Origin of the sequence: Tolypothrix sp. PCC 7601, from assembly GCF_025677855.1 — a bacterium.
GTDB lineage: Bacteria > Cyanobacteriota > Cyanobacteriia > Cyanobacteriales > Nostocaceae > Aulosira > Aulosira diplosiphon.
In genome coordinates this window covers 5,709,478-5,824,820 of record NZ_CP064879.1, presented here as the reverse complement: position 1 = coordinate 5,824,820, position 115,343 = coordinate 5,709,478, and the positions used below count along the sequence as shown (strand labels likewise).

General features: G+C 41.3%; 109 protein-coding genes and 1 tRNA gene (2 of these 110 only partly in view). 53 read left to right on the top strand and 57 right to left on the bottom strand.

Annotation, left to right across the window (positions count from 1 at the left end):
• On the bottom strand, nt 1–166 hold the start of the coding sequence (locus tag HG267_RS23990) for an FAD-dependent oxidoreductase (protein WP_045868314.1). It extends 1,601 nt beyond the left edge of the window; only the first 166 of its 1,767 coding nucleotides appear in the window; its start codon is at nt 164–166; the stop codon falls past the left edge of the window.
• A gap of 110 nt (nt 167–276) precedes the next feature.
• On the opposite strand from HG267_RS23990, the gene HG267_RS23985 reads away from it, so the two are divergent.
• The 6 genes from HG267_RS23985 (at nt 277) to hetR (ending at nt 8,992) form a co-directional block, all read left to right on the top strand.
• Complete coding sequence (locus HG267_RS23985; RefSeq protein ID WP_063749809.1) at nt 277–495, top strand: excisionase family DNA-binding protein; 219 nt, start codon at nt 277–279, stop codon at nt 493–495.
• Between the two features lie 184 nt (nt 496–679).
• Nucleotides 680–1,123: a GNAT family N-acetyltransferase gene (locus tag HG267_RS23980; protein WP_045868313.1), complete on the top strand. Its 444-nt coding sequence runs from the start codon at nt 680–682 to the stop codon at nt 1,121–1,123.
• A gap of 150 nt (nt 1,124–1,273) precedes the next feature.
• Complete coding sequence (locus tag HG267_RS23975) at nt 1,274–2,320, top strand: zinc-dependent dehydrogenase (protein WP_045868312.1); 1,047 nt, start codon at nt 1,274–1,276, stop codon at nt 2,318–2,320.
• 150 nt (nt 2,321–2,470) lie between these two features.
• Nucleotides 2,471–3,802, top strand: a complete 1,332-nt coding sequence (locus HG267_RS23970) for an inorganic phosphate transporter (RefSeq protein WP_045868311.1) — start codon at nt 2,471–2,473, stop codon at nt 3,800–3,802.
• A gap of 939 nt (nt 3,803–4,741) precedes the next feature.
• The gene (locus HG267_RS23965) at nt 4,742–6,985 is read left to right on the top strand and encodes a DMT family transporter (RefSeq protein WP_045868310.1); all 2,244 of its coding nucleotides are present in this window, start codon (nt 4,742–4,744) and stop codon (nt 6,983–6,985) included.
• A 1,107-nt stretch (nt 6,986–8,092) separates the two neighbouring features.
• The gene (gene hetR / locus HG267_RS23960; protein ID WP_045868309.1) at nt 8,093–8,992 is read left to right on the top strand and encodes a heterocyst differentiation master regulator HetR; all 900 of its coding nucleotides are present in this window, start codon (nt 8,093–8,095) and stop codon (nt 8,990–8,992) included.
• Nucleotides 8,993–9,314: 322 nt separating this feature from the next.
• Here the strand turns inward: hetR and HG267_RS23955 are convergent, their stop codons facing one another.
• A complete protein-coding gene (locus HG267_RS23955; protein ID WP_045868308.1) occupies nt 9,315–9,926 on the bottom strand; it encodes a hypothetical protein in 612 nt (203 codons plus the stop codon).
• A gap of 754 nt (nt 9,927–10,680) precedes the next feature.
• Here HG267_RS23955 and rpsD point away from each other — a divergent pair.
• The gene (gene rpsD / locus HG267_RS23950) at nt 10,681–11,289 is read left to right on the top strand and encodes a 30S ribosomal protein S4 (RefSeq protein ID WP_045868307.1); all 609 of its coding nucleotides are present in this window, start codon (nt 10,681–10,683) and stop codon (nt 11,287–11,289) included.
• A gap of 113 nt (nt 11,290–11,402) precedes the next feature.
• On the opposite strand, the gene moaA is transcribed toward rpsD, so the two are convergent.
• Nucleotides 11,403–12,389, bottom strand: a complete 987-nt coding sequence (gene moaA / locus HG267_RS23945; protein WP_045868306.1) for a GTP 3',8-cyclase MoaA — start codon at nt 12,387–12,389, stop codon at nt 11,403–11,405.
• 386 nt (nt 12,390–12,775) lie between these two features.
• Between moaA and HG267_RS23940 the strand changes: the two genes are divergently transcribed.
• Nucleotides 12,776–13,561 carry an MlaE family ABC transporter permease gene (locus HG267_RS23940; protein WP_045868305.1) on the top strand — a complete coding sequence of 262 codons (786 nt, stop codon included), beginning with the start codon at nt 12,776–12,778 and terminating at the stop codon, nt 13,559–13,561.
• Nucleotides 13,562–13,722: 161 nt separating this feature from the next.
• On the opposite strand, the gene HG267_RS23935 is transcribed toward HG267_RS23940, so the two are convergent.
• The 6 genes from HG267_RS23935 to HG267_RS23910 form a co-directional block, all read right to left on the bottom strand.
• A complete protein-coding gene (locus HG267_RS23935; protein WP_045868304.1) occupies nt 13,723–15,285 on the bottom strand; it encodes a phytoene desaturase family protein in 1,563 nt (520 codons plus the stop codon).
• Between the two features lie 1,105 nt (nt 15,286–16,390).
• Nucleotides 16,391–16,603 carry an RtcB family protein gene (locus HG267_RS23930; protein ID WP_255325166.1) on the bottom strand — a complete coding sequence of 71 codons (213 nt, stop codon included), beginning with the start codon at nt 16,601–16,603 and terminating at the stop codon, nt 16,391–16,393.
• Nucleotides 16,604–16,640: 37 nt separating this feature from the next.
• The gene (locus tag HG267_RS23925) at nt 16,641–17,279 is read right to left on the bottom strand and encodes a Uma2 family endonuclease (RefSeq protein WP_045868302.1); all 639 of its coding nucleotides are present in this window, start codon (nt 17,277–17,279) and stop codon (nt 16,641–16,643) included.
• Nucleotides 17,280–17,495: 216 nt separating this feature from the next.
• Entirely contained in the window at nt 17,496–18,431 is a 936-nt protein-coding gene (locus HG267_RS23920; protein WP_045868301.1) for an alpha/beta fold hydrolase, read from the bottom strand.
• 20 nt (nt 18,432–18,451) lie between these two features.
• Nucleotides 18,452–18,958 carry a DUF4112 domain-containing protein gene (locus HG267_RS23915; protein WP_045868300.1) on the bottom strand — a complete coding sequence of 169 codons (507 nt, stop codon included), beginning with the start codon at nt 18,956–18,958 and terminating at the stop codon, nt 18,452–18,454.
• A gap of 60 nt (nt 18,959–19,018) precedes the next feature.
• Nucleotides 19,019–19,918 carry a YihY/virulence factor BrkB family protein gene (locus tag HG267_RS23910; protein WP_045868299.1) on the bottom strand — a complete coding sequence of 300 codons (900 nt, stop codon included), beginning with the start codon at nt 19,916–19,918 and terminating at the stop codon, nt 19,019–19,021.
• A 63-nt stretch (nt 19,919–19,981) separates the two neighbouring features.
• Here HG267_RS23910 and HG267_RS23905 point away from each other — a divergent pair, with 63 nt between their 5' ends.
• The 3 genes from HG267_RS23905 (at nt 19,982) to HG267_RS23895 (ending at nt 21,546) form a co-directional block, all read left to right on the top strand.
• A complete protein-coding gene (locus HG267_RS23905; protein ID WP_255325152.1) occupies nt 19,982–20,113 on the top strand; it encodes a hypothetical protein in 132 nt (43 codons plus the stop codon).
• A 64-nt stretch (nt 20,114–20,177) separates the two neighbouring features.
• Entirely contained in the window at nt 20,178–20,672 is a 495-nt protein-coding gene (locus HG267_RS23900) for a hypothetical protein (protein ID WP_045868897.1), read from the top strand.
• 319 nt (nt 20,673–20,991) lie between these two features.
• Nucleotides 20,992–21,546 (top strand): DUF2854 domain-containing protein, encoded by a 555-nt coding sequence (locus tag HG267_RS23895; RefSeq protein ID WP_096621889.1) that lies wholly within the window; start codon nt 20,992–20,994, stop codon nt 21,544–21,546.
• A 99-nt stretch (nt 21,547–21,645) separates the two neighbouring features.
• Here HG267_RS23895 and HG267_RS23890 read toward each other — a convergent pair whose 3' ends face one another.
• A complete protein-coding gene (locus HG267_RS23890; RefSeq protein WP_045868298.1) occupies nt 21,646–21,906 on the bottom strand; it encodes a chlororespiratory reduction protein 7 in 261 nt (86 codons plus the stop codon).
• An 837-nt stretch (nt 21,907–22,743) separates the two neighbouring features.
• On the opposite strand from HG267_RS23890, the gene HG267_RS23885 reads away from it, so the two are divergent.
• Entirely contained in the window at nt 22,744–23,001 is a 258-nt protein-coding gene (locus HG267_RS23885; protein ID WP_045868297.1) for a hypothetical protein, read from the top strand.
• A gap of 141 nt (nt 23,002–23,142) precedes the next feature.
• Nucleotides 23,143–24,165, top strand: a complete 1,023-nt coding sequence (locus HG267_RS23880) for a PleD family two-component system response regulator (RefSeq protein WP_045868296.1) — start codon at nt 23,143–23,145, stop codon at nt 24,163–24,165.
• 350 nt (nt 24,166–24,515) lie between these two features.
• Here HG267_RS23880 and HG267_RS23875 read toward each other — a convergent pair whose 3' ends face one another.
• Entirely contained in the window at nt 24,516–25,721 is a 1,206-nt protein-coding gene (locus HG267_RS23875) for a histidine kinase (RefSeq protein ID WP_194007797.1), read from the bottom strand.
• A gap of 128 nt (nt 25,722–25,849) precedes the next feature.
• Here HG267_RS23875 and HG267_RS23870 point away from each other — a divergent pair, with 128 nt between their 5' ends.
• From HG267_RS23870 to HG267_RS23845, 6 genes are all read left to right on the top strand, one after another.
• The gene (locus tag HG267_RS23870) at nt 25,850–27,367 is read left to right on the top strand and encodes a hypothetical protein (protein ID WP_045868294.1); all 1,518 of its coding nucleotides are present in this window, start codon (nt 25,850–25,852) and stop codon (nt 27,365–27,367) included.
• Nucleotides 27,368–27,593: 226 nt separating this feature from the next.
• Nucleotides 27,594–28,709 (top strand): glycosyltransferase, encoded by a 1,116-nt coding sequence (locus HG267_RS23865; protein ID WP_045868293.1) that lies wholly within the window; start codon nt 27,594–27,596, stop codon nt 28,707–28,709.
• Nucleotides 28,710–28,958: 249 nt separating this feature from the next.
• A complete protein-coding gene (gene hpsE / locus HG267_RS23860; RefSeq protein ID WP_045868292.1) occupies nt 28,959–29,954 on the top strand; it encodes a hormogonium polysaccharide biosynthesis glycosyltransferase HpsE in 996 nt (331 codons plus the stop codon).
• Nucleotides 29,955–30,042: 88 nt separating this feature from the next.
• A complete protein-coding gene (locus HG267_RS23855) occupies nt 30,043–30,924 on the top strand; it encodes an LPS biosynthesis glycosyltransferase (RefSeq protein WP_228045442.1) in 882 nt (293 codons plus the stop codon).
• Nucleotides 30,925–31,072: 148 nt separating this feature from the next.
• Nucleotides 31,073–32,488, top strand: coding sequence for an S-layer homology domain-containing protein (locus HG267_RS23850; protein ID WP_045868291.1), 1,416 nt, complete (start codon nt 31,073–31,075; stop codon nt 32,486–32,488).
• Between the two features lie 344 nt (nt 32,489–32,832).
• On the top strand, nt 32,833–33,975 hold the full coding sequence (locus tag HG267_RS23845; RefSeq protein ID WP_045868290.1) for a PEP-CTERM sorting domain-containing protein: 1,143 nt from the start codon (nt 32,833–32,835) through the stop codon (nt 33,973–33,975).
• On the opposite strand, the gene HG267_RS23840 is transcribed toward HG267_RS23845, so the two are convergent.
• Nucleotides 33,917–34,693, bottom strand: coding sequence for a class II aldolase/adducin family protein (locus HG267_RS23840; protein ID WP_045868289.1), 777 nt, complete (start codon nt 34,691–34,693; stop codon nt 33,917–33,919). The genes HG267_RS23845 and HG267_RS23840 overlap by 59 nt on opposite strands.
• A gap of 70 nt (nt 34,694–34,763) precedes the next feature.
• Between HG267_RS23840 and HG267_RS23835 the strand changes: the two genes are divergently transcribed.
• Together HG267_RS23835 and HG267_RS23830 are read left to right on the top strand one after the other, a co-directional pair.
• Nucleotides 34,764–35,807, top strand: coding sequence for a M42 family metallopeptidase (locus tag HG267_RS23835; protein ID WP_045868288.1), 1,044 nt, complete (start codon nt 34,764–34,766; stop codon nt 35,805–35,807).
• 389 nt (nt 35,808–36,196) lie between these two features.
• Nucleotides 36,197–36,409, top strand: coding sequence for a hypothetical protein (locus HG267_RS23830; protein WP_045868287.1), 213 nt, complete (start codon nt 36,197–36,199; stop codon nt 36,407–36,409).
• A gap of 201 nt (nt 36,410–36,610) precedes the next feature.
• Here the strand turns inward: HG267_RS23830 and HG267_RS23825 are convergent.
• Nucleotides 36,611–36,682 (bottom strand) — tRNA-Thr (locus HG267_RS23825).
• Nucleotides 36,683–36,717: 35 nt separating this feature from the next.
• On the opposite strand from HG267_RS23825, the gene HG267_RS23820 reads away from it, so the two are divergent.
• Nucleotides 36,718–36,987 (top strand): DUF3493 domain-containing protein, encoded by a 270-nt coding sequence (locus HG267_RS23820; RefSeq protein WP_045868286.1) that lies wholly within the window; start codon nt 36,718–36,720, stop codon nt 36,985–36,987.
• A 745-nt stretch (nt 36,988–37,732) separates the two neighbouring features.
• Here the strand turns inward: HG267_RS23820 and HG267_RS23815 are convergent.
• On the bottom strand, nt 37,733–39,409 hold the full coding sequence (locus tag HG267_RS23815) for a DUF1565 domain-containing protein (RefSeq protein WP_045868285.1): 1,677 nt from the start codon (nt 39,407–39,409) through the stop codon (nt 37,733–37,735).
• 297 nt (nt 39,410–39,706) lie between these two features.
• Between HG267_RS23815 and HG267_RS23810 the strand changes: the two genes are divergently transcribed.
• The gene (locus tag HG267_RS23810) at nt 39,707–40,222 is read left to right on the top strand and encodes an alpha/beta hydrolase (protein ID WP_045868895.1); all 516 of its coding nucleotides are present in this window, start codon (nt 39,707–39,709) and stop codon (nt 40,220–40,222) included.
• Here HG267_RS23810 and HG267_RS23805 read toward each other — a convergent pair.
• From HG267_RS23805 to HG267_RS23775, 7 genes are all read right to left on the bottom strand, one after another.
• A complete protein-coding gene (locus tag HG267_RS23805; RefSeq protein WP_045868284.1) occupies nt 40,219–40,416 on the bottom strand; it encodes a hypothetical protein in 198 nt (65 codons plus the stop codon). The genes HG267_RS23810 and HG267_RS23805 overlap by 4 nt on opposite strands.
• A 92-nt stretch (nt 40,417–40,508) precedes the next feature.
• Nucleotides 40,509–41,162: a low-complexity tail membrane protein gene (locus tag HG267_RS23800; RefSeq protein ID WP_045868283.1), complete on the bottom strand. Its 654-nt coding sequence runs from the start codon at nt 41,160–41,162 to the stop codon at nt 40,509–40,511.
• Nucleotides 41,163–41,276: 114 nt separating this feature from the next.
• Nucleotides 41,277–44,411 (bottom strand): translation initiation factor IF-2, encoded by a 3,135-nt coding sequence (infB, locus tag HG267_RS23795; protein WP_045868282.1) that lies wholly within the window; start codon nt 44,409–44,411, stop codon nt 41,277–41,279.
• Nucleotides 44,412–44,886: 475 nt separating this feature from the next.
• Entirely contained in the window at nt 44,887–45,162 is a 276-nt protein-coding gene (locus HG267_RS23790; RefSeq protein WP_045868281.1) for a YlxR family protein, read from the bottom strand.
• 146 nt (nt 45,163–45,308) lie between these two features.
• Nucleotides 45,309–46,619, bottom strand: a complete 1,311-nt coding sequence (gene nusA / locus HG267_RS23785) for a transcription termination factor NusA (protein ID WP_045868280.1) — start codon at nt 46,617–46,619, stop codon at nt 45,309–45,311.
• A gap of 197 nt (nt 46,620–46,816) precedes the next feature.
• Nucleotides 46,817–47,278 carry a ribosome maturation factor RimP gene (rimP, locus tag HG267_RS23780; RefSeq protein ID WP_045868894.1) on the bottom strand — a complete coding sequence of 154 codons (462 nt, stop codon included), beginning with the start codon at nt 47,276–47,278 and terminating at the stop codon, nt 46,817–46,819.
• Nucleotides 47,279–47,582: 304 nt separating this feature from the next.
• A complete protein-coding gene (locus tag HG267_RS23775; protein WP_096621895.1) occupies nt 47,583–49,034 on the bottom strand; it encodes a hypothetical protein in 1,452 nt (483 codons plus the stop codon).
• A gap of 592 nt (nt 49,035–49,626) precedes the next feature.
• Between HG267_RS23775 and HG267_RS23770 the strand changes: the two genes are divergently transcribed.
• Nucleotides 49,627–50,298, top strand: coding sequence for a peptidoglycan-binding domain-containing protein (locus HG267_RS23770; RefSeq protein WP_045868279.1), 672 nt, complete (start codon nt 49,627–49,629; stop codon nt 50,296–50,298).
• Between the two features lie 129 nt (nt 50,299–50,427).
• On the opposite strand, the gene HG267_RS23765 is transcribed toward HG267_RS23770, so the two are convergent.
• Nucleotides 50,428–51,321 (bottom strand): SDH family Clp fold serine proteinase, encoded by an 894-nt coding sequence (locus tag HG267_RS23765; protein WP_045868278.1) that lies wholly within the window; start codon nt 51,319–51,321, stop codon nt 50,428–50,430.
• A 614-nt stretch (nt 51,322–51,935) separates the two neighbouring features.
• Here HG267_RS23765 and HG267_RS23760 point away from each other — a divergent pair.
• A complete protein-coding gene (locus HG267_RS23760) occupies nt 51,936–52,418 on the top strand; it encodes a hypothetical protein (protein WP_045868277.1) in 483 nt (160 codons plus the stop codon).
• Nucleotides 52,419–53,289: 871 nt separating this feature from the next.
• Here HG267_RS23760 and HG267_RS23755 read toward each other — a convergent pair.
• The 5 genes from HG267_RS23755 to radA all read right to left on the bottom strand — a co-directional run bounded on the left by HG267_RS23755 (nt 53,290) and on the right by radA (nt 56,742).
• Entirely contained in the window at nt 53,290–53,562 is a 273-nt protein-coding gene (locus tag HG267_RS23755; RefSeq protein WP_045868276.1) for a type II toxin-antitoxin system RelE family toxin, read from the bottom strand.
• A complete protein-coding gene (locus HG267_RS23750) occupies nt 53,549–53,761 on the bottom strand; it encodes a hypothetical protein (protein WP_045868275.1) in 213 nt (70 codons plus the stop codon). The genes HG267_RS23755 and HG267_RS23750 overlap by 14 nt, the downstream gene beginning before the upstream one ends.
• 34 nt (nt 53,762–53,795) lie before the next feature.
• Entirely contained in the window at nt 53,796–54,008 is a 213-nt protein-coding gene (locus tag HG267_RS23745) for a hypothetical protein (protein ID WP_045868274.1), read from the bottom strand.
• A gap of 195 nt (nt 54,009–54,203) precedes the next feature.
• Nucleotides 54,204–54,956 (bottom strand): Uma2 family endonuclease, encoded by a 753-nt coding sequence (locus HG267_RS23740; RefSeq protein WP_081583894.1) that lies wholly within the window; start codon nt 54,954–54,956, stop codon nt 54,204–54,206.
• A gap of 211 nt (nt 54,957–55,167) precedes the next feature.
• The gene (gene radA / locus HG267_RS23735; protein WP_045868272.1) at nt 55,168–56,742 is read right to left on the bottom strand and encodes a DNA repair protein RadA; all 1,575 of its coding nucleotides are present in this window, start codon (nt 56,740–56,742) and stop codon (nt 55,168–55,170) included.
• 170 nt (nt 56,743–56,912) lie between these two features.
• Between radA and rpaB the strand changes: the two genes are divergently transcribed.
• The 5 genes from rpaB (at nt 56,913) to HG267_RS23710 (ending at nt 60,354) form a co-directional block, all read left to right on the top strand.
• A complete protein-coding gene (gene rpaB, locus HG267_RS23730) occupies nt 56,913–57,641 on the top strand; it encodes a response regulator transcription factor RpaB (protein ID WP_045868271.1) in 729 nt (242 codons plus the stop codon).
• 104 nt (nt 57,642–57,745) lie between these two features.
• On the top strand, nt 57,746–58,408 hold the full coding sequence (locus tag HG267_RS23725; RefSeq protein WP_045868270.1) for a cofactor assembly of complex C subunit B: 663 nt from the start codon (nt 57,746–57,748) through the stop codon (nt 58,406–58,408).
• Nucleotides 58,409–58,414: 6 nt separating this feature from the next.
• Nucleotides 58,415–58,933, top strand: coding sequence for a DUF456 domain-containing protein (locus tag HG267_RS23720; protein WP_045868269.1), 519 nt, complete (start codon nt 58,415–58,417; stop codon nt 58,931–58,933).
• Between the two features lie 73 nt (nt 58,934–59,006).
• Nucleotides 59,007–59,189, top strand: coding sequence for a hypothetical protein (locus HG267_RS23715; protein ID WP_155538990.1), 183 nt, complete (start codon nt 59,007–59,009; stop codon nt 59,187–59,189).
• 550 nt (nt 59,190–59,739) lie between these two features.
• Complete coding sequence (locus HG267_RS23710; protein WP_045868268.1) at nt 59,740–60,354, top strand: PEP-CTERM sorting domain-containing protein; 615 nt, start codon at nt 59,740–59,742, stop codon at nt 60,352–60,354.
• 250 nt (nt 60,355–60,604) lie between these two features.
• Here the strand turns inward: HG267_RS23710 and nblB are convergent, their stop codons facing one another.
• From nblB to HG267_RS23675, 7 genes are all read right to left on the bottom strand, one after another.
• Entirely contained in the window at nt 60,605–61,267 is a 663-nt protein-coding gene (gene nblB / locus HG267_RS23705) for a phycobilisome degradation protein NblB (RefSeq protein WP_045868267.1), read from the bottom strand.
• A gap of 129 nt (nt 61,268–61,396) precedes the next feature.
• The gene (locus tag HG267_RS23700; RefSeq protein ID WP_045868266.1) at nt 61,397–61,861 is read right to left on the bottom strand and encodes a CBS domain-containing protein; all 465 of its coding nucleotides are present in this window, start codon (nt 61,859–61,861) and stop codon (nt 61,397–61,399) included.
• A 218-nt stretch (nt 61,862–62,079) separates the two neighbouring features.
• Entirely contained in the window at nt 62,080–62,511 is a 432-nt protein-coding gene (gene mutT, locus HG267_RS23695) for an 8-oxo-dGTP diphosphatase MutT (protein WP_045868265.1), read from the bottom strand.
• A 324-nt stretch (nt 62,512–62,835) separates the two neighbouring features.
• Entirely contained in the window at nt 62,836–63,180 is a 345-nt protein-coding gene (locus HG267_RS23690; RefSeq protein ID WP_045868264.1) for a DUF760 domain-containing protein, read from the bottom strand.
• A gap of 336 nt (nt 63,181–63,516) precedes the next feature.
• Nucleotides 63,517–64,473 carry an RNA polymerase sigma factor, RpoD/SigA family gene (locus HG267_RS23685; RefSeq protein ID WP_045868892.1) on the bottom strand — a complete coding sequence of 319 codons (957 nt, stop codon included), beginning with the start codon at nt 64,471–64,473 and terminating at the stop codon, nt 63,517–63,519.
• A gap of 708 nt (nt 64,474–65,181) precedes the next feature.
• The gene (gene carB, locus HG267_RS23680; protein ID WP_045868263.1) at nt 65,182–68,442 is read right to left on the bottom strand and encodes a carbamoyl-phosphate synthase large subunit; all 3,261 of its coding nucleotides are present in this window, start codon (nt 68,440–68,442) and stop codon (nt 65,182–65,184) included.
• A 690-nt stretch (nt 68,443–69,132) separates the two neighbouring features.
• The gene (locus HG267_RS23675) at nt 69,133–69,687 is read right to left on the bottom strand and encodes a Dps family protein (protein WP_045868262.1); all 555 of its coding nucleotides are present in this window, start codon (nt 69,685–69,687) and stop codon (nt 69,133–69,135) included.
• A 516-nt stretch (nt 69,688–70,203) separates the two neighbouring features.
• Between HG267_RS23675 and HG267_RS23670 the strand changes: the two genes are divergently transcribed.
• The 6 genes from HG267_RS23670 to HG267_RS23645 all read left to right on the top strand — a co-directional run bounded on the left by HG267_RS23670 (nt 70,204) and on the right by HG267_RS23645 (nt 74,505).
• Nucleotides 70,204–70,455 (top strand): Asr1405/Asl0597 family protein, encoded by a 252-nt coding sequence (locus tag HG267_RS23670; protein WP_045868261.1) that lies wholly within the window; start codon nt 70,204–70,206, stop codon nt 70,453–70,455.
• A 48-nt stretch (nt 70,456–70,503) separates the two neighbouring features.
• Entirely contained in the window at nt 70,504–71,154 is a 651-nt protein-coding gene (locus tag HG267_RS23665; protein WP_045868260.1) for a (2Fe-2S) ferredoxin domain-containing protein, read from the top strand.
• Between the two features lie 269 nt (nt 71,155–71,423).
• Nucleotides 71,424–72,074: a pentapeptide repeat-containing protein gene (locus HG267_RS23660; RefSeq protein ID WP_045868259.1), complete on the top strand. Its 651-nt coding sequence runs from the start codon at nt 71,424–71,426 to the stop codon at nt 72,072–72,074.
• A gap of 89 nt (nt 72,075–72,163) precedes the next feature.
• Nucleotides 72,164–72,778, top strand: coding sequence for a hypothetical protein (locus HG267_RS23655; protein ID WP_045868258.1), 615 nt, complete (start codon nt 72,164–72,166; stop codon nt 72,776–72,778).
• A 151-nt stretch (nt 72,779–72,929) separates the two neighbouring features.
• Nucleotides 72,930–74,012, top strand: a complete 1,083-nt coding sequence (locus HG267_RS23650) for a hypothetical protein (protein WP_045868257.1) — start codon at nt 72,930–72,932, stop codon at nt 74,010–74,012.
• Nucleotides 74,013–74,172: 160 nt separating this feature from the next.
• Entirely contained in the window at nt 74,173–74,505 is a 333-nt protein-coding gene (locus HG267_RS23645) for a hypothetical protein (protein ID WP_155538988.1), read from the top strand.
• A 20-nt stretch (nt 74,506–74,525) separates the two neighbouring features.
• Here HG267_RS23645 and phnE read toward each other — a convergent pair whose 3' ends face one another.
• From phnE to HG267_RS23630, 3 genes are all read right to left on the bottom strand, one after another.
• Nucleotides 74,526–75,320 carry a phosphonate ABC transporter, permease protein PhnE gene (phnE, locus tag HG267_RS23640; protein WP_045868255.1) on the bottom strand — a complete coding sequence of 265 codons (795 nt, stop codon included), beginning with the start codon at nt 75,318–75,320 and terminating at the stop codon, nt 74,526–74,528.
• 3 nt (nt 75,321–75,323) lie between these two features.
• Nucleotides 75,324–76,055 carry a phosphonate ABC transporter ATP-binding protein gene (locus tag HG267_RS23635; protein ID WP_045868254.1) on the bottom strand — a complete coding sequence of 244 codons (732 nt, stop codon included), beginning with the start codon at nt 76,053–76,055 and terminating at the stop codon, nt 75,324–75,326.
• A gap of 145 nt (nt 76,056–76,200) precedes the next feature.
• Complete coding sequence (locus HG267_RS23630; protein WP_045868253.1) at nt 76,201–77,175, bottom strand: phosphate/phosphite/phosphonate ABC transporter substrate-binding protein; 975 nt, start codon at nt 77,173–77,175, stop codon at nt 76,201–76,203.
• 482 nt (nt 77,176–77,657) lie between these two features.
• Between HG267_RS23630 and HG267_RS23625 the strand changes: the two genes are divergently transcribed.
• Entirely contained in the window at nt 77,658–78,080 is a 423-nt protein-coding gene (locus tag HG267_RS23625) for a hypothetical protein (protein ID WP_045868252.1), read from the top strand.
• 19 nt (nt 78,081–78,099) lie between these two features.
• Here HG267_RS23625 and urtE read toward each other — a convergent pair whose 3' ends face one another.
• The 7 genes from urtE to HG267_RS23585 form a co-directional block, all read right to left on the bottom strand.
• Complete coding sequence (gene urtE, locus HG267_RS23620) at nt 78,100–78,798, bottom strand: urea ABC transporter ATP-binding subunit UrtE (protein ID WP_045868251.1); 699 nt, start codon at nt 78,796–78,798, stop codon at nt 78,100–78,102.
• Nucleotides 78,799–78,958: 160 nt separating this feature from the next.
• Nucleotides 78,959–79,702 (bottom strand): urea ABC transporter ATP-binding protein UrtD, encoded by a 744-nt coding sequence (urtD, locus tag HG267_RS23615; protein ID WP_045868250.1) that lies wholly within the window; start codon nt 79,700–79,702, stop codon nt 78,959–78,961.
• The gene (gene urtC, locus HG267_RS23610) at nt 79,677–80,798 is read right to left on the bottom strand and encodes an urea ABC transporter permease subunit UrtC (RefSeq protein ID WP_045868249.1); all 1,122 of its coding nucleotides are present in this window, start codon (nt 80,796–80,798) and stop codon (nt 79,677–79,679) included. Before urtC ends, urtD begins: the two co-directional genes overlap by 26 nt.
• Nucleotides 80,799–80,838: 40 nt before the next feature.
• Complete coding sequence (locus HG267_RS23605; RefSeq protein WP_045868248.1) at nt 80,839–81,999, bottom strand: ABC transporter permease subunit; 1,161 nt, start codon at nt 81,997–81,999, stop codon at nt 80,839–80,841.
• 181 nt (nt 82,000–82,180) lie between these two features.
• On the bottom strand, nt 82,181–83,497 hold the full coding sequence (gene urtA / locus HG267_RS23600; protein ID WP_045868247.1) for an urea ABC transporter substrate-binding protein: 1,317 nt from the start codon (nt 83,495–83,497) through the stop codon (nt 82,181–82,183).
• A gap of 515 nt (nt 83,498–84,012) precedes the next feature.
• Entirely contained in the window at nt 84,013–85,194 is a 1,182-nt protein-coding gene (locus HG267_RS41755; protein ID WP_045868246.1) for a Rid family detoxifying hydrolase, read from the bottom strand.
• Nucleotides 85,195–85,304: 110 nt separating this feature from the next.
• Nucleotides 85,305–85,736, bottom strand: coding sequence for an NUDIX domain-containing protein (locus tag HG267_RS23585; protein ID WP_045868245.1), 432 nt, complete (start codon nt 85,734–85,736; stop codon nt 85,305–85,307).
• A gap of 168 nt (nt 85,737–85,904) precedes the next feature.
• Between HG267_RS23585 and malQ the strand changes: the two genes are divergently transcribed.
• On the top strand, nt 85,905–87,416 hold the full coding sequence (malQ, locus tag HG267_RS23580) for a 4-alpha-glucanotransferase (protein WP_045868244.1): 1,512 nt from the start codon (nt 85,905–85,907) through the stop codon (nt 87,414–87,416).
• Between the two features lie 247 nt (nt 87,417–87,663).
• Here malQ and HG267_RS23575 read toward each other — a convergent pair whose 3' ends face one another.
• Complete coding sequence (locus tag HG267_RS23575; RefSeq protein WP_045868243.1) at nt 87,664–88,473, bottom strand: helix-turn-helix domain-containing protein; 810 nt, start codon at nt 88,471–88,473, stop codon at nt 87,664–87,666.
• Nucleotides 88,448–89,263 (bottom strand): pseudouridine synthase, encoded by an 816-nt coding sequence (locus tag HG267_RS23570; RefSeq protein WP_045868242.1) that lies wholly within the window; start codon nt 89,261–89,263, stop codon nt 88,448–88,450. The genes HG267_RS23575 and HG267_RS23570 overlap by 26 nt, the downstream gene beginning before the upstream one ends.
• Before the next feature lie 137 nt (nt 89,264–89,400).
• Between HG267_RS23570 and HG267_RS23565 the strand changes: the two genes are divergently transcribed.
• The gene (locus tag HG267_RS23565; RefSeq protein WP_045868241.1) at nt 89,401–90,114 is read left to right on the top strand and encodes a DUF2993 domain-containing protein; all 714 of its coding nucleotides are present in this window, start codon (nt 89,401–89,403) and stop codon (nt 90,112–90,114) included.
• Between the two features lie 279 nt (nt 90,115–90,393).
• Here HG267_RS23565 and HG267_RS23560 read toward each other — a convergent pair whose 3' ends face one another.
• Nucleotides 90,394–91,284, bottom strand: a complete 891-nt coding sequence (locus HG267_RS23560; RefSeq protein WP_045868240.1) for a phosphatidate cytidylyltransferase — start codon at nt 91,282–91,284, stop codon at nt 90,394–90,396.
• A gap of 176 nt (nt 91,285–91,460) precedes the next feature.
• Nucleotides 91,461–92,063 carry a precorrin-6Y C5,15-methyltransferase subunit CbiT gene (gene cbiT / locus HG267_RS23555; protein ID WP_045868239.1) on the bottom strand — a complete coding sequence of 201 codons (603 nt, stop codon included), beginning with the start codon at nt 92,061–92,063 and terminating at the stop codon, nt 91,461–91,463.
• 95 nt (nt 92,064–92,158) lie between these two features.
• Here cbiT and HG267_RS23550 point away from each other — a divergent pair, with 95 nt between their 5' ends.
• A complete protein-coding gene (locus HG267_RS23550; RefSeq protein ID WP_045868238.1) occupies nt 92,159–93,550 on the top strand; it encodes a serine/threonine protein kinase in 1,392 nt (463 codons plus the stop codon).
• A gap of 232 nt (nt 93,551–93,782) precedes the next feature.
• On the opposite strand, the gene HG267_RS23545 is transcribed toward HG267_RS23550, so the two are convergent.
• Nucleotides 93,783–94,358, bottom strand: coding sequence for a hypothetical protein (locus HG267_RS23545; RefSeq protein ID WP_045868237.1), 576 nt, complete (start codon nt 94,356–94,358; stop codon nt 93,783–93,785).
• Between the two features lie 226 nt (nt 94,359–94,584).
• Between HG267_RS23545 and tatA the strand changes: the two genes are divergently transcribed.
• Nucleotides 94,585–94,758 carry a twin-arginine translocase TatA/TatE family subunit gene (gene tatA / locus HG267_RS23540; protein WP_045868236.1) on the top strand — a complete coding sequence of 58 codons (174 nt, stop codon included), beginning with the start codon at nt 94,585–94,587 and terminating at the stop codon, nt 94,756–94,758.
• 67 nt (nt 94,759–94,825) lie between these two features.
• Here tatA and cphA read toward each other — a convergent pair whose 3' ends face one another.
• The 3 genes from cphA to HG267_RS23525 form a co-directional block, all read right to left on the bottom strand.
• Nucleotides 94,826–97,528 carry a cyanophycin synthetase gene (cphA, locus tag HG267_RS23535; RefSeq protein ID WP_071989343.1) on the bottom strand — a complete coding sequence of 901 codons (2,703 nt, stop codon included), beginning with the start codon at nt 97,526–97,528 and terminating at the stop codon, nt 94,826–94,828.
• 171 nt (nt 97,529–97,699) lie between these two features.
• Nucleotides 97,700–98,563 carry a cyanophycinase gene (locus HG267_RS23530; protein ID WP_045868234.1) on the bottom strand — a complete coding sequence of 288 codons (864 nt, stop codon included), beginning with the start codon at nt 98,561–98,563 and terminating at the stop codon, nt 97,700–97,702.
• Complete coding sequence (locus HG267_RS23525) at nt 98,563–98,763, bottom strand: hypothetical protein (protein WP_155538986.1); 201 nt, start codon at nt 98,761–98,763, stop codon at nt 98,563–98,565. Before HG267_RS23525 ends, HG267_RS23530 begins: the two co-directional genes overlap by 1 nt.
• 435 nt (nt 98,764–99,198) lie before the next feature.
• Between HG267_RS23525 and trmD the strand changes: the two genes are divergently transcribed.
• The 6 genes from trmD (at nt 99,199) to larB (ending at nt 104,610) form a co-directional block, all read left to right on the top strand.
• Nucleotides 99,199–99,993 carry a tRNA (guanosine(37)-N1)-methyltransferase TrmD gene (gene trmD / locus HG267_RS23520; protein WP_081583893.1) on the top strand — a complete coding sequence of 265 codons (795 nt, stop codon included), beginning with the start codon at nt 99,199–99,201 and terminating at the stop codon, nt 99,991–99,993.
• Between the two features lie 81 nt (nt 99,994–100,074).
• The gene (gene ispF / locus HG267_RS23515; RefSeq protein WP_045868890.1) at nt 100,075–100,560 is read left to right on the top strand and encodes a 2-C-methyl-D-erythritol 2,4-cyclodiphosphate synthase; all 486 of its coding nucleotides are present in this window, start codon (nt 100,075–100,077) and stop codon (nt 100,558–100,560) included.
• A 97-nt stretch (nt 100,561–100,657) separates the two neighbouring features.
• Entirely contained in the window at nt 100,658–101,140 is a 483-nt protein-coding gene (locus HG267_RS23510) for a type I restriction enzyme HsdR N-terminal domain-containing protein (protein ID WP_045868232.1), read from the top strand.
• A gap of 79 nt (nt 101,141–101,219) precedes the next feature.
• Nucleotides 101,220–101,846 carry a PIN domain-containing protein gene (locus HG267_RS23505; RefSeq protein ID WP_052335064.1) on the top strand — a complete coding sequence of 209 codons (627 nt, stop codon included), beginning with the start codon at nt 101,220–101,222 and terminating at the stop codon, nt 101,844–101,846.
• Between the two features lie 24 nt (nt 101,847–101,870).
• Complete coding sequence (locus HG267_RS23500; protein WP_045868888.1) at nt 101,871–103,655, top strand: ABC transporter substrate-binding protein; 1,785 nt, start codon at nt 101,871–101,873, stop codon at nt 103,653–103,655.
• Between the two features lie 175 nt (nt 103,656–103,830).
• Nucleotides 103,831–104,610, top strand: a complete 780-nt coding sequence (larB, locus tag HG267_RS23495; RefSeq protein ID WP_045868231.1) for a nickel pincer cofactor biosynthesis protein LarB — start codon at nt 103,831–103,833, stop codon at nt 104,608–104,610.
• Nucleotides 104,611–104,618: 8 nt separating this feature from the next.
• Here larB and HG267_RS23490 read toward each other — a convergent pair whose 3' ends face one another.
• Nucleotides 104,619–104,816, bottom strand: coding sequence for a hypothetical protein (locus tag HG267_RS23490; protein ID WP_155538985.1), 198 nt, complete (start codon nt 104,814–104,816; stop codon nt 104,619–104,621).
• A gap of 64 nt (nt 104,817–104,880) precedes the next feature.
• Between HG267_RS23490 and HG267_RS23485 the strand changes: the two genes are divergently transcribed.
• Both HG267_RS23485 and argH read left to right on the top strand, forming a co-directional pair.
• Nucleotides 104,881–105,084: a hypothetical protein gene (locus tag HG267_RS23485; protein ID WP_045868230.1), complete on the top strand. Its 204-nt coding sequence runs from the start codon at nt 104,881–104,883 to the stop codon at nt 105,082–105,084.
• Between the two features lie 116 nt (nt 105,085–105,200).
• Nucleotides 105,201–106,586: an argininosuccinate lyase gene (gene argH, locus HG267_RS23480; RefSeq protein ID WP_045868229.1), complete on the top strand. Its 1,386-nt coding sequence runs from the start codon at nt 105,201–105,203 to the stop codon at nt 106,584–106,586.
• 344 nt (nt 106,587–106,930) lie between these two features.
• Here argH and HG267_RS23475 read toward each other — a convergent pair whose 3' ends face one another.
• The gene (locus tag HG267_RS23475) at nt 106,931–107,095 is read right to left on the bottom strand and encodes a hypothetical protein (RefSeq protein WP_168160929.1); all 165 of its coding nucleotides are present in this window, start codon (nt 107,093–107,095) and stop codon (nt 106,931–106,933) included.
• Nucleotides 107,096–107,914: 819 nt separating this feature from the next.
• On the opposite strand from HG267_RS23475, the gene HG267_RS23470 reads away from it, so the two are divergent.
• The 3 genes from HG267_RS23470 to HG267_RS23460 all read left to right on the top strand — a co-directional run bounded on the left by HG267_RS23470 (nt 107,915) and on the right by HG267_RS23460 (nt 111,063).
• The gene (locus tag HG267_RS23470) at nt 107,915–108,409 is read left to right on the top strand and encodes an NUDIX hydrolase (RefSeq protein WP_045868228.1); all 495 of its coding nucleotides are present in this window, start codon (nt 107,915–107,917) and stop codon (nt 108,407–108,409) included.
• A gap of 223 nt (nt 108,410–108,632) precedes the next feature.
• Entirely contained in the window at nt 108,633–109,442 is an 810-nt protein-coding gene (locus tag HG267_RS23465; RefSeq protein WP_045868227.1) for an alpha/beta fold hydrolase, read from the top strand.
• 67 nt (nt 109,443–109,509) lie between these two features.
• On the top strand, nt 109,510–111,063 hold the full coding sequence (locus HG267_RS23460) for a Na+/H+ antiporter (RefSeq protein ID WP_045868226.1): 1,554 nt from the start codon (nt 109,510–109,512) through the stop codon (nt 111,061–111,063).
• 171 nt (nt 111,064–111,234) lie between these two features.
• Here HG267_RS23460 and HG267_RS23455 read toward each other — a convergent pair whose 3' ends face one another.
• The 3 genes from HG267_RS23455 to HG267_RS23445 all read right to left on the bottom strand — a co-directional run bounded on the left by HG267_RS23455 (nt 111,235) and on the right by HG267_RS23445 (nt 113,567).
• A complete protein-coding gene (locus tag HG267_RS23455) occupies nt 111,235–111,798 on the bottom strand; it encodes a DUF3124 domain-containing protein (RefSeq protein ID WP_045868225.1) in 564 nt (187 codons plus the stop codon).
• 115 nt (nt 111,799–111,913) lie between these two features.
• The gene (locus HG267_RS23450; protein ID WP_045868224.1) at nt 111,914–112,591 is read right to left on the bottom strand and encodes a potassium channel family protein; all 678 of its coding nucleotides are present in this window, start codon (nt 112,589–112,591) and stop codon (nt 111,914–111,916) included.
• A gap of 145 nt (nt 112,592–112,736) precedes the next feature.
• The gene (locus tag HG267_RS23445) at nt 112,737–113,567 is read right to left on the bottom strand and encodes a pantothenate kinase (protein WP_096622181.1); all 831 of its coding nucleotides are present in this window, start codon (nt 113,565–113,567) and stop codon (nt 112,737–112,739) included.
• A gap of 277 nt (nt 113,568–113,844) precedes the next feature.
• On the opposite strand from HG267_RS23445, the gene HG267_RS23440 reads away from it, so the two are divergent.
• Nucleotides 113,845–115,343: the 5' portion of a diflavin flavoprotein gene (locus HG267_RS23440; RefSeq protein WP_045868222.1), read on the top strand. It continues 226 nt past the right edge of the window; the window shows 1,499 of its 1,725 coding nt (coding positions 1–1,499); the start codon lies at nt 113,845–113,847; its stop codon lies off the right edge, out of view.

The window sequence follows — 115,343 nt, the reverse complement described above, 5'->3', positions numbered from 1 at the left end:
CATCAGGGACAGATACGCCAGCAGAGGTTAACATTCCCCCCAACCAAGCAAACTCACTCACCAGGATAGTTTTTGCCCCACGTCGCGCCGCCTGAATTGCTGCAGATGTACCGCCTACTCCGCCACCTACAACTAAAACATCAGCTTGATATGTCTGATTCATCATTACTTAACCGCATTCATTGTTCGAGATATTGTCTCTGAATAGGGTATATAAGGACAAGATAATCTTGTTTCGGATATTTCGTTTATGTAGTATGTAAAGTTGTGCATAAAATGGCATTATGCCAGACGGCAGCTGTAGTTCCTGAACAACGAGAACTCACAACACAACAAGCCACTAATTTTCTCAACGTATCACGCCCCTATTTAATCAAGTTGTTTGAACAAGGGAAAATTCCATATATACAAGTTGGTTTCCATCTTCGAGTAAATTTCGATGATTTAAAGAAGTATAAACAGCAGCGAGATGAAAAGCTTAGTAAATTGGTATAAAAATTTGAAACAAGAATGCGACAGATTGTAGGGGCATGGCAGTGCCATGCCCTCTAGAATATATTGATGTGTCGCCAACATTATTTGATTTGGCATTAGATGAATTAATTGCAACAAGTCAAGAGTTGGGCTTCTACAAGTATGAATATTAAAATTGTTAAAATTGAATGGATGAAGATAGCAAATGAAAGTTCTTTTAGCTAATACAGATCATCTCGAAAGCCTATCAATCTTGTTTGATCAATATCGTGTTTTTTATGGGCAGGCATCAGACATTGAAGCTGCAAAAGAATTTCTGAAAGAGCGTTTTCAGCATCATGATTCAGTAGTATTTTTAGCTCAGGTTAATGAAGAAATCATAGGTTTTACTCAACTTTATCCCAGCTTTTCTTCAGTTTCGATGAAGCGAGTTTGGATATTAAACGATTTGTATGTTAAAGAATCACATCGCCGTCAGCAAGTAGCAACATTATTGATTAATGCTGCACAAGATTATGCAAAACAGAGTGGTGCAGTTCGGATAGTTTTAGCCACTCATATTTCTAATACAACTGCCCAGAAACTCTATGAATCACAAGGATATGTCAAAGATGTAGAATTCTACCATTACGCTTTACGATTGCAGTAGTAGCATCACATCTCTAACTATGTTCCACAAGTTTTTACAACTTCGGATATTGACAGAGGTACTGTATGAAAAGCAGAAATCTCAAACCTGATAGCTTAACTTTAACCACTAAATGCTACATCTAATAACGTTGAGAGGTGAAAAACCAACGTGAAAGCACAGGTATTTAGAGGCGTAAATCAACTTTCCTACGAAGAAATCCCAGTACCGACTCTGGAACCGGATGAAGTGCTGGTTCAGGTTCGGGTGGTAGGGTTGTGTCAATCAGATATTAAAAAAATTCGTTATCCCCTGTACGAACCGCCACGGATTTTTGGACATGAGACGGCGGGAACGATCGCATCTGTAGGTTCTGAGGTTAAAGGTTGGCAAGTGGGACAAAGGGTGGCGGTAATGCACCATATTCCCTGTATGCGTTGCGCCTACTGCCTCAATGAAAATTATTCCATGTGTGATGTTTATAAAAACATCTCCACCACAGCCGGATTTAACGCCAGTGGCGGTGGTTTTGCGGAATATGTCAAAGTACCAGGACATATCGTACAAAATGGCGGCTTAATTCCCATCCCCGATGATATTAGTTTTGAAGAAGCGAGTTTTGTAGAACCGACTAACTGCTGCTTAAAAGCCGTCAAAAAAGCGCAAATTGCACCGGGACAAACTGTGTTGATTACTGGTGCGGGGCCAATTGGCTTAATGTTTGTCATGTTAGTCAAGTATTTCGGCGCGAGAGCGATCGCTACCGATTTACTACCTTCTAGAATTGAAAAAGCTTTAAATCTCGGTGCGGAAGCTGCTTTTGATGCACGCGATCCCGATTTACCAGCGAAAATCCATGCAATCACTGGTGGGATGGGTGTTGATGTCACCTTACTAGCAGTCCCCAGCGATAAAGCATTCTTTCAAGCTTTAGATTGCACTCGTAAAGGCGGCAAAATTCTCTTTTTTGCAGAATTCCCCGACGAAGTACAAATTCCCATCAACCCCAATCTGCTATATCGCCGAGAAATTGACCTAATGGGCAGTTATAGTTCATCCTATCGCCTACAAAATCTCTCAGCAGATATAGTATTTAACCGACGCATTAATGTACAAGCATTAATTAGCGATCGCTATCCCCTACAAAATTTATCAGCCGCCGTCGATCAAGCGATCGCCCCCACACCAGAAACGTACAAAATCTTAATTTATCCGTAAATCAAGGTGTCATTCGGTAATGGGTAATTGGTAATGGGTAATTGGTAATTGGCGTTTGTCATTCGTCATTTGTCATTTGCTGTTTGTTATTCCCCTTTCCCCTTTTCCCTTCACCCTTTTCCCTTTCCCCTTTTCCCCAATCCCCAAAAAATGCCCATCACCCTCGCACTCGTCGCCTTACTCGCTTTCTACGTCGCTTTTAATCTCGGCGCTAATGATGTTGCTAACGCAATGGGAACGTCTGTTGGTTCCAAAGCTGTCACCTTGAAACAGGCGTTAATTATTGCTGGGGTATTAGAGTTTGCAGGTGCGGTATTGTTTGGGCATGAGGTAACAGAAACGCTAGCAACAAAAGTTGCAAACCCCGCCTTATTTGCGGCTACACCCCAAATTTTGGTTATGGGAATGGTAACAGTTTTGCTAGCCTCTGGGGTATGGTTGCAAATTGCCACATCGCGGGGTTTACCTGTATCCTCATCTCATGCAGTAGTCGGTGCGATCGCAGGTTTTAGTTGGGTAGCTTTGGGAGTTGGTGCAATTGATTGGTCATCCATTGGCTCAATTACCGTTGGCTGGATTTTAACGCCGATAATTAGTGGTGCGATCGCGGCTTTATTCTACAGTCAAATCAAGCGCTGGATTTTAGACCAACCAAATCAACTGGTGCAGTTAAATGAGTGGCTTCCTTGGTTGAGTGCGCTACTCATAGGCACATTTGGCGTAATTGTTCTCCCATCGCTGACTCAACCTTTAAGCAATTTTTTAATTAACCAAATTGGCTTAAATCTTCCCGCTTACGATATTCCCATCTTCACTGGTGCAGTAGCCGCAGTTGGACTCACCTTCTATAGCTGGAACCAATTAGGACATAAATCCCCAGTCCCCAGTCCCCAGTCCCCAGTCCCCAATCCCCAATCCCCAATCCCTAATCCCCAATCCCCAATCCTCAATCCCCAATCCCCAATCCCCAATCCCACCGAACGCTTATTTGCTCGCTTCCAATTACTCAGCGCTTGCTTTGTCGCGTTTGCTCATGGTTCTAATGATGTGGGGAATGCGATCGCTCCTTTAGCTGCGATCGTTTATATTAATCAGACTGGCAGCGTACCGATAAATGGCATTACCACCCCCTTATGGATTTTAATCCTTGGTGGTATCGGCATTGTGGGGGGTTTAGCCATCTGGGGTAAAAAAGTCATTGCCACCATTGGCGAAAATATTATTTCTTTGCAACCCAGTAGTGGCTTTTGTGCTGAACTCGCAACCGCCACAACTATATTACTTGCCTCTCGCCTGGGGTTACCTGTATCCACCTCTCACGCTCTTGTTGGTGGTGTCGTTGGCATTGGACTAGTGCAAAATATCAAATCGATTCAATTCCAAACCCTCAAAGGTATTGCGGCTGCATGGCTGATTACAGTTCCTGCTAGTGCAATTCTCAGCGCAGCTATATTTAGTCTTGTCCGGATGATTTTTCTGTAAAAATTACCTTAGATTTTCCTACTCGGCAGTTACAGTTAAATCAGATATCTCTAATTTTTAATTTGTAAATTTTCTGCAACATTTATTTTTAGTATAATTCCCTAGTTTTAGCCTCTTTTCCTAAATTTATACCTAAATTTTTAGTCATCAGGTATGAGGTATTTAATCAAAAAACTGCACAAATTGGGATAAATATTTGTAATTTTCCTGATTGCAGGCATTCAGAAATAAATCGCCTTACAATCGATGAGATGATATCATTTAATTTTTAATAAATATAGATAAACGCTCCTGCTAGAGCATTTTGCAGAATGGTGATTAATTCACTAAAATATATTTCAGAGATCAGCAATAATTTTAATTTACGCCGACAAATAATTTAATCTCATTCAGAAATATAAACTGTCTCGTAAGTTACATTACACCATAATTTAGACATAACTCTAACAGTTTAGCTCGCCTGATACTAGCTCAGTAGTCCTTCACAATTTTTTGACAATTACTAATCGCACAAAAAGAATATGTATTGATTTGGGGTAAAAATTTTTCTCCCGAAACAATCCTGCTCAAAAGCATAGATGATTGAATTAATACTTCTGTGCGGAAGTCAACAAAAGCCTGCGTGTTGAGTCGCCTAACTGAATAGTGACTTGTGACACTGATGGTTGTGGCTCATGGGATGGCAATTTTATTTACTTCCCAATGTACAAAAACAGAGGATATTTATACCACTAATGCTGCAAGAAACACAGTTTATTCAGCTATGAGTTAAATTATTCTCTTTGCCAACTCTGTGTTCAGCATGACAAAATTACGTTGATATGCGTAAGTCCTGTTAAAATTTTTGGTTTATCTAAGAAGGTACAAAAAATTAGTATGAGTGCCAAGCAGTTATGCGGGAAGCAGCTTTATTGTCAAGGTGTTAGAGGTTAAAAGCTCATGGGGCGATTTGAGAAGCAACCAGACAGAGCCAGAGGTGATTTATCCAGAGCAGCCGAAAATGCTCTGTGGGCTGTGGTTGAAGACTTGGAAAATCTTCAACAGCACGTGCTGCGATCGTTACAGGAAGAAGTAAAGCGACTTCAGGCGGAGAAAAACCGTTTAGGAGATGACATTCAACGGCTGCAGGAAGAAAAAGAACAGTTACAACAAGTGCGCCAAATCACCGAGCAACAGGTGTTAATCCGTCAGCTAGCAGAAGCTTTGGCGAAGCATATCTCTTCTCAACTGCAATCCTCTCTGACAACTTTAGCTAACGAAGCCATAGAAAGTAATTCTTCCCAAAGAGCCGCATTAGGGGCAAGCCAGACGGATAATGGTGAAAAAGTAGAGCAAATGCTTGGCTCTTTGGATGATACTCTTACCATTACTTTTAACTCACTGCAACAAGAGTTAAAGAATTATCAAAGCAATATTTCTCAGCAGTTGTCTCGGATGCAAAATCAACAACAGCAAGGGGAATACATTATAGCGGAGTTAATTAACCGATTGCAAGGTCTGGAAAAAACCATTGCCAAAACTCCCCTCACAACAGTACAAGTATCGCCACCTACTGTTTTGCAACCTGCCCAAGAGCCAGCACCTACAGTATCATTACCCACCATCTTGCAACCGGCTGAAGAACCAGTAGCGAAAGTATCACCCCCCACAGTTTTGCAACCGGCTGAAGAACAAAAAAGTTCTGGGAATAGTTATTCACAGCCAGCAGGAATCAATAGCCAAGCTGTCGAACCACTTAATACCATCCCTGTAGAGAGTTCACAAAATCAAACTACATCACAACCAGACTTAGAGGCGCAGCAAGCAGACGCATTTTTACAAGAAAGCGAAAATGACACGGAACCAATGTCTTTTCGTTCTAGTTACTTCTTTGAAAATGAAACGACAGCAGAACCCACTGTTCCATCACCGGAAGCCACCCCTCCACCGTCAACAAATAACGCTGATGAGGAGGAAATTTCCGTTTTCTTTAATAGCTTATCGGAAAGAGAAACTCAACCAGAGGAAACATCTGCGCCATTCACCAGCAACTCAGATGAACCAATTTCTGTGCTTTCTAATAACTTATCGGAGAGCGAAAATCAGCCAGAACCTGTGGTGCGATCGCCCAAGCAGGAAATCAAACCACCATCGCTGAATTTACCTAACTCCTCTAAGCTATCAACTATCCAAATAGGTTTCTTGCTGATTGTATTGTCAGCAGTGGTGTCATCACTTTATAACGTTGCGATTAAAGTGATTTTCCAAGATGGAGCAATTTTGGGGGTAGTTGAAGTAGAGCGTTTGCTTGTGCCAACTTTAGGCAACACACTGTTAATTTTAATGTTGCGCTTGCTGGTAGTTGTACCATTAATGTTACTCTTAGCGCCGATGATGCATCCACCAGTCTGGCAAGACTTGCAAAATTTGTTTGCTTCATTCAAAGGAAACTCTAATCCTGATAATTCCAAAACCAGGAAGGTTTTGCAGTTATCAATTGCTAGCGGATGCTTTTTGTTTTTATCGCAAGTGCTGATCTATATTGCTATCGGCCAAGTTACCACAGGGATGGCGATCGCACTTTTCTTTATCTACCCACTAATTAGCAGTCTTTTGGCTTGGTTACTATTCCGCGATCGCCCTAATGTATTCCGTTATGGGGCGATGGGTGCGCTGTTCTGCGGAGAATTACTAGTGTTAGGCGGTGCTACTAGTTCAACTCTAGGTAATGTTCCCCTAGGAAGTACCACTGCAATTATGTCAGGTATAGCTTTTGCTGTTTACGTCATCCTCACAAGAATATGTGCTAATAAAGTACATCCAGTATCTTTTACCTTAATTAACTTCGCTACCATGTTGCTGTTAAGCTTCATCGGTTTAATGGTGCCATTGCCTGAAGACTTAGGTTTAGTATTGAATCCTAATAAGTTGTTAGAAATTATTTTAAGTGCATTTATTTTGGGTGTACTGACTCTCTTTGGTTATGTGGTTAATAACGTTGGTATCCGCCAACTTGGTGCCATCCGTTCTGCAATTATCGGCTCCAGTGTACCATTCCTCACTGTAATTTTTGCGGGTTTGCTTATTCAAGAAAATTTAGAAGTAGCACAAATTTTGGGAGTCCTATTAGTGACATTTGGAGCAGCAGCATTTAGTTTTGAAAAAATGCGAAATCAACCAAAGTCTTCAAATACTGTAAATTAAATGGCAACTCTAGTGCTATTTAATTTTGGCAAGCTGAATCTATACATATTCCCGACTATTATTAAAATACTTCGGGAATATAATGACATTGAGCAGTGTGACATATAGATTATTTTTAGCAAAACCAATTTTTAGGCTTTTAATCAACAATTTTTGCCATACTTTTGACTAATTGATGATTGCCATAGAGATGAAATTATGTTTTAAAACCTACTTAAGCTTACAAGCCGAATATAGTTAGCGTTGTTTTCCCTATAGATACATAGTTTTGAAAGGGTAACTTTATTTACGCCGCATTTTACTAGTCTTAATGACACAAATCTCGTGAAACCTAATTTTACTTTTTGTATAAAAAAATCAAATAATAATTTAGTGCAATCATTAAATTTCCTGACTTAATATAAGTAAAAGTAAATAAAATGCTACAATTAAGGAATAATATTTCCAAACAAATAAATAAGGAACTTAAAAATCTGCTCGAGCGAGCTTTATTTGTTATCTGCTATTCTCAGTAATTTGTCAATTACTGAAACAGCAAACGATAACAAATCTTGCATTTATGGAGTCAAAGTACTTCAATCTGCAAAACTAAGTAGCTTGATTGTTAAATTTCTTAATCAAAATTGAATCGTCAGTTGCTGATATCGATTTTTCGATGACCAACTTGTCTGTGGCTTTCCGTAGTAGCTAATTATCTTGAATTACTGGCTGACAAGTATTTTTTTGAATAACTTGATAAACATCTTTCAGTATTAAATTAATTAAAAAACTGGAGCGAAATAATATTTAGGCAAGTATAAGCGTTTTGATACAGCTTGCTGATCTTATCTTTTTTAAAAAACCAGCTTGGGAATTGCAGTATAAGAATGGAGGGCTAAAAAAATGGCAGTAATATTACGGAGATAAGTTATATAAAATACATTAACTACATTTTTCTAAAGTATGTGTCTGAAATTACACCGAATTTCATGGTTTTGACTAGCAAGAACTTCATACTTGGAGCATAATAAATAATCTGAAGTGAAAATATTGCCTTCAGTCAGGTGTATACTACTTACTTTCCTACGGCTAATAAATTTGTAAACGTGCTATTTAACTGTCTGTTATATGAGTAACGACATAGATCTGATCAAACGTCTCGGCCCCAGTGCGATGGATCAGATCATGCTTTATCTGGCTTTTAGTGCCATGCGGACTAGTGGGCACAGGCATGGGGCATTTTTAGATGCAGCTGCTACGGCAGCCAAATGTGCAATTTACATGACCTATCTAGAGCAGGGGCAAAACCTGCGGATGACTGGTCATTTACACCACTTAGAACCGAAGCGGGTCAAAATCATTGTTGAGGAAGTCAGACAAGCCCTGACTGAAGGTAAGTTGCTGAAAATGCTGGGTTCTCAAGAGCCTCGCTATTTGATTCAATTGCCTTATGTCTGGATGGAAAAATTTCCTTGGCGGCCTGGGAAATCACGTATTCCCGGCACCAGTCTGACAACCGAGGAAAAGAAACAAATCGAGCATAAATTACCGAGTAATCTGCCCGATGCTCAGTTAATTACCTCTTTTGAGTTTCTAGAGTTAATTGAATTTTTACACAAGCGATCGCAGGAGGAAATGCCTCCTGAACACCAAATGCCTTTGAGTGAAGCTTTAGCGGAGCATATCAAGCGCCGCCTGCTGTACTCTGGCACGGTGACACGCATTGATTCTCCTTGGGGAATGCCTTTCTACGCACTCACCCGTCCCTTCTATGCGCCTGCTGACGACCAAGAGCGCACCTATATCATGGTCGAAGATACCGCTCGATATTTCCGTTTAATGAAAGATTGGGCAGAAAAGCGACAAAATGCTATGCGCGCTTTGGAAGAACTGGATATTCCGCCAGAACGCCTAGAACAGGCTCTAGAAGAACTGGACGAAGTGATTCGCGCTTGGGCAGATAGGTATCACCAAGAAGGCGGCGTTCCTATGATTTTACAAATGGTGTTTGGGAAAAAAGAAGACTAATTAATTGATGTCAAGAGTTAAACTTTCCAAAACAAATTTTGAATTGGTAAGTTAATCGTCATTTAAATTGCATCATTTTCATATTGGTAAGAGCTGCAAACCCTCTCCCTTGCCCCTTGTTTCCCTGCGGAATCAATGTGCTTTCTTATATGCAACAGCTTATTGTTTGCCTCTGTGGTTAAAGAAATCGTTTCTTTCCCAAGCAGAGGCACAGAAGCATATAAAACTTATAGATGGTAAATGTAGCTATTTTCAATCGGAAATAGCTCTTTTCATGTTTTAAATTTGCCCTGATCAACCAGTTACTTGCCAACCATAATTTTTACTTATTCACTGGTTGTGCAGGAATCGGCGTAGTTTCAAACACTGGGTTAAATTGTGTGGTTGGTTGCAGTGGTGATGTCGAGGAAGGTACAAAGCTGCTGACTCTGTCGCTACCACTAATACAAGTATCTAGGGTAGGAACTAGATCTAATTTAGTTTCAGTTCGTAAGCCTACGACACACTGAGAAAAGCTCACAGGCAACAAACTGCGACCGCAATAATTTAAGATTGCGGGGTTAGCGGCTTCCTTACTAGGATAAAGGCTAATATCAACTACACAGGTAGCCAACTCTTCGGGACGGCGTGCTAACGTACAAGAATTAAGAGCATCTACAGCACTAATTTGAGTTTGTCTGCTAATTTTGACCACACAACGAGACAATTCCCGTGGACGTAATGCGCCAGCACAAGCTTGCGATGCTGAGTTGGTATTAATGTTGACGCGCAAAAGCTGACCAGCACAGGCACGGTAATCATTATTACTGTAGGTGGCGGCCGCCATAGAGGGAACCATCGTTGCCAACCATCCAGCGATCGCTAAAACTGGCCCTGTCCATCTAATTGCTTTAGTTGACAACATCCTATATTTAGAACCGCCTTTTTTGCTCATAAATTTTTACTCCTGAATATTCCGTTCACCAAACACCCAATGGCTATGCTAACTCAATAACTACGCTCAATCCTCATTAATATAGTGAATTTTACTAGCATATACGGGAGATGTAGACGCTTTGCGGCTACTCTGCGAGTTCTCCGTTGGGCGTAGCCCTGCTCGCAGAGTAGGAGAGGAGTACCCGCAGGGTGGGGGATGAGGGAGACTAGGAAAAGCAAGGGGGCAGGGGAGAAATAATTAATGACAAACACCCAATGCCCAATGCCCCATTCCCAATGCCCAATGCCCAATACCTCACCCCGCTACAAGATTTATCTCATGTTGATGTGCTACGATATTTTGATCGAAGATTAAGTAGGTAACATAAAAAGTATTTCTGTGTAGAAATGCTACGTGAATCAATCTAGCGATTGAGTCGCCTACGAAACCACAAAACAAAAAACTCATGTATTCGAGTACCTAGGGGCACTGGGGAATTGACGCTTGGGAACCAATGCCTGGGGCAAGTAGTGTGTTGCTTTGAGAAACAAAGCTCAATTAACTACCGTCGGTTTTACCGACTTAAAGCCTTGGGTGTGGAAAAGATACCTCTGTTCTAATTAGATTTATTCTACTAGAGCTAGGGTTTTCAGCGAACTAAGAATCCCCCGACTTGAGAAACAAATAAGCGATCGCTTGATTTGTTAAGTTGGGGGAATGCCACAATGGTATGTCTAGGTAAAGTTGAAACAGGAATAGATTAAGGAAACACATGTCCCGATATAGAGGGCCTCGCCTCAGAATTGTACGCCGCTTAGGCGATTTACCAGGATTAACTCGTAAAAGCGCTAGACGTGCTTATCCACCTGGTCAGCATGGTCAAAACCGCAAAAAGCGTTCTGAGTATGCTGTCCGGTTAGAAGAAAAGCAAAAACTACGCTTAAACTACGGTCTAACCGAAAAGCAACTGCTACGTTATGTCCGTAAAGCCAGACGAGTTACTGGTTCTACCGGACAAGCGCTGTTGCAACTTCTAGAAATGCGCTTGGATAATACAGTTTTCCGCTTGGGTTTAGCTCCCACTATTCCCGCAGCACGGCAACTAGTAAATCACGGCCATATCACTGTGAATGGACGTGTAGTTAATATTGCTAGCTATCAGTGCCGTCCTGGTGAAGAAATTGCTGTTCGCAACAAAGAAGCATCCCGTAAGTTGGCAGAAACCAACCTCCAATATCCTGGATTAGCTAACCTACCCAGTCACTTGGAGTTTGATAAAACCAAGCTTGTTGGTAAAGTCAACGGTGTTATTGAAAGAGAATGGGTGGCGCTGCAAGTTAACGAACTGCTGGTTGTGGAATACTACTCACGCCAAGCGTAATAGTCATTCGTCCCTTGTCCTTCTTACAAAGTTCTGAGCGGAGGTTTCCTCCGCTCAGACTTTGCGCTTTGTCCTTTGTAAATAACCAAGGACAAATGACTAAGGACAAATGACTACCCGCCAATCTGGGACATAGTACGTGAATAAATGCCTGTGGTACCAGATTCGCGCCCTTTAAAGTTGATTTCCGGCTTAATTGCTAATAAATGTCTAACTTGCTCTTGTAATTGTGCGGTACTGACACCAGATCGGAGAGCAGTTTTTAAATCTAATTGACCCGTTTCATTTAATAAACAGGGACGCAGCCAGCCATCGGCACTTAAACGCATCCGGTTACAGCGATCGCAAAAACACTCTGACATCTGACTGATGAATCCCAGTGTTCCTTTGGCTCCCGGAATTTGAAAGATATCGGCTGGCCCATTACCACAAACTTGAGAATCTGTCAATCCCCAACGGTCGCGGATTTGTTGCCGCAGTTGGGCAGAAGAAACCCATCCGCGATCGCCAAATAATTGCCAATTGCCAATCGGCATAAACTCAATAAACCGCACGTGCCAGTTGCGGTCAAGGGTGAGAGCAGCTAAATCTAGCACTTCATGGTCATTTACCCCAGGAATCACCACTACATTCAGCTTCAAGGGGTCGAAACCGACGCGATGGGCTGCTTGAATCCCCTGCCAAACTTGCTCCCAGCGTCCACGGCCGCGATTGCCAATAATTTGGTCAAAGGTGTCTGGTTCTAGAGAATCGAGGCTAATATTAATGCGCCGCAAACCCGCATCATAGAGATTTTGGGCGATGGGAGCGAGTAAGAACCCGTTGGTTGTCATCGATAAATCTTGAGTTTGGGAAAAAGATGCGATCGCCCTCACCAATTCCACCACATGGGGACGTAGCAAAGGTTCCCCACCAGTTAACCGAAAACGAGTAAAGCCTACAGGGATAAATACTTCTGCAATGAGGGTCAGCAGTTCCTCATCAGTTAAAAGTTGTTGTTTGAGAATATAGTCGATTTCTGCGCCTTCTGGCATACAGTATTGACACCGGAAATTGCAGCGATCGATTAAGCTAATCCGGAGGTAGTCTACCTGGTTCATTTTTGAGTGTTTATTTCTATTTTATTTTCCCTAAGGGGGTAGCAAACCTGATAGTAGGTTGGCGATAGGTTACGAATAACCACTTTTCATTATTTCTTTGAGTTTGAGCAAAAAGACTAAGGTGAAAAGGTTAAGGGTGCATTAAACCTTTCCCTTTTACCTAAGCGTATTGAGATGCGATCGCCTTCACCCAAAGCGCATAGGCCTAAAGATGGACACAAGCAGCTAGAATTAGATATTCTTTAAGCGTCTTTAGCAATTACTACATTGCTTTGTTATCTCATTACGTTGAATGCCTAAAATCAGATTTTTCCCTCAGTCTCTTGCATCTAGCAAGTTTTCAGTCTAGCGAATTTTCCACAATCAAGGTTGTGAGGGGATAGTAAATGGTAGTAAAAGTACAACATAGAAAAAATTTCAAACAATTTTCAATTGGGCGCTATTTTTCTGTATTTCTGCTTTTTGGGCAAGTTTTGCTACATTTGCTCCAAGGAAAGACCTATCACCGCAAAATTCTGGAACACATGGTAACTGCTGGGCCAGCTTCTCTGTGTCCGGTTCTCTTAGTAAGCGGTTTTGCAGGCATGATTTTCACCATCCAAACAGCCAGAGAATTAGTGCAGTTTGGTGCTGTGAGTGCGGTAGGAGGAGCTTTTGCACTAGCTTTTTGCAGAGAATTGGCTCCCATTTTGTCTGCTAGTATCATCGCCGGACAAGTAGGTTCAGCCTTCGCAGCAGAAATAGGTGCAATGCGAGTCACAGACCAAATTGATGCGCTGCATATGCTGAGAACCGATCCAATTGATTATCTAGTACTTCCTAGAGTCATTGCTTGCTGCTTGATGACACCATTATTAACAATTTTTGGGTTACTGACTGGCATTATCGGTGGAATTTTTGCCGCATCGCAGTTTTATCAGATTATGCCAGAGACATTTTTAGAGTCAGTCAGAAATTTTTTAACACCTTCAGATTTATGGATTGTTTTACTCAAAGGCTTTCTGTTTGGAGCTATAGTTGCTGTCAATGGTTGTAGTTGGGGTTTAACTACTAGAGGTGGAGCAAAAGAAGTCGGAGAATCAGCCACCACAGCAGTTGTGACTACTTGGGTGTCAATTTTTATGATGGATTTCTTATTGTCTGTGTTGCTATTTGAAAAGCCAACGTTTTAAATAATTCGTAATTCGTAATTCGTAATTCGTAATTTGAATGAGTTGGGGCGTAAATCCGCAACTCATTCAATACCAAAATCTCAAAATTAGGGGTTTGGTAATTGGTAATTAGGTGTTTGGTGTTTGTTATTTCCCCATCTCCCTCATCTCCCTCATCTCCCTCATCCCACAGATACCAACGGCTTCGGTGTTTCAATTCTCCCCCGCACGGATTGTCCTGTCAGCAATTCTGCTACATCCATACCGTTACCAATTACGCCAGGTACGCTGGGATAGCCTGCACTCGCACCTACTAAGAACAGATTTGGTAATTCTGTTGTATATCCCAGACGCTCTAAGCCTACTTGTTTGGGTACTAATTTCGCACCATAAATATTACCTTGGGGTTGTCCGAGATAAAATTCACTGGTGGTAGGTGTACCGTAAATTTTCATCCGCGCATATTTGTCTACATCGGGAATTAAATCGCGGACACTGGTCATTACTTGCTGATAAACTTCCCGTTTTTTCGCTTTATAGCCTTTGGGGTCGTGTTTGTGTAGGTATTCAAAAGGCTCATAAGGGCAGACTGTGGCAATTTCTAGAATATGATGACCTGGTGGCCCCATCCCTGCTTCCTGAGACTTCATTGTCGGACAAGAGAGGAAAATCCACGGATGGCTGAGGTCTCCTGCTAATTGTTGTTGATATTCTCTGTTGAGGTTGCCTGTAGGATAGTACCAGATATTCCAGTTACCAATACCGTAGCGCTCTGGCTCGAAGCTGCTATCTAAACCTAAGTAGATATTAAAAGCACTGGCTGAGTATTCGTAGCCTGTTAAGCGTTGACGTTCCTTGTGGCTCAAGGCTTCAACATCATGCATCAACTCTACTGTTAATTTCGGGTCTAGGTCGCTGATATAAGCTTGACGCGCGCTGTAGGTGATACCATCGGCAATGACGCTGTGGATGTTGTTGTGACTAACTTGGATATGTTCTACAGGCGTTGAGTATTGAATTACGCCTCCACCATCTGTAATTGCTTGGGTAATGCTATCTACAAAGTGTTTGAAGTGATGTTTTGGATAGTAGGCTCCCTCGGAATAGTCGCAAACTAAGGAAGTATGGGTAAGTAGGGCAATTTCTTTAGGTGGTAATGCATAATCACCACTTTGTCCTGCTAATACAGCTTGCAGTTTTGGCGACAAGCCAACATAGTTATACAAATCTTGTAGAGTCCAATTCCGCTTCCAAAAGAGATTCCAGTATTTTGGTAACTTCAACCAATCCAACCATTTACGGTCAAACCAACGCACTTCTTGAACTAAGCTGCGAATTTGTTGATGGATTTGTTTAATCTCATCACAGTAGCGGTTAATGGCTCGTTGTTCTTCAGGAAAGCTAGTCAGCAAGGCTTGACGCAGATTTTCCCATCCCAATGGAATCGCAAAATTCGCTTCTGGTGTAATTACTCGGTCAATACAGTTTGGATCGAGGCTGTTAAAGGGTACATCCCGTTCGATGTAGTTGAGAAATTGGTTGATAGTCTTACCTGAACCACATTGAGAAATATAATGCACATCCGCGCAAAAGCTGTATTCTCCATAATCAAAGGTGTGACAACAACCACCTGGTAAGTAATGTTTCTCCAAAACTACTACACGGTATCCTTGCTTGGTTAAACAGGCTGCTGCTGACAGTCCACCTAACCCAGCTCCTAAAATCACATAATCAAAGATTTCCATTTCTGACTCCTCTGGTAATCTTGATATTTCTTGATTTCGGCGATATGGTTTTTGATTGCCATCGAAAGATGGCAAAAATATGCAAATTCTCAGTATTTATTCACCTGGCTGTTAGATTTTTACTGCATCTGTCTTGAAGACTGGGTAAAAACTAAAATTAGTGCTGGTAAACTATTGAGCTTACAAACAAAATTTTTTTAATTGCTTCAGTTAGGGGTAAACAATTACCAACTGAGCATTCACAAATTGACGGCTTTTGATGAAATTAGCCGGATTGTATTAAACAGCAATTATTAAGCGATCGCAGCAACTATTCTGAGGGTAAATAGTCTCTTCCAAGTGAGCTAGAAGCCTAACCTGAGAAAAACACATAACTTACCCTATGCTTTGCTTGGTAAGGTTTACAAGAAAGGTAAAAACTCTTAATTCTCATAGTAGATGCTTAATGTCTTTAGCTTAACAAAAACAGTAAGATTTATTAGTTAAGCTTGAGTATTTTTCGTTTTTCTTAACAAAAGTCCGTAAACTTATCATGTAGTCACGCTTACAATCAAAGAGATAGCTAAATGCAAAGACTGCAAAAAAAGAGCATATTTCTAATAGCTGAAAATTTAAAAATTTTCCTTTCACTTATAGAAAACTGTGTTAATATAATAGTGGAATTGCAGAGAACCTCTCAAATAGGTGAATGTGGCGACACCCTGATCGCAAGTCTTTGATTAAGAGTCATGCCAACCCATAGCTTAGGAAGAAGCGACTACGGGAGGTTCAGATATAAATGCAAGACCTGTAAACACAAACTCGTTATGGAGGCAATGTTGGATCAAATTGGCTCACAGATATGAGGGGTCTGGTTGCTAATAACTAGACCCCTCTACTTATTGATGGGTATCAGCCTTGAATTACAGCGACAGGTTTGAGGCGTGCTACCTTACGAGCAATACCAGCATTGTGAACCACATTAACAACACAGCTAATACCAATTCTCCAAAATTCAGCAACAGATCCAAACTCAAAAACCCTTGCTACATATGGTTTTCTTAATTTTGAATTTTGAATTTTGCGAAAAGTTGCGTGCGGGGGTTCCCCCCGTTGAGCCAACTTTTCAAGACGAATTTTGAATTGGTATAACATCTTTGTAAGCTTGGGGTGCTTCCTCAGCTAAACCAGACATTGAACCAGCGCGAATATTGATTCCTTCTTTTTCTAGTTCTCCACGCAAGCGATCGCCTATAACTGACCGCTTTGCCTTAGCACGACTCATAACTCGTCCCGCACCGTGACAACTAGAACCAAAAGAAAGGCGATCATTTTCAATCCAAAATTTAGTAACGCACCAAAGTAATTCATTAACCCTAAGAATTATTTTTGAAATACTGTTTCAAATGACGGATAGCAGCACTGGTATTACGTTCATAAGCAATTTGAACACAATGGGTAATGGCATTTTGTAAGTCAAACTCTGGAAAATAGCGGCTGTGAGTTTGCAGTTGGTAATCAGTGCCTTGTAATTGGTAAATCAATAACTGCTGCTTTTTGAATAACCAAACTTCTGGAACTCGGTAGGGAAGATAATCTTGGATATCGGAATAACTAGTTACGTCAATTTCAATCGCCAAATCCGGTGGTGGATCTTGTCTCCAATCAATCCGCTTTTTACCTGAAACCGCTTGCCAATTATCGATGTAGAAACAATAGTCAGGTTCAATGCCACTTTCTTCAGGTAGCGTCATCGTTATAGGGGTAAATGCATCGTATTCCCGTCCATAATGATCTAAAAGTGTCTTCGCAATATCCGCCAGTAAATTGGCATCTCGTCCATGTACAGGCAAAGGCGACATCAGTAATACTTCCCCATCGCGGTATTTGATGCGAGGAATTGAAGCATCTCCCCGCTGTTCACAAAGACATTGGTAATCCTGCCAGCTAGCAGGTAAACGTACCACAGCACCAGGAGGCAATTGAATCTTTTCTGGGGAGATTAGAGCAAACATGACTTCAGCTGCTTTTGGCAGTGGTTTATTGCAATAATATCAAACACCTGTAGCGAGCTAGTAGGTGATCAAGTTTATTTTGATAAGAAGGGGTAAGGGGAAAAGGGTAAAGGTTTTAAACCCTTCCCTTTTGCCTTTTTCCCGATATACACCTGTCAATATTTGTGTGTTGACCTACTAAATGCCCAAACTACAAATCTTTTGCACTTTCAAAGTCTACAAAAAGCTTGTCTCTGCCAAAAACTCTACAATCGCTGCATTGACTTCCTTTGCAGAACCAATTGCGGCATCATGACGGCAGTTACGCAAAATTTTTAACTTCGCATTGGGGAGACATCTATACAATTTCTCTCCATGAGTTACAGGAAACCAATTATCTTGCTCACCCCATAAAACTAGAGTGGGACATTCAATATTACTTAACTTTTTTTGAATTGTACTGAGCATATTTGGTTTCTGGGTTTGCCAATGCTCAATTTCTCTCGCTGCTATTTGTAAGTCTTCTGCAACTTTTACGAGTGTCCCAGGAATTTCAATAAATGGGTAGGATATCCAATAGATATCTTCTTGGGTTAATACTGATGGATCGAATAGCACCTGTCGCCGCTCTATTGCCATAATTTCTCTAAATAGAGGTGCGAAGAAATATGCTAGACGTAAGCTGTCAATTGTTTGGATGAGTTCTAGCGGCGTTTGTGATAGTATCCACATTGCCCAATGCGGCAATTTCTCAGCAAAAATTGGCACATTGACTACTACTAACCGCCCTACTAATTCAGGATATTCTTGAGCCAGAGAAAGAGAAACTAAGGCACCTAAAGATTCTGCTACAATCACTGGCGGTTCATCACATAATTCCTGAATTATGCGCGCTAATTCTAGAACTTGATGACCGTTATCTTCTCTTCTAAATACAGGTTTTTCGGAGAAACCAAAGCCTTTGGCATCAAAACAAATTACCCGAAAATATTTCGACAAGGGGTCAATACTGTAACGCCAATTATAGCTCCAGTTGCCCATACCATGTAATAAAATGAGTGGCTTACCTGTACCTTTTTCACCATAAGCAATGTGTACAGGATAACCTTTAGTATCAGTAATAATTAAACTTTGTCGCCCTTGAGGAAAAGTAGCCTGCCACCAATCTTTCATTACTGTAATTAATACCTAAATTAGCCACCAGTGATGGCTTGCCACAGCAATCTAATTAGTATCACAGGTAAGACAACTAAGACAATGGCAATCACCAATAATCCAGCGACTAGAGCAAAGATAAATAACCTGTCGGCTTTTTGAGTTTGGCTAGAAAACTTTAAGTTATCTTCTAAAAGCTGAATATTCATACTATTCGCTTTCCAAGCAAAATCAAACAAGTCTCCCAACATGGGGAAAGAGCCTACTAAACCATCTACGATAATATTAAACACCATTCTGCCAATGGTGGCTCTAGGTACACCTAAGCGTGCAGCTTCGACAACAATGTAACAAGAAAGCATTACCCCTAAAAAATCACCGCCAACAGGTAATAATCCTAAAATTGGATCTATACCAACACCAACCTGCGTACCGGGAATAGTAATAGCATTATCTAAAATTCTACTTAGCTGACGCAGTCGCCTTACTCTAGGAGCCTTAGCATCAGGTTCAATAATCGGATAACGAGAAGGTGAATCAGGCATGAGTGCGATCGCTTGATTGAATTTGAATAGTTAAGTATTTTACTGCTGTCTATTAAATAATTAATTTTGTTTAATCAATTTTGACGATTTGCGGAACTGCATATCTTCACCAACTGTAACGTTTAATTGATCGCCTACCAGTAGCACAACCGCACTCATCCATAACCAAAGCATTAAGACAATCACAGCCCCAACAGCACCATATACTTTATTGTAGTTACCAAAATTAGCTACATAAAGTCGAAATAAAGCTGACAAAACTGCCCAAAAAACAGCTGCTAAACTAGCTCCTGGCATCATTGGCATACCTGGAGTCCAGATACTGGGGCCATAGCGATAGACAAAGCCAAAGGTAAAAGCAACAATACTTAAAGCTAAAGGCCAGCGTAAAAGTTGCCAAATATCAAATAAGAAGATTAAAGCATTATTTTCGCTGACTACCATTGCCAAGAGTAGGTCGCTGAGAAAAACTAAAAATGATGCCAATACTAAAAGCAACATAGTACCGACTGTCAACCCCAGAGAAACCAGCTTGGCTTTCCAAAAAGGACGCATTTTTTCTGGGGGAATTTGATGAATTTGATCTAAGGCTGTCATCGCCGTACTTACCGCACCTGAAGCAGTCCAAATGGCGATCGCAAAACTGATAGAGAACAAGCTACCATTTTTGGAGTGGGCGATTTCTCGAGAAGCAAAATCCCGAATCAGCACCAGTGCTTCTTCCGGTGCAATTTGACTGACTAGCGCCGCCAGTTGTTTAAAAGTATCTTGCAAAGATTCTGCAAATAAGCCAATGGCTGTAAAGAAAGCCAATATTGCTGGAAACAGCGATAACATGGCGTTGAAAGCAATTTCCGAGGACAGTCCTAAAAGTCGCCTTTCGAGCGTCCTCGCAAAAGTTTTCTTCAGGTTGCGCCAGGTAAGGTGGCGAAAGAAGCGGATAAACCGAGATTGGTACATGATTTTTGGGGATTGGGGACTAGGGACTGGGGAACTCGGGGCCCCCTCTGGGGATAAGGGGTAATGGGGACTAGGGACTGGGGACTAGGGGAAATACCAAACACCCAATTACCAATTACCAATTACCAATTACCAATTACCCATGCCCAATGCCCAATCCCCAATGCCCTATTCCTTGTTATTTTTAACTTTTGACTCTTGACTTTTACGTTTTGCTGATAACTAATAACTAATGACTATTAACCAATCAACAATCGCTATGAGTCAAGACTTAACAACGCAATGGTTGAGTGAAATCCAATCTCTCAAACAGCAAATGGCAGAACTTCAGCGCGATCGCGATGCAGCTTGGGAAAGTGCCCAAAAATGGCGTAAACTTTATAACACCGAAGCAGAACAACGTCGTACAGATACGCAGTTATCGCAACAGGCGATCGCATCTCTAAAAGCCGAACTACAAAGAGTTCAGGGTTTAGATACAGACGCACTCCCCGATGCTACTGCAGTCACAGCGATTCAACAGGAACTATCACAGATAAAATCGGTAGAAGATTTGAAAACGAAATTAGTTACAGTCATTAAAGAACGCGATCGCTTGTTGCAAGCTTTGAAAACCGAGCAAGACAACCACGCTCAAACCCGCAATAATTTAACTACCGCCTTGGGTGATGCGATCGATAGCTGGACTAGGGAACGAGTTACTGAACATGACACACAGGAAAATCTTTCTCTGGAGTCAACAGTTAACAGCTAATAAGCTAAAACACACCAAATTTACATCTTAAATTTAATCAAACTTTTGTGGGGTGGGACAGTCCGCTGTGATTGTGCGACGCACAACCCATCTCAATACTTGGCGGTGAAGGGGAAAAAGGGGAATGGGAAAAGGGCAATAAAAAACCTTTAACCTTTTCCCCAAAACCAATTTTGAGTTCAAAACGCTATCCCTTGTAGTATTGCAACCCATCCCACAAAGGCCCTACCCAGTAGCTGATGTTGACTTCATCTGAGTAGGGCACAAATAACCGATGATAATAAAATTAATGTTTTAAGAATTTATACAATCTCAGCTCATGCTACGCCAAATTTCTTTGGGAACCATCGGTTTAACTGTCGGTGCTATCCTAACCATTGTTGGTTTTGTCGCCTACGCGGCTGATAATGCCACACTCAATCTTGTGGGCTTTTTTTACGGCTTTCCCCTATTGTTAGGGGGATTAGCGCTCAAAGCCAATGAACTGAAGCCTATACCCTTTAGCGAAACTACTACACCTGAAGTTTTGGCACTGCGCGAACAACAAGCCACTGTGACTCAAAATAAAATCCGTAAAGATATCACCCGCTATTGCTATGGGCAAAACGCCCATCTTGATAGGGCACTCTCTTTCCTCGGTTTAGGTAAAACAGACGAAGACACACCAATCGTTACAGGATTAAAAGAAAAGGCAATCAATGGTGCTTACGCTTTAATTTTAGAATTTGATTCGCCACTGCTCCCAATTGATGCTTGGCAGGAAAAACAAGAAAAAATGCTCAAATATTTTGGCCCTGGTGTTGAGATTCAAATTACACAGCCAGAGGAAGATAAAATTGAATTGGCGCTGATTACTACAACTACTAATTCATAATTTCCAGACAAGCTCTACTAAATCAAAAATTTAGTGATTTTCCATCAGTGGAAGTTTACAGCTTCCACTGATTTTTATTAAAAATATTGTGGATACAACTTACTTTTCTAAGCGTACTGCATACCACTGTAAATATTTACCAGGGCCTAAATCCAATTCGCAGCTTGTATCGATTAAATACTGGGCTTGTGCCTCCACCTCATCAATCTTCTGCACATCGGGTGGTAAATCCTCAACAGAGATGTTTTGGACAACTAACTTCAACTTTTCTAATAACTCCGAGGCAGTTAAAAACTGTTCTGCTTGGTTAGTTTCTAGGACAACATAATTATCCTGTAAATACATTAATGGATCGGGCATTGAGATTACTGGTGTTTGCTGTTAAAGGTCGGTTTTTTGAAGAAATTGAATTCAGACTAATGAGGCTGTGAGCTATGTTATTTCATCTTTACTTTTATTTTAGTTGAGTAGATTAGCACCAATATTCAAAATTGCATCATATTTTCAAAATACAGCAGCTTGGAACTGTGTAAGGCACAGATAATTGTAGGGAACATGGCTGTACTCCTAGCCTTGGACTTTATGTACCTAAGATCGGCTGTATATTCCTATCTCCTGGCGACCCAACAATCTGGCGAATGTGACAAATGCTGTGGATCTGCGATCGCCTACTCTCAATCGCCTAAATATTTTGTTTGCTTTTAGATGTTTTTACGTGTTTACACTTAGATATAGCAAAATTTTGGTGAATAATATATTTTTTAAATCCACCTTTTATAGCAATATTACGATAAAAAACTATCAAGAGCTAATATTAGCCGTAAAGACTTGAAAAACAAGTATTTTCAGAATTTATCTTTATATTTTTTTGCAGCATTTTATGGGTTGCCATAAAATGCTGAGTGCTAAAAATTACTGTATAACTGAAAAAGAGGGTAGATATTAGAAGTTTTCCCGGAAATGGCAATTCGACTTCAGGTCTAGGGAAATATAAATAGTACGCCTAATGTGAATTAGAAACGCCTCTTATGCCATAAGGGTTTCAAGATTAGTCCACAATCATCGTTTTGTGGCTAACTACGAAATTATCAGGGTTTCAAGATTTAATTCTCATTAAACGTCAACAATACATTTCTGACCATGTCCTTACCTGGACAACCAGATTGCAATTGCTTTTGTGTTTTCAATAAATTGTCTATGCAACCTAGTAATCTACCATTTGCTTGGCTGAAAATCATGGAACGTTTTACGCACCAACAGCAGCATACCTTGTGCTTGCAAGTATTGGCATTTATATGGAAGCAAGTATCCTTAGCTTCTAGTAGCACAACCTTTTTTCGTACTCATTTGCCAACTCACTACTTATACCGATTCAGCGAAAATTTGCACTACTGGACATCTAGCAACCTGGTACATCAAGAAGCAGAATCTTTCCTGTTTCTCACAATCCAGTGAAAACCAGAACACTATAAACTTTTGTTTTCTCTAATCTGATGACTACCGCAAAAACTATCGCTTACAGGCGATTTAGTTCAGGGGGCAAGTCTTTTCAAGTTCGCCTTTAGCGATACTTTTATTTTCTGTGGAACGCAACTCATGTCAGGCATAAGCCCATTTCCTCTTTCTAAGCAACCGCCACTAATTTTAGTGGCTGATGATGACAAGACCATGCGAGTGCTGTTGCGTAAAGCTATGGAACAAGAAGGCTATCGAGTGGTTGAAGTCAATGATGGCCAACAGTGTCTAGATGCTTACGATACGATTAAACCAGATATAGTCTTGCTAGATGCAGTCATGCCTGTCATGGATGGCTTTACTTGTTGTAAACAATTACTCAAGATTGCTAGAAATAACTTGATGTCAGCACTAGCTAGTTTTGATACAGATTCTGCTCTCGGCAATACTGTTATCTCTAAACTATGGGAGCGAACTCCCATATTAATGATCACTTGTTTAGATGACGAAGATTCTGTCAATCGTGCTTTTGAAGCCGGAGCAATGGATTACATAACTAAACCTATCCACTGGGCAGTTTTACGCCAACGCTTGCGAAGACTATTACAACAAGCACAAGTATACAAACAGTTAGAAGCAGCAAACCAGGCTTTACAGCATATTGCCAACGTTGATGGCTTAACAGGATTGGCTAATCGTCGCCGTTTTGATGATTATCTCAATACTCAGTGGATTAATTTAGCCCAAGAGGAAGCACCTCTGTCATTAATTTTATGTGATATCGACTTTTTTAAATTTTACAATGATAAATATGGTCACCCAGCTGGAGATGTTTGTTTACAAAAAGTAGGTGCAGTTTTAAGTCATACCGCCCAAAAAAATCAGGATTTAGTAGCGCGTTATGGCGGTGAAGAATTTGCTGTAATTATGCCCCATACCCATGCTTTTGGTGCAGTTCATGTGGCTGCTGCAATGCAAGCTGGGGTGAGAAATTTGCAAATAACTCATGCAGGTTCGCAAGTTAGTCAACATGTCACATTAAGTATGGGTGTAGCAACTGTTGTTCCTACTTGGGAATCTTCACCTTCAGATTTAATTGTGACTGCTGATAAGGCACTTTACCAAGCAAAGGCAGAAGGACGAAATCGTATTATTCTCAAGTGATTAATTGATAGAGAGTCTGTCAATCCTAGGCTTTGACTCTAGGATTTTGCTTTTAAATTTTACTTTAAAAATCAAATTTTAATTATCAGTTTTAATGCTGTAAGTAAGTCAGTGGGAAAAAACAAAACTAAGTTAAGAAAGGTAAACCAAGCTATAACCCTCTTCCCTCCTGCCTTGTCATAGCGATAATTTTTAACCCTGAGCTACTTGTATCCATTAACCAATAAATATTTAAAGTTTTTACTTCATTAACTTATTGAGCAACCAAATTGAATATAGACAATCTTAAGTTTCTTCTCTCTGCTCACGCTCAAAGGTAGAAACTCAATTGCAAATTGAAATTTATATGGCTAAGAGGGATAAACTGGCAAGGTGAAGTGGAACCATGCGCCACCATTGGGGACAGAATCTACCCAAATTTGACCATAATGCGCCCGAATAATCCGTTGGCATAAGCACAAACCAATGCCATAACCCTCAGTACCTTCATCTCGCTGTAACCGGAAGTGATTTTCAAAAATGCGATCGCGGTTTTCGTAAGGAATCCCTGGGCCAGTATCACCAATACTAATCTGAACTTTTTGGGTAGTGCGGTGTAGTCCTGTAACGCTAATTTTGCCACCAGTAGGCGTATATTTAATGGCATTATCCAACAGGTTAATTAACACTTGGTGAATGCGCTCTGGATCGGCATAAACATAAGGCAAGTCTTGAGGAACATCTGTTTCTATCTGTTGGGATTTGGCAGTGTAGCGATCGCGCAATTCTTCTAATACACTGAAACAGAGTTTGCCGATTTCCATTTTTTGGGGTACTATTGGTAACTCTGTATCATTGCCCCTACCCACCTGCAAAAGATCCGTAATCATACGGTCAATTGTTTTAGTTTGAGTCCGGGCTTGCTTGAGTAAGTGCGCCGTCATTGCTGGTTTGAGGCGCTGGAATTGGCCAGTTTCGATATTGTAGTTAGATTGTAGCGTTTCTATGGCGATCGCAGCAGCAGTTAAAGGATTGCGGAGGTCATGGGCCAGCACAGAGATTACCCTATCTTTAAATTGCAACTGTTCGTGAAGTTTCTCTTGTTCCTGTTTCAAACGAAAAATTTCGTCTGACAAACGTATAAGTTCGGCAGAAACAGCCACGGAACTAATCGTAGATTTGGGTGCTACCACCCGGCTATTGTCCTCTAGACGTTCTTGTAAATCTTCCTGTAATTTTAAATAGGCATCGACAGAAGCTTGCCAACGAGGCCACCAATTTTTAAGTTGACCGATTATATTACTACCAGCAATAATTTGCCTGGGTTCCGGGTGGATTTTGACTAAGGCTGGCGTTGCCACTAATTTAAAGTGTTCCGCCAAATAAGGTTGTTGTCCAACATCAATGATTTGAAGTTCAAACTGATACCCAGCCTGTAATTCTTTTAAGTAAGCACGTATTCGCTGTACCTGTTGTCGGGACTTGGGCCGTCCATCAACAAACAGCAACAGCTGGAGTGGAGCCTCAGAATAGATCGGCTGATCTTGGGAAACTGGCATGTAATCGTGTTTCAGCACTGGTAACAACCCGGCGGCGCTTGACAGAAAGTTTAAGATGGACTGACGCTGGTCGATGGTCGTTCTTTCTTTTAAATTTAATATCTATTTTAGATTTTTCCTACACCTATCAGTCCTGCATTTTTCAGATGAGACACATCTTCTTCAGCTTTTTGCTACCTATTTCCTTGGTTTCTGTTCCTGATAACCTTTCGAGCCTTGATTATCGCTCTTTATTATCAGCTGATCAAAATTTGGCAGCAGTACCGGCCAATGAAAGCTTTTATACTACAGCCAGCCGAATGGTACAGCAACAGATTGATTTGATTGCCCGCATTGAGCAAGCTATGACTATGCCTGATGCTAATCGGATGCGATCCGTTCAAGGGCAATTAACTGTCTACACTAAGTTTGTAGACGCTTTTCTCAACCGTCAATACAAAAACCCCAAAACTTTATGTATTTCCAGAGTTGATGTTACGGAGAACTTATCTTTTTTAGCCGAGCCATTAACTGAGTCACAAATAAAAATTTACTGCTCTTTGTATGCTTCTAACCAAGAATTATTAAAACTTACCCCAGTATTAGATCGGTTACTATCCCGACGTGGGGAATTAGCCTTAGTCAGACCGCTACCTTTGGTTTCAGGAGAACGACAATCAGATTCTGTGCTGGCGATCGCGCCGATGCAGCTTCCTAATTTGGACAAGCTAGCGACACCTTTTGCCATCCAAGAACCCAATTTAGTTTCACCTCCACTACCTATTATCGGTAGAACAGCGAAAACTGCAATAGCAGACTATGTACCACTTGCACAACCTGCGATCGCACCTCCTGCTGAAGCACTGACAATTTTGGCAGATGCGAAGAAATTTTTGACCGCAGCCCAGGTGGAATTCCCCTTAAAAAATCAATTTACTAATCCTCAGGAAACCTCTGCAGTACTTGACCACTTTAGTTACGACATCGACCCCCAAGAACCTCAAATTTACGCTACCTTTTTAAAATTGCCTCGGACTGGGATTTTCCGCGTTTTACCTGATTCTGCTTACCAGCGTCCGCTTGATACTATCCAGAACCGCTTGGCACCTACTGTCAGTGAACGCTATCCTTTCCCTTTGTTGGCTGATACTCAAGGCGGATTTACTCCCAGTCTAGCACTTCAACTAGTTGGCGATCACTTTGCCTTAGGACATCAAGGTGTAGATTACAGCTTCATGGTGGATTTGGGTGATATCCCCCTGACTAAGTTAGATTCTCAGTTGCAAACTGTGGTCAAATCCACAAGAGAATTTTTCCTCAACTACCAACCGCCTAAGCAATTAGATGACTTACAAGTAGAACGGCGACGCTTCTTGACTGGTAAAGACCAGAACTGGAATTTAAATCAGGTGATTTTGGCGAGCGCTCAAGCTCAATTAAACCATACTTACTTAGTGCGATCGCTACAATTCCAGCTACCAGACATTATTTTGAACAATAGAAAACTTTCACCCCAAGAACGGCAATATTTAGGGCAAGCACCACAACTACATAGCAGTGATATACTTTTAGCCTTTCGCCCAGTTCGTCGTCGTGCTGATGGCAGTTACACTGTGCTGTGGCGAGTTTTAAATCAGTTTCACGACCCAACAATTATTGATTTACAACAATCTATGAAATATTGATTCTGGTTTTTTTCTAGAGTGGCAAAGCTAGCTAGAGCAAAAACTCAAACTTCGTAAATTTGTCATTGTTGAAAATTTTGGTTTACTTATTTACGCCTGTTTCAATCATTACAAACCTACTCTAGTTTATTTTGCCGTTCTAGTTTTTTTCTGAGTTATGTGACTTTGCTGAGATTTTAGGGAATTCTACAAAATAGAGAGCCAGAGATCCTAGTAAAGCATAACTATGTTTGATGATTATCCTCATATTGCTATATTTATTCGCTCCTTAATGGATGGTGGCGTAGAGCGAGTAATTTTGAACTTGGCACAGGGATTTGTTGAGCAGGGTTTAAGGGTAGATTTACTGCTTACCACAGAGCCAGCTGGACCATTTCGCTTACAGTTACCACATAAAGTGCGGATAGTAAATCTACAAACCCCAAAACTAGCAAGCAGTTTGCCTAAGTTAGTAGCCTATTTAAGGCAAAATCGACCATTTACTTTGCTCTGTGCTGGTCATTACTGTTGTGAAATTGCTGTAGGAGCTAAGTATCTCTCGAGAATGCCCACAAGAGTAGTGGTGTCCGAACACAGCACGCTATCTTTAGAGGTAAACAACACAGACAATTTAAAAATGCGTCTTACACCCTTAACCACAAGGCTTTTCTACCCTTGGGCAGATGGGGTTGTAACTGTTTCTCATGGGGTAGCAAAAGATCTTTGCCAAGTAGGAGGATTACATACTGAGAAGATTCATGTGATTTATAATCCAGTCGTGACTGGTGAAATGTTAGAAAAGTCTCAACAGTCGGTAGAACATCCTTGGCTAAAACCTGGAGAAATACCGCTTATTTTGGGAGTAGGGCGGTTGACACCCCAAAAGGATTTTTCCACACTTATTCATGCTTTTAACTTAGTGCAACAAGTTAGACCTGCTCGGTTAATGATTTTAGGGGGTGGTAGTGAGCGTTCTAGTCTTAACCAACTAATCAAAGAATTAGGCTTGGAAAATCACGTATCAATACTTGGCTTTCAGCAAAACCCTTATGCTTACATGGCGAAAGCATCTGTGTTCGCTTTATCTTCTGCTTGGGAAGGCTTGCCGACAGTACTCATAGAGGCGATGGCTGTAGGAACTCCAGTAGTCTCCACCGACTGCGAGAGTGGACCTGCGGAAATTTTAGCTAATGGTAAATACGGTTCTTTAGTTCCTGTAGGTAATAGTAAAGCTATGGCAGAGGCTATTTTGAATATACTATCTGGCAATTACCCCACAGTTGATCCTAACTGGATTGAACAATTCACTTTAAAAGCATCAACTTTACAGTATCTTAAGGTACTGAATTTGACTGCTAGTTAATTTCAACAAAAAAATTATGGCTCTTCCTTACCTGTTATGCCAAATTATTAATTAAATATCAAAAATTTGCTGAAAATCATAGGTCAATAACTCAAACCTTTGCTAAATAGATAAAAACATATTTAAATTAGATTAAGTAATGTATCAAAACTAAAAAATATTTAGATACAGTAGAGTTTAGCCTCTACGTATATTTTATAAAAATGCAAACTTTTCTATAATTTAGATTTCAATATTTTCTTAAAAAATATGATTGATTTTAGTGTGGCAATATGTACTTTTAATGGTGAAGAACGTCTACCTATTCTTTTAGATAAGCTAAGAGATTGTTGTGCCTATAGTATAGGAACATCGAGTAATGAAGAAAATATAACTTGGGAAATTATCATTATTGATAATAATAGTAAAGATAATACTGCTAAAGTAATTCAGGAATATCAAGAAGATTGGCCTACACCTTATCCGATTAAATACTGCTTTGAATCTAGACAAGGATTAAGCTATGCGCGAGAGCGTGCTATTCAAGAAGCCAAAGGCATATTTGTAGGTTTTCTGGATGATGATAATTTACCTACTCCGAATTGGGTTGCAGCTGCTTATAGTTTTGGTAAACATCATCCTAAAGCTGGGGCTTATGGTGGACGTATTTACGGAGACTATGAAGTAACACCACCTAATAACTTTGAGAGAATTAGCCCCTTTTTAGCCATTGGAGGAGGAAAAACAACTTTCTGTTATACTTCTTCAGAAAACATTTTTTTGTATAAAAAAATGCTTCCACCTGGAGCCGGATTAGTAATTCGTAAACAAGCATGGATTGAAAATATTCCGAAAAATCTCTTTTTTCAAGGTCGAGTTAACGGTTCGTTAGTTACTGCTGAAGATATAGAAGCATTAACTCATATTAAAAAAGCAGGGTGGGAAATTTGGCATAATGCCGAAATGGAAATTTATCACCGGATTCCTAAGCAGCGCTTAGAAAAAGAATATCTATTGAAATTAATGCGTGGTGTAGGTCTCAGCCGTCATTATACCAGGATGCTAGACTTACAAATTTGGCAACAGCCTTTTGTTTCTCTAGCTTATATGGTTAACGATATCCGCAAGATATTTCTTCATTGGTTTAAATATCGCTTAGTGCTGAAGACTGATATTATAGCTGCTTGTGAGTTGGAACTTTTAATTGGAGCTTTTCTTAGCCCCTTTTATATTTACAAAAAATATTTATTGAATTTCAATAATTAAATTTCTAGATTTATCAAATCTGGTTCATATTCATAATTTTACCAATATCAAGAAGATTAGGTAAATTGTTTTGTAATTTAATTTTAATATGCAAATTCCGCCAAAAAACGCTTCAGAAATTAAGAATGTCGCCCAGGATGGCAATGATGAAAATTCCTTGATGAAGCATATTAGTAGAGCCTTTATTATTGCCTATCAAGAATCAACTCAAGATTTAGAAGAAGTATTAACAAATCAAGGGTTGAACTGCGAAGTTATAAGACAGGAACGTAAACCCGAATATCAAAATTACTCTCGGAGTTATCTGTGTCTTTTGAACCATCGCACAGCTTGGGAAAGGGCGATGCAAGAAACTCAACCAACAATGATTATTGAGGCAGACTTTGTACCAGTAGTTAATTTTGGCAAGCTACCTTTACCTTTTAATCCTTACCAAAGTAATGTGGGGATTAGCTGGCTATATACTTGTGCACCACAGATATATTACGTCTCACCTGATGGCTATGCTGAAGGGTTTTCTACTTCAGCAGTTGCATATATTGTAAATCCTGAAAGTGCCCGCTACTTACTAGAACTGGCTGAGGAAATTCGCACCAATGTAGGAGAAACTAACTATTCGAGTTGGGACTCAACTATTGATAGTTTTCTCCGACGTAAAGGTCTGAAAAACTATATTCCTTGGCGTAACTATGGCGAACATGGAGGTTTACCAAATCTAGAGCATTACAAAAATAATCTCAGTAAAACTCATCGCGCTGATGTCCTCTACGGTAAACTTGCCTTTATGCCCTTGTATGCTGCCAAAGATAGTAAACTCAACTTGTTTAGGGTAAGATTTTGGGCAAGGCTTAAGGGTATTGCTCGTTTGGGAACTGGACGCTTTCTGCGAGTGAAAGTTCTCCAAGGTTCTAACTTTCCTTTGCGGCTACTGCGGTTTGCAATTTTGAGACAGTTAACATGGAATTTTTAACAAAACTAAGAGCGAACAAGGAAAACTCTATCTATTTTGTAGATAATCAAATCTTAAAAATCTTCTCCGTGAAATTTCATACTCAAATTTGAACTGGAGTTCACAGTCTGCGCTAGGGTAGGAATTGACACTAGATTTGTGATTTCCTGTGCTGCCCTGTAAAAGTCCGGCTATATTTCTGAGTTTGGCTGTTTTACTCACTTCGTTAACAGCCTGTGCCAACAGTCCCACTGCCAAAAACCTTGAGCAATCTTTGGCAGCTGATCCTCAGTTGCAAAATAACCCAGTTGTGTTTGGAGAAGCTAAGGATAGCCAACAGCAAGCACAACAGAACGCATCAACAGTTAAATTGCCAACTGATTTTCCCCAAGATATTCCGTTATATCCTAATGCCAAATTAGAAGCAGTTACACCACCTAGCGCTACAGAAAACAGAACATCTACTCGCTGGCTCAGTTCTGATCCGAGTAATTTTATTGCCAACTTCTACCGCGAACAACTGCAAGCGAATAATTGGCAAATTTCACAGCAACCCACAGATGATTTAGGAGGCGTTTTTGAGGCGCAACGCAGTAATTTGCAGGTGAAAGTTTCTATTCAAGCTCAATCAGTAACGAACCCTACACCAAATCAGCCGCAAACAGCCACTGAATTACTAATTGAGTATCTTCCTGCAACCACAGCCACCGCACAACCTACGCCAACTAATAATTCCAGCGAAACTACTAACGCCCAAACGCCTATTGATACTTCCCAACCTGGTAATCCAGAATTTATTGGCCCTGTACTACCTACAAACGTGGCGACACAGCCAGCAAATACATCTAATAACCAAACAGTTGCGACATTTACCGAGGAAGCTCAAGAATTTAGCGATTTGAATAAAGTACCTCAAGAACTGCGGCAACACATTCAAGATTTAGCAAAATTAGGAGTTTTATCTCCAGAATCTACAGTTAATAAGGGCAACTCCAATACTACAAGCAACCAATTTGCGCCTAGTAAAGCCATAACTCGTAGAGAATATGCTCGTTGGTTAGTGGCGGCTAATAATGCTATGTATGCTAACAATCCAGCGAAACAGGTTCGCTCAGTATCGGAAAGCGCTCAACCTGCTTTTAGTGATGTGTCTGCCAAAGACTCTGATTTTCCTGTGATTCAAGGATTAGCGGAAGCCGGATTAATTCCTAGTTCCTTATCTGGGGATACTACAGCAGTTTTATTCCGTCCTGATGCACCCCTAACAAGGGAACAGTTGCTACTGTGGAAACTACCTTTGGATACTCGCCAAGCTTTACCATCAGCGAATTTAGAGGTGGTAAGGCAAACTTGGGGTTTTCAAGATGCAGGGAAAATTGATCCGAAAGCTTTAAGAGCTGTGGTAGCTGATTACCAAAATGGCGAACAATCAAATATCCGCCGTGTATTTGGCTATACAACCCTATTCCAACCGAAAAAACCTGTGACTCGTGCAGAGGCGGCGGCGGCTTTGTGGTACTTCGGCATTCAAGGTGAAGGAATATCGGCTGTTGATGCTTTAAAGCTAAAGCGTCCCCAAACTTGATACTTGATTGCCGATTCATGTCTTACTTAAGTAGGGTAGCTCACTTTATCATCCGGATTACAAACTGTACTGATATTTGGCATGAAAATCTAAAAATTTTTTGTAAAAAAAATGTAGGTAATATATAAAAATTCAGTGAATTTAGGCACTTACAGCATTTTTAGCTTATATTCTTGGAAGCAATAAAAATTTTAGATTGTCTCATTAAAAACACGTAAATGAGTTTGAAGATTTGAAGTTAAAGCTGGATTTTGCCAGACTTCAAACCCATGCCAGTAGATCCATTGAGACACTTGGCATTTTTTAATTAAGACGTACCAAATTATAACCAGAGTTGCACGATCATGAAAAAACGCTTTGTCGCAGCAGGCTTTATTATTTTCTCTTTTATGTTGCCGTTGAGAGCAACTGCTGCACAATTTAGTGGGATTTACGTATTTGGGGACAGTCTTTCAGATTCAGGTAATGTATACAACTCTACTATAGACCCCAATACAGGAATAGGATTTCCGCCACCGCCTTATGTTGACGGAAACTTTTCCAATGGGCCGATTTGGATAGATGAGCTTGCTAAAAAGCTGCAACTAGATAGTTCTCCTACTCTTGTTACTGATGTTGCCAAAGGTGCTGCGCCGAAAAACGGCATTAACTTTGCCTTTGGTGGAGCTACTAGTATAGATAAAAACACTATTTCGCCTTTATTACCTGGCTTTCAAAAGCAGATTGCAGCATTTACAGCACCACTTTTGCAAACTAAAAATGCTGACTCAAACGCACTTTATGTATTGTGGACTGGTGCGAATGATTATTTACCTACGAATGCTGATCCCAATTATTTCAAACCTTTTACCGATCCAACAACGACAATTAATAGTTTAAAAATAGCGATCGCATCTCTAGCTGATGTTGGTGCTAAAAATATTCTGGTAGTTAACTTACCCGACTTAGGCCAGCTACCTCGCGCTCAAAATTTAGATCCGACTTTCCCTGTGGCTAATGGTACTTCCCAAGCTCTTACAGATTTGACTAAAGAGCATAACTCAGAGTTATCAGATGCGATCGCTGATTTAAACAAAGTCCTCAATCCTGATGTAAAACTCATCAGTCTGGATGCTAATTCTGTATTTACAGATATTATGAACGATACAAAAAATATGCAGGGGGTCAAATATGGTTTCAAAGAAGTGGCAAAACCTTGCCTAGTTGATCCCTCCTGTGCAGCTGACACAAGCATCCAAAATCAATATTTCTTTTGGGATGGGCTTCATCCCACAACTGCTGCTCATAAAATCTTAGGTGATTACGCCTTTCAGCAAATTGAAAAATCTATGCAGCCAGTCCCCGAACCCTCTACAGCATTGGGGACTGTGGCTATCGGTGCTTTTGGTGCAGCAGCATTACTCAAGCGCAAACGCAAACAATCACTGCTTAAGACAGCAAGTCTGGTTCCTGCTGGACAATCAATTCATACAAAGGTTGAAAGCTAAACCAGCCTAAGTCATGTCCGCCCACTTGCTGATGTGCCAAGCTAGCTGATTCTGGCCTAATTAGTTGAGGTTTACCAGCCGCCTCAGCGAGTAACTGGGCTTGACAAGAACGCTCCATTGTGATAAACCACCAAGCAGTTTCATCAACTGAGTGACCAACTGTCAATAAGCCATGATTCTTCAGAATTATGGCTTTATTGTTGCCTAAAGTTTCGGCAATTCGCTTACCTTCAGCAACTTCGAGAACTACCCCTGTATAGTCATCAAATAGACTATGGTCTTGGTAGAAAGCACAAGCATCTTGAGTTAAGGGGTCAAGCAGGCGACCAAGGCTAGACCAACTTTTACCATAAACCGAATGGGCATGAGCTGCAGCTACTACATCAGGACGGGCTGCATGGATTTGGGAATGAATTGCAAAAGCTGCACCATTGATGGGGCGATCGCCTTCGACAATTTCGCCTTTCTGGTTTACTAAAATTAGGTCGCTCACGCGCATTAAACCGAAGTGTTTTCCTAAGGGATTAACCCAGAATTGCTCGGGATTTTCTGGATCGCGGACAGTGATATGACCTGCAATACCTTCATCAAATCCAAAGCGGGCGAACAGTCGGAATGCGGCTGCTAGGCGTTGCTTGCGGTGTAGACGTTCTTCTTTCAACGAAGCAAAGGTGGGTTGCTGAAAAAAGTTTGGCTTGGCCCTGGATATTGCTTGCATTTTGACCTTTGGATATATGATTGTCCGTAAAAATCTTTATACTTAATTGTTAGCTTAAAATTTTAGCTCTATGTGGGATTACGAGCATTTATTCAAAATAATTGCAGAATTGGTGATGCATCATTCTCCCAGTGGTGTAGAGGCGGAAATTAACCAATTTTTACTGCAAGAATTTGCCAAACTGGGTGTAGAAGTATGGAGCGATCGCGCTGATAATGTCATTGCCAAAATTCCTGGTAAAAATCCTGACAGAGCAATTGCGATTACTGCTCATAAAGACGAAATTGGTGCGATTGTCAAAACTATTGGCGATCACGGACGTGTAGAAGTCCGCAAACTCGGTGGTTCTTACCCGTGGATTTACGGTGAAGGTGTTGTAGATTTATTAGGCGATGCCGAAACTATTAGCGGTATTCTCAGCTTTGGTTCTCGTCATGTTTCCCATGAATCACCCCAAAAAGTCCAGCAGGAAGATACTAGCATTAAGTGGGAAAATGCTTGGATTGAAACCAAATGTACCACTGCTGAGTTAGAAGCAGCTGGGATTCGTCCTGGTACGAGAATGGTAGTTGGTAAACATCGCAAGCATCCCATTAGATTAAAGGATCACATTGCCAGCTACACTCTAGATAACAAAGCTTCTGTGGCCATTCTGCTAGCACTAGCGCAACAACTCAAACAACCAGCAGTCGATGTTTATTTAGTCGCCTCAGCCAAAGAAGAAGTAGGTGCGATCGGGGCGCTATTTTTCACCCAAAATCAGGTATTGGATGCGTTGATTGCTTTGGAAATTTGTCCTTTATCCAGCGAATATCCGATTGAGGATGGTAAAAGCCCGGTGATTCTCTCTCAAGATGCCTATGGCATATATGATGAGGCATTGAATGGGCAACTATGCCATTGTGCCAAACAGATAGAGATTCCAGTGCAACTCACAATTCTCAGTCAGTTTGGTAGTGATGCTTCGATTGCCATGAAATTTGGCCATGTAGGGCGTGCTGCTTGCTTGGCATTTCCGACACAAAACACTCATGGCTATGAAATTGCTCATTTAGGCGCGATCGCTAACTGCATATCTTTACTGCAAAACTTTTGTGAAAATTATCCTGCTTGACTATATGGGCGTGAGTGAGTGCGATCGCATAAATTCCACCAATTATGCAATACTCCCAAAGCAACAATTTTTCCCTTTAAAGCAAATACCTGATTTTTTATGATTTTTTACCCTAGGAAGACAGGATAGTTGGACGGTATAAATTTATAGTGAGTACGTCAGTTTCCAGTAGGGTTAACGCATTTTCTTGCCAAACTTGTTTCCATTAAGGATTAGGTTTACTCAATGTCAATATTGGGTGGAATTATAATCCTGATGTATACAACCTCTAGAGTTGAGATTCGTTAGCCCTGCTGTTTTTGTTTGATTAAAATAAAATTTTTTTTTCATTACTTGGCTAGATTTTTATTGTCAATTTAATTAAAAATTAATAAATAGGATAAAACATATTGGTTAACCAAAATGATTTTCTCTATGCTCGTAGTCGCTACTATGGGCAGACTAAGCCTGAAAATGTAGCTTTTAATGCTAATTTACAAGAATTTAGCCAGCGCATTAGCTATATCTCTAATTTAGTCACAAGTGGAAAAATACCTCCCCATGAAGCTTACCAACATATCAAAGCTCTTTGGCAGGTACTAAAGCGGAGTAAAAACAATTGAAAATAGGCAAATAAATTCCACAGACAGAGAGTTTTTCTGAAGACTTATAGATGGAATTTGAGAGTTTTTGAAACATAAATTCAGATTTTGTTGATGTTTATCCTTCTATAGGGTAAACATCAAGTCTCACATAAAAATTTAAGCAAAGTTTTTACCCTAATTGGCTACAAGGTTCATTTATGTCACACTTTACTTAATGAAAGCCGATGACGGGATTTGAACCCGTGGCCTGCTGATTACGAATCAGCTGCTCTACCACTGAGCCACATCGGCGTACACAATCCAAGATTGTAGCATAATTTTGACTCATGGTAGAACCAAATCCTCAAAGTCGCCTTAGCCCTGAACAATACGCCCGTCTCAAAGCTGAAATGGCAGCGCCTTACCGAGGCTTGCGAAAATTTATCTATATCGCTTGTGGCGCTTCTGGGATGATTGGCGTTTTCGTATTTTTTTTTAGACTGCTTGCTGGGCGGGATGTGGATAGCAGTTTGCCTAGCCTATTACTGCAAGTAGGAATTGTTGCGTTAATGGTATTTCTCTGGCGTTGGGAACAGCAAAAGCAAAAACGCTCTTAAATTGATTAGATGTTCCTAAGTTTTACGACTTACGCAAAAGTCACGGAATTAAGTCATTACGAGCGTAGCGACGTAATCGCCTGAAATGATGGGATTGCTTCCCTACACTAAGTTCCGGTCGCAATGACAAATTTTACTTGCGTAAGTCCTGAATTTTTGAGATTAGCTTCAAAAAAAATCACAATTTTACTCACAGAACCTCGTCCTCAAGTAATGCTACTTCTTTATATCTCTCTATCATATTTAAGTTAATTAACGATAGTTGAATTTTTGAAATATACAGTCAGAAAAAATAAAAAAAATCTTAGGAAATCGAAAAATACAAAATTTTCTGAGAAACTAAAAATTGTTGAAACGAGGTCAGCCAATATAAAGACCTTGAATATAAATAAGCGAAGTTAAATGAGGGTCAGCTAAATTTTTAGACCCTAAATTTCAGGAAAAACACAAAATTAAAAGCGCTAAGACTGACAAATTGTTAGCTTGGCGCTTTTAATTTTACGAATTCATAATTATGAGGAAATAAGCTCGTAGTCAGGAATAATATCCTAGATTTTGAGGCAAATTTTGTGCTAACTACGAACTTATCAAAATTACATTCATGAAACAGGCTACTAGCATTTAATCACGTCAATTATGACGCTAGAATAAATTCGGAGTCATGACGAAATTTTTGTATCTTTAAGCACTCTCATCAATAACTACAAAGCTAGCAAAATTTTTGCGATCGCCCACTAACATTCATCTATGGAACCTTGACCAAATAAGAAGAGGGGATCGCTGGGGCACGTCCAGCATTAACTAGTGCTTGGTACACAAAAGCAGCAACTTCTGCCCTAGTAGCGTCACGATTAGGATTAAGTTGCTTGACTGTGGGATAGTTGATCACTATTTGCCGTGCAGTAGCAGCAGCAACTTGATTCAGCGCATAATTGGGAATCTGAGCCGCATCACTATAAAAAGTCAGGATATTTTGATTATCCGCAGTTAACCCAAGACCACTAGCTAAAGCAACTAAAGCTTGCACTCGGGGAATTTGCTGCTGTGGTTTAAATGTACCATCAGGATATCCAGAGACAAATTGGCTTTGGTAAGCAGATTGGATAGCAGCATAAGCCCAAAAATTACTTGGGACATCCTTAAAACTAATCGCTGGGCGTTTAGATGCTGGTGCCAAAGCTTTGGTGACAATAGTAGCGAATTGAGCGCGTGTTACCGGATCGTTGGGTTTAAAGGTGCCATCAGGAAAGCCAGCAATAATTTGTTGCGAGGCTAGAGCTTCTATATAGGCCTTTGCCCAGTAACCTGTTGGTACATCATTAAAGGCAGTAGCACCGCCAACGTTTGCTGCTACAAAATTTACAGAACCAAAGATGCGCTTTTGATCGATATCATTGCCAATAGCGACAATCTGATTTTTGGTGGCATTATTTACGTCATAACGGGTGTTATTGCGGATGAGATTACCACCAGGACTTTCATTTGTACCCAAGTCTGGTGCAGCATTAACAGTTGCTACAACACCATCCCGCTTATTGTTCTGAATGAAATTCTTACGTAGTATAGGTTTACCCGTTTCTGAAATAAAAAGACCGTCTTGGTTTTCGATAATTTGGTTTTCTGTAATTAAAGGTGTGGAAGTTCCACCAATTGCCAAACCAAAACCAGTATTCTGAAACAAGTTATTCCGAATTTCGCCTTGGGCAGTTTTAGCTACAGAAACCCCATTACCTGAGTTCTGCACGAAAACATTGCTTTCGATTTTGGGATTTCCTGTCCCCGTGACAAAAACTCCCTCTCTAAGACTTTCAGTAAAAGTATTATTTGTGATCAGGGGATTAGTGGATTCCACCCATACACCTGTACCCCGTTGATTGGGGTTGGTCACAGTGACACCTGCGATCGTGGTGCTATTATCGGCCAGAATTGTAATATCCTGTCTGGCAAATGTTTTACTGGTGTAGTAACCTCCACCTTTAATTAATATTCCCTGACCTTTGGTGGCTTCATCACCCCGTATAGTTACTCCTGGTTTAAGGATGAGTGGAAAAGTTTCTCCACTTTGTTGATTATAAGTACCAGGCGCTAATTGAATGACTGTCCCAGCTTGGGCTTTAGTCAGGGCAAAAGTAATAGTTTTTAAAGCAGCCGCTTGTGTTGTACCTGCAGCAGTATCTGAACCAGTTGCTGAGTTTACATAAATTACAGTTGCAGCTGCTGGAGTTTGTGCTGTCAGAGTAGGAGCAATACCAGCTTGCCGAATGGAATCAGCATTTACTACGCCAGGTAATATTGTTAAACCACTGGAAACTACTAAAACAGTACTAATTCCGGCTCTTAATGGTAGATTAGATCTGAGAAGAATGCCAAAAATAGGGCGAAAACCTTTCGCTGGAATAATGTGAAAACCCCGATATTTCATTTTTGATGTCTGTGAAGTGCTGAATGAAGTTACCTTAAACAATAAGGTGGTAGGTGACAGCTATTAAGCTGCCAAACCCATGCAAAACTATACCGGATCGTCAGCAATTGATCAGCTAAATTTCACAGATAAATTACAGAACTTATATTATTTATCACTAAAAATTTTTGTAAAGCCACTTTCGAGAACTGATATCACTCGATGGCGGGTATCAATACATATTCAGCGCCGGATGCGCCAATAGATTTTGCAGAAATATCATTTCCACCACAGCCAGCTTTTGGGAAATCAACAGACATGCGGTATCACTTTCTGAGTTTAGTGCAGATTTTGCTGTTGACAGTTGCTACTCCTGCCTGGGCAGCAGAACAAGTAGTGTTGAACTACAAAGTTTTTCGGGAATCACTTTCAGTAGAGGAAATTTCGAGATTTGCCCAAACAGGCGAACTTTCTAGTTCCCTCAACATAAATTTTGCTTTGGCGCGGCAAAACCCCAAAGCAGTACGTCAGTATTTAACGCAACCAGTGAAAGTAAACCCAGTGTTTTTAGATAGGGTTTTAAATACGCCCATTGGTAACGTGATTTTGGATCAAATTAGTCAAGTAATTCATACACCGTCCCAAAAGGCAGACAGGCAAGCTTTACGTGCTGCTTTAGTGCTTTCTGCTAGGCAAGATAGCCAGATAACGCTAATCGAAATTTTAAAAAATTATCCTACATCAGAAGTGGAAGTTGACGGGGATCGGTTGGAAACTGCCTACCGCCAACTCCGGCGCTTGCAGACGAACATAGAAAATCTGATGGGCGTTTAGTAAGCCAGTGTTTCTAAAGTTTCCCGCAAATAGCGTTGTACTTGTTGTTCCAGACGTACTCCATCTAATTGCAAATCGTGCTCTAGTTGCCAGCGTTGGAAACCAGAACTAGCGGCGATCGCGGATTTGAGGCTGTGCCAAATTTCACTATCATCAGTAAATTGGCGATCGCTAGAAGTTGGAATTTGAGCCATAGTTTCTCATTCCTCGGTTTTAACTTCAAAATGTACCGCAGGTTTCACTTTTTGCAATCCGACTTTCACAGGAGAAAATAGATGATTTTTTCCTAATCTTCATCGGTGTTTTGCTCTAGGTTCTGCTGGGTGTTTGTATTCATACCTAACACGGATTTAAATAACCGGGGCAATATTTGATTCACCCGCACCCCTACAATTGTGTAATCCTGCTGAATCTTATCTAAAGGTAATGGTTCTATGGCTGCAAATTCTGTGTCATTAGTCACCAAAATTCTGGCTACACTCACGGGAATTTGCAAAAACAGATTGCTGGCAAAAAAAGCTAAAGCAGCTAGCAGCAATCCGACGCTGCGCCATTGGGGTAGAAAACTGGCAATGTTGGCTACCAGTGGCGCAGCTTGGTACATTTGCCACAGCACCCCTACTAATAATATTGCTGCTAAAACGGACAGCACGCGATTTAAATTAGTATTAATTAAACAAAGAATTTTGCGTTGCTGCTCAGTCAGATTCTCTGGTTTGAGAGCAACGCCCAAAATCGCAAATATGTAAAATGGGCGACGAAATTGCATCCACAGTAGTGGTAATACACCAATCGCCGCCACTAAACATAGCTCCATCCAGACAGGCAAGACTGGCTCGCCTACGGATAGAAACACTAGGCACAAAAACAAAAAAATTGGCAGCGTCGCCAAACCAGCGACATGAAGCCACAAGATAGGTTCAGAGCGAAATGAGGCCATAGTTACATTTCTCGATTCTGAGTGGTAGGTGCTGAGTTGTAAGTTGCGAGTATTGAGAATGAGAACTCAAAACTCAGAGCTTTTACTTAGAACTCAGCACTAGTAGACTCAGCACTACTTTGTCATTGTCAGGGTGCGACGCTTAGTTACCATTTGATAAGCTTCGATGATGTCACCTTCAGCCCAATCGTGGAATTTATCTATGCCAATACCGCATTCATAACCGGCATTGACTTCGCGCGCATCTTCTTTCATCCGTTTTAGGGAGTCCAGAACGCCTTCGTAAATTACCTTATTGCCACGACGTACCCGCACTTTGCAGTTACGGACTAGTTTGCCAGATTGTACATAACAACCAGCAACCGCACCGCGACCAACTGGGAAGACAGCACGGACTTCGGTTTGACCCAGGGGTTCTTCCACCAATTCTGGTTCCAACAGACCTTCCAAGGCTCCTTGAATATCTTCGAGGAGTTTGTAGATGATGTTGTATTCCCGCACATCTACACCAGCTTCATCAGCAGCTTGTCTGGCTCCACTAGCGTAGGTGGTGTTGAAGCCAATAATGACGGCGTTACTAGCAGCAGCTAAGTCGATATCTGTTTCGGTGATTTCGCCAGCAGTTGCTAACAGCATCCGGATTTGAACTTCGTTTTGCGGGATTTGTCTGAGCGATCCCACAATCGCTTCCACGGAACCTTGTACGTCTGCTTTCAGGATCAAGTTGAGTTCTTTCAACTCGCCTTCTTGTGCTTGAGCTGACAGGGTTGTGAGGGTAACGCGTCCCTGTAAGAGTCGGGATTGACGTTGTTTGTCGGCGCGATCGCTGGCTAGGGCGCGTGCTTCTTTTTCGTTCTCGAAAGCCTCGAAGTCATCACCTGCGGCTGGTACATCGCTCAACCCTAAGACTTCGACAGCAAAGGAAGGGCTAGCAATGTCTACTCTTCTACCTCTGTCATCGACCATTGCCCGCACTTTACCAAATGCGGAGCCAGCGACTAACATATCGCCGACATGCAGGGTGCCATTTTGAATCAGCAAGGTAGCAACTGCGCCCTTGGCTTTATCCAAATGTGCTTCAATGACAGTTCCTTTCGCAGCTCGGTCTGGGTTAGCAGATAGTTCGGCAACTTCTGCAACTAGCAGAATCATCTCCAGAAGTGTATCGAGGTTCTCTCCCTTGATCGCACTCACGGGAACCATAATTGTTTCACCACCCCAGTCTTCTGCTGTCAGACCGTAGTTGGTAAGTTCTTGTTTTACCCGCTCTGGTTGTGCGCCTTCTTTGTCAATCTTGTTAATGGCTACAACAATGGGCACTCCCGCAGCCTGAGCGTGGCTGATGGCTTCAATGGTTTGCGGACGTACACCATCGTCAGCAGCTACTACCAAAACGGCAATATCTGTGACTCTTGCTCCTCTGGCCCGCATAGCGGTGAATGCTTCGTGACCAGGGGTATCGAGGAAGACGATTTGCTGTGGCTTACCTTCATGTTCGATATCCACATGGTATGCGCCAATATGCTGAGTGATCCCCCCAGCTTCGCCAGCGGCCACTTTGGTTTTGCGGATCGAGTCCAGCAAGGTGGTTTTCCCGTGGTCTACGTGACCCATAATGGTCACCACTGGTGGACGGCGATGGAGATTTTCCATGTCTGCCAGATCCAGCATTTCTGTGACTTTGCGGGCTTCTGCTTCTGGTTCGGCGGTTTCAACTGCTACTTCTAAATCGTTACAAATTAAGGTAATAGTTGGCACATCCAGATTTTGGGTGATGCTCACTGCCATACCTTTGAGGAACAGGATTTTCACAATCTCTGTATCCGCGATCGCTAAAGCGTCAGCCAGTTCCTGCACTGTCATTGGCCCAGTTACCACCAATTTTTCTGGACGTTCCCGCTTAGTCTCTACTTCTTGACGACGATTTTGGTCGCGATTGGTAGCAGCAGACTTTTTCCCTCTAGTGGTAGGGCTAGCAACAGCTATTGCAGGTTGTTGTGTTGGTCGCGTAGCTTTTGGTTTGGGAGGACGAGCGATGGAAAGGCTGACCTGGATTGTAGCTGGAATTTCCAGACCTTCTTCATCCAGTAAATCGTCTTCCTCAAAATCATCATCTAAAAGTGGCTTGACTCGCTTACCTTTAACACCAGCCTTGCCAGACTTTTCTTTGATTTCATCAATTATTTCTTCTTCTTGCCACTTTTTACCACCTTTGGATGGACGAGGTGGTGTGGGACGTTTCAAATCAAGGATATCAGCAGGAATCGCTTCATCCAGTGTTGTTGTTGCTGCTGCTTTCCCTGCTCCGCCTTGCATGGGTCTGGGTGGCGTAGCAATAGGCATTGCTGCTACAGATTCGCTGGGACGAACTGGTCTGCTGGGTCTTTGAGAATCGGCGAATGGTGCTCCACCAGGAGCACGATTTCCTCTTTGTTCCGGTTTAACTGGGCCGGGTGTAGCACGAGCCTGTTTTTGTGGTGTAGGCTGTGCTGTTGGATCTGTGCCTGGTTTGGCCGCCCTGGGCTTAATTTGCTCGCGTTCTTCTTCGCCGCGTTTGGGGCGTTCGCGTTTGAGAATTGGTTTGTCTGCCTGACTCAGAGGCTCGGTCTCTGGTGCTTCAGATACTGGTCTGGCTGGTGGCGCAACTAGTTGAGGTTTTTGCGGTTTCTCTGGCCTCGGTTTAGCTGAAACTGGTTTTTCTGGCTTTTCCCCAACTATTTTTTCTTTCGGTTGGGCATTAGGCGTTGTATCCGCATTTTTAACAGCTGGTTGCTGTGGGGTCTCAGATTGATTCCGGGGTACGGGTCGAGTTGGTGCCGTCGGCTGCATGGGTGAGACTGGTGTAGCGAAGGGCTTTGGAGGTGAAGGAGGATTAGCTTCAGACAAAGCAGATGGGGTATTAGTAGTAACTGATGCCTCTGGGGCGTTAGAGTTAGGATTTCTCAATATTTTGGGTTTACGAATTTCCAAAATTTGTTGTTTGTGAGGTGGTGGTGCAGGTCGATTGCGAGAGCCAGCTTGTGGCCCATTTGCTTGATGTGTGTTGAGGCCTGTGTCTTTTTTAGGCGTTCCATTCGTTGCTGCGAATTTTTCTGCAGCGGAACGGATGCGTTCTGCCTCCGAATCTGAAATTGTACTGCTATGGCTTTTGACCGCGATATTGAGCTGGTCGCATATTGCTAATAGCTCTTTGTTATCCAAATTTAATTCCTTTGATAATTCATAGATTCTAACTTTGCCGTTGTTCATCCACTCTTCCCCTTTAATTTACAGTTTTAGCGGATGGTTGCCTGGTTTGTGACATCTCCATCCTTTGACTACTGTTTTTTGGTTGCCGTTTAGATTTTGTCGGTGCCTCCAATCAGGAAAGAGAGATGTCTCGGTTCATTGCTGGCATCCCCACCAGTAATCATGATGTCTGGGCACCCATAAAAGCTTTTTAAATAAAAAATCTTTATAGGTGCTCTGGATGCCGAACTGCGCTTGAGCGCTACCAGGTTGCCATTTTGTAGTTTTTTGTTTTGCTGATTCTGAGTCTTCCACAACACAATCGAGTAAAACTTGTTGGGAGTATTACTTCGTCTCTCTTAATTGTAAAAGAGGCGTTTGTCAACTACACCCATTTACTATTTTGACACTAACCCCAGCAATCAACAGAGACTGTGTTACTAGCGCTAGTTCGGCTTCTGGCACAATTACTCTAGGGATTACCGTCACAAATTTCTTAAATTAAAATTTGATTTTGGGTATTGCTATTGGCTAGACGCTGCCACAATGTTTGATACAGTGTTTCTGGCACTGTTGCATGTAGCGATCGCCCTAGTCGATTTTTTTTCTGAGCGGCTTGCAAGCAGCTCGTCTGTGGACAGATGTAAGCAGAACGCCCCATGCCCTCATCTAATTGTACCTTTCCCGATGGAAAGACGCGGACAATCCGCCAAAACTCTTCTTTTAAGCCTACTTGGCGGCAACTCACACAACGCCGATAATTCGGTTTCATGAATTTTTTGCTACCTCACCTCAGCAGTTTGGTTGAGCATAGATGCTTTAATCTTCTATTTTTGCTTATCCTAACCCTGAAATACGAAGCAATTATTAATACATCTTATCAAAGTGTTGTTACTTAAATAACTGGATGTTAATAAACTACTCGTCATCGTTATGGTCAAAAGAGTCATCATCTAATTCTAAGTCTTCTTGATTGCTATCTTCTAGTTCTGGTAGATCGGATTCATCCTCATCTTCATATTCATATTCATCTTCTTCCTCTTGCTCTGCTTGGTATTTAGCACGAGCAGCAGCAAATTTAGCATCTTCTGCAGCTTGATCATATTTAGCTTTATCTTTAATATCAATTTTCCATCCTGTCAAACGGGCTGCTAAACGGACATTTTGTCCTTCTTTACCAATAGCCAAACTCAGCTGATCTTCCGCCACTAGCACATGAGTTTGCCGCGTTTCTGGATCCATGAGGCGGACTTCATCTACTCGTGCGGGGCTAAGAGCATTAGCAATGTATGTTGCGGGGTCTGGAGACCAGCGAATCACGTCAATTTTTTCACCACGTAATTCATTCACTACCACTTGAATCCGCGATCCCCGTGCGCCAATACAAGCGCCAACTGGGTCTACATCACGGTCGAGAGTATCTACGGCAATTTTAGTCCGGGGGCCGACATAACGAGAAGGAGGATTGGCTTCTCGTGCTACCGCGACAATTCGCACCACTTCATCTTCTATTTCTGGTACTTCATTGGCGAATAAATATACTACTAAGCCTGCATCAGCGCGAGAAACTAATAATTGCGGGCCACGTTGCTGACCTTGAGAAACCTTTTTGAGATATACCTTAAAGGTGGCATTAGCTCGATAGTTATCATTAGGTAGCTGTTCTCGTTTTGGTAATTCCGCCTCTACTTCTGGTTGACCAAAACCACTACTAACAGCCAAAATTACTGATTGTCGCTCAAACCGCAAAACTCTTGCTTGCAGCACCGTACTTTCTAAGTCTTGAAACTCTTCTTGTACCATCTGGCGCTGTTGATCCCGCAGTTTTTGAGCGAGTACTTGCTTAGTTTGCATCGCCGCCATCCTGCCAAATTCCCCTTGGTCTGGGGTAACATCAAGGACTACAGAATCTCCCAACTGAGCTTCAGGCGCTACTTGTTGTACTTCATCTAGAGAGATTTGGTGGTCAGAGTTACTAACTTCTTCGACAATTGTTTTAGTTGAAAGTACCCGGAAACCTTCTTCTTCAATATCGAGTTCTACTTCAAAATTCTCAAAATAATCTTCATCAAATTGTTTGCGCTCCAAATTTTGGGCACGACGATAGCGTTCATAACCTTTGAGCAGAGCTTCTCTAATTGCTGATTGCACAGCCAACCGAGGTAAATTACGCTCACGACTTATACTTTCAATTAAATCTTTTAATCCAGGTAAAGTAACCATTGACATAAGTAATCTCCTTTAAAAATCAAGGATGGAAAAGGCTAGGGACTAGGACTAAGGGCTAGAAATTCAGGACTAGGTAGTGAAAACAACACATTAGAGATTAAGGATTAGAGAAAAGTTTTACTCTAGTCCCTAGCCTCTAGCTCCTAGCCTCTAGCCTCTAGCCCCTAGCCTCTAGCCTCTAGCCTTTAACCTCTAGGTTATCGGCGCTCATCCAGCTGCACCTTAGTAATTAAGGCACGGGGAACTTCGACTACACGACCTTTTTGGTTTAAAAAAATCGTTTGCTCATCCCGGCGAATCAACTGACCTGTCCACTCTTGCTGTCCTTCGTAGGGTGGAGAAGTGGAAACGATGATAGGAAATCCTTTAAAAGAAATAAACTCCCTGTCTGTCACCAGTTGTCGCGATATACCGGGACTAGATATTTCCAAGACATAAGCATCTGGAATAATCTCCGCCGCATCTAAAGAAGCTTCTAAAGCTCGACTCATCCGCTCGCAATCATCTAAACCAGTATCCTGCTGAGGATTGCGAATGTCTACCCGCAACACTGGTGGACGTTGGTTAGTGTGAAAAACCACACTAACAACTTCCAATCCCAGTTCTTCTGCCACTGGTGTTGCCAAATCAATAATTTGTGGGACTAAAGGATGAGCCATGCGAAAATCCAATAAAAAAAGTGGGCATCGACCCACTTCCTGCGATAGGGATATCTTCCAAGAAGTCTTGTTACGAACCAAATATGGTTCGACCTAATCTGAGTTTAGCGCATTTCTTTTGGAGGGAGTAGGAAGAAATTATTATATGGGGATAGGGCATGGGGCATGGGTAATGGGTAATGGGTAATGGGTAATTGGCATTTATTATTTCCCCCACCCTTCGGGAAGCCGCAAAGCGTCTACATCTTCCTCATCTTCCTCATCTTCCCCAATCCCCAGTCCCCAGTCCCCAGTCCCCAATCCCTCATCTCCCTGACTTTTCCCGGGCTGTTATTGCACTACTACCTGTGATTGGTTGGAATGGTACTTGTGTGCGTAACTGCCTGGTTTGTTGGAGAATTTGGTCTATATCTTCTTGAGATAAGCGCTGAACGTAATTCAGTTTGACTTCCTCTAAAAAGTCAGATAGTAAACTCTGAATTTCGGAAAGTACTTGTTTGTTTTGGACTTCTGTACCTAGGGCTTGGCTGAAGCTTTGGACTAATTGACTGGTGAGTTTTGCCCCAACGGGATCTTCTACAGCACTCACTAATACGTTATATAGACTAGTTGTGATTTGGGTTACTAACTGCTCACTAATTTGAGTTTGGGCTTGTCCTACACCTGGAAGAGTTTGCAAGTTGCGATACAGAGGTACTTGCTGTAAGGCAGTGTTGATATTGTGACGCAAAATGGCGTTAATTTCTGGTTGAATTTTGGGCAATACTTGGTAAACAACGGTTTGTACTAATAAACCTGCGATCGCTTCTACTTCATTGACATTATTTATATCTATGTAAGGACGTAGACTCTCTTGTTGCATCAGCCAGCGAGTAAATTCCCCACGTTGAATTGATCCCTGAATTTGATTAATGACTCTCACCACCACAATTTCGGTGATTTCTTCGGCAAAATTGGCGACAATTCCTTGGTTAATTTGCCGCCATACTGGACGTAAATTTACTAACCGCGCTTGATCGAGGCGGATGACAACGGGAATAACTCGCAACCATCGCAAAAACGGCAACAGTAATAATAAATCGTACCAACGCCATAACAGAGCATCTAACCAGCTAAAACCGGGATGACTGCGTCTGATATAAAAGCTACGTACTAATAACTCCAGCGCAAATAAACCGACAAATGGTAAATCAATTAACCAAAAATTATCTAGTAATTCGCCATCTTCACCTATGCGGCGATAGTAGTTACCAGCAATTAAAGGGCGAATCTTCTGTTTAAAAAAATTAATTTCTGGGTTCCAGCCCTTTTGCGATAAATATTGCTGGCTCCAAAAAGTTCTAAAAGCTTGCTTGGCTGATTCTTGACCGACGCGATCGCGCATTCGGTTTTTGATTTTTTCTAAGGTACCACTCTTACCAACTGCGGCAAAGGGGTTGGTGTCAACTATCTCCGTGCTGAGACGGCTAATTTCTTCTAGCTTGGTTTGGACTTGAGGTGACTGTAACCCTGTCTGGCTTACCTGTTCTTCTAATGCTGTGACTGCTTGCAGGTAGCTTTTCGTTTCTCGGTGGGGTTCAATACCTTTAATTGGGTCATAAATTTGGGTAATTTGCGGTAATTTTCTGTAGTAAAAATCTCGCCAAGGTACGTAACTCAAATTAAACAAAACTAAGCATAAATTTGCTGTGGCTGTAATTGCCATAACTTTTTCAAAGTAAAGTTGTGGCTTCTGGGAAGATTTGATATTAGCCATTTTTTTAGTGTTGAATTATACAGTAATTGGCTATAAGTTTTTAAATTATAAGTAGAATGGTGCAAATCAACCGCAGTATGTAACGAAAAGTCAAGTTACCTAAAACCCTCTTCTCTTCTGCCTTCTGTCCTTATGGTGCGCCACTGGCTTTATGCTGTGGAACTCGTCTACCGCAGTGGCTCACCTGCGTCTTGTCATAACGACAATTTTTAACATAGACCTACTTGTAATTTTTGAGCTTTCCTAGATGGCAGGAGTGGTAGTTAAAAATCTTTCCTGAGAATGATGAAAATTTATCATCAAAGATTAATTAACTTAACCAATAAAAGTATTTTTAATCAAAAATAATTAATAATTAAGAAAACAGATGTTCAAGAAACTTAAAATACACCTGTTAACCTAATCAGGACTTACGCAACTGGCACAGTGATCCTCTGGGATAAGAGTCAAGAGTCAAGGGTCAAGGGTCAAAAATTTAGGTTTTTTGGACTCTTGACATTTGACCCTGGACAAACCCAAACGAAAAAAATATGACACTTGCGTAAGTCCTACTAATATATTCTGCTGATTTAAACCAAAGGAGTTTTAATTTATGTGGTGTGGCTTTGGAAAATCAAGCGTTACCATTGTTACTGCTTGCCTAGTTACAGCAAGTGTAGTGTCTGCAAGCACTTCTTTTGCTGCGCGTCAGCGTAACTATACACCGCAGCAATTTCGTGCGGTGCTTCATGGTTTAGGCTATAAAATCACCGTCAATAATGCAGCCTTAACGGATAATGAAGCAAAACAAGCAATCAGTGAATTTCAAAAGGGCTACAAATTAGGCGTAGATGGGATAGCAGGCCCAAAAACTCAAGATTGGGCTGCACAGATAATACAAATTTTGCAAGCCAATTTAAATGCAGTAGTTAAACCCAAAACCCCCCTACCCCGGGATCAATTTTATGGGCCTCAGACAGAAGCTGCTGTTAAAGAAGCTCAGAAAAAATTTCAGCTACAAGAAACGGGAATTGCTGATTTAGCCTTCCGCCAAAAGCTGAATACAGAAGCTAAAAATGCTATTGGTAAACCAACAGCAAAACCGACAGCAAAACCAACAGCATCACCTACACCTACATCTACGCCTACATCGACACCTACATCTACGCCTACATCGACACCTACATCTACACCTACATCTACGCCTACATCGACACCTACATCTACGCCTACATCGACACCTACATCTACTCCGACACCAACTTCTACAGCAACACCTCAATAGATACTCTAGGCGTTACTTGAAGTATGAAGTGTAAAGTCTGAAGTCTGAAATTAACTGGCTCATACAATTATGGGAAAGACTGAAGATAGTTGCACTGTTTGGGTGCAACCAAATAATTCACTTTATTCTTTATTTTGTCTGAGTTGGTTCTTCTAAAGGTCTGCCTTTGGGTGTCGGTAACATTGGCCGACGGTCATCGTAAGGCATGGGAATATACTGAACTGTGGGTCTACCTCCTTGTGGTTGAGGATACAGATCCATGAGTTCATAAATAGAATGGGGCAATCCAACTGTAACGGGTAGCCCCATTTCTGTTGCTTCCTCTACGGTAATAGGATAGTCGTGAGTGACACGTCCCGTTGTTAAAGCTTCAATAATTGGTTCAATATTTTCTGGGCTGACTTTTTGTTTAGGAATACTGTCTTTGAGTAAAGTCCTCACAAAGCGCTGTACCTGTTGAATGGCTTTACCTGACAAGTCTGCCATGATTAATGTTTGGTCATCAATTTCGCTGATGGGTTTATCTTTCACCACCTTCAAGATACTTGCTGCGGGGAAATTACCTAATTGGGGATCGACTGGCCCTAAGACAGCATTTGCATCCATAACAATTTCATCAGCAGCCAGCGCCAGCATTGTGCCGCCACTCATGGCATAGTGGGGTACAAACACGGTAACTTTTGACGGGTGGCGAATTAATGCTCTAGCGATTTGTTCGGTAGCTAAAACTAAACCGCCGGGAGTATGCAAGATTAAATCGATGGGAACTTCTGGGGGAGTGAGGCGAATTGCGCGCAGTATTTGTTCTGAGTCTTCAATGGTGATGTAGCGTGATAAGGGTATGCCCAGTAAGCTGATAGACTCTTGACGGTGAATTAATAAAATCACCCGGCTGTTACGTCCTTGCTCAAATTCTTGTAAAGCGCGCAAACGACGATATTCTATTTGACGCTTTTGCCAGATGGGTTGTAGGGAAGAGAGGAGCAGGAAAATCCAGAATAAATCGCCAATTCCAAATGCCATAGGATTGATTGTCCCAAAATAACGGATGTCGTCATTTATTGTGACAATTTTCAGGCGATCGCAATTCTATCTGTAGGTCTATTAGCTTACCGACAATTACAATAATTCTCCTAAATCATCAATATTCATGCCTAATTGCTGCAAACTTTCTGCTAATAGTCGCCAACAGTATCATGAATTAAGAGGCTAATAGCCCAAGTAGGGGCGGGTTAAGCGCGATAGTCGTGAGTTATGGGAGTATATCTGTAAACAAGTGGTGTCAACTTAACGTGAAATCCGCTCTTGTGCAAGGTTTCGCCCTCACCCCCAGCCCATCTCCCGCAGGGAGAAGGGAGCAAGAGATTTAGTTCCCCTTCTCCTGCGGGAGAAGGGGTTAGGGGATGAGGGCGCGAGGTATTTGTACAACGCCCGCCCTATATCGCTTTTAGCTTAAGTTGACACCACTGATCTGTAAACCCGCCCCTACTGAAGCAGACTTTTCCCAGGCTGGTGATTCTGAGATATCACTGATGTAATGGTATAAAAATTTTTGTCTTAATTAGTGATAAACAACTATATTTGCCTAAATATCTTGGGGAATACTGAAATTTAGTCCTAATCAAGGGGTATGTAAAATGGCAGACACTCAAGTCAGCGCCAAGATTTCCGCAGCAGATAGAGAAGCGGTGATGGAAGCTATTAGTACGATTCGGCAAAAGTTACCGTTTTTGATTGATTTGTCTACTGAGGAACGTAAAGCTTTACCGAAGCTGGGGGATAAGAGCCGCGCGTTTGTCAGTAAGGCGTTGGAAATAGCTGCACAAAATCCTGATTTCTTACCGCGTTCTTTTGATGTGGATGAAATGCGGCGAGATATTGAATTATTTGAATCTTTGTATCCGATTTTGCTGTCATTGACGCAATTGCAAGAACTGGTGGATGATACTTCTGTGGCTGTTGGCAGTGAAGCTTATGCGGCGGGTTTGCTAGTATATAACTATGCCAAGGCTAGTGGTAAAGGCGCTGGTTTAGATTCAATGGTTGATGATTTAGGGCGAAGATTTGCCCGGAAAGCGAAAAAAGTGCAACCGCAAATGTCGCACTCTTATGAGATATAGCATTTATCGTTATTGGTGAGGGATAAGAACCCCACCCCCAACCCCCTCCCCGCAAGCGAGGCTACGGTGTACACACAAGTGGTAGCTGTAAGGGTTTCAGGCGTTATAGACCCCTTAAATTGTCATGACGAGCGCAGCGATAGCCCAGCGAAGTAATCACATAATCCCGTGGTTTTTGCGATTGCTACCCTACGGGAAGCCACTTCGTGTCTACGTCGTTCCTCCTCGCTGCTCCCAGGCTTCGGGAGCGATCGCACAACCTAAGCCTAGATGACCAAACCAAGTGCTAGGGGGAATTTTAAGACTTGTGTGTACACCGTAGCGCAAGCGAGGAGGGGGCTATGATATAACTCATGTGGTTAGGAAAGGCTATAACTCGGCGCTTTTAGATAAAAACATCAACTTTGAGCTTCTGAACTTGGGTGTTTCAGTTTTAAATGAAAAACTCCAAGTCAGAAGCTTAAATTTTGCGGTTGTCAGTGATAATGTTTTGGTTTGAAATGAGAACGTTTTTGTTTTAAGTGAGAATGTTCTAGTTTGAAACGAGAACGTTTTGGGTTGAAGTGAGAACGTTTTCGTTTCTAGTGAAAATTTTTGTGTTTAGAACTAAACAGTTGCTCTTTAAAGAAATTATCATGACAAAACAACCATATCGGTAGGGGCACGGCACCGATATTTTATCGTTATTACCGAAAGTCTGTGGATGCCGTGCCCCTACAAGCGGGATAATTTATTTGTTGATGTTCCCTAAAGAACCATAGCTAGGGTAAGTTAAGCTAACGCCTGATATTTTTGTAGAGCAATACAGTTTATGTCAGCAATAACCCAAAGATATCAAAGCTAATTGAGCGATTATTACACAGATATTGTATCAAGGAAAAGTCCTATAAATATCTTTACGATGTGCGACTCTTTGACAAATTAAAGTTTGTGTCTCTTTGTCAATACTAATACCTATTCTGTAATCACCGACACGAATTTTATATTTATCATCGTAGCCTTTCATTTTTTGCAAATAGCCTAAATCAAAGGGGTTTTCTGATTCTAGTTCTTGAAAGACGATTGGTTCAATGCGAGCTTGCACATCTTGTGGTAAATCTGCTAATTCTTTTAAGAACTTTTTAGTATATTCAACTTTCCACATTCTTTTGCTTTAATGATTGATAATATTTCCATGCTTCATCGTTAGCGAGACGTTCATCGTCTTCTGATTCCGCCATTAGCTTGATTAAGCCGTAATTTTCTAATATTTCTTCAATTTTTTCAAAGTCAGCAATAGGAATTTGTACAGCGATAGGTTGCTGATTTTCATCCATGACGTAATTTTTAGTAATTTCTAGCATTTTTCTGATATCTGATTGTTTGCAAGTCCTAAGATTAAATCATGTCATAGATAACATCATCTTCGCTGTAGCCTTTTAGTAATTGCTCGGCTGCAAGACGATACCAAGCGGCTTCTTCTTCTGTGGATTCATTGACGAGAATAATTACTTTTACCTGCTGGTTATTTGCTAATTGTTGTAAAACAGCATTAGGTAATTTTATTTTGCCTTCATCGGTGACATTAGCAGGGAATTCGTATGCTTTCATATTGTGTTTATTGTTCGCCAGTTCTAATAATATTTTGACGCTGTTATTGTACAACTAGCTGCGATCGCCAAATTTTGATATTTCCGCTATCATCTCCAGCATTAAGCCAACGCCCATTGGGGCTAAACGCAAAAAAATTGCTAGATTTAGCAAATTATTGGCTAATCTAGCAACTATAAATTATTTACAAAAAATCTAATCTTGCGGTTCAATTCCCGCCGCCCGTAATTGTGCTGCTAATCTTTCAGCACGTTGTCTTTCTTGTTCGGCGCGTTGTCTTTCTTGTTCGGCGCGTTGTCTTTCTTTTTCAGCTAATTCTGAACCCCAAAGTAGTAAATTTCCTTGTTCATCCCACCAGCGCAACCAATTTCCGGTACGATTTTCACGAGTACCTTGCCATACAGCAAGATAAAGATTCATTTGGGCTATCCAGTAACGCTGGTTTTCGTTAGGGTTTTGGACAACGTATCTGCCAGTATTATTATCTAAACTATAAAATTCTAAATCTCCGCTATCAGGTGCAAAAATGGCGTAGTTTGGAACTTTTAAGACGCATTCGTAAAAAAACCATTTACCTGGGGGGTAGGTGGGTTTGATGGAATATTCCCCACCTTCTGTATCAGAAAGAAATTCTATGACAATTAAGGGAATTTCTCCCTGTAGCTGTGGTGTGTAACTGCGAGTTACATCTTCTCGATTAACGCTAATTTTGGGAATATACGCCCAGTCTGGGGCTTTGACGACAATTTTGCCATTTAATGTGGCGCAGATACCGTAATTTGTTGGTGTGAGGGCGTTGGGTGGAAGTTTACCAGCAAGTTCTAAACTTTGTGTTAGTGCAGCAGCTAAGGCTGGTTGGTTGATGTTGTCCACTGGATCGTCTGGGAGTTTGTAATCGTCGGGTAGTTTTTCCCAAGTGATTTGATAGTTCTGGGTGAGGGTTGTCATAGTGGGGTTTGCTTTTGGTGTGATGTCAAGGTTGGAAAGAACCTCACCCCCCTACCCCCCTCTCCGCAAGCAGAGAGGGGGGAGGAATTTTCCAAACTTTCCTATCGTCGAAGGATTGTTTGTGAGTAATTTAGCCCCTCCTCGCTTGCGGAGAGAAGTCCGAGCGGAGGCTTCCTCCGATCGGAACTTCGGGGGAGGGGTTGGGGTGGGGTTACTCTTCTTCATCGGGTTCCAAATCTTCTTCTGTGAGTTCTTGATGGGGGATAGCGGCGATAATTGCATCTATTACTTTGGAAACTGGTAAAATCTCGATATTAAGGTCAGGGAATTTTTGCCCTTTGGGGACGATCGCTCTTTTAAATCCCAACTTCGCAGCTTCTTTTAACCGCAGTTCCATCTGGGAAACCGATCGCACTTGTCCCCCTAACCCGACTTCACCAATTAAGACTGTACCTGGATCGACGATGCGATCGCGGAAACTTGCAACAATGGCGATCGCAATTCCTAAATCTACTGCTGGTTCTTCAACATTCAATCCCCCCGCCGAAGCAACATAAGAATCTAGCTTCGACATGGGAATTCCTACCCGTTTTTCTAACACCGCTAATATTTGCACTAAGCGGTTATAGTCTATCCCCGTGGCGGCGCGCCGGGGGGAGGGGTAACTAGTAGGGCTGACTAAAGCTTGCAATTCCACAACGATGGGGCGAGTTCCTTCGCAAGCCACAACGATAGCAGTACCTGGTGCTGGATCGTCACGATTACCTAAAAATAGCTCTGAGGGGTTAGGAACTTCACGCAATCCATGAGATACCATCTCAAAAATACCGATTTCGTGAGTTGCACCGAAGCGGTTTTTTACTGTTCGTAATAACCGATGGGATGCAAAGCGATCGCCTTCAAAATACAATACGGTATCTACTAAGTGTTCTAAAACTTTCGGCCCTGCGATCGCACCTTCTTTGGTCACGTGTCCCACAATTAACATTGTCACGTCTTCGTGCTTTGCCACTTTCATCAGTGCGGCTGTACATTCCCGCACCTGGGCTACGGAACCAGGTGCAGATGTCAGTGCTGGAAAGAACACTGTTTGAATACTATCAATTACTGCCACATTTGGTTTAAGAGAGTCTATTTCCCGGAGAATTTCTTCTAAATCGGTTTCTGGCAATATATATAAATCTGCGCCTATATTGTCAGGGTTTATACTGTTGCTGTCTATGGCAACAGGTATGACTTCACTTTGAGGATCTATGGGAACAGGTGTTACTGCCTCTACAACTGTATTTTCATCTCCTACTACATTCACACCTTTTGCTACACCCAAGCGTGAAGCCCTTAATTTTACCTGTTGACCTGATTCTTCACCTGTGACATAGAGAATGCGGTATCTCTGCGCTAATTGATTAGAGACTTGAAGCAGTAAAGTTGATTTACCAATTCCTGGATCACCACCAATCAACACCATCGAACCAGGAACAACACCACCGCCCAAAACCCGATCTAATTCTCCATAGCCAGATTCCCAGCGAGCAATTTGGCGATCGCTAATTTGATCGAATGTTAAGGAAGAGCGCGGTTTTGCTGGCTTATTATGAGATTTGCCATTAGTAGACGCTGATTGCCAACCACTGACTCCCCCTCGGCTGGGTATATCGACCGATGATTGGATAGAAATTTGTTCTTCTAAAGAATTGTAAGTACCACAAGCGGGACACTTACCAAACCATTGAGAAGATTCTGCACCACAATCGTTACAAATGTAAAAGGTTTTGGACTTTGCCATTCTTAAATCTTATTAAATAATCTTAATTTTTCCTTAATTCTTGGCGAAAAGAAAAGTTCAATAATAGTAGTAGTTACAGCTTTTTTTCATCTAATTCATGGAATGATATCTTAATATTATGGTATTAAAAATTAATCATGAAAAATTTTAGTTAAGGAGCGTTGAGAAACTTGGAAAGTCATAAAGAAAAAATCCTGGTGGTAGACGACGAAGCCAGCATTCGCCGGATTTTGGAAACGCGCCTTTCCATGATTGGCTACGATGTAGTGACGGCTGGTGATGGAGAAGAAGCTTTGGAAACTTTTCGCAAAGCTGACCCCGATCTAGTAGTTTTGGATGTCATGATGCCAAAACTTGATGGCTACGGTGTTTGCCAAGAACTACGTAAGGAGTCAGATGTCCCTATTATTATGCTAACAGCCTTAGGGGACGTAGCCGATCGCATCACCGGATTAGAGTTAGGCGCTGATGACTATGTAGTTAAGCCGTTTTCCCCAAAGGAACTAGAAGCCCGGATTCGCTCTGTACTCAGACGGGTAGACAAAACCAGTGCTTCGGGAATTCCTAGTTCTGGAGTCATCCACGTTGCTAATATCAAAATTGATACGAATAAGCGACAAGTTTACAAAGGTGATGAGCGCATTCGCCTAACTGGTATGGAATTTAGCTTACTAGAGTTATTGGTTAGTCGCTCCGGAGAAGCTTTTTCCCGTTCAGAAATTTTGCAAGAAGTATGGGGTTACACACCAGAACGCCATGTAGATACCCGCGTGGTGGATGTGCATATCTCCCGTTTGCGCGCCAAATTAGAAGACGATCCCAGCAACCCTGAATTGATTCTTACCGCCCGTGGCACTGGTTATTTATTCCAACGGATAATTGAACCTGGGGAGGAATAAATAGGGGAGATGAGGAAGATGAGGGGGATGAGGGAGATAAGGGAGACTTACCTATTGCCTTCTTGCCCAATGTCCCATGCCCAATGCCCCATAGCCAATAACAAATGAATAAACCCGATCCCAATCTAGTTTTACGCCGTCTACCCATAGTAGTTGGCTGTTTAGGCGCTGTACTTTTGCTAATTAACCGCTTGTTAACACCGGAACTGACAGAATCCCAAGCCCGTGGGGATGTACTGGGCGTGATTCTAAGTGCGGTGTTAATTTTAACTGGATTAATTTGGCAGCAAGTACAACCGCGATCGCCTGATACTGTACAACTGATTGGGGAGGAAGGTTTTGTGTTGGCTGCGGATTTACCAGAAGCCGTGAAAACAGAACTAGCTTGGGCATCCCATTTATTATTAACTAACACCGTCACGCGATCGCTCTTAGTTTTTTACCAAGGTAAGGTTCTGTTACGTCGCGGTATTCTCTCGCCTAAATCTGAGGTTGTACCAGGCCCAATTTTAAAAAGGGTATTAGAAACACAAAAACCAGTTTATTTAGTTGCATTAAAAGTCTATCCAGGCAAAATAGAATTTGATTATTTACCCGAAAATACTCAAGGGGTAATTTGTCAACCTATCGGTAACCAAGGTGTATTAATTTTAGGAGCAAATGCACCTCGCAGTTACACCAAACAAGATGAAAATTGGATATCTGGAATTGCTGATAAATTAGCTGTAACTCTCAGTTCCTATTTGCAAGTTGAGTCAGAAAGTTAAAACTTTATGCAAATTATCTATTGGTTACTGATTGCAGTGATGGTTGTGGGTGTTATCGGCGCTGTAGTTCCTGCCATCCCTGGAACCAGTTTAATATTAATTGCAATTATTATCTGGGGAGTTGTTAGCAGTTCCTTTGCAGCAATTAAAATACCGCTAATTGTCACAGTGATTGTATTGCTTCTGAGTATTGGCGTAGATTTTTTAGCAGGCTATATAGGCGCGAAACAAGCTGGCGCTAGTAAGTGGGGACAAATAGGCGCATTTGTGGGGTTGCTTTTGGGATTCTTCGGGTTATTACCAGCTTTACCCTTTGGCGGGCCGCTATTAGGTATTTTAATGGGGCCATTATTGGGCGCAATCATTGGTGAATACCTTTACCAGCGTCAACTAGGAGTCGCAATCAAGGCTGGTATTGGAATTGTCGTTGGTACAGTCGTGGGAAATTTACTCCAAGGAATATTAGCGATCGCTGCAGTGGTAGTTTTTATAGTGAACACTTGGCCGCAAATATATGGCAGCTAAGATTCCTGTAGATTAAGCAAATGAAAAACTCCACCCACAAGGGGATGGAGTTTTTGGGAATTGGGAATTGGGCATGGGGCATGGGAAAGAACATACCAATGCCCTATGCCCTATGCCCCAAGCGGCGGGGCAGCTATCCCTCTCCACCCACAAGGGGATGGAGTTTCCCGCCGCTTTCAATAAAACTTTAGTAGGGTGGGCATTCATTGCCCACCCTATTTTATTAGTGACAAAAACCCGGTTAATAACATTATAGATTTGAGAGAAAATCTGCTTTTTTAGCCATAACAAAGTCTTCATTTATAGTTTATAAGTTCTTTGCACTCAGCTTATCTAAAAGACAAAAAGAGTTCATCTAGAAAACACAATTTTTACTGAGTTATTGAAGTGCGTATCATCCACAGAATTTGTATAGAAATCTTTAAAAATGAAAACTAGCAGTTTGTTAAACATACTGAAGCCAAACCTTCGCTAATCCAGGAAAATTACGTAATTTTAGAGACTACCAAATGACGTATCTAGTAAATGCCACTATGGAATCAATAAAGTTTATATCAAGATAAATCGGTAGCTCTTGCGTATTAGTAAACAGCTATGTCATTCTGTAAGAGTGATAAATAAATCACTCGCTAAAAACCAACAGGGTCATTGTTCTACCTAATTCATTCAGAAAATAATTCTAATCTAGATGACAAAGATAGGATGCATTAATGCTCTTTTATTGATGGTTTATCGCATCCATAACTAGTTTTAGAATTACACCTAATTAATAAACTAATTTCTTTTTACAGGAACCTTAAATCACCATGTTTGCTATTAAATCTAAAGTCATCAACTCTGCCTTAGCTGCTACTGCTGTACTTCCTTTAGCTATTGCTGGAATAGTAACCTCTGCTAGTTCTGCTCAAGCTTATAGTGGTGGGTTTACATTTGACGGTTCTGGCACTGTAGCTGGTATTAGCAAGACTGGTATCACCTTTAATCCTAATCCTGGAACAATTGCATTAGGAATCAAAACTGGAGATTTTCTTGGAGATTCCACAGGCACTATTTACAGTTTCTTAAATACTAGTTTACCTTCTAAATTTATAGATGTTGGTGCAGCAGATGGCGTTAAACTTCTGAGTTTGACTAGTATTCTTTCCCCAACATTTACATCTGTTTTCGGAGGAACAGACGTTAGCTTTAATTTCACTGGATTGTTTGAAGATGGTAGCCAAGCAGTAGGAAATATTGATTTTACTACTTTACTGAATGCCACAACTGCACAGAATGCATACAGTACAGGTGGAACAATTAATGCAAGTTTCAAAGGTGTGACAGTAGCCTCTGTTCCTGAACCAACTACATTACTTGGCTTGGGTGCTGTAGGTGCAGTCATGGCTATGTCTCGCCGTCGCAAAGCTCAAGCTAGTTCTTGAGCATTACCCACAAAATAAAAATTAAATTGTAGACAGAAAAGGAGTATCATTATTAATAGAAATATGTAAAAATAATTTCGATTTTGGTTTTCATTAAGTGTTATAGCTTTGTGTTCGTAGTAATCACTGAAGAAGTTACTACGAATTTTTTTATGAGGCTATTAATGGCAATGTGACTACACAATAAGGGCACAAAAATTTTGTACCCTTAAAGATTGTTATTTTACCCTTCAGACAAGTTTATGTAAAATTAAACTGCCTGCAAAGATTTTTTCGCTTCATTGGCGATCGCTTCTACTTCATCATTAGCCATAGTCTCTAATACAGCTTTCGCATCTGCGCCACCCAAGTGACTCATAGCTTGCACAACTCTGTAGCGGACTTGCCAATCGGGATTTTTGGCATAAGGCGCTAAAAGTGGGACAGCATCTGTATTTCCCAATTCGCCAAAGGAACTAATCGCAGCAGTTTGAATTAACTCATTGTCAGATGTGAGCGCTTGCTGGAGCAATTCAAAGCCTCGCGGATCGCCTAACTCTCCCAAAGTAGCGATGATACTAAATTTGACTAGCCATTCAGGACTTGCATCGTAAAGCTGTTGTAAATCATCAAAAGCTGATGTGAGTTTCAGCGCACCCAAACAATCTGCGGCGGCTGCTTGCACATCCGGTTCTGGGTCTTTCAGTAGTTCGCGTAATATATTCAATGATAATTCTGCATCTTGTGTACCAAATGTATCCAGTTGACTCACTGCTGAGTAACGGACACGAGCATTGCTGTCACTAACCGCCGTTTGAATTAATTCAAAAGCGATCGCAGGTTCTAAATCGCGGATTTGATTCACACCTCGCAAGCGATCGCCCAAATTTTCGGAACCGAGCAATTGCTGCACCGACTCAGGAGTAACACTCATTATATTTATCCTAAAGTTTCAAAAAGGGTCAAACGTCGCCAAGACGCAATTAATCGCGTCTGCACTCAAAAGTCAAATGACTAATTACTTTTGACTTTTGATATTGGACTGTTGACATTTAACTATTGACTAATCTTGCTCGGCAGCCATAGCGCGGATAATATCACCACGGGTAAGGATACCAATGACTTGACCTGCGCTATCTAAAACTGGTAAACGATGCACACTGCGATCGTGCATAATTCTGGCTGCTTCTTGTAAAGCTTTATCAGGAGAAATAGTGATCGGATTCTTACTCATCACTTCCCCAACAGTTTGTCCCAGTGCTTTATGCAAGTCACGCTCATAATCGGCAGGATTTTGTAAATAGATGACACTATCGAGAAACATGATGTAAGCCGGAGGAGTCACACCTGTTTCTTGCCACATCAAATCTGTTTCTGAGATAATGCCCACCAATTTACCAACATCATCCACTACAGGTAATCCGCTGATGCGTCGTTCTGCAAGAATTTGTATGGCTTCTTTCAGTGGAGTTTCAGATCGGACAACCACCGGATCATGGCTCATCACGTCGGCAACGGTTTTAGGCATTTGTCTGCTAACACCTTTTATCAAAGTCTCTGGGTTTATTTTAAAAAATTGCGGGTCGTAACCTGATGCAGTTCATACATCGTTACTTGTAATGGGAATGGGGCATTGGGCATTGGGCATTGGACATTGGGCATTGGTAATGGATCATGGGTAATTGGTAAATTATTTCCCCCTCATCTTCCTCATCTCCCTCATCTCCCTCATCTCCCTCATCTCCCTCATCCCCAGTCCCCAGTCCCCAATCGCGCCTTCAACGCTGCGATAATTTGCACATTTGCTTTGGGAAAGGCAAACTGTTCTAAATCTGCTAAATTTACCCAACGGATTTCATCACATTCTATGGCTTGAGGTACACCTGCTAGATGGCGACATTGATGCACAGTTAGGGTAACGCGCAACTCTGTATAGGTGTGATCGATAGTAATGAGATGTTCTCCTACTGCTATTTCTATTCCCAGTTCTTCGTAAATTTCGCGTTTAATGCACTCTTCAACAGTTTCGCCAGGCTCAATTTTGCCGCCAGGAAATTCCCACAAACCACCCATTGCTCCTCCCGCACGGCGACGATCAATTAATATTTGTTCTTGGTCATTCCAAATTACAGCGACACCAATAATTTTATGGGGGAGGAGAGAAATAGTTTCACTCATGGTTGATGGGTACAGAATAAACTAGCAAAAAAAGGCAGAATTTAAAATTAATAAGCAAACATATAACTCGGCAAGCTTTTCTAAATGTTTGCCGAGTTTATATTGTATTATGCATTCACAAATTTTTAAATTTATTTGCCTCGATTTGCCTAGCTATTCTGATTGTCTAAATTTCAGATTGTATGTATGCTACCCCTAATCATAGCTATTATTTCAATCTATAGATAAGGGGTGAATTATCAGCATACTATCTAGATTTCGCAGAGTAATGTTTTTTGCTGATTTTGGCTTGTAGGAGGTCTATAGATGAACCCAACAACATTGTTATTCAATTTCGTTGTTGTTTGTTTCAGTACCTTGAAGAACCATTTCAAAATTCATTCTTTGTTCAGCATTACGCAAGAAATAACCACTAATCATTGCAGAGGCGAGAAGCCGTCCTAAACTTTCGCGGCTAGTAGTGATGCTAACGTCAAAGTGTTCCGAAGGTAGGTTACCCAAAAGACCAATAATATTGCGTTCCATTACTTGCAGAACTTCCGGAGAACTGGGTTTTGATAACTGAGAAACTGCCTCTGGACTCAAGGATTTAACATATTGCCAGAGTACATCGGTAGTTTCTGATTCACTGTCAAAAAATTCTGAAACTCGATTAGATGGGTTACTCACGTTGCATCTCCTTGATTAATACTACTAGCTACGGTTTTTATAAAGTTTAAAAATAAGTGCTTATCTCGTATTGACCTCAGCTAGTACTTTGCTGTTCCTGTCAATTAATGTAACAAGTGCAATTTGATTAGTGAGTGGGTGTAACCGTACCAAACCCGGCGTGTTTTCTCACCTCATATTGATGAGACTGCTAATACCCTAAGCCAGAGGCTTGCACTACCTTGATTTCTAATCAATTGTCTTTCGTCCTTTGTAAATAGCTCATAACAAAGCACAAAGCCTGAGCGCCTGTTTGAGGTGCTCAGAACTCTGTCAGAAAGGACAAAAGACAAATGACTAGCTGGCCAAATATTCATCCATGTTGGCTTTAGACTTACGTAGTTTAGTGAGTGCTTCCCGCTCAATTTGCCGTACTCGTTCACGACTGATGTTGAGGATTTCACCAATTCTGGCTAAAGTTAGAGCTTGACCATCCATTAAGCCAAAGCGCAGGGTGATTACTTCCTTTTGCTGGGGAGTCAGATCCCCCATCAGGCGCTCTAAATCATTAGACAATGAAGATTGCATCACAAAGTCTTCTGGAGAAGCGCCAGGATCTTCCAACATTTCTCCCAGTTCAGTGTCGTAATTATCTCCCAACCGCAAATCCAGGGATAGAGGTAGACGGGCCTTTTCCAGGTACTCTCGTACCTGTTTAGGTGTCAATTCCAATTCTTTAGCTAATTCAGATGCAGAAGGAGCGCGTCCCAGCCTTTGGGATAATTGCCTCTGTGCTTTTTTAATCTTATTCAGTTTCTCTGTAATGTGGATTGGCAACCGAATAGTACGAGCTTTTTCGGCGATCGCTCTGGTGATAGCTTGACGTATCCACCAATAGGCATAGGTAGAAAATCTATAACCTTTTGTGGGGTCAAACTTTTCTACACCCCGTTGCATCCCGATGCTGCCTTCTTGGATTAAATCTAGGAGATCGACATTGCGCTTAATATATTTTTTGGCAACAGATACAACCAATCGCAAGTTAGCTTCTACCATCTTGCGCTTGGCATATTCGCCGTCGGCGATCACTTCGTTCAACTCTGCCAATTCTAGATTTGTAGCTTTGGCCCACTCTTCTAAAGTTGGTTGACGACCTAACTGGGTGACAAGCTCATCCCTTATTTCATACAAAGCAGTTGAACGCTGCACCTGTTTGCCATAAAAAATCTCTTCCTCGTGGGTTAAGAGTGGCACACGGCCAATCTCACGCAGGTAAGTCCGCACGAGGTCCGTGGCTGTCTGAGCGGTCTTCATGGCGCTACTCATTGGTAATGTTGGATTTGACGGTATGGTCATTTAGTGATAAATGCTTTGCCAGGCTGCTAACCAGTTTGAATGGGAACCCAGACTATGGTTGGCAATTTCACTGTCCGAAAAATTCGGCTGCTCATATTAATCTATTCAGGTTCTTAACTGCTCTAGACGTTACAGTTATTTACCCAGTTTCACAAGTATCTAGAGTTAGATAAAAGGTATTGAGTAGAACATTTTTTGGTTTTTCTCATGATTAATAATTGTAACATTTATGATAAAAATCTCATACCCTTGAGTTCGGAATTTTAAAGGCTGTTCCCATAGCTCTAACGCTGTCATATAGATGAATCTCGCTTATTAGCTGACTTCATAAATGTCTCTGTAGGAAGAAATTTGTTTCTCATAATTCTTAAAATAAATCAATGATAAGTATAAATAATGTTCTATAACAATTAATTAACTTTTGCTTTTGTTGGGATTGGGGATTGGGGAACTCGGGGCCCCCTCTGGGGATAAGGGGTAATGGTGACTGGGGACTGGTGACTGGGAAAGGAGCAGGGACAGATTAGGGGTATGAGGAAGAAAAACAAATGCTGACTTCTCATTACCCATGCCCAATGCCCCATGCCCCATGCCCGTTCTTTTAACTTTTACCGCTTTCTCAGATTTGGTAAAAGTACCTTTTGCAAGAGATGATGATCAACATTCCTATTGCAGCAGGCAGTATTCTTGGATGACTTTTACGTCTAAAGTGGTAGTTTGCAGAGAATGTATGGCTGCAACAGTGGCTTTGGCTCCTGCAATGGTGGTGATGATGGGGATTTTGTAAGCCAAGGCTGTGCGGCGAATTAACCGCGCATCAGTATGGGCTTCTTCTCCCGATGGGGTGTTGATAATTAGTTGGATTTTTTGGTTTTTGATAGCATCCAGGACGTGAGGACGACCTTCATGGAGTTTCAGGACTAACTCAACAGGTAGCCCATGTTCCTGAAGAACTTTACGCGTGCCAAATGTTGCCATCACTGTAAAGCCCAAATCAATAAATTCTTTGACGACGTTTACTGCTGGAGCTTTATCGCGATCGCTCATGGATACAAATACTGTGCCCGACAATGGTAGACGCTCACCCGCAGCGATTTCAGCTTTGGCAAAGGCGCGGCCAAAATCTGTGTCAATTCCCATAACTTCACCAGTGGAGCGCATTTCAGGGCCCAAAATCGTATCAGTACCGGGGAATTTATTGAATGGCAATACTGCTTCTTTAACCGCAATATGGGAGGGGATGACTTCCTGAGTGAAGTTTAGCTCCTCTAAGGTTTTGCCTGACATGATTAAGGATGCGAGTTTTGCCAATTGCACACCGGTTGCTTTAGAAACAAAGGGCACAGTCCGAGAGGCGCGGGGGTTGGCTTCTAGAATGTAAATTTGCGGTGAATAGCTACTAGCACCCACAACAGCAAACTGAATATTCATTAGCCCAACTACCGAAAGCGCCTGTGCTAACTGCACTGTCCAGGTGCGAATTTGATTTAGCACTGCTGGCGGTAGGGAAATGGAAGGTAAAGAGCAAGCTGAATCACCAGAGTGAATCCCCGCTTGTTCGATGTGTTCCATAATACCACCAATTACCACTCGTCCCGTGTGGTCTGCGATCGCATCTACATCAACTTCGATGGCATTTTCCAAAAATTTATCAATCAAAATTGGGTGATCGGGTTCTACCTGTACCGCAAAGGTCATGTAACGTTCTAGTTCTGCATCGGAGTAGACGATTTCCATTGCCCTTCCCCCCAGCACATAGCTAGGACGTACCACCACTGGATAACCAATGCGTTTGGCGACAATCAGCGCGTCTTCGTAACTCCGAGCAATTCCATTGGGGGGTTGAGCAATATTCAACTGATTGAGGATCTTTTCAAACCGTTCCCGGTTTTCTGCCATATCGATAGAATCTGGCGATGTACCCCAAATTTTTGTAGTGAGTCCTGATTCGGGATTGCTGAGTATTTGTTGCAGAGGTACTGCTAGCTTCAATGGTGTTTGTCCACCGAATTGCACAATGATGCCTACAGGATTCTCAGCTTCAATGATATTGAGGACATCTTCTTTAGTTAATGGCTCAAAGTACAGGCGATCGCTGGTGTCATAATCTGTAGAAACTGTCTCTGGGTTAGAGTTGACCATAATTGTCTCGTAGCCTGCACCTTTCAAAGCATAGGCTGCATGACAACAGCAGTAATCAAACTCAATTCCTTGCCCAATCCGGTTGGGGCCACCACCCAAAATCATCACTTTGGGTTTGTCGGTGGGTAAAACTTCGGTTTCTTCTTCGTAGGTGGAGTAGTAGTAAGGAGTAAAGGCTTCAAACTCAGCAGCACAGGTGTCTACAGTTTTGTAAACTGGAACGACTCCTAACTGTTTGCGGTATGCGCGTACCTCATCTTCGTGAGTTTTGGTAGCAAAAGCAATTTGGCGATCGCTATATCCCTCACGCTTCACTTCATACATCTGCTCTTTTGTCAACTCTTTTAAAGGAGTGCGTTTGAGGAATTTCTCGACTTCTAACAGTTGTTGCAATTTATCGAGGAACCAAGGGTCAATACCTGTCAGTTCGTAGATTTCTTCATTAGTTAGCCCCAATTGCATTGCATGACGCACGGCGAAAATGCGCTCTGGGTTAGGTGTCCGTAACTGGGCGCGGATTTGTTCGCCGCTAGGTAATTTCTCGGCTTTGTCGCAACCCCAACCTGCACGTCCAGTTTCTAAGGAACGCAGAGCTTTTTGGAAGGATTCGTTAAATGTCCGGGCAATTGACATTGCTTCGCCCACAGATTTCATCTGGGTTGTCAACACTGGTTCTGAGCCAGGGAACTTCTCAAAGGCAAAGCGGGGAACTTTGGTGACTACATAGTCAATTGTGGGTTCAAAGGATGCGGGAGTTTTCTTAGTAATGTCGTTTTTAATTTCATCCAAGGTATAGCCAACAGCTAACTTCGCCGCCATCTTGGCGATCGGGAAACCAGTAGCTTTGGAAGCCAAGGCAGAACTACGAGACACACGGGGGTTCATTTCAATCACCACCACATCCCCACTTACCGGATTCACAGCAAATTGGATATTAGAACCGCCAGTTTCTACCCCAATTTCGCGGATGATTTTAATTGCCATATCCCGCAGCCGTTGATATTCCTTATCGGTGAGGGTTTGAGCTGGTGCAACGGTAATTGAGTCTCCGGTGTGGATACCCATCGGGTCGAGGTTTTCAATGGAGCAGATAATCACCACGTTATCTGCCAAGTCCCGCATCACTTCTAATTCGTACTCCTTCCAACCAAGTAGGGACTGATCGATGAGAATTTGTGACACAGGGCTAGCATCAATACCCACCTGTGCCATTTCCTCAAATTCTTCCTGGTTGTAAGCAATACCGCCGCCCGTACCACCCATAGTGAAAGCAGGACGAATAATTAGAGGATAAGTACCAATGCGGCGAGCGATCGCTTTTGCTTCTTCTAAAGATGAGGCGGTACCACTGGGGCAAACCTGCACCCCAATCTTATCCATTGCATCGTTGAACAGTTTTCTGTCTTCAGCTTTTTCAATAGCTGGGAGTTTCGCACCAATTAACTCAACGCCATACTCTTCTAAAACACCATTTTTCGCCAAAGCCACGGCGAGATTCAGAGCAGTTTGTCCTCCCATAGTTGGCAATAAAGCATCTGGACGTTCTTTGGCAATGACTTTTGCGACCATTTCCGGTGTCAGCGGCTCAATATAAGTACGCTCGGCTGTTTCTGGATCGGTCATGATTGTCGCTGGGTTAGAGTTCACCAACACCACTTCATAACCTTCTTCTCGCAAAGCTTTACAGGCTTGAGTGCCAGAGTAGTCGAACTCACAGGCTTGTCCAATCACAATTGGGCCAGAGCCTAACAGCAGTATCTTCCGGAGGTCTTGACGGCGGGGCATAGTCTTAAGGGATGGAGTAAGAGAATACAAATCCTGATTATTTTAAGATTCTTTCTCCCTGGTCACGCTGTTTGTTAGCAAGTTTTCTAAAGTTTGATGACAGGAGGGGATTGGGGGACTGGGGATTGGGTACTGGGTACTGGGGACTAGGGACTGGGGACTAGGGACTAGGGACTGGGGACTGGGGATTGGGTACTGGGGACTAGGGACTGGGGACTAGGGACTAGGGACTGGGGACTGGGGATTGGGTACTGGGGACTAGGGACTGGGGACTAGGGACTAGGGACTGGGGACTAGGGATTGCTCTTACTTGGTTAATCTCCGGTTTTTTGTATGTTGAAATTATTGGGAATTATCATTAGTAAATATTGCAAATAATTGGTAATATTTTTTATTAGTAGCGGTAGTTGATATGACAATAATGTTAAATTTAAAGTAATCCAGAGAATGCATCTATCTAAAGATAGATTTTATTAAATAACAGTAATTTTTAATTAGCTGATATTAGAAAAGTATTGTTAATTATCATCATAGTTTATATAGTTATTCATTGATATAACAAGATTAAAAATTGCAGAGATATAGAAATACTAATCTCTGCAATTTTTTATATTTTTTTAAGACTCACTACTGACTAATTATTATTCAGTATTAACTGACTTAAACAGACTTATCGAAATTTATCAGGTTCTAGTTCTGAGCAGGTTGAACAAAACCTAAGGTTAAGCTGTCTTTTGCTAGGAAGTGAGCCAAGTGATAAGCGCGTTCTTCAGTTTTCAAAAGAATTTTTTCGTAGAGGTAACGGGTACCACGGTCTCCCAAACTCTCTGCCTGAGCAGCTTGGCGGCGAATCAAGCCAATAATTGCTTGCTCTGCTGCTAAGTCATTTTCTACCATTTGGCGCGCAGAAAATACCCCTTCTGGCTCTTGTGTAAAACAGGTTAATTCTGCCAACTTGCTAAAGGTAGCTACTGGTACACCACCTAGTCCATCCAAGCGCTCTCCAATTTCATGGATATGTTCTTGTATTTCTTTATAACTATCATTAAAAAACTCATGTAGAGAGTAAAATTCTGCACCCTCAACCACAAAATGATGTTTTTGGTATTGCAAGGAAAGAGCTTGAAAACTTGCTAAGACAACGTTAAATCCTTCAGTAACTGGTGCAGTTACGCTGTGATCTAATAAAACTGGATTGTCATAAACATGACCAAAGTTTCTTAACACAGTAGTGGTATCAGACATTGTTCTCCTCGCTTTTAATCAGTTAAGGTTTTGAACTTCTGAAGTTTCTACATATTAACACTCTAAAAATTAAAAGCAATTCCAATTTATTTCATAGACTTTTAATTTTTTCATTACTAAAATTATGCAATTTCATTCTTATACTGAAGGGTTGCTCTGCTGAATCAGGGTCACAGAGACGCGATTAATCGCGTCTGTACAAGAGTCAAGGCTCAAAATAATTTATCCCCTCATCCCCTTTATCCCCAGTCCCTAATCCCCAGTCCCTAATCCCCAATCCCCAGTCCCCAGTCCCCATTACCCCTTATCCCCAAAGGGGGCCCCGAGTTCCCCAATCCCCAACCCCCATTAATAAAAGAACATTGCAAATATTAGAGATTTTTATCTAAAATAAATGAGAATTGTTTGCATCTAAGCTATGCTTATTTATAAAGCTGGACTCCTAGAGAAGGGAAACCTCAAGGAGCAAAACCAGCATAATTACTGCAAAATAGTTGCATTTTGAAGGTACATCTCTTGAAATCGTTTAGCTCAGAAGTAGAAACCAGACACACTTTAGAAGTGAATTGGGCGGATCGTTGGCAAGTTTATCAACGCTTACAGCAATTAGAGATTCCCTGTTGGTGTGAGTCTAACCAGCCATTGCAAGTTGAAATTACTAATCCTTTAGCAATAATTCAACTTTGGAGTGTCATGCGCCAGTTCAGTGTTTCCCGTCAAGACATAATTTCGAGTTTGGAGAAAAGCTGGCTACGTTTCAATCGTTGAAGCTATCTCGCTAACAAGGTTGTCTTATAAATAACAGGTAAAACCAACATGAGTGGATCGCACGCTACCGAAGTATCAGATTTTTGCCTTGAAGGAAGATTTCTGGAATTTGTGATTAAGGATGGCTATAAGCTCAAAGGCTTGCTCATCGGGACTGCTGAAGGTGAATCTTATGTGAAACTTGCTAAACATTTAAAATATGCTTTTGATTTGCGCTTACCGCCAGGTACTTGGCTGCAAATTGTCGGGACAAAAAAGCATGAAGTAAAAAGCGGCAAAATCACGTTGAAAGCTGAACGTGTCATGGCAGCAATCCCCGAAGTCTCCCGAATTCATGACATTACGACATTAACAGCAGCGCCATCTATTAATAAAACTAAAGAGAAATCTCCGAAAAGCACTATTTTGGTTTGTCAAAAATCTGATTGCATGAAACGCGGTGGTAAAGGACTTTGCCAAGCGTTGGAAGCAGCATTAAGCGATCGCGGTTTGGAAGACCAAGTTACGATTAAAGGTACTGGCTGTATGAAAAACTGCAAAGGTGGGCCTAACTTAGTAATGCCAGATAAAACTCGTTACAGTCGCATTCAAGCCGCACAAGTTCCTGCACTCATGGATAAGCATTTTGCCAAAAATAGCGAAAACCAGCAGCCAGAGCCTCAAAAAGAAATAGTGATATCTGTTGTCAGCAATAGTTAGTTAAATAGTGATAATTTCATGTGAAAATATAATTAAGAAATTTTTCGTGTTCCCTTTTCTTGATCGACTGTGAAGTTTTGCAATATTTTTGCAAAATCAGTGTCACATAAATCAGATGTTACAGCCTATGTAGTAAGTACTTTAGTGCATTGGGTGGCAGTTAAGTGACAATTACGTAGTTTGTGAGTTTTCTTGGTAAAGTTTTAAATGACAATAATCACTAATGCACACAGTTAATTCATGATGTGCATTTTTTAGTTGCAAATTCAATGCCAAGCTTTAACCGAGATGCGCCTCAATACCCTCTCAGACAAGAATGGATGAATAAGCGTTCTTGTATTGTAGTTTGTCTATGCTATCTAGCTGGAATAATAACTCTGCCAATCATCTTATTTTTATTTTGGAATCGGCCTGAAGCTCAAAAGCAACGTTTTTTGCAAAGAGAAACTAATCAATGTCAGCGATGTGACCTATCGAACAAAGACCTATCATTGAAACAGTTCAACAATGCAGATTTCTCTCAGGCAAATCTCCAAAACACAATTTTAGGAGCCACTAAACTCCGGAACGCTAATTTTTCTCATGCTAATCTTCAACAAGCTGTGCTACGGCAAGCCAATCTAGAAAATACTATTTTTGATGGTGCAAATTTGTCTCAAGCTGATTTTCACTGTGGTGCTGGCACTTGTACATATCTGGATGGTACAAGTTTTAGAAATGCGAATTTAACTGGTGCTAATTTTAGTTATGTTGGACGGACTCCAGTCGGTGATTTAGGATTGCCAAATGTTGATTTTACAGGATCTGACTTAAGTGAAGCTAACTTTGAGGGTGCTAACTTGAAAGGGTCTGTGATGGATCAAGCCAAGCTCTGTAATACAAAAATGCCTGATGGAAAAATCTCTAAACGAAATTGTTAACCTAGCCGTCATCAAATACATACACTAGGACTCATAAAAAACTAGCTGTTCTGCTTTGTGCTCCCGTTTTTAATCTGGTAGTTGCCATAATGACAGTTCCCGATCAAATACTGAAACAACTCGTAGATATAATTCATCATCCCCCTAGTATGTACGAACAACCCCCCTACAACCTAGATTGGGATACAAAAGACGCATATTTTGATAGAGTTATCACAGATTTTCAGGGAGCAGAAACCTTTGATTTGTTCCCCGATCACGCTCCTGGTAGCTGGTTGATCGAATATCCTTTTGGTGAAGGTTTCACTTCATTCTTTCACCTATTTATTTATCTTAAAGAAGGTGGATCACAACTGACAATTACAGATGAAAATAGAGTAGAGCAAATCATACACGGAATTGTCTTGGAAATTAACCGCGATGCACCGATCGCAGTTTATAGTGCAGGATACTCAAGGCAGGTGTATAAAAATGGTGTTTTTGTGACTGGCACAGTTGGCTTCGTAGATTTCGACTGGATGATGCTGGATCAACTACCTGCTGGTGAGTGGCAGGCTCAACTAGCGGAGGCAACAGATATTTTAGCCCAGCATGGAATATTTGTATTGAAGCGCAGTCATTTTGAGCGAGCATTGTTACTAAACCCAGTTCCTGAAGTTACGCCAGCAGAGTTGTTTGTTCTATGGTTCTATAAAGAACTTTGAACAGGAATAGGGAAAACTCAGCCTTCTTGATGTTTTTTTAGTAGCCTGCAATCTTCGTATTACAAAAAATTACATTTCTACAGGAATTTTGTTTGTACCATCTGTATTTCTAATATGTAGAACTAAATTCGGTGTTTAATCACCATTATTTATGCGTTTTTATGCTAAACGTCGCATTCAGATGGCTGTTCTTGTAGCAGCTTTTATTTTCTTCTTCATCAGTTGTGAACAAAAGCCAGATTCTCAACCTGTTACCGTAGAACCTCCACCAGCGATCGCCTCTATATCTTCTCACTTAACCCAAGTCACTAATCTCTCTCACAAAACCATTGTTCCGCCTTGTGTGATTTGGAAACAATTCCAGCAAGCGGTGACAGAGAAACGCATCTCTTTTACCTACCCACTTCCAGAATTGCCGAATGGTTATCGACAGGGCTGTTTACTAGCGGATCAGGGTATTGATACTTTGATACTTTATGTTTTCAAAGATGGGTGGGATATTCAAAAGTTGCAAATTAATCCCAAATTTTACCAGCAGCTATCAAGCAAGCATCAGATTTATCAGTTACTACCACCTCTGAAAGCTTTTAAGAGAATACCTCCTAGCCGCTACTTAAGAGCAGATTATCTGATGATGGGGTTCGATGAGCCGAAAAAACCTAATAATTTTAATCTTAACAAGCCTTCAAATTGGAGTGACTGGCAGCATCCTTATCTACCCAATCCCTATTCTGGCAAGGTTTATTACCGCAATATCTTTGTGGATAAATTAGAACGCCAGGACGGAGAAATCATGGCAAATTTGCTAGAATCCACAAGCGATCGCTGGCCCAAAAATGTCCCCACAAATTATAGTTCACCCCCACTAACGGCAGCATCTAGTTGTCAGATCAAAGAATGGACGCGTTCCGAGTATGAAGTGAATTTTACTCTGGTAGTGACTAATCATAGCGATCGCCCACAAAAGGCAATTGTCGCTGAACTAGAAATTCTGGATAAGGAGGGCAATGCGGCTCGTGATTACAATCCCTATCGACGATTTCAAGGATTGTATTACTCATTAGGTACACCACTATTAGTTGGGGAAACCAGATATATTGAGGATCTGCGAAAGTATGTCTCTACCTACTGGGACAAAATGACTCTGAAGCGTTGTCAATGGCTGAATGGATATCATGACTACTTGGAAATATACCCAGAAATGCGCTATGCACCTCCTGCTGGGCCTCCTTAAAGTTCTTGTTTGAAAACTTAGTCAGGTTTTGTAGAAGTGCGTAACTTTTTGAAACCCAAAGGAAAGCGGAGGTGAGAGTAAAGTCACGAAGAGTATTTTTCCAGCTAATTCACTACGAATTAATGAAATGCTGTAATTAATTAGTTATATGAAAAATTGTTTGAAGTTTTCAATTATCCCTGTGTTTCTCTTAAGTGAAGCCTACTATGTGCTGCACTTTATTGGGTTGACGAGCTGGTGTACAGGTACATCTTCTGGCTATTACAGTGCTTGTTATTACATTTGCCGTCAGGTGGGAGAGTGGTTGTTTAAGCTAGAAATGTTGCTCATAGCCCCATTAATTATGGCGATCTGGTTTTTAACTATACAAAAACAAGGCAAATTAATTGTGGGATTGCGATTTTTCGGGATAATGTACCTTTTATTTTTGCGGTTTGCGATCGCATCTATGATTGGCGAGCTAAAAATTGTACCTTGCAGATGGAGTGCCTAAAGGAATTATATTCAGCTAGACTACATCGAATCTAAACGACGGCGTAATTGACTGCTAAAAGCATCAATTACTGTTACTACTACCAGCAATACCAACATCATGGTTGTAGCTTTGTTGTATTCAAATCCGTCAATGTAACTCTTCAACTGAAAGCCAATTCCACCTGCACCCACGACACCTAAAACAGAAGCAGCACGGATATTGTATTCAAACATCCAGAAGGTATAACCTAATGCTAATGGCAGCACTTGGGGCAAAATTCCATATTGGGCAATTTGCAATTTGGATGCACCAATCACTTCTAAGGATTCTAAAGAACGAGAGTTAACGGCTTCAATTGCTTGTTGATAAAATTTAGCGAGGTAGCCGATGGTGTAAATTCCTAAGGCTAATGTCCCGGCTGGTGCGCCTAATCCTGTGGCGGCGACAAAAATTAAACCGAGAATAATAGACGGGACGGAACGCACAGTATTTTGGAGTAAATTCGCTAACCATTGCAACCATTGGGGCGCAACGTTGCTGGCGCTAGCGATCGCAATCGGTAAAGAAATAATTGCACCGATGGTAGTTCCCCAAAGTGACATCTGTACAGTTTCAATCAATGCTTTAACTGCGATATCTAAAACTGTCCAATCTGGGGGGAATAACCTGGAGATAAAATCAGTGATATATGGCCAGCTAGTACTCAGGACTGCATAATCGACTTTTAGCCCTTGTAACGCCCAAATATAAACGACAACAGCTATTAAGGGGATAATCAGCCAACTCACCCAAGAATAGCGCCGGAAAATAGAGGAATTCAACAAGTCATTCATGATTTATGCTGAAACTTGGGAAAATTTTGCTTGTAAGTTATCGCAAGGGCCGTCATAAACAATGCACCCTGCATCGACAACGATCGCACGTTGGGCATATTCGGCAGCGATGCCCAAATCATGCAACACTGTAACAATCGTCATTCCTTGGGCGTGCAAGTCTGAAAAAGTCTGCATTACCTGCTGACAAGCTAAGACATCTAAGCCGGTAATCGGTTCATCGGCTAATAATATTTGTGGTGATTGGATTAAAGCCCGGGCGATCGCTACTCTTTGCTGTTGTCCACCACTGAGTTGACTGGTTTTTTGGTTGGCTAATTCTCTTAAGCCCAACTGATCTAATAACTCTAATGCCAAAAGGCGATCGCGTTGGGGAAATCCCCATAAAGTTTGCCAAGTTGTGCGATTACCTAGCCGTCCACATAGAACATTTTCTAGGGCTGATAATTGCTTAATCAATCCGCCGCCTTGAAATAACATCCCGACATCCCGGCGGATTGCGCCTAGTGTGCGCTTACTCAGCGTCACACCATTGATTTGGATTTCTCCCTTTACTAGGGGAACCAACCCAACAAGCGATCGCAATAAGGTAGACTTACCAGCACCATTGAGTCCCAGCAATACTACAAATTCACCCCGTTGAATTTGACAATTAATCCCATTTAAGATAGGGCGATTAAGAGATGCCGCATAAGCTGTCTCTAAATTGTGGCACTCAATGATATGGTCGTTCATCCCTAGTTCAATTCCACTAAACAGTTAATTGATAGTTTTCACCTAGCAATTGATAGCCGTTCCCATATTGGTGAAGTACAAAAGGAGAAAAAGCAAAAACCTTTACCCTTTCACCTTTCCCCTTCATCGCTGACTGACAGCTGAATTAAGGTGCAATCCCAACACGTGCTAGCGCATCCCGAACGGGTGCTAGGTGACGATTGTGATCGACTCTCACCAACTCTGTAGAGTTATATAAATTGCGTAGTAACGCATTATTTTGTGATTGATTTAACTTGAGGAGGGCGTTAATAATTTTTTCGCGTTCTGGTGCGGGAACGTCGTCATCAATAGCGATACCGTGGGCTGGTACACCAGAAATACGATACAGTACGCGTAACTTGCTCTTTTCTTCTGGGGTGATATACGGGCTATTGAGAGCATATTCTGATACTGTGGCTACATCAGCTTGACCGCGTACCACTGCTTGTAAAGCTTTGCTGTAATTACCACCGTAGCTAACTTGACCAAAGAATCCATCCAAGCGATCGCTACTTTGAACAAATCCTTGTTTGACCAATTCACCTACAGGGAAAATAAACCCAGAACCCGAAGTAGGCGAAGTAAACGCCATTCTTTTACCACGGAGTTGTTCTAGAGTAGCTTTGGCGTTATTTCTGCTTTTTAAAGGGCTATTGCTGGGGACAACAAATACTGAGCTATAAGTGTGTCTTCCCGAATAGTTATCACGGACTTCAGCTAAGTACAAACGAGAATTTGCTAATTGTTCAGCCTTCAATGCTGGACGGCTACTCAGGAAAGCCACATCAGCCCGATTTGCTCTCAAAGCTTCTACCGCAGCCGTATCATCGCTTACCTGTGCTTTAACTGGGATACCTAATTCTTTCGATAAAAATGCTCCCACAGCATTGGCTTTGTTTTGCAAATCTGTAGAATCAGATCTGCTAGGAAAAACTACTGTCAAAGTTTTTAATTTTTGGGCAAGCAAACTTGGTGTTTGTTGCTTAAGAGCAAAATTAGCGCTCGTTGCTTGCATTTCCCCAAACGTGCTAAATGCTAGCCCTGCAAGTGATACCAATGCAGAACCAGCAACCAACAAGCCCTTCTTGCTCACTCTCATTGATCACTCTCCATTAGGAAGTATTCTCAGTATTTTTGCAAATAACTTGCAACTACTCCAAGAGTAGAATCTAGGGCTTTTAGGAATAAAAGTCAATACTACGATGTATAGCGTTTAATCAATGAAATCCATAGAGCAAATCTGCAAGTTCAGGAAATCTGGTGTATTTACTTTGCTATTTTCAATAAGAATATGTAGAAAGAAAAATAATGGTAAGTCAAAAATTACACTTCTACAAATAGCTAAACATTAACAGCAGGACTTACGCAAGCAACATTTGTCATTGCGACCGGAACGTAGTGTAGGGAAGCAATCCCATAATTTTATGCGATTACTTCCCTACGCTCGTAATGACGTAATTCCGTGACTTTTGGGTAAGTCCTAAACAGTAAATTTCTGCTCAAATTAACTCAATGTATAGTTACAGAGTTATTAGCATGATTCATACTGTTTATAATATTTTGTTTTATTAGTAACAATTAATGTCAGCAACATCTCATTGGATATACGGTATTTTCCCAGCCTTGTTCATGGTAGGTATGATTCTGACATTTCGTCATGACTGGAGTCGCCTTGCTGAACTCTATCGCACCTATGAAGAACCACCACCAAATTTCTGGCTGATGCAAAGCGGTGCTGTAGGTTTGATATATTACAAAGCAACTTTAAATGTAGGTGTCAGTCGTCAAGGACTTTACTTGAGTATTTTTCCTTTGTTTAGCTTTGGGTTACCGCCATTACTAATTCCCTGGAATGCAGTTAGAAAAATAGAAGTAGCGAACCAACTGTTTGAGAAAAGGTTGCGTTTGTATCTCAGTTCGCCAGAAATCAAGCTGATTCTGAGAGAAGATGTTTTGGAATCAGCTAAGGAATATTTAGCAGCACAGGGGTTTGAATGGGTTTAGATAAATTCAGCCACACTGACTAAACAGCCAAAAATCGTTGAATTACATCTTGGCTAAGTTCATTGGTGGAACCAGAAGCCACAATCCCGCCTTTTTGCATAGCGTAATAGTAATCAGCCTGGCGGACAAAGTGTAAGTGTTGTTCTACCAATAAAACAGAAATTCCTGTAGTTTCAACAATGCGACGCACTGCGGCTTCAATTTCTAGGATAATTGAGGGTTGAATACCTTCGGTGGGTTCATCTAAGACGAGTAATCGAGGCTGTCCCATTAAAGCACGTGCGATCGCAAGTTGTTGTTGCTGTCCTCCACTTAAATCACCACCCATGCGCGACAGCATGGTTTTTAAAACTGGAAATAAGCCAAAAATTTCTTCTGGAATTTCAGCTTTTTTTACTGGGTTCTTTCTAGCTTCTAACCCCAACAGCAAGTTTTCTTTAACTGTTAATCGGGGAATAATTTCTCTTCCTTGGGGAACATAACCAATTCCCATTTTTGCCCTTTGGTCGGGTGATTTAGAATTGATTAAATTTCCTTCTAAATTAATTGTGCCACTGCGGGGTTTAAGTAAACCCATAATGGTTTTAAGTAGAGTTGTTTTACCAACACCATTGCGTCCAATTAGGCATATCATTTGCCCAGATGGTACATTCAAATCTACGTTGCGAAGAATATGGCTTTCACCGTAGTAAACGTTAAGGTTAGAGATGTTTAGCATATTGTAGAGACAGGATTATCGGTTGAAGAGACGCGATGAATCGCGTCTGTACAAGATTCAAAATTTATTTATCTTTCTCAATCACCCATTACTCATTACTCATTACTCATTACTCATTACTCATTACTCATTACCCAGTCCCCAGTCCCCAGTCCCCAACTTACTCTTGATGACCTAAATAAACTTCAATTACCTTTGGATCATTCTGCACTTCTTCAAAATTACCTTCACATAATACTGAACCTTCATGTAATACTGTGACTCTGCGGGCAATTTGGCGTACAAATTCCATATCATGTTCAATGACTAAAATTGAATGATTTTGCGCGAGTGTTAACAGTAGTTCGCCAATATTATATGTTTCTTCATCTGTTAAACCTGCAACTGGTTCATCAACTAGCAGTAAGTCAGGAGACTGGGCTACTAACATTCCAATTTCTAAACGTTGCTTTTCTCCGTGAGATAACAAAGCTGCGGGGATGTCTGCTTTGACAGTTAAGCCAATTGTTTCTAATAACCCTTTGATACTATTTTTTTCCGAACTATCAGCACGCCCAAATAAGGTAGAAAAAACATTTTTATTGCGGTTGCTGGTAATTTCTAAATTTTCGCGTGGTGTTAAATTGAGATATACTCTCGGCGTTTGGAATTTACGCCCAATTCCTCGCCTAGCAATTTGATGTTCCGGTATAGAACGGAGATTTTTACCTTTAAATAAAACCCGTCCAATAGTTGGTTGTACTTTACCTGTAATTACATCTAAAAATGTAGTTTTACCAGCACCATTGGGGCCAATTACTACTCGCAATTCCCCTACATCCATACTAAAATTTAACTGATTGAGTGCTTTAAAGCCATCAAAACTTACAGTTACGTTTTCAGTTTCCAAAATTTTGGCGTTCATGTTGCACTTCCGGGTCTTCTTCTAAGCTGGGATATGTGGAAATTTCTTGAGGAGGTTTGATAAAAGGAATCTTGTGTTGACGCAACCATCCGACTAAGCCATCAGGAAGCACTGTTACTACTATTAAAAATAGTGCGCCTTGGAAAAATAGCCAGATTTCGGCAAATTGTTCGCTTAAAAAAGCACGGGCATAATTAACTAATAAAGTTCCCACAATCGCCCCAATTAAAGTAGCCCTTCCGCCTACAGCTACCCAAATTACCATTTCAATGGAAAATGCAATATCCATTGCTCTAGGTGAAACAGAACCACTTTGGAGGGTGTAAAATGCTCCTGCAATCCCTGCGATCGCGCCGGAAACTGCAAACACTAATGTTTTATATTCTGTAGGATCATAGCCAGAAAATCTCACCCGGCTTTCATCGTCGCGAATGGCGATTAATAATTTCCCAAAACGTCCACTTGTTAACCAGCGACAAACACCGTAGGTAGCAACGAGAAAGATGACTGTGAGAGTGTAGAAAATAAATTTGGTTTTTGGGTCGCTGACTGTGGCACCAAACAAAGTTGTAAAATCTATCAGCCCGTTGGTACCGTTAAAAAATTGTTGTTGACCGTTAAAGAAGTTAAAAAAGACAATAATTGCGGCTTGGGTCAAAATCGAAAAATAAACGCCCTTAATCCGATTGCGAAATACTAAATATCCCAACACACCCGCCAGCACACCGGGAATTAATACCACCGACACGGCTGCTATGGGAAAAGAATAAAAAGGCTTCCAAAACCAGGGAAGTTCAGTTACACCATACAATCCCATGAAATCCGGTAACTCACCAGATGGGACTTGCAACTTCAGGTACATAGCGATCGCATATCCACCCAAGCCAAAGAAAATCCCATGTCCCAAACTGAGTAAGCCAGTATAACCCCAAATCAAATCAATAGCTAAAGCCACAATCGCCAGGGACAAAAATCGCCCCAACAAATTCAAGCGAAACTCAGATAACACCACTGGCATAATTAAAATCAGGATAAGTGCGATCGCCACTACTACCCCAACTTCAATTAATATTAACTTTCCTGCCTTTCTTTTCATTTCTTACTTTGCATCCTTAGCGGTTTCTTTCCCAAAAATCCTAAGCATCAACAGTACGCCCTTTTTGCGGAAAAATCCCCGCAGGTTTCCACTGCAAAAACAGAATAATCAGGACAAATACCATCACCTTCGCCATACTTGTAGTAGCAAAAAAGGTGAAGAAATCTACCAAAGGCTTTACAGGAGTTAATAACAAAGCCAGAGTTCCAGAACCAATTAAAAAGTTAGCTGTCCCAATTCCCAAAGCAGCGACAATAGTACCTGCTAAGTTACCCACACCACCAACAACCACAACCATAAAGGTGTCGATGATGTAATTTTGTCCGGTATTTGGCCCTACAGAACCGAGTAAACTAATTGCACAACCAGCCACACCCGCTAAACCAGAACCTAACGCAAAAGTGATAGCATCAACTGTTTGAGTTGGGATACCTAAACAAGCACTCATACTGCGGTTTTGGGTAACCGACCTAATTCTTAATCCCCACTTAGAACGCTGTAAGAAGAGGTAAATTCCCGCTACACAGATGATTGTTAAACCAATAATAAATAACCTAGCAAAAGGTAATTGTACACCAGCAACAGATATCCCAGATTGCAACCATCTTGGTGCTGTGACATCCACATTTTGCGCCCCAAACCAAGGCTGAGTTACTGCTAGTTTGTAAGTTTGACTTAATAAATTACCTGTAGTGATTGTAATTGCTAGAGATAGCAATAAAATTACCGCTACAACCCAGTTACGCACTCTCTCTAAATTATTGCGGGAATTTAAAAACCACAAACCCCCAAAAAATAATAGAGAAAATAAAACTAAGCAAATGATTAATACCCAATTTACACTGCGGACAAACTGCTGAAATATTAAACTCACTCCCCAAGTTGCCAAGAGAGTTTCTAGCGGTCGTCCATAAAGATAGCGAATTACGCCTTTTTCTAGAATTAAGCCGATAAAAGCTGTGAAAATAAAAGCGATAACTAAAGCCAGAAATATATAAATCTCAAACCAAAACCCGCCCAATTGTTTACAGCCATTTTGCACAACGAATGTGGTATAAGCACCAAACATCATCAATTCGCCATGCGCCATATTAATTACGCCCATCAAGCCAAATATAATGGCTAATCCCAATGCCGCAATTAACAATACAGAACCAATACTAATTCCATTAAATACCGCATCTAAAAAACCTGTTAACACTTTTTTAACCTAATGATGAGGATTTGGTGTTTGGTATTTGAAAGAGTAAACAGGGAACAGGGAATAAAGCATAATTGAAATTTTGATGTTCCCTAATTATTGAAAGTAGGGTAACTAAGACCTAAGCTATTCATAATTGGTAATTACCAATTACCGATTACCAATTACCCATTAGCTAGCCTTAGGCTTTTTTGTACTTACCACCCTTAGCTGGATCTGACCAATCACAAGCATATCCCTTAGTTTCTTTCACAAATTGATTCCAAGGAACTGGCTCAACAGGCGCAGGTGTAGCATAAACAATATTAAACAAACCATCGTCTCTCACTTCACCAATTCGCACAATTTTAGATATGTGATGATTGGCGTTGACTGTGACTTTACCTTCTGGCGCATCGATAGTTTGTCCATAAGCCGCAGCACGCACTTTCACTAAGTCAGGAGTACCTGCTTTTTCTACTGCTTGTTTCCACAGATAAACAGCAATATATGCAGCTTCCATCGGGTCATTTGTTACCCTTTCTGCGCCATATTCTTTCTTGAAAGCTTCCACAAATTTCTTATTTGCAGGTGTGTCTACTGTTTGGAAGTAATTCCAAGCTGCATAGTGACCTTTGAGATATTCCACACCAATAGCTTTAACTTCTTCTTCGGCAATACTTACCGACATCGAAGGATATTTATCTGGTGTTAAGCCTGCACCTTTTAATTGTTTAAAAAAAGCCACATTACTATCACCATTTAAGGTGTTGTAAATCACGCCTCCATTAGGCAAAGCTTGCTTAATTTTGGTGATAATTGGTGTTACTTCGGTATTACCTAATGGTAAATAATCTTCTCCAACTGTTTTGCCACCTAGTGCTTCTAATTGCGCTTTAATAATGGTGTTAGCAGTGCGAGGGAAAACATAGTCTGAACCGACTAAAAAGAATTGTTTACCCTTATTTTTTAACAGCCAATCAACAGAAGGTTCAATTTGTTGATTAGGTGCTGCGCCTGTGTAAAAGATGTTTTTAGAACACTCTTGACCTTCATACTGCACAGGATACCACAGCATATGGTCTTTACTTTCAAAAACTGGCTTGACATTCTTGCGGCTAGCAGAAGTCCAACAGCCAAAAACTACCGCTACCTTATCTTGATCGATCAGCTTAGTAGCTTTTTCTCTAAAGGTATCCCAGTTAGAAGCACCATCTTCTACTACAGCTTCAATTTGCTTTCCTAAAACACCACCATTAGCATTAATTTCCTTAATTGCTAATTTTTCAGCATCAACAACGCTTTTTTCACTAATAGCCATTGTGCCACTGAGAGAATGCAAAATACCTACTTTGATTGTGTTACCACTAGTAGCCGCAGCCGGCGCAGCAGTAGGAGATGTAGCTGGACTATTGGTAGCAGTTGGAGTTTCAGTTGTACAAGCCTTGAGAAAAATTGTGCTACCGAGGGTTGCGGAACCGTATATTAAAAACCTGCGTCTGTTAAATCGTCTACTCATTATCTTTTGTACTGCTCCTCACAAAGATTTAGCTAACTTTTTAGGTAGCTGTAAATATCATTAAATTGTGATATTAGTGCGATATTTAACTTGTAAAAAGTTACGAATTATACAAAATCTTGATTTTGGACAATAAAAATAGAATTACCAGCGATTAAAGTTAATAAAAATTCATGACTTTTTGTACAATTTCGTAGTAACTAAAAGTCACTTATGCAGGTAAAAAACTTAAATCGTGTTGAATATTTTACAAAGTATGTTTTGCGACATTGAAGATGTATATTTCTTCGCAAAAACATACGTAACTTACCATAAAATACTGGTTGAATTAGATATATTAATTACCGTTAATTTATATGGTACGTTATCGGGAAGTATAACGTACTAATATCAACACTCCACTCACAAAAGAATGGAGTTTCGATGAGAAAGAGTGAGGTACAGATAATTCTAAGGACATAGCAATGCCATGCCCCTACCTGCCTACCTTATTTACCCGAAATAGGTTGTAAATCTCAAATTACGGCTATACAATCAATCTCTACCAACACATCTTTTGGTAACCGTGATACCTCCACACAAGCACGGGCTGGGGCTGTATCTTCGGGAAAATATTTCGCGTAAATCGCATTAACTGTCGCAAAATCATTCATATCTGCGAGAAAGACAGTGGTTTTAACCACATTTGCAAATGTTGCCCCTGCTGCGGTCAAAATAGCTTCTAAATTAGCCATTACCTGCTCAGTTTGCTTTTTCACATCATCAGTATAGACAACCTGACCGATGCGAGGATCGATCGCAATTTGTCCAGCTACAAACACCATTTGACCAGAAGCTGCGATCGCTTGATTATATGGCCCCACTGGTTCAGGTGCATTATCAGTACGAATAACTTGACGTGTCATAGATACTACTTTTTCCCAAGATGCTTTTTGCTTACCGACTTCCACCTCACAGGCGATCGGCTTGTAAACCTCTCCATCAGGCATTATCGCATCAGTTAGGTCAGCATCTTTAAAGCTAGCTCCGTAGACATGAGCAGAAGTCAAATCAGCCTTCTTGAGGCTTGCTCTACTGAGACTTGCTTTCATCAAATCAGCTTGTTGTAAATCTGCTCTCTCTAAATTTGTTCCTTGTAGACAAGCTTTTCTAAGATTTGTACCTCTTAGATTTGCCGCACCCAGATCAGCCTCAGCTAGATTTATGCCAGATAAATCCTTTTGAGTGAAATTAACACCCCGAATCTTGGCTCTTTCGAGATTAGCATTTTTGAGTATTGCGCTATTGAGGTTTGCTTGACTTAAATCAGCTCCACTCAAGTTAGCCCCAGTAAAATTAGTACCACCCAGGTTTGCTCTCACAAGATTTGCTTTTCTCAATGAGGCTTGAGTTAGATTAGCAGATTCTAAATTAGAATCACTAAGATTGGCATTATCCAAGCTGGCATTACTGAATTTAGACCTATTGATGCTTGCTCCACGCAAATCAGCACCTGTCAAGGATGCCCTAGTAAGGTTAGTGTCATAAAGCAATGCCTTGCTGAGATTGGCATCATTCAAATTCGCTCCTGTCAAATCTGCACTTTTTAGGTCTATCTCACTCAGGTTTGCACCTTTGAGGTCTACCCCTCTTAAATTTACTGAATGAAATTCCCGTTGACCGTCCGCATATCTCTTTAAAAGTTCTTCAGCATCCATAATGCGCCCTTAAATACCTCTGACACAGTATAATCTCGATACTTTTGCATCAAAGGTATTTATCTCTGTTCCTCTTCTTAGCGCCCTTTGCGCCTTTGCGGTTCGTTCCCCTAACCCAACCTCGGACGTAACCCATAATGCCGATATTGCAAGTAATCACGCAAAATGCGATCGTGGTCAAAACACAGATTACCAGGCACAAGCCACGACTCAAAAATGCCAATATTCTTAGCATCATCCCCAGCTTTGGGCTGTCCTTTCGCTGTCGCCAAAAATACAACGCTCATAGTATGCTGACGCGGATCGCGGTTGGGGTCAGAATAGACTAAAAATTGCTCCACCAACTCGATTTTTAAACCCGTTTCCTCTTCAGCTTCCCGCCTCGCTGCTGTTTCCACAGATTCACCATAATCTACAAAACCACCAGGAAGCGCCCAACCTAGAGGCGGATTATGTCTTTCAATTAATACTATAGGTAGATGAGGTTGATCGATTAATTCAATAATTACATCCACAGTCGGAGCGGGATTACGGTAATTCATAGGCAATATTAAGTATTAAGTAGTAATTATGAGCTTTTATAGGGATTTATTACATTCTGTACTTATCCCTCCATTGGTAGCTTCTAAACCAGTCCCTACCGTGATAGATTCGATGCGTAGGCGTAGCCCGTCGTAGACATCCCCTCCTCAAACATCATCAGGTTAAATATGCCTTTTCCCAGATCCAGCGGCATTTTGCTGCATCCAACTTCATTTCCCAGCCGATTTGGCATTGGGGATTTAGGCTTAGAAGCTTACCGTTTTATTGATTTTCTCAAAGATAGCTACCAACAATACTGGCAAGTTCTACCTTTGGGCCCTACTGGGTATGGCAATTCGCCTTATATGTCTTACTCAGCAATGGCGGGAAATCCCTTGCTGATTAGCCCAGAACAACTGCTCAAGGATGACCTACTCACAGAGGAAGACTTTGCTAATTTACCAGGATTTCCGGCAAACAAAGTAGATTTCGAGCAGATTGTACCAATTAAAAATTCTTTACTGCAAAAGGCTTGCGAGAACTTTCACACCAAGGCAACATCGACGCAGCAGAAAAAATTTGCCGAATTTTGCGATCGCAAAGCTTATTGGCTAGATGATTATGCCTTATTTATGGCGCTCAAAGATACTCAAAATGGTGCCAGTTGGCATACCTGGGAACCTGAAGTTGCCAAGCGTCAACCAGAAGCACTGGATCGGGTAAGGCGACAACTGACTCAGGAGATTTTTTATTATAAATTCATCCAATATGAGTTCTTCCAGCAGTGGTCAGAACTCAAAACCTATGCAAATAAACACGGTATAGATATTATTGGTGATATTCCGATTTACGTTGCCCATGATAGTGCTGATGTCTGGGCAAATCCTGATATCTTTGCTTTAGATGAAGAAACTGGCGAAGCCTCGCAAATGGCAGGTGTACCACCAGATTACTTTAGCGCCACAGGTCAATTGTGGGGTAACCCAGTATACAACTGGGAAGAATTACAAAAGCAAGACTTTAAGTGGTGGTTGCAGCGCTTTGAAGCGATGCTAGATTATGTAGATATTATTCGGATTGACCATTTCCGAGGATTTGAAGCTTATTGGTCTGTACCTCAAGGTGAAGAAACTGCCATTAATGGTGAATGGATAGAAGCGCCAGGAGGAGCTTTTTTTGAAACTATTCGCCAAAAATTAGGCAAACTTCCAGTCTTGGCAGAAGATTTAGGCGTAATTACACCAGAGGTAGAAGCATTACGGGACAAGTTTGAATTTCCAGGAATGAAAGTTTTACAATTTGCCTTTGGTTCCGATCCTGGTAATCCATTTTTACCCTTTAATTACCCACGTAATGCTGTAGTTTATACCGGAACCCACGATAATGACACTACTATCGGTTGGTTCAATAAAGCTGGCGACTGGGAAAAGGAAAACTTATTGCTTTATTTAGGTTGTGTCAGTCCTGACGGTATCCACTGGGATTTAATTAGACTCGCTTTAAGTTCCATTGCCAATCAAGCAATTCTTCCCTTACAAGATATTTTGGGATTAGGCGGAGAAGCACGGATGAATTTCCCCAGTGTTGCTGAGGGGAACTGGGAGTGGCGCTACCAAGAAAACGCTTTAACTAAGGAATTAAGCCACAAACTCAAACGTCTCACCACTTTATATGGACGTGCGCCTAAAGAGTCTTCCTGATTAGTGCTGAGTGGTGAGTCCTGAGTAATGAGTTTTGAATACATAAACTAAAGGGGCACAAGCGTTGCTTGTGCCCCAAAAATCGATGTGAATAAGTTGCTAATTATCATTTTCAGACTAGTAATGTTTAATTTGTAATAGGTAATAGTTAAAAATTTTTTCGCAATTACTAATTACCAATTACCAATTACCAATTACCAAATCCCAACCTTTTATCTACATAATTAACAACTTGGTTGAGTACTCTTCAAAATCTAGTTTTAGCCGCAATTTTGATTTCCTCTACCTTTCCTGGCTCTCCCATTTCCTTAGGTTGCTCCTGATTAACGCTCATCAGTACACCACCAGCATTATCAGTTTTCACTGTTAATTGCTCTTGAGCTTTCCAAGTCCGATGAGTTCCTTGTGGTAGCGTACCTTCAAATTGTGTTTTGCCATCAGCTACCACACGAATCCAAGATGAGGATTTCAAAATTACACCAATCTGCACTGGCTGACCATCTTTGGCACTCAGGAGAGTATTGCTAAATGGTTTAATCTCCAGGGGCTTTGTTGATTGAGCTGGTTGTGCGAAAGACTCTTTTTGAGCGTTGGTTGGGTTAGTTTGGCTAGTACTTGCTTGTAAAGCAGCGTTATTCAGTATTTGAGATAAGCCACTCACAGAACAAACAATCACAAATATATAAAGTAAGTAAAGATGCAGAGGACGCAATTGGTTAATGGGCTTATTTGTCCAAGTAGAAGTAGAACTTACCTGTTGATAAACAATCGGAAAAGTGCTAGAAAATTCTACGCCGTTAAAGCCCAATGCATCAGCAAATTGCCTAATCAATCCTTGAATATAAATTGGTTCTGGCAGCTCGTTTAAATTACCTTCTTCAATAGCCTGTAACAGCCGCTTAGGAATTCTAGTCATCACAACTACTTCCTCTAGCGATAAACCCTGTTCTTGACGAGAAGCCCAAAGTTGCGCGCCAATTTCTGCTAACTTTTCAGCTCTTTGTTGCTCTACTGAAAGGGTTTGCGGCTGATTATTCTTTCTTCTGAACCATGTCATGGTTGATTACACTCCTTAACTCAGCTGAATCCTTAATAGGTGTGTGCTTAATTTGCTGTTGCAAAAAGCGCATCTCATCATCTTTTAGGGAACGATAGTTACCCGGTTTTAAATAGGGTTGTTTGGATCTTTGTAATTGAATCGGGCCAATAGCAGTCCGATGTAGTTCAATCACCGGGTAGCCTAATTGTTCGGCTATACGGCGAATCTGGCGGTTGCGTCCCTCCTTTAACACAATTTCTAATCTACTGTTAGTAGAAAAACTTTCTATTAGGCGTACCTGGGCTGGTCGTGTTTTTCTCCCTTCTAAAACCACACCTTGTCGCCATATCTGTAAAACTACTTCCGATGGATGTCCCTTAACCAATACACTATAAGTTTTCGGGACACTATGGCTAGGATGGGTGAGAGAAAATGTCAGTTCGCCATCGTTAGTAAGTAATAATGCTCCTGTAGAATCTGTATCTAAACGCCCTACAGGGTGAATACCTGATCCCTGGCGTAATTCTTTTGGTAGTAAATCTAAAACAGTTGTTCTTCCCTGAGGATCGTAGCAAGTGGAAACTACTCCAGCAGGTTTATTCAGCAATAAATATGTTAAAGACGGACGTTGCTTAGTAACTACGGGCTTACCGTCAACTGTAATTTGGTCAGTTTGGGGGTTAACTTTTTGACCTAAATGTGCCAATACTCCATTGATCCGCACGCGCGATCGCCGAATCATTTCTTCAGCTTCACGCCGTGAGGCAATACCCCATTGGGCAAGAATTTTTTGTAACCGTACCTCCATGTGGAATTTGCTTATTCTCTCGCTAACATTTAAATCATAATATTTGCATTTTGTTGTTAATAGCCATAAATGTTACATTTAAGGCTTGTTTAACTTCAGCCAATTGTAGAGTTTTCACCCATAAACACAGGAGTTGAATGCCAGAGCAGAATTCAGACCCCAAAAGTAACGGCAAAATCCGCGTAATTACCAATATGCTGAAAACCGCACTTAAGCTGTGGTTGAAAGCACAGGTAACTCAAGTATCGCAAATCGAAGTGGAAATTAAAGCAAGCGATCGCCAACTTCTCTCGGGAAAGATTCCTTGGGTATCGATTTTTGCTAGTCATGCCGTTTACCGAGGTCTCCATATAGGAAAAATTCAACTAGTGGCAGAAAACATACAAGTCAACATCGGCTCAGTCATCAAGGGCAAGCCGCTACGATTGTTAGAGACAGTACCAGTTTTTGGTGAACTGAGTATGGAAGAACAGGATCTCAATCAATCTCTGTCTTCGGAGTTATTAGCAACGGCTTTAAATGATGTACTGGTTAAACTTTTACCAGAACACTGCACAAAAACCAAGTCTACTACTTGGCAAGAAATTATCCTGGATACCAATCAAATTATACTGAGTGGCATTCTAGCATCCGAAGGGGAATCTACGCCCGTGAAGATTTTTCTGGGCTTACAGTTGATCAACGCTCAGGAGTTGCAACTAGCACCCATCCAAATCCAGTACGACATGGTAGTGCAAACAGAAAGTAATCAAGAACACAATATTGATCTTGGCCCAGAGGTAGATATCCAAGAACTCACGCTGATCCCCGGTAAGTTAGTATGTCGCGGGCGAATTAACGTTAACCCCTGATGATTAATAATCAAAAACTCAAGAGACTTAGTATTTATAATAATTTATAATTCTCATGCCAAAGTTCGTGGAAATCACTGAAATTGGCATTAGTTATCATCTACGAGATAATGCTGAGTAATGAGTAATGAGTAATGAGTAATGAGTAATGAGTAATGAGTAATGAGTAATGAGTAATGAGTAGTATAGGAGAGAAGGGGATCGGGAAGCACAAGGTAGAGGAAAAGCAGAAAAATCACTATTACCCATTACCAATTAACCATTCCCCATTACCCCTGATTAACTCTCCGTAATTAGCGGTAACAACAAAGTGAGAAAATAATAAACTAGGGGAGCGGTAAAAATATAGCTATCTGTACGATCCAAAATTCCACCATGTCCGGGGATTAACTGTCCTGAATCCTTCACTCCAGCATCACGCTTTAGGGCAGATTCAATCAGATCACCTAACAAACTGGCAATACCAATCAATAGCCCCAATGCTAGACCAGTATAGAGCGCTCTGGGTAAGTGAAGATAATAAGCACCAGCAAGACCTATGGCAACGCTAGCACTGATCCCAAAGACGGCTCCTTCCACTGTTTTTTTGGGGCTAATATCGGATAAACGGGTTTTGCCGAAGAATTTACCAATAGTATAAGCACCGATATCAGCTGCCCAAATACAAAGAAAGGTTAGCACTGTTGCTGTTAAACCTTGCGGTAGTAATGCAAGATTTCTTTGGTCTAGGATATCTGTCCAACCTGTAGGCCAATAACCTCCTAACGGTATATTACTCAGGGCAGCACTACCAAGCGATCGCAACCGCACCCAGTAACTTGGTAAGTAACCTACATAAAATAGCCCCATAATTGATGCTGATATATCAGCAATCGTCGCCATTTTGGGTTGAAACAATAGATAAAAACAAATAAATGTCCCAGCTATTGGCATCACCGCATCAGCTAACCCCCCATCCAAGGTACAAATTGCCAGTAAGATGAGGCTGACAGACATGGTGGTTTTAGCTGCGGGAGCTATGCCTCTGGCTCGCACCAAATTAAAATATTCCTGTTGTCCTAAAAAGACCACAATAGCAATCACAATGGTAAAGTACCAACCCCCCAACAGGGTTGCAAACAGAGCCAGTGCGATCGCCACAATTCCACTAATAATCCGAGACCAAGGCATAGCAATAAAGAATGAAAGAATAAGGATGTACCCCTCCGAAGAAGCAAGCTACGCGTAGCGTCTTTGCAGGAGAAGGATGAAGTTGTAAATATCAGGTTTTATGTATGAATTGCCGCATTTTCAGTAATTTAGTTGTTTAACTTGATTTTTCATACTTTAGCCTTCATCCTTCGGATTTAGTCTAGTTTCTCACCACTAAGGATAAATATAGGATCAACGGCGGTAAAGGTTTGAGAAAAGCCGCGCATTTCTAAGCGATTCACCGAAGATTGCACAACTTCAATATTGCGAGCTCTTAATTGAGAAAAAGTCTGAGAAATAGCATATAGATTTTCTAGATTAGCAGCTGTGGCCACCACTCTCCCTGTTGGTGGTAGATAATTCCACACAGCTTGCAAAATTTCTTGAATGGCCTTTCCCCCTTCAATGCAAACACGGTGAGGGGTAACTTTAATATCCTGCAAACAATCCGGCGCGCTACCTTCAATCACTTCGACATTTTTGACTTCAAAGCGATCGCAGTTACGGCGGATGAGGTTAGCTACTTCTTCATCCCGTTCGACAGCGATAATTTTGCCACCAGGGCATAAAAGTCCCACTTCTACAGGAATTGTACCTGTACCTGCACCAATATCCCATAACACTGAATCTGCTTGCAGTCGTAGTTGAGCAATCAGCAATAGCCTAACTTCGCGTTGGCTTAAGGGGATTCCAGGTAAGTACTCGAACAACTCATCGGGAATACCAGGGGTAATATAAGGCCATATTTGGGAGGACATAAAATTACATATTTATACTAAAGATATCAGCTTGTCTGTTTTGAGTGGTCGTAGGCTATCAAAAGCTTTTAGACGTAGCGTTATCAGTAATCATCATGACTCAGAAAATATTAAGCGATCGCTACGAAGTTCAACAGGAATTAGGAAAAAAGTCTGGGCGGCGGACGCTATTAGCCCGTGATTTGGTAACTCAAGAACTTGTAGTTGTGAAGTTACTTTCCTTTGGTGGTGACTTTGAATGGGATGATCTCAAGCTGTTTGAGCGAGAAGCTGAAACTTTAAAATCTTTATCGCATCCCTTTATTCCTCGCTATTTAGATTATTTTGAGCTAAATACACCTACTATTAATGGATTTGCTCTAGTACAAACTTATATCTCAGCACAAACTTTAGAGCAATATTTAAAAGCTGGGCAGATATTTACAGAAGCAGAAGTTAAGCAGATAGCCAAAGCGCTTTTAGAAATTCTCTGTTACTTGCATGGACTACATCCACCCGTAATTCACCGTGATATTAAGCCCAGCAATATTTTATTAGGCGATCGCTCTGGTAATAGCGTCGGTCAAGTTTATTTGGTGGATTTTGGCTCAGTACAAACTGTTTTGGCGACTGAAGGCTCTACTCGTACTATAGTGGGAACCTACGGTTATATGCCACCAGAACAATTTGGTGGGCGTACTGTCCCAGCTTCGGATCTTTACAGTTTAGGGGCGACATTAATTTATTTGGTAACGGGTATCCAGCCAGCAGATTTACCCCAAAAAGATTTTCGCATTCAGTTTGAGCAAGCAGCGAATCTCAGCCCCAGCTTCACTAATTGGTTGCAATGGTTAATTGAACCTAACTTAGAAAAGCGTGCTAGTTCTGCCTTAGAAGCGCTCAAAGCCTTAGAAAAACCGGAAATTCCCCATGCTTTGGCTTTAACTACTGCGAAACCACCTGGGAGCAAAATTCAACTAACTAAACATCGAGATGCCTTAGAAATTATTATTCCGCCTACTGGCTGGCAACCATCAATGATCTTCTTAGGTACGTTTGCGATCGCCTGGAATTCATTTATTCTCTTTTGGACAATTAACGCACTCGCCGCCCCTTTTCCTGTCAACCTCCCCTTTGCTTTGTTCTCTCTGCCTTTTTGGGGTGCAGGCGGCTTGATGATGTATGGTTTTATATTTAGCCTTTGGGGAAGCATCCGCTTACACCTTGATCGGCAAAAAATTACTTTAACTTACAATTTATTAGGATTTAAATCCCATCGCCCTCAGCCATCACCCAGAGAAAATATTACTAAGTTAGTTTATACGCCGCAGCATTTTACTAAAGACTCAGAAGGTACCCGCACTCAAGTTCCTGCTCAATTAGATATCTGGGCTGGTGTCCAAAAATATCAAATTGGCGGTAACGATAGTATTAAATCGGATGCAGAACTAGAATGGTTAGCCCATGAATTAAGCGATTGGTTAGGCATAGAAATTAGTAAACAATAGGAAATTATTTTCTGCTGAAACCCCATCCTGCTTATACCAGAACTCGAACAAAAACTCCTTCAGCTTTCTCCCAACCAGAAACTGTATATTATCCAAATTTTGGTTCAAAGCCTGACTACAAATAACACTAACCCAGAGCAACCAAGCAAACTCTCAGAATTTTTCCGCCAATCCCCTTTTGCTGAAGTGATTAAAGAAATCGACATCTAAAACAAATAATCTAAACCTTAATTTATGGCTCTAATAAGTGAATTTCTACAAGCGGAGTTATTACTTTTCCAACCCAGATATTGTTTATTTTTGTTGATTCATTCCACTGATAAAAATCTTTGATACTTTCATGAGATTCATTATATTTAAACCGAAATTGATATATTCCCGGATACAGTGGACGGAAAATATAAATATCTTCAGATGGAAATGGTATATTCAACGTCAACTTGCGTTCACGCTTTTTCTTTCGGTTTTGTATCCAAAAAAGAAAGCTATCACGATAAAAAGTTACTGCCTCTCCTGGAATTAGTAGTACATAATCAGATTCAATTCGTTTACTAAGTCGTTCAGAGTGTAAACCTGTTAACATGACTTGACCGTCTGGTGCGATCATTTCTGGAAACATCGAATAAAAATGGTATGGGAAGTATAAGGGTGTTTGTCTATTATTGATAATCCGAATACCAAGCCTTACAAGAGTATAAACACCACGCTTTACTTCTGGAATGGTTAATTCCCTATCTGATACTACAGTTTCAAACGTAACGTTATCCACTTCAACAGTCTTAATCTTATTCGATTCAAAAAATGTCATGTTAGCTTTTTAATTCCAGACTGAAATAAAAGCAATTCTATAGTTTTATAAGAATTTACGCTTGTTATATAAATGATAGGAAAAATATATCTTTAGTATTGTCCATAAATAGTGCGAGTTTATTAGATGAGATTGAGGCTAAACAATATTTCTTCTCCACCTACCCAACTACTCTCATCTCTTACTACTCTATGATTTAATTAAGTATCCTTGAGAGGAAGCCTATATGTTATTTGGACTTGGATGGCCAGAAGTTGCCATTATTGTGATAGTCGCTGTGGTAATTTTTGGCCCCAAAAAAATCCCCGAATTGGGAAGTGCGCTGGGTAAAACTCTACGGGGTTTTAAGGAGGAAATTAAAGGTTCTAGTGCGGATAATAACTCAGACCAAGACCAGTAATCGGCAAAATTGGCAGCATAGCAAAGGTCAATGGTAGAGATACGAGCGATCGCATCTCTACTATTGACTAAAGCAGCGTGTTGATGATCGAAGAAGCCACACCATTTTGAGAATCTACAACAGTTGCGGGTGTATTTGATTGCTGTGTTTCTTCTTTGACTACGCCACGTGCGCGAATTAACTTAATAGCGCGGCTGACGCTTTCTGGTAAAACCACAACCAGACTATTTTCCGGAGCCATATCTAAGGCTTTATTAATGGCTTGGGTTTCATCGAGAATTGATTCAAAACGGCAATTCGGTTTAACTTGGGTAATGCCTTTAGTAATCAACTCTGAGGCAGAACCTCTGGGACGGCCCCTGGTATCATCATCTTCTTTGACAATGATGTAATCAAAAATATCGGCTGCTAATCTGCCCAAGGTAACAAAATCTTCGTCACGGCGATCGCCAGGGCCCCCAACTACACCAATGCGCTGTCCAGAAGTCCAGTTGCGGACGAAAGCACCCACAGCTTCGTAACTAGCTGGGTTGTGAGCATAGTCTACCAAAGCATGGTAGTTGCCTAAATTAAATAAATTCATCCGTCCTGGCGTTTGACTCACAGAAGCACGGAATGTCTTTAAACCAGCGCGAATCTGCTCAATCGAGACATTCTGCACAAAGGCTGCCAAACTAGCTGCTAAGGCGTTAGCAATCATAAATGGCGCACGCCCACCCATTGTCAAGGGGATAGCTTCTGCTCTTTCGATGCGATGTGTCCAATCGCCTTTGACGATTGAAAGATAATTATTTTCATAAACAGCCGCTACTCCACCCTTTTGAATGTGCTTCCGCACCAATTCTGAATCAGGGTTCATGGTGAAGTAAGCAATATTCGCTTTGGTTTTTTCCGCCATCGCCGCTACGCGATAATCGTCAGCATTAAGTACGGCATAACCATCAGGGAATACAGCTTCTGCAACTACACTCTTGAGGTTAGCTAACTGATCGATGGTATCTATATCACCTATACCTAAATGGTCGGCAGCAACATTTAATACCACACCAACATTTGCGGCTTCAAACCCCAAGCCAGAACGCAGAATACCCCCTCGCGCACTTTCTAATACTGCTACCTCTACGGTGGGGTCTTGTAGTATTAAATGAGCGCTCTGCGGCCCAGTATTATCACCAGCCTCTACTAAATAATCACCAATATAAGTTCCATCTGTAGTTGTATAACCTACTACTTTGCCTGTTTGCTTGTAGATATGTGCTAACAGTCTTGTAGTAGTGGTTTTACCATTAGTGCCCGTAACGCTCAGAATCGGAATGCGGCTGGATTGTTCGTTGGGGAACAGCATATCCATCACTGCGCCAGCAACGTTGCGGGGAATGCCTTGGCTAGGTGCAACGTGCATTCTAAAGCCTGGGGCAGCGTTAACTTCCACAATTACGCCATCTACTTCCCTTAAGGGGCGACTAATATCGGTGGTGACAATATCTAGTCCCGCGATATCCAACCCAATAGTTTTGACTACTCTTTGTGCTAGCCAAACATTTTCCGGGTGGATTTCATCAGTACGATCTACAGCACAGCCTCCTGTACTTAAGTTAGCTGTTGCTCTGAGATAACAAATTGTACCTTTGGGAAGCACGCTATTTAGGGTATAACCTTGCCTTTCTAAAAGCTGGTAGCTAGTCCGGTCAAGTTCAATCTTGGTGAGCACATTATCATGTCCCTCGCCGCGATTGGGGTCTTGGTTTGTTTCCTCAATTAGTTCCGCAATGCTAGATCTACCATTACCCACTACATGAGCTGGTACACGTTCGGCGACTGCGACGACCTTGCCATCTACCACCAATACCCGATGATCGCGTCCGACGTAATACCTCTCGACAATAACTGAGCGGGAAACCTGTCTGGCGGCTTCATAGGCTGCCTCTGCTTCTTCCCAGGTTCTAATATCAATGGTGATACCCCGTCCGTGATTACCATCCAAAGGCTTAATAACTATGGGATAACCACCAACATATTCAATAGCTTCTTCCAAATCGTCCAAGAAGTTTATGACTGTACCTTTAGGCACTGGTACACCAGCAGCAGAGAGGATACGTTTGGTAGCTTCTTTATCGCAAGCTAGTTCTACTCCCAAAATGCCCGTGTTGTCGGTCATGGTTGCTTGCATCCGCTTTTGGTTCACGCCATAACCTAGCTGAATCAAAAAGCGCGCCCCCAGAGCCATCCAGGGAATACCTCGTTTTTCTGCTTCTTTGACGATCGCTTCTGTAGAGGGCCCCAAAGACGCATCTCGCCAGAAGTCTTTTAAGTCTTGGATATCTTGCTCTAGCTCTGCTTTGGGATAGCGACCGCGATCTACAATACTTTGGCACAAGCGCACAGCAGCTCGTCCCGCGTAGCGTCCCGCTTCCTCATTCAGGTACTCAATTACTACCTGGTAAATGCCTGGTGTAGCAGTTTCGCGGGTGCGACCAAAGCCTACATGCATTCCAGCTAGTTCTTGCAGTTCTAAAGCTACATGTTCGACGATATGGCCCATCATGGTGCCTTCTCGCACCCGCATTAAAAAACCACCACGACAGCCAGGGGAGCAATAGTGGCCCTCCAGACTTGGCAGCGCCTCAACTAATCCTTCGTAAAAACCAGGGATTTCATTCGAGGGCTTCTCGGCTAGGTTTTCTAAATCGAGTCGCATGACGATCAACTTGTGGCGTCGAATGCTCCAGTAGTTTGGGCCGCGTAAGGTCTGGATCTTGAGGATTCTCATGGGAATAGGTAGATGGAGATTCGGAACCAATATTCTAGTTTCTTACTGATTTTGATCGCTAAACTGTTTATGGTGAACAGTTTTTTCTTTTTAGATAGGATTCAAGTGATTTTTCTACAGTAAGAAATAAATCAGCGATCAACTCAGTGTAACCTCAGATACTCTATTCCGTCAGCTGGAGATCCGGTGTACAGCAGGCAATACAGTCCGCTGGTACAGGTGAAAACGATCGCCATAGCTGAGGATATGTAAACGTAAATTATGTATTGTTAGGGGTTCGTTGGCACCTACATGGGGTTCATTGGTATGAGTTACCTCCGTGGGATCAACTATAGTCACACTACCTTTACCCATCACTTGTAACCAACCATCACGTTCAAACACCGCACAAGTATCTTCATCAATGCCAATACCTAGGCGATCGGGGTGAGCGGCGATCGCGCTAATTAAGCGCCCCATGCGATTACGGTTGTGAAAGTGTTGGTCTACAATCACTTCGGGAATAAATCCTAAACCAGTTGCCATATCGACCAGAGAACGGTTTGGGGTTTCCCCACTACCGCCGCCAGCAATCATGTGATGTCCCATCACTGCTGCCCCTGCACTTGTGCCTGCTAAGGTAAGCTGCCCTGATCTGACTCGCTGTCGGACAATGTCCATCACTGGGGTATCTGCCAATACACCACAGAGACGTAATTGATCCCCTCCTGTTAAAAATACGCCACTACAGGCTTCTAAGGATGCTTTAATATGCGAGGCTTCGCACTGTTCCCGTTCGCGAATATCTAAAATTTCAACCTTTTCAGCACCCATTTCTTCAAATATCCGAATGTACCGACCACCGATGATGGCAGGTTCTCGGGAGGCAGATGGAATAATTGTAATATATGCCTTGCTAGCACCAGCACGGCCAAAAAAAGTTCTGAGGATATCGCGGCCATGAACTTTGTCTTCTGCGCCTCCGATAACCAGAACGGCGGTTTTAGTTGCTTGGGGTGTCCTCATTTCCAGCGATTTAGCTTGTAATTGCGGCATTATGTTTCTCCTGTCAACAACTTCAGGAACCATCGCCTGGGATGGGTTTCCAAGGCACTCCGTTGGGCGGCTTTGCCGACTTGAAGGAAGTGCCGTCGGCTTGTGGCGAATGGCGTGTGAATATAACAAGGTTCAGTAGCCTGATGATTTTCACGCTTTGCTTTTTGGGGAGGACACTTTTGTGAAATTTGGATTGGCATAAGCCTTCTTGCCAACTTCTCGCTTGATCCAAACAATGCCTCAGTTTTCCTATGTCCCTTATCCTCTAAAGCCAGCGCCTTGTTGTTTACCTGTCCACTTTTGCTAGTTTGGCAAAATAGTGCGAGTAGGGCTAAGTGGAGGCTACGCTGCGCCCTAGAGTTGGGCGAGCAGGTTTTGACAAGCTGTTTTCTGAGGCTGGCTCGATGCATCCTGGAAGTTGTTAACTTGGACAGATTATTAATTTAAATGTAGTTGTGACAATATTTAAACATAAATTAAGTAATTAGAAAAACTTTTGATCTCACGAAAGAGCTTAGTTTTCTGGTACTTTTAGTTACTATTGACAAACCTTATCTGTAGCTTTAGCAGACATTACCTTGTTGTTGTTCTTCGACATTCAAATTTAAGATTAGTGTTCTTGAATACGAATAACTGTGCGCTTTGATATAGTTACGCTTTTTCCTGACTGTTTTACCTCTGTTTTAAATTCCGGATTGCTGGCTAAAGCCTTAGCCAAGCAGATTGCTCAAGTCAATCTGATTAATCCTCGGGATTTCACCACTGACAAGCACCGAAAAGTAGACGATGAACCCTATGGCGGTGGAGTGGGGATGCTAATGAAGCCAGAACCCATTTTTGCCGCTGTAGAGTCGCTGCCGATTCTACCGCAAAGAGAGGTAATTTTGATGAGTCCTCAAGGACAAACCATCAATCAACCACTTTTACGTGAATTAGCCACAAATTATAACCAATTAATTGTGATTTGCGGGCATTACGAAGGAGTTGACGATCGCGTTCTCAATTTAGTTACCCGGGAAGTCTCTTTAGGAGATTTTATTCTCACAGGTGGCGAAATTCCCGCAATGGCTTTGCTCAATGGCGTTGTGAGACTTTTACCCGGAACTGTCGGCAAGGTAGAGTCATTGACAGCAGAGAGTTTTGAGGAAGGTTTATTAGACTATCCCCAATACACCCGCCCAGCAAATTTTCGCGGCTGGAAAGTGCCGGATGTCTTACTCTCAGGAAATCATGCTGCAATCGCCAAGTGGCGTTACGAACAACAAATCCAAAGAACAAGCGATCGCCGCCCAGATTTACTGGAAAAATGGCAGCAACAGAGGGGAAATGGGGAACTCGGGGCCCCCTCTGGGGATAAGGGGCAATGGGGACTGGGGACTGGGGATAAGGGAGCAGAGGAAGCAGGGGAGCAGAGGAAGCAAGGAGAGTAACTATGCTATTAATCCCAACTTCCTGTTCTTTGTTCCCTGTGAGCAAACGCCCAATGACAAATGACAAATGACAAACGACAAATGACAAACATTCGTATTGGTAACGGCTACGATATTCATCGACTAGTAAGCGATCGCGCTTTGATTTTGGGAGGAGTGAAAATTCCCCATGAACTAGGTTTACTGGGACATAGTGATGCTGATGTCCTCACCCATGCGATTATGGATGCCATGTTAGGCGCACTATCTTTAGGGGATATTGGGCATTATTTTCCGCCTACAGATCCCAAATGGGCAGGAGCAGATAGTTTAGAGCTATTAAGCCAAGTACATCAGCTAATTCGCGATCGCGGTTGGCAAATTGGCAATATTGATTCTGTAGTAGTCGCAGAACGTCCAAAATTGAAACCTCATATTGAGACAATGCGCGACAAGTTAGCGGCTGTTTTAGAACTGCAACCAAATCAAGTTGGTATTAAAGCTACTACCAACGAAAAATTAGGCCCAGTAGGGCGTGAAGAAGGTATATGCGCTTATGCTGTTGTGTTGTTAGTCACTGCTAATTAACGGAAATTTATATTTAGGAGTAGTCAATAGCTAGCATAGGAATATGCAAGCTATAGCGGCATCAATAAATTATTAATCTATTTGGGAGATGAGGACAATGGAAGCTGCACAATTTCAAATTCCTAATTATGTTGCTGATATTATTGTCCTCGACAAGGATGAACAAATTGTTTTATTAGTTGAAGTTAAAAGTACAGAGGTAGAAGGGAAAGTTGCCAAACAGCAAGCTATTACACAACTAAATTCATATCTGCAAAATGAAATTAAAAATAATCATTTATTTTTAGTTGATGAAATGTTTCTCATGTTGGTTAATCTCAGAGATATTGAGATTTTTAAATGGAATGGTAAAAATTTGTCTGAATCTTTAATCGCAATTAAAACTGCTAATATACTTAGTCATTACGATCCTGAATTTAGCGACAGAAAAATCTTGGGTCTATATTTAGAAACCCTTGTAGAAGCTTGGTTGAGAGACTTAGCATATCATTGGAAATCAGAAATGCCACCAGCATCAGACAATTTGGCAGCAATAGGTTTATTGCAAAAACTACAAGGAGGAACTACTCAGAAAATTTAGTAGCAATAGAATTATTGCAAAAAGCTACAAGTAGTAATTGCTCATTCAGGAGGAATTTCTTATTCTCAGGTAAATCTTGATGGTAATACTTTACGTTGAAACTAACTTTTTGATGGCAATTGCAAAAAGGCAAGATTTAGAGGCAGAAAATCTATTATGTTCCTTACCTTCATCCATTCGGATAGTTATCCCAAACTTTTGTTATGTTGAAGCCCTGAATAGGTGGGAAACAGAAAAATATTATGTACAAGAATTTGAAAAAAATATTGATAAACAGATAAATAACTCAAAACGAGATTTAACCTCTTCTAATGCTCAAATTTTCTTGGCTCACTTAGAACAGGCACGTATCTGGAATCAATTGTTACTCAACGATATTCAGATTCGTCTTTTTAATGCTATAGATATGCTTCTGCAAAAGGCAGAGGTGATAAATTTAAACAATACAATAATTCGTAATATTTCCCAAGCAGTAATTACACAGCCAGAAACATTACTTATTAAACAAGATATTATGGATAACTTAATTTTGCAGTCTATTATTCATCATGCAAATTTGTATCCTAGAGAAAGCAAGGTATTTTTAAGCGGTAATAGCAAAGACTTTGGTAAACCAGAAATTAGAAATATCTTGCATAATTATGGAATCAAGTATTTAAATAATACTCAAAAGTTTCTAGATTGGCTCAATTCCCAAAATACTTAGACTTACTATTCAATGATTAAAATTATGCTATTCGCTAACATATGGTCTACAATAAGACGCTTGTGGCTACTAATAATAATCGCCATAGTAACAGGCTTGACAGTAGCTGCTTGTAATCCATCGAATTTTAAAACAAATGCGGCTCAAGTTCCCCAATTAGTAACTAGTATTCTTAGCGATCCTAAAACATTTAACTTTGCTCTCAGTTCCGAGTCACCGAATATTTTTGGACTTACTTATGAAGGTTTAATTACTGAAAGTTACGAGACGGGAAAGGTAGAGCCTGCTTTAGCAGAATCCTGGCAAATTTCTGAGGATAAATTAAAAATAGTTTTTACCCTGCGAGATAATCTTAAATGGTCTGATGGGCAACCACTAACAGTAGATGATGTAGTGTTTACCTATAATGAAATTTATCTGAATGAAGCCATTCCTACAGATGCCAGAGATGGTATGAGAATTGGCGAAAGTCGTAAGCTACCAACTGTCAGAAAAATTGATAATCGTCGGGTGGAATTTTCTGTTCCAGAACCGTTTGCGCCTTTTTTACGTAGTGCTACAGGTTACCCAATTTTACCAGCCCATGCATTGAGAGAATCAGTAACTACAAAAGACCAAGAAGGTAAACCAAAGTTTCTATCAAAGTGGAGTGTAGATACACCTCCAGCTCAACTGATTGTCAACGGGCCTTTTAAATTAGAAAGATATGATACTAGCCAACGGATAGTTTTTCGACGTAATCCCTATTATTGGCGCAAAGATGCTCAAGGTAAAGCCCAACCTTATATTGAAAGAATAATTTGGCAAATTGTTGAATCCACAGATACATCTTTACTGCAATTCCGTTCTGGTGGGTTAGATACTGTTGGTGTGTCACCAGAATACTTTTCGTTGTTAAAAGTACAAGAAGACCAGGGTAATTTCAAGATATATAATGGCGGGCCTGGTTCTGGTACAACTTTTATACTCTTCAACTTAAATAAGGGTTCTAGAGATGGTAAACCTCTCATAGATCCTATAAAATCACGTTGGTTTAATACTGTAGAGTTTCGGCAAGCAGTAGCCTATGCCATTGATCGACAAACAATGATCAACAATACATTTCGTGGCTTAGGTCAACCTCAAAATTCACCTATTTCTGTACAAAGTCCTTATTATCTTTCACCGCAAGAAGGGTTAAAAGTCTATAATTACAATATAGATAAAGCCAAGCAGTTGTTACTCAAAGCTGGCTTTAAATACAACGAAAAAAATCAGCTAATCGATTCTCAAGGTAACAATGTACGCTTCACTTTGCTGACGAATGCAGGTAATAAGATTCGCGAAGCAGTGGGCTCGCAAATTAAACGAGATTTGAGCAAAATTGGGATTACAGTAGACTTCACGCCACTGGCATGGAATACATACACAGATAAACTTTCTAATTCATTAGATTGGGAAGCTTCTTTATTAGGTTTAACAGGTGGTTTAGAACCAAATGATGGTGCTAACGTCTGGTCTCCGGAAGGGGGATTACATATGTTTAATCAAAAACCCCAAGCTGGACAAAAACCAATTAAAGGTTGGGAAGTAGCACCTTGGGAAGCAGAAATTGGTGAACTTTACATCAAAGCAGCTAGAGAATTAGACGAACCCAAACGCAAAGCAATTTACGCTGAGACTCAACGAATTACTCAGGAGAATTTACCATTTATTTACTTGGTGAATGCCTATTCAATGTCAGCAGTGCGTAATCGCTTTGAAGGTATTAAATACTCTGGACTTGGTGGCGCATTCTGGAACATTCATGAAATCAAAATTGTAGATTAGTCATTGATTATTGGTCATTTGTGATTTGTTTCCAACTCATGATCAATGACCGATAAAAAAACTTTGCGATGCCTGCGGCGGGCGTAGCCATCGCTCTAGTGGGGTGCGTTGTCATACAGCGCACCCTACCTCATGACAAATGATAAATAACAAAAGACCAAGGAGAACATCACAAATGGCTAATGAGAAAGCTTTGCGATCGCTCTTAGAAGCAGTGGCTCATGGTAACGTTACCCCAGATAGAGCATTAGACTCTCTCAAAGACTTAGCCTATGAACAAGTAGGTGATTTTGCCAAAATCGATCACCATCGCAGTTTAAGAACTGGGTTCCCAGAAGTAATTTGGGGACTAGGCAAAACTCCAGATCAGATTGTTCAAATTATGGAAGTGATGCGTCACCGCAATCCGGTAGTGATGGCTACTCGGATTGAACCAGCAGTTTATGCTGTACTGCAATCGAAAGTTAGAGGTTTGCGATATTACGAAATGGCGCGGATTGCTGCTATTACTCCCGATGAACTCGAACCACAGTTTGAGGGTGTCATTGGTATTTTGTCGGCGGGAACTGCTGATTTACCCATTGCAGAAGAAGCCGCAGTTACAGCCGAACTTGCTGGTTTTCGGGTATTGCGTCTCTGGGATGTTGGTGTTGCTGGTATTCACCGCTTGTTGAATAATCGCCACCTGATTGAGTCAGCATCAGTATTAATTGTTGTCGCGGGTATGGAAGGCGCATTACCTAGCGTGGTTGCAGGTTTAGCCAATTGTCCTGTAATTGCTGTTCCCACCAGCATCGGCTACGGTGCCAGTTTTGGTGGACTAGCACCACTCTTAACAATGCTCAACTCTTGTGCCCCAGGAATCGGCGTAGTCAATATTGATAATGGCTTTGGTGCAGCAGTTTTAGCAGGGCAAATTTTGCGAACAGCCCAAAAGTTGAAATTTGAGGGATAAGTGGCAATTTATGGGGCATTGGGCATTGGGCATTGGGCATTGGGCATGGGTAATTGGTAATTGGTAATTGGTAATTGGTAATTGGTGATTGGTAATTGGTGATTGGTAATTGGTAATTGGCGTTTGGTGTCCGTTATTTGTTCACCTTTTCCCCCTTCCCCCTTCCCCTTTCCCCTTATCCCCAGTCCCCAGTCCCCAGTCCCCAATCCCCTTCACTGGACATTACCCTAACTAGAGGTTATGACATAAAAGTCTTCTCGATCACACAGTATGAATTACTTCAGTGATTTACTATCTGAGTTATTTTGGCGTTTGCCTGTGAGTTCTACGCTAGCTCAAAACGTTACCGATCCAGATGTTTTGGGACAGATGCAGCATGGTTGGAATCACTTTGTCAAGACAGGCCAAATTTGGGCGTTGTTGATTGGTTTGGTCATTGGCTATATGATTCGGAATCTAACTAGTTACGGTTGATTAATCCTCAAGTCCGTACCTAAATTAATCTCAGCACTGAAGCTAGGATTAGTTCAGGTTAGGACTTTTGTGGTTTTAATTAGCACGTAAGTGGTACGTTCCCACCCTTTACGTTTATGACCGAACAACAAACTTGGAGCCAGCGATTTGAATCAGCGTTACATCCCGCGATCGCACGTTTTAATGCCAGTATAAGTTTCGATATTGAGTTAATCGAATACGATATTACTGGCTCTCAAGCTCATGCCAAAATGCTAGCTCATACTGGTATCATTTCCCCAGCAGAAGGAGAGCAACTAGTTGCAGGTTTAGAACAGGTTCGCCAAGAATATCGCCAAGGAAAGTTTCAGCCGGGTATTGATGCTGAAGATGTCCACTTTGCTGTGGAACGGCGATTAACAGAGATTGTTGGCGATGTGGGTAAAAAATTACATACTGCGCGATCGCGTAATGACCAAGTTGGCACTGATACTAGGCTCTATCTGCGTGAACAAATCCAACAAATCAAGAGCCAATTACGAGAATTTCAAGCAGTTTTACTAAATATAGCCGAAAAAAACGTTGAAACCCTAATTCCTGGCTATACGCACCTGCAACGCGCCCAACCCCTGAGTTTAGCGCATCATCTCTTGGCATACTTTCAGATGACGCAACGTGATTGGGAACGCCTAGGAGATGTTTATCGCCGGGTGAATATTTCACCTTTAGGGTGTGGTGCTTTAGCAGGAACGACTTTCCCCATCGATCGCCACTACACAGCAGAACTATTGAATTTTGAGCAGATTTATGCTAACAGCCTTGATGGTGTGAGCGATCGCGATTTTGCGATCGAATTTCTCTGTGCTGCTAGTTTAATTATGGTTCACCTCAGTCGTCTTTCAGAAGAGGTGATTCTTTGGTCATCAGAGGAATTTCGTTTTGTGACTCTCAAAGATACCTGTGCTACAGGTTCCAGCATCATGCCCCAAAAGAAAAACCCTGATGTGCCAGAACTTGTCAGAGGAAAAACAGGGCGTGTATTTGGTCATCTGCAAGGGATGCTGGTGATTATGAAGGGGCTACCCTTGGCATATAACAAAGATTTACAAGAAGACAAAGAAGGTTTATTTGATAGCGTCAACACAGTGAAAGCTTGCCTAGAAGCGATGACAATTTTGCTGCGGGAGGGCTTAGAATTTCGTCCTCAACGTTTAGCAGAAGCAGTCGCAGAAGACTTTTCTAATGCTACAGATGTAGCAGATTACTTAGCTGCAAGAGGTGTACCTTTCCGTGAAGCCTATAACATGGTGGGTAAAGTGGTAAAAACCAGCATTGCCGCAGGTAAACTCCTCAAAGATTTAACTTTAGAAGAATGGCAACAAATCCATCCAGCATTTGCAGCCGATATTTATGAGGCAATCTCGCCTCGTCAAGTAGTCGCTGCACGTAACAGTTACGGTGGTACAGGCTTTACCCAAGTCCGCAACGCCATCCAAGCCGCCCGCGCGCAAATGGCGGAATAGGGACTGGGGACTGGGGAACTCGGTGCCCCCTCTGGGGATAAGGGGCAATGGGGATTGGGGAACTCGGTGCCCCCTCTGGGGATAAGGGTAATGGGAATCAATACTTGTCGGTTAAGGGCAAAAGGGGAAGGGGAAAAGGAGCAAGAAAAAACCTTTAACCTTTACCCTTTCACCTTTTCCCCAAACTAAATTCCGATTTGAAAATCCTTAACCGAGCAGTATTTTAATGGGAATAAGTAAAAAAAATCCAAACCCCAAACCCCAAACCCTAATAAATAAGGGCGTACAAAGTTATGTACGCCCAAAATTACAAAATTCACAGAGCAAGAATATTGTTAGATGACTTACTCAGCATCAATTGCTGCTGCGCCCTCATCGTCCTCACTCTTAGGTGGTCTTTGTTGGAACCTTCTCTGCATTCTTCCTGTAGTAGTTCGTTTACGAAACTTTCTGGCATATGCCTGGTTCCGTAGCGCCTTTTCTTTTTTCGGGTTACGGCGCTTAGCCATGTTCACCTCATTAAATAAACAACAAAAAAAAGCCACTAGGCCATATCAGCTACCGTTGTTATTGATATAATTTTAGCCCAGTCTAGCCATTCACAAAGCTTGAACAGCATATCATTATAGCGTATTTAACATATTTAAGTCAAATTAAATATTAAATATTTTTTTAACAAATCAGAATTTGCGTTTAAATCATCCTTGAGAGGTATGCCTAATTGTCTTTACTCAAGTATTGCCTTCACAAAATTTTTTTCTGCGTCAGGGTTTTAGGATTTCAAAATTAAATTTGATTGAACTCCAGAGGCAGGAAAACCAGGTCTACTGACAATTTTTTCTCTACTTGATAAATATAATTAGTATTTATGAACTATAGGACTCATATTTGATTTTTGAAAAAACCTAAGTACACTTTTATTTCTTCTTCCCTGTTCCCCGTTCCCTGTTCCCTGTTCCCTCCCTACGCAAATAATTTCAGGAATCAAAGCGGATTCCTATAGAATTCAGCAGTATATTTTCTGAAAGTTAAATTTATCAAATTCTAGAGGACGGAACATATATATTTATCATTGTCAAGAGTTTATTATTTGTGATTTTAAATGATAAATACAGATAAAAGCAAAAAAGTTAAAACATCTTTTTCATGATTTTTTGTATAAATGTACACGTTGATATATTTAAACGTAATGTTAGGATTGAGTAAATGCTAGAATAAAATCTCAAACCATCAACATAGCTGTATAATACATAACTCAATAAATTGATATTTAGACATCTATGTTAAGTGGTGAGAACTAAATAGCATACAATAAAAACATTTGCAGATTGAACGTTCTTGCTTTGTTTACGATAGCTATCAAGTCCACACGTAACTTATGGCGCATTGGACAAACAGTACTGGGTCTGATATTTCGCCATCCCATTACTGGTACCAGCATTATCCCGATTTTACCTGATGGTCGGATTGTGCTGATTCGGAGAAGTGACAATGGCCGATGGAGTTTGCCTGGAGGTATGGTGGACTGGGGAGAAGATATTCCTAGTACAGTTCGCCGGGAATTACAAGAAGAAACTGGACTAGATTTGGTGAAAATTCGCCGATTGGTAGGAGTTTATTCTTCGCCAACCAGAGATCCGAGAATTCATTCAATTTGTATTGCTGTGGAAGCAGAAGTACAAGGAAAAATGGAGGTTCAGGATACTTTGGAAGTCACAGATATCCAAGCGTTTTCTCCTGACTCTCTACCTCTAGAACCAATGTCTCATGACCATCATCAGCAGTTGCAAGACTATTTGAATGGTTTGACAATAGTGGCATAACAAGATTTTGTTTGTCATTAGTCATTAGTTTTTTGCTAAATTTTGTTCCCTATAACTAATGGCTATGAACTGTTGGCTAAATTATGCTACAACTTAAAGCGGTTTACACTTGAGTGTAATGAGAATTTCGGTGTTGCGGGGACAGTTCTCTGTTCTCAATTTTTTCATGCCAAAATTTAGTTACATCATCAAGTGATAATTGCTATAACTTTTAAAATTTAAGATGGATACGTTATTTCGTAACTCCCGGAGAAAACTCTCGCAAGGATTATTATTTTGGCGAGAAGCAGGTCAAGGTATTCCGGTAATTTTATTACATGGTGCATGGAACGATAGCAGTCAATGGGTACCATTGATAGATTTGTTATCTGATAATTTCCATTGCTTGGCACCAGATTTACTAGGATTTGGAGAATCAGATAATCCCAATATTCATTACTCTATTGATTTGCAAGTAGAATGTTTAGCTGAGTTTTTAACAGCCTTAAAGTTAGAAAAAGTATTTTTAGTCGGCCATTCTCTTGGAGGTTGGATTGCTACTAGCTATGCGTTAAAGCATCCAGAACAAGTTCATGGTTTAGTGCTGCTATCACCAGAAGGTGTAAAAATAGAAAAACAAGAAAAGCAATGGCAGAGGATGCAGCGCGTAGCAAAATTATCACCATTTATATTTAAAGTATTAAAACTGCTGAGTCCGTTAATTAAAATTGTGGGCTTGCAGGAAAAAGTTCAACAATATTTGCAGCTACGTAATTTAATGTTGCAATATCCGACAGGTTGCCAATTGTTATTTGATCGAAAACCCCCAGAGGTTGAAGCAGAATTACTGCAAAATCAATTGTCCTTAATTGAATTTCCGGTTTTAATCTTACAAGGTGGAAAAGATACGGCAGAAGCCATTGCTAAAAGTCAAATTTATGCTCAATCGCTGCCTAACTCTGAGTTTAAAATGGTTGCTCATGCTGGCAATGATTTACCAGAATCTTGTGTTGGGGTAATAGCTGAAGATATTAGGGAATATATTAAGAAATAAGCTGTTACGCATTTAAGTTGCATAATTACCCAGAGTCAAATATAACCCTTTATTCCGCATTTATTAAGTGAGTGTTGCTCAATTAGTCACTGTTTCAATTATTCTTCTGCTTGTAGCCACTGCTGTAGCATTGCTATCGCGTTGGTTACGCGTTTCTTATGTTGCAGGTTTAGTTCTAGCTGGTTTAGCGTTGACAGAACTTTTACCACAGCGTATAGGTTTAAACGATTCCCTGATTTTAAATTTATTTCTGCCGATTCTAGTATTCGAGGCAGCTATTAATACTGATATTAGCCGCCTCCGTAGCACTATAAAGCCCATTTCTTTATTAGCTGGGCCAGGAATTGTAATTGCTTCTGGTGTTACAGCTGCACTTTTAAAATGGGGATTGGGGTTAAATTGGACAGCTGCACTACTAGCAGGCGTAATTTTGGCAATTACAGACACAGTATCGGTGATTGCTGTATTTAAGGAGGTGCTTGTCCCTTCGCGCTTGTCAACCATTGTTGAGGGCGAGAGTTTATTTAATGATGGTGTAGCACTTGTTTTATTTAGCTTAATTGTCAAAGCGCATGAGGCTGGTTCACTCACATTTCTTGCAGGACTACAAGAATTATTTGTGGTGGTTGTTGGTGGCAGCTTAGTAGGGTTAGCTGTGGGATATTTAAGTACAGGTTTATTTGTCCGTGCAGACGAACCACTGAGTAGTATTTTGCTCACAGTAGCTGTAGCATTAGGTGCTTTTCAACTAGGGCAATCTTTTAGCGTTTCTGGGGTTGTGGCTGTAGTTGTTGCTGGCTTAATTGTCGGCAGTGTAGGTCTTTCAGGTAAAGTATCGGCTTCTACAAGGTTGACCTTACTAAGCTTTTGGGAATCTATAGCTTTTGGTGTTAATAGCTTTATTTTTTTATTAATTGGTATAGAAGTTAACTTAACAACTCTTTGGCAAATCTTACCTGCTGTACTATTAGCGATCGCAGCTTATCAAATAGCACGCATAGTTTCTGTTTATCCACTCTTAGCTATAGTACGTTGGTTTGACCGTCCAGTACCTTGGCGCTGGCAACATGTTCTGTTTTTTGGCAATATTAAGGGTTCGCTGTCGATGGCGTTGGCGTTGAGTATCCCCGTCACAATCCCAGGACGAGAACAGCTGATTGCTATAGTCTTTGGTACAGTATTGCTGTCTGTTGTTGGGCAAGGAGTAAGTTTACCGTGGTTAGTCAAGCGGTTGCAACTGTCTCAAGTATCAGCAACTCGTCAACAGGTTGAAGAATTACAAGCGCAATTAATTACAGCTAAAGCAGCACAGGATGAATTAGATACTTTATTCAAAACAGGGGTATTACCAAAAGCTGTTCATGAAGAGATGCGTGCAGCTTATCAAGTGCAAGTAGCAAGTGCAGAAAAAACATTACGAGAATTATATAATCGTCGTGCGGATGATTTAGAGGAAAAAAGAGGTAGCTCTAGTAAACTTGATGCTATTCGCCGTCGATTACTTTTAGCAGAAAAAGCGGCACTCAATCAGGCTATTCGTCAGCGAATTCTCTCAGAAGAAATAGTTTATGAACGCTTGAAGAAACTTGATGAGCAATTGCTGCAATTGGAGGATGATTGAGTTTGGTAATTGGTAATTGGTAATTGGTAATTATCAAAGTCTAGTAGGGTGTGTGACGGCTATGTAAGGATTTGGGACTTAGAGACAATTAGATTTAGCTGTAATGCACCATCCATGATTTATAAATAGCCTCTTTTTTTATTAATATTTTCATTGGAGAAAATCATAAATTTATTTGGAAGAGGTGACTGGGGAGTTTCTTAAGTTTTTAATTACCTTACCTTGGCTTACAAAAGAAACTCCTTGCTGAAATTCAGTTGCAATCATTACTGCTTCGACTATTGGCTCAGAAATTATTTTTGAGGATACCCACTCTACAATAAAATTTGCTCCTGAACCGCCACTAGTATCTGTTCTGTTGACAAAAAAATCAGTGGAACCAAGAGCATTAATTTGTATAGGTTTATCTAAATAATTTTTAATTAATTTACCATCGGAATCATAGTAACGAACAGAAGTAATAATTATGGGATTATTTAAATCTGTATTCCGAATACTTAATGTGGCTGCTAAATCTAAAACTTTCCGTTCATCGTTATGATAAATATGGGAATAAATAGGGACATAAATAGTTTGACCCATTGCTATTTTAAAATTTTTATCTAAAGTAACTACTTGTTGCGATATTTGTGATGAAGTAGTTGTGGATGGCGATTTTGCTTGACTATCTGGCGATGTGCAAGATACTAAAAAAATCAAAGCAAATACTATATAAAAGCGTGGGTAAAGCTTCATTGTAAGGATGAATTAAAAAGAGGAATAAATCGGTTGTAAATCAGCTTGAAATCCTTACCAATGAATGACTAAGGGAAAATGACAGCCTCAGCCAGTTATTTTTAATTTCGCCGTACTACTTACAACCTTCCATAAAGTCTATGACTTGATGCAATGAGCCTGGTTTAGTGACAACTAAAACTGTTGAACCAGGTTCTAAAATTGTACTACCGTTAGGAATTGTTAAATCTTCGAGGGGATGGGCTTGATAGCCAATAATTAAAGAACCCGTAGGAAAGCGAGAATCTTGAGCAATTTCGGCAAGGCTACGATTTGCAACATAGCAATTGTTGGGAATGGAAAGTTTTAAAACTTCAATTTGTCCTTGCTCAAAATGCATCATTGATTCTACTAGTGGGTATTCAATAGCATTTACCATTGTGGAAACCGCTAGTTCCACAGTGCTGATAATATGATTAGCCCCCGCTAAACGAAAAGGTTCAGCGAAATCGGAATGACGCATCCGAGTCACAATATGAGGAACACCGTAATGTTTAGCAAGAGTTACCATCGCTAAGTTCAAAGCATCACTTCGCAGCACAGCAACTAAGGCGTTGGCTTTTCGTATTCCAGCTTCTAATAAAATTTGCGTACTCACGGCGCTACCTTCAAAAGCCATTGCGCCCACCTGTTCACGTGCGTAGCGACAAGCATTAGGATCAATGTCAATTACAGCTACGGTATGTCCTAGTTCTACCAATTTCTGCGCCAAGCTCAATCCTACTAAACCAGATCCACCAATTAGCACGTACATAGTTGCTATTTGCTACTGTTTGACTCTTACTTTACAGAAAGTCGGCGGGAAAGACTACTGCCGACATGGGGCATGGGGCATTGGGCATGGGGCATTGGGCATTGATATTCTTTCCCGTCTCTGAATGAGTTTAACAAATGTAGCTTTAAGGGATTCTGACTATTTTTTCTATGCCCCAAAAAATCAGGTTGGGTTCTACAGTCAAACGAGATGCGATCGCAGGATATAAGGCTTGCAGATAATTTAATAGTATGGTGCGATCGCCTCCTTTAATCGCAATCTTACCTTCCGGAAATAATTGCCACCAATTCTCTATAAAATCTTTTATTCCCGCCAAAATTGTGTAAATCACACCGCTTTGTATGGCTTCTGTGGTATTTAACGCAAACCGTGGCGGGAGAGATGCAATTGCTTGCGTTTTTATTAAAGGTAATTGTCCGGTTTTCTGACCAAGGGAGGTAAATTGCAAGCCTAATCCTGGTAAAATCGCACCCCCAACTAAACATTCTTCCGCATCCGCAGCCGTAAAAGTTAGTGCAGTACCCGCATCAATTACCAGCATGGGAAATCCCCAAGTTTTACCCGCACCCCACAAAGCTAAGGCGCGGTCAATTCCTAATGTGGGATAAAGCCCTTTGAGAAGTATCTGGTCTAAGGTGATTACTCGGACATTGGGGTAACTTTGCCAAAGTACTGTTTGACTGGGAACAACAGAGGCGATGGCGAGGGGGAGAGGGTAGGGGGATGAGGGGGATGAGGGGGATGTGTATTTTTCCTGGGGTGCTTTTTTGTAAATGGGGGGGAAAACTTCTAGTGGTAAATCATCCAGGGTTTGGCATTGTGCTAACTGCTGTATGACTGACTCAGATAAATACTCAGTATCCCAAGTATAGTCAAGCTTTGAGCCGAAAAATAATGCCCAATGTAGCCGGGAATTACCAATTTCCAAGGCTAGCCAAATATTATTTTTTTTAATCACTTATCACACCAATATTTATAAAAACATATTATTTCCAAATACCCCATGCCCAATGCCCTATGACGGCAGTTGCTACAACGGGGGGAACCCCAACGGACAGTTTGCTCAAGTCGGGAAACCCGCCCACGCAACTGTCCTCCGCAACGCACTGCCTCCCCCATGCCCAATTTAAATTTCTTAAGTTATCTATAGATTTTTTAATAAAAATTAACATTCAACACGTGTAACAATAGAATTAGAGGAAAATATACTCATTGTGTTAAGGAAGGGAGTTATGGTAGCGCTCACCGAAAGAATAGAAAAAAGGCTCACCATACAAACTGTAGAAATTGCTGCAGATACTACGGCAATTCGCTCTTTGGATTGGGATCGCGATCGCTTCGATATTGAATTTGGTCTGCAAAATGGTACGACCTATAACTCATTTCTGATTCGCGGTGAGCAGACTGCTTTAGTTGATACTTCCCATGAAAAGTTTCGTCAGCTGTATTTTGACACGCTGACGGGGCTAATTAATCCGAAGGAGATTGATTATTTAATTGTGAGCCACACTGAGCCTGACCATAGCGGCTTGGTGAAAGATTTATTACAAATGGCTCCTGATATTACTGTAGTCGCCTCGAAAGTGGCGATTCAATTTTTAGAAGACTTAGTACATCAGCCATTTAAACGCCGGATTGTGAAAAATGGCGATCGCTTAGATATTGGTAATGGTCATGAATTTGAATTTGTGATTGCGCCAAATCTTCACTGGCCGGATACTATCTTCAGTTTTGACCACCAAACCCAAATTCTCTACACCTGCGATGCTTTTGGGATGCACTATTGCACCGAAAGCACCTTTGATGATGATTTAAAAGCGATTGAACCAGATTTTAAATATTACTACGAATGCCTAATGGGGCCGAATGCGCGGTCAGTGCTGTCAGCCTTGAAGCGCATGGGCGAACTACCAAGTGTGGGGATGATTGCGACTGGTCACGGGCCGTTACTATCTCATCATGTAGAGGAATTAACTCGACGCTACCGCACGTGGAGTCAAACCCAAGCCAAGCCAGAAACGGTAATCGGAATATTTTACGTTTCCGAATATGGCTATAGCGATCGCCTAGCCCAAGCAATTGCTAATGGTATCGGCAAAGTAGGGGTAGCTGTAGAATGGGTAGACTTGGGTTCAGGCATTGATTTACAAGAATTGCGAGAATTGGTAGGTCGTTGCGCGGGACTAGTGGTAGGTGTACCGCCAGTTTCTAGCAGTCCTAACATCCAAGCAGCCGTGAGTACCGTTTTAGGATCTGTCAAAGAAAAACAAGGTATCGGCGTATTTGAAACTGGTGGTGGCGACGACGAACCGATAGATCCATTATTAAGTAAATTCCGTAACTTAGGGCTGACAACAGCTTTCCCAGAAATTCGCATCAAACAAAACCCCACCGAAAACACCTACAAGCAATGCGAAGAAGCGGGTACAGACTTAGCCCAATGGGTAACACGCGATCGCAGTATTAAAGCGATGAAATCTCTGGGTGCTGATTTAGACAAAGCACTCGGTAGACTTAGCGGTGGCTTATATATCATCACCGCCAGAAAAGGCGATGTTTCGAGCGCCATGTTAGCCTCTTGGGTAGCCCAAGCCAGCTTCAAACCACTAGGATTTTCCATCGCAGTCGCCAAAGACAGGGCGATTGAATCACTCATGCAAGTAGGCGATCGCTTTGTACTTAACGTCCTAGAAGAAGGTAATTATCAAACATTGATGAAGCACTTTTTAAA

Excerpts from the sequence above, each read along its gene's own strand:
- HG267_RS23985 (WP_063749809.1), top strand. The coding sequence starts at position 277 with ATGGCATTATGCCAGACGGCAGCTGTAGTTCCTGAACAACGAGAACTC.
- HG267_RS23980 (WP_045868313.1), top strand. The coding sequence starts at position 680 with ATGAAAGTTCTTTTAGCTAATACAGATCATCTCGAAAGCCTATCAATC.
- HG267_RS23970 (WP_045868311.1), top strand. The coding sequence starts at position 2,471 with ATGCCCATCACCCTCGCACTCGTCGCCTTACTCGCTTTCTACGTCGCT.
- HG267_RS23965 (WP_045868310.1), top strand. The coding sequence starts at position 4,742 with ATGGGGCGATTTGAGAAGCAACCAGACAGAGCCAGAGGTGATTTATCC.
- hetR (WP_045868309.1), top strand. The coding sequence starts at position 8,093 with ATGAGTAACGACATAGATCTGATCAAACGTCTCGGCCCCAGTGCGATG.
- HG267_RS23955 (WP_045868308.1), bottom strand. The coding sequence starts at position 9,926 with ATGAGCAAAAAAGGCGGTTCTAAATATAGGATGTTGTCAACTAAAGCA.
- rpsD (WP_045868307.1), top strand. The coding sequence starts at position 10,681 with ATGTCCCGATATAGAGGGCCTCGCCTCAGAATTGTACGCCGCTTAGGC.
- moaA (WP_045868306.1), bottom strand. The coding sequence starts at position 12,389 with ATGAACCAGGTAGACTACCTCCGGATTAGCTTAATCGATCGCTGCAAT.
- HG267_RS23940 (WP_045868305.1), top strand. The coding sequence starts at position 12,776 with ATGGTAGTAAAAGTACAACATAGAAAAAATTTCAAACAATTTTCAATT.
- HG267_RS23935 (WP_045868304.1), bottom strand. The coding sequence starts at position 15,285 with ATGGAAATCTTTGATTATGTGATTTTAGGAGCTGGGTTAGGTGGACTG.
- HG267_RS23925 (WP_045868302.1), bottom strand. The coding sequence starts at position 17,279 with ATGTTTGCTCTAATCTCCCCAGAAAAGATTCAATTGCCTCCTGGTGCT.
- HG267_RS23920 (WP_045868301.1), bottom strand. The coding sequence starts at position 18,431 with ATGAAAGATTGGTGGCAGGCTACTTTTCCTCAAGGGCGACAAAGTTTA.
- HG267_RS23915 (WP_045868300.1), bottom strand. The coding sequence starts at position 18,958 with ATGCCTGATTCACCTTCTCGTTATCCGATTATTGAACCTGATGCTAAG.
- HG267_RS23910 (WP_045868299.1), bottom strand. The coding sequence starts at position 19,918 with ATGTACCAATCTCGGTTTATCCGCTTCTTTCGCCACCTTACCTGGCGC.
- HG267_RS23905 (WP_255325152.1), top strand. The coding sequence starts at position 19,982 with ATGGGGACTAGGGACTGGGGACTAGGGGAAATACCAAACACCCAATTA.
- HG267_RS23900 (WP_045868897.1), top strand. The coding sequence starts at position 20,178 with ATGAGTCAAGACTTAACAACGCAATGGTTGAGTGAAATCCAATCTCTC.
- HG267_RS23895 (WP_096621889.1), top strand. The coding sequence starts at position 20,992 with ATGCTACGCCAAATTTCTTTGGGAACCATCGGTTTAACTGTCGGTGCT.
- HG267_RS23890 (WP_045868298.1), bottom strand. The coding sequence starts at position 21,906 with ATGCCCGATCCATTAATGTATTTACAGGATAATTATGTTGTCCTAGAA.
- HG267_RS23885 (WP_045868297.1), top strand. The coding sequence starts at position 22,744 with ATGCAACCTAGTAATCTACCATTTGCTTGGCTGAAAATCATGGAACGT.
- HG267_RS23880 (WP_045868296.1), top strand. The coding sequence starts at position 23,143 with ATGTCAGGCATAAGCCCATTTCCTCTTTCTAAGCAACCGCCACTAATT.
- HG267_RS23870 (WP_045868294.1), top strand. The coding sequence starts at position 25,850 with ATGAGACACATCTTCTTCAGCTTTTTGCTACCTATTTCCTTGGTTTCT.
- HG267_RS23865 (WP_045868293.1), top strand. The coding sequence starts at position 27,594 with ATGTTTGATGATTATCCTCATATTGCTATATTTATTCGCTCCTTAATG.
- hpsE (WP_045868292.1), top strand. The coding sequence starts at position 28,959 with ATGATTGATTTTAGTGTGGCAATATGTACTTTTAATGGTGAAGAACGT.
- HG267_RS23855 (WP_228045442.1), top strand. The coding sequence starts at position 30,043 with ATGCAAATTCCGCCAAAAAACGCTTCAGAAATTAAGAATGTCGCCCAG.
- HG267_RS23845 (WP_045868290.1), top strand. The coding sequence starts at position 32,833 with ATGAAAAAACGCTTTGTCGCAGCAGGCTTTATTATTTTCTCTTTTATG.
- HG267_RS23840 (WP_045868289.1), bottom strand. The coding sequence starts at position 34,693 with ATGCAAGCAATATCCAGGGCCAAGCCAAACTTTTTTCAGCAACCCACC.
- HG267_RS23835 (WP_045868288.1), top strand. The coding sequence starts at position 34,764 with ATGTGGGATTACGAGCATTTATTCAAAATAATTGCAGAATTGGTGATG.
- HG267_RS23820 (WP_045868286.1), top strand. The coding sequence starts at position 36,718 with ATGGTAGAACCAAATCCTCAAAGTCGCCTTAGCCCTGAACAATACGCC.
- HG267_RS23815 (WP_045868285.1), bottom strand. The coding sequence starts at position 39,409 with ATGAAATATCGGGGTTTTCACATTATTCCAGCGAAAGGTTTTCGCCCT.
- HG267_RS23810 (WP_045868895.1), top strand. The coding sequence starts at position 39,707 with ATGCGGTATCACTTTCTGAGTTTAGTGCAGATTTTGCTGTTGACAGTT.
- HG267_RS23805 (WP_045868284.1), bottom strand. The coding sequence starts at position 40,416 with ATGGCTCAAATTCCAACTTCTAGCGATCGCCAATTTACTGATGATAGT.
- HG267_RS23800 (WP_045868283.1), bottom strand. The coding sequence starts at position 41,162 with ATGGCCTCATTTCGCTCTGAACCTATCTTGTGGCTTCATGTCGCTGGT.
- infB (WP_045868282.1), bottom strand. The coding sequence starts at position 44,411 with ATGAACAACGGCAAAGTTAGAATCTATGAATTATCAAAGGAATTAAAT.
- HG267_RS23790 (WP_045868281.1), bottom strand. The coding sequence starts at position 45,162 with ATGAAACCGAATTATCGGCGTTGTGTGAGTTGCCGCCAAGTAGGCTTA.
- nusA (WP_045868280.1), bottom strand. The coding sequence starts at position 46,619 with ATGTCAATGGTTACTTTACCTGGATTAAAAGATTTAATTGAAAGTATA.
- rimP (WP_045868894.1), bottom strand. The coding sequence starts at position 47,278 with ATGGCTCATCCTTTAGTCCCACAAATTATTGATTTGGCAACACCAGTG.
- HG267_RS23775 (WP_096621895.1), bottom strand. The coding sequence starts at position 49,034 with ATGGCTAATATCAAATCTTCCCAGAAGCCACAACTTTACTTTGAAAAA.
- HG267_RS23770 (WP_045868279.1), top strand. The coding sequence starts at position 49,627 with ATGTGGTGTGGCTTTGGAAAATCAAGCGTTACCATTGTTACTGCTTGC.
- HG267_RS23765 (WP_045868278.1), bottom strand. The coding sequence starts at position 51,321 with ATGGCATTTGGAATTGGCGATTTATTCTGGATTTTCCTGCTCCTCTCT.
- HG267_RS23760 (WP_045868277.1), top strand. The coding sequence starts at position 51,936 with ATGGCAGACACTCAAGTCAGCGCCAAGATTTCCGCAGCAGATAGAGAA.
- HG267_RS23755 (WP_045868276.1), bottom strand. The coding sequence starts at position 53,562 with ATGTGGAAAGTTGAATATACTAAAAAGTTCTTAAAAGAATTAGCAGAT.
- HG267_RS23750 (WP_045868275.1), bottom strand. The coding sequence starts at position 53,761 with ATGCTAGAAATTACTAAAAATTACGTCATGGATGAAAATCAGCAACCT.
- HG267_RS23745 (WP_045868274.1), bottom strand. The coding sequence starts at position 54,008 with ATGAAAGCATACGAATTCCCTGCTAATGTCACCGATGAAGGCAAAATA.
- HG267_RS23740 (WP_081583894.1), bottom strand. The coding sequence starts at position 54,956 with ATGACAACCCTCACCCAGAACTATCAAATCACTTGGGAAAAACTACCC.
- radA (WP_045868272.1), bottom strand. The coding sequence starts at position 56,742 with ATGGCAAAGTCCAAAACCTTTTACATTTGTAACGATTGTGGTGCAGAA.
- HG267_RS23725 (WP_045868270.1), top strand. The coding sequence starts at position 57,746 with ATGAATAAACCCGATCCCAATCTAGTTTTACGCCGTCTACCCATAGTA.
- HG267_RS23720 (WP_045868269.1), top strand. The coding sequence starts at position 58,415 with ATGCAAATTATCTATTGGTTACTGATTGCAGTGATGGTTGTGGGTGTT.
- HG267_RS23715 (WP_155538990.1), top strand. The coding sequence starts at position 59,007 with ATGGGGCATGGGAAAGAACATACCAATGCCCTATGCCCTATGCCCCAA.
- HG267_RS23710 (WP_045868268.1), top strand. The coding sequence starts at position 59,740 with ATGTTTGCTATTAAATCTAAAGTCATCAACTCTGCCTTAGCTGCTACT.
- nblB (WP_045868267.1), bottom strand. The coding sequence starts at position 61,267 with ATGAGTGTTACTCCTGAGTCGGTGCAGCAATTGCTCGGTTCCGAAAAT.
- HG267_RS23700 (WP_045868266.1), bottom strand. The coding sequence starts at position 61,861 with ATGCCTAAAACCGTTGCCGACGTGATGAGCCATGATCCGGTGGTTGTC.
- mutT (WP_045868265.1), bottom strand. The coding sequence starts at position 62,511 with ATGAGTGAAACTATTTCTCTCCTCCCCCATAAAATTATTGGTGTCGCT.
- HG267_RS23685 (WP_045868892.1), bottom strand. The coding sequence starts at position 64,473 with ATGAAGACCGCTCAGACAGCCACGGACCTCGTGCGGACTTACCTGCGT.
- carB (WP_045868263.1), bottom strand. The coding sequence starts at position 68,442 with ATGCCCCGCCGTCAAGACCTCCGGAAGATACTGCTGTTAGGCTCTGGC.
- HG267_RS23675 (WP_045868262.1), bottom strand. The coding sequence starts at position 69,687 with ATGTCTGATACCACTACTGTGTTAAGAAACTTTGGTCATGTTTATGAC.
- HG267_RS23665 (WP_045868260.1), top strand. The coding sequence starts at position 70,504 with ATGAGTGGATCGCACGCTACCGAAGTATCAGATTTTTGCCTTGAAGGA.
- HG267_RS23660 (WP_045868259.1), top strand. The coding sequence starts at position 71,424 with ATGCCAAGCTTTAACCGAGATGCGCCTCAATACCCTCTCAGACAAGAA.
- HG267_RS23655 (WP_045868258.1), top strand. The coding sequence starts at position 72,164 with ATGACAGTTCCCGATCAAATACTGAAACAACTCGTAGATATAATTCAT.
- HG267_RS23650 (WP_045868257.1), top strand. The coding sequence starts at position 72,930 with ATGCGTTTTTATGCTAAACGTCGCATTCAGATGGCTGTTCTTGTAGCA.
- phnE (WP_045868255.1), bottom strand. The coding sequence starts at position 75,320 with ATGAATGACTTGTTGAATTCCTCTATTTTCCGGCGCTATTCTTGGGTG.
- HG267_RS23635 (WP_045868254.1), bottom strand. The coding sequence starts at position 76,055 with ATGAACGACCATATCATTGAGTGCCACAATTTAGAGACAGCTTATGCG.
- HG267_RS23630 (WP_045868253.1), bottom strand. The coding sequence starts at position 77,175 with ATGAGAGTGAGCAAGAAGGGCTTGTTGGTTGCTGGTTCTGCATTGGTA.
- HG267_RS23625 (WP_045868252.1), top strand. The coding sequence starts at position 77,658 with ATGTCAGCAACATCTCATTGGATATACGGTATTTTCCCAGCCTTGTTC.
- urtE (WP_045868251.1), bottom strand. The coding sequence starts at position 78,798 with ATGCTAAACATCTCTAACCTTAACGTTTACTACGGTGAAAGCCATATT.
- urtD (WP_045868250.1), bottom strand. The coding sequence starts at position 79,702 with ATGAACGCCAAAATTTTGGAAACTGAAAACGTAACTGTAAGTTTTGAT.
- urtC (WP_045868249.1), bottom strand. The coding sequence starts at position 80,798 with ATGAAAAGAAAGGCAGGAAAGTTAATATTAATTGAAGTTGGGGTAGTA.
- urtA (WP_045868247.1), bottom strand. The coding sequence starts at position 83,497 with ATGAGTAGACGATTTAACAGACGCAGGTTTTTAATATACGGTTCCGCA.
- HG267_RS41755 (WP_045868246.1), bottom strand. The coding sequence starts at position 85,194 with ATGGATGCTGAAGAACTTTTAAAGAGATATGCGGACGGTCAACGGGAA.
- HG267_RS23585 (WP_045868245.1), bottom strand. The coding sequence starts at position 85,736 with ATGAATTACCGTAATCCCGCTCCGACTGTGGATGTAATTATTGAATTA.
- malQ (WP_045868244.1), top strand. The coding sequence starts at position 85,905 with ATGCCTTTTCCCAGATCCAGCGGCATTTTGCTGCATCCAACTTCATTT.
- HG267_RS23575 (WP_045868243.1), bottom strand. The coding sequence starts at position 88,473 with ATGACATGGTTCAGAAGAAAGAATAATCAGCCGCAAACCCTTTCAGTA.
- HG267_RS23570 (WP_045868242.1), bottom strand. The coding sequence starts at position 89,263 with ATGGAGGTACGGTTACAAAAAATTCTTGCCCAATGGGGTATTGCCTCA.
- HG267_RS23565 (WP_045868241.1), top strand. The coding sequence starts at position 89,401 with ATGCCAGAGCAGAATTCAGACCCCAAAAGTAACGGCAAAATCCGCGTA.
- HG267_RS23560 (WP_045868240.1), bottom strand. The coding sequence starts at position 91,284 with ATGCCTTGGTCTCGGATTATTAGTGGAATTGTGGCGATCGCACTGGCT.
- cbiT (WP_045868239.1), bottom strand. The coding sequence starts at position 92,063 with ATGTCCTCCCAAATATGGCCTTATATTACCCCTGGTATTCCCGATGAG.
- HG267_RS23550 (WP_045868238.1), top strand. The coding sequence starts at position 92,159 with ATGACTCAGAAAATATTAAGCGATCGCTACGAAGTTCAACAGGAATTA.
- HG267_RS23545 (WP_045868237.1), bottom strand. The coding sequence starts at position 94,358 with ATGACATTTTTTGAATCGAATAAGATTAAGACTGTTGAAGTGGATAAC.
- tatA (WP_045868236.1), top strand. The coding sequence starts at position 94,585 with ATGTTATTTGGACTTGGATGGCCAGAAGTTGCCATTATTGTGATAGTC.
- cphA (WP_071989343.1), bottom strand. The coding sequence starts at position 97,528 with ATGAGAATCCTCAAGATCCAGACCTTACGCGGCCCAAACTACTGGAGC.
- HG267_RS23530 (WP_045868234.1), bottom strand. The coding sequence starts at position 98,563 with ATGCCGCAATTACAAGCTAAATCGCTGGAAATGAGGACACCCCAAGCA.
- HG267_RS23525 (WP_155538986.1), bottom strand. The coding sequence starts at position 98,763 with ATGCCAATCCAAATTTCACAAAAGTGTCCTCCCCAAAAAGCAAAGCGT.
- ispF (WP_045868890.1), top strand. The coding sequence starts at position 100,075 with ATGACAAACATTCGTATTGGTAACGGCTACGATATTCATCGACTAGTA.
- HG267_RS23510 (WP_045868232.1), top strand. The coding sequence starts at position 100,658 with ATGGAAGCTGCACAATTTCAAATTCCTAATTATGTTGCTGATATTATT.
- HG267_RS23505 (WP_052335064.1), top strand. The coding sequence starts at position 101,220 with ATGGTAATACTTTACGTTGAAACTAACTTTTTGATGGCAATTGCAAAA.
- HG267_RS23500 (WP_045868888.1), top strand. The coding sequence starts at position 101,871 with ATGCTATTCGCTAACATATGGTCTACAATAAGACGCTTGTGGCTACTA.
- larB (WP_045868231.1), top strand. The coding sequence starts at position 103,831 with ATGGCTAATGAGAAAGCTTTGCGATCGCTCTTAGAAGCAGTGGCTCAT.
- HG267_RS23485 (WP_045868230.1), top strand. The coding sequence starts at position 104,881 with ATGAATTACTTCAGTGATTTACTATCTGAGTTATTTTGGCGTTTGCCT.
- argH (WP_045868229.1), top strand. The coding sequence starts at position 105,201 with ATGACCGAACAACAAACTTGGAGCCAGCGATTTGAATCAGCGTTACAT.
- HG267_RS23475 (WP_168160929.1), bottom strand. The coding sequence starts at position 107,095 with ATGGCTAAGCGCCGTAACCCGAAAAAAGAAAAGGCGCTACGGAACCAG.
- HG267_RS23465 (WP_045868227.1), top strand. The coding sequence starts at position 108,633 with ATGGATACGTTATTTCGTAACTCCCGGAGAAAACTCTCGCAAGGATTA.
- HG267_RS23455 (WP_045868225.1), bottom strand. The coding sequence starts at position 111,798 with ATGAAGCTTTACCCACGCTTTTATATAGTATTTGCTTTGATTTTTTTA.
- HG267_RS23450 (WP_045868224.1), bottom strand. The coding sequence starts at position 112,591 with ATGTACGTGCTAATTGGTGGATCTGGTTTAGTAGGATTGAGCTTGGCG.